The sequence below is a fragment of the Dyella sp. AtDHG13 genome, from assembly GCF_003201105.1.
In the GTDB taxonomy this organism is placed as follows: Bacteria; Pseudomonadota; Gammaproteobacteria; order Xanthomonadales; family Rhodanobacteraceae; genus Dyella; species Dyella jiangningensis_B.
The window spans coordinates 230,687-344,427 of record NZ_QICJ01000001.1; the positions used below are offsets into that span (position 1 = coordinate 230,687).

Annotated in this window: 106 protein-coding genes, 1 tRNA gene and 1 pseudogene (1 of these 108 cut by a window edge); 45 read left to right on the forward strand and 63 right to left on the reverse strand. The window is 66.2% G+C overall.

Annotated elements, in window-relative coordinates:
* Positions 1-131: 131 nt before the first annotated feature.
* From BDW41_RS23290 to rlmE, 3 genes are all read right to left on the reverse strand, one after another.
* Entirely contained in the window at positions 132-299 is a 168-nt protein-coding gene (locus tag BDW41_RS23290; RefSeq protein WP_158536961.1) for a hypothetical protein, read from the reverse strand.
* A gap of 71 nt (positions 300-370) precedes the next feature.
* Entirely contained in the window at positions 371-2,320 is a 1,950-nt protein-coding gene (gene ftsH, locus BDW41_RS00990; RefSeq protein ID WP_199535245.1) for an ATP-dependent zinc metalloprotease FtsH, read from the reverse strand.
* Positions 2,317-2,967 carry a 23S rRNA (uridine(2552)-2'-O)-methyltransferase RlmE gene (rlmE, locus tag BDW41_RS00995; RefSeq protein WP_074547492.1) on the reverse strand — a complete coding sequence of 217 codons (651 nt, stop codon included), beginning with the start codon at positions 2,965-2,967 and terminating at the stop codon, positions 2,317-2,319. Before rlmE ends, ftsH begins: the two co-directional genes overlap by 4 nt.
* An 84-nt stretch (positions 2,968-3,051) precedes the next feature.
* Between rlmE and yhbY the strand changes: the two genes are divergently transcribed.
* Positions 3,052-3,348, forward strand: a complete 297-nt coding sequence (gene yhbY, locus BDW41_RS01000; protein ID WP_074547491.1) for a ribosome assembly RNA-binding protein YhbY — start codon at positions 3,052-3,054, stop codon at positions 3,346-3,348.
* Positions 3,349-3,364: 16 nt separating this feature from the next.
* The gene (locus BDW41_RS01005; RefSeq protein ID WP_074547490.1) at positions 3,365-3,745 is read left to right on the forward strand and encodes an Mth938-like domain-containing protein; all 381 of its coding nucleotides are present in this window, start codon (positions 3,365-3,367) and stop codon (positions 3,743-3,745) included.
* A gap of 71 nt (positions 3,746-3,816) precedes the next feature.
* On the opposite strand, the gene BDW41_RS01010 is transcribed toward BDW41_RS01005, so the two are convergent.
* From BDW41_RS01010 to surE, 4 genes are all read right to left on the reverse strand, one after another.
* Complete coding sequence (locus BDW41_RS01010) at positions 3,817-4,812, reverse strand: peptidoglycan DD-metalloendopeptidase family protein (protein ID WP_074547489.1); 996 nt, start codon at positions 4,810-4,812, stop codon at positions 3,817-3,819.
* Positions 4,813-4,877: 65 nt separating this feature from the next.
* A complete protein-coding gene (locus BDW41_RS01015) occupies positions 4,878-5,486 on the reverse strand; it encodes a VTT domain-containing protein (RefSeq protein ID WP_074547488.1) in 609 nt (202 codons plus the stop codon).
* 22 nt (positions 5,487-5,508) lie between these two features.
* A complete protein-coding gene (locus tag BDW41_RS01020; RefSeq protein ID WP_074547487.1) occupies positions 5,509-6,189 on the reverse strand; it encodes a protein-L-isoaspartate(D-aspartate) O-methyltransferase in 681 nt (226 codons plus the stop codon).
* Between the two features lie 4 nt (positions 6,190-6,193).
* Entirely contained in the window at positions 6,194-6,988 is a 795-nt protein-coding gene (surE, locus tag BDW41_RS01025) for a 5'/3'-nucleotidase SurE (protein WP_074547486.1), read from the reverse strand.
* Positions 6,989-7,171: 183 nt separating this feature from the next.
* Between surE and BDW41_RS01030 the strand changes: the two genes are divergently transcribed.
* Positions 7,172-7,717: a Smr/MutS family protein gene (locus tag BDW41_RS01030; protein ID WP_074547485.1), complete on the forward strand. Its 546-nt coding sequence runs from the start codon at positions 7,172-7,174 to the stop codon at positions 7,715-7,717.
* A 1,350-nt stretch (positions 7,718-9,067) separates the two neighbouring features.
* Here the strand turns inward: BDW41_RS01030 and truD are convergent.
* The 17 genes from truD to cyoA all read right to left on the reverse strand — a co-directional run bounded on the left by truD (position 9,068) and on the right by cyoA (position 26,640).
* Entirely contained in the window at positions 9,068-10,084 is a 1,017-nt protein-coding gene (gene truD / locus BDW41_RS01035; protein WP_074547312.1) for a tRNA pseudouridine(13) synthase TruD, read from the reverse strand.
* Between the two features lie 51 nt (positions 10,085-10,135).
* Positions 10,136-11,554, reverse strand: coding sequence for a magnesium transporter (mgtE, locus tag BDW41_RS01040; RefSeq protein ID WP_074547311.1), 1,419 nt, complete (start codon positions 11,552-11,554; stop codon positions 10,136-10,138).
* Entirely contained in the window at positions 11,551-12,024 is a 474-nt protein-coding gene (gene ispF, locus BDW41_RS01045; RefSeq protein WP_074547348.1) for a 2-C-methyl-D-erythritol 2,4-cyclodiphosphate synthase, read from the reverse strand. The genes mgtE and ispF overlap by 4 nt, the downstream gene beginning before the upstream one ends.
* A 31-nt stretch (positions 12,025-12,055) precedes the next feature.
* A complete protein-coding gene (gene ispD, locus BDW41_RS01050) occupies positions 12,056-12,748 on the reverse strand; it encodes a 2-C-methyl-D-erythritol 4-phosphate cytidylyltransferase (RefSeq protein WP_074547310.1) in 693 nt (230 codons plus the stop codon).
* Positions 12,745-13,068, reverse strand: a complete 324-nt coding sequence (ftsB, locus tag BDW41_RS01055) for a cell division protein FtsB (protein WP_074547309.1) — start codon at positions 13,066-13,068, stop codon at positions 12,745-12,747. The genes ispD and ftsB overlap by 4 nt, the downstream gene beginning before the upstream one ends.
* Before the next feature lie 15 nt (positions 13,069-13,083).
* Positions 13,084-14,397, reverse strand: coding sequence for a phosphopyruvate hydratase (gene eno, locus BDW41_RS01060; RefSeq protein WP_074547308.1), 1,314 nt, complete (start codon positions 14,395-14,397; stop codon positions 13,084-13,086).
* Between the two features lie 21 nt (positions 14,398-14,418).
* Positions 14,419-14,679, reverse strand: a complete 261-nt coding sequence (locus BDW41_RS01065) for a hypothetical protein (protein WP_074547307.1) — start codon at positions 14,677-14,679, stop codon at positions 14,419-14,421.
* The gene (gene kdsA / locus BDW41_RS01070) at positions 14,679-15,530 is read right to left on the reverse strand and encodes a 3-deoxy-8-phosphooctulonate synthase (RefSeq protein WP_074547306.1); all 852 of its coding nucleotides are present in this window, start codon (positions 15,528-15,530) and stop codon (positions 14,679-14,681) included. Before kdsA ends, BDW41_RS01065 begins: the two co-directional genes overlap by 1 nt.
* Positions 15,527-17,197, reverse strand: a complete 1,671-nt coding sequence (locus BDW41_RS01075) for a CTP synthase (protein ID WP_074547305.1) — start codon at positions 17,195-17,197, stop codon at positions 15,527-15,529. Before BDW41_RS01075 ends, kdsA begins: the two co-directional genes overlap by 4 nt.
* A 175-nt stretch (positions 17,198-17,372) precedes the next feature.
* On the reverse strand, positions 17,373-18,890 hold the full coding sequence (locus BDW41_RS01080; protein WP_074547304.1) for an MdtP family multidrug efflux transporter outer membrane subunit: 1,518 nt from the start codon (positions 18,888-18,890) through the stop codon (positions 17,373-17,375).
* A 39-nt stretch (positions 18,891-18,929) separates the two neighbouring features.
* Entirely contained in the window at positions 18,930-20,972 is a 2,043-nt protein-coding gene (locus BDW41_RS01085) for an FUSC family protein (protein ID WP_074547303.1), read from the reverse strand.
* 4 nt (positions 20,973-20,976) lie between these two features.
* Positions 20,977-22,044: a multidrug transporter subunit MdtN gene (gene mdtN, locus BDW41_RS01090; protein ID WP_074547302.1), complete on the reverse strand. Its 1,068-nt coding sequence runs from the start codon at positions 22,042-22,044 to the stop codon at positions 20,977-20,979.
* Positions 22,045-22,068: 24 nt separating this feature from the next.
* Positions 22,069-22,308 carry a YtcA family lipoprotein gene (locus tag BDW41_RS01095; RefSeq protein ID WP_074547301.1) on the reverse strand — a complete coding sequence of 80 codons (240 nt, stop codon included), beginning with the start codon at positions 22,306-22,308 and terminating at the stop codon, positions 22,069-22,071.
* A 307-nt stretch (positions 22,309-22,615) separates the two neighbouring features.
* Positions 22,616-22,990: a cytochrome o ubiquinol oxidase subunit IV gene (gene cyoD / locus BDW41_RS01100; protein WP_074547300.1), complete on the reverse strand. Its 375-nt coding sequence runs from the start codon at positions 22,988-22,990 to the stop codon at positions 22,616-22,618.
* On the reverse strand, positions 22,990-23,622 hold the full coding sequence (gene cyoC, locus BDW41_RS01105) for a cytochrome o ubiquinol oxidase subunit III (RefSeq protein WP_074547299.1): 633 nt from the start codon (positions 23,620-23,622) through the stop codon (positions 22,990-22,992). Before cyoC ends, cyoD begins: the two co-directional genes overlap by 1 nt.
* Positions 23,623-23,625: 3 nt before the next feature.
* Positions 23,626-25,650, reverse strand: coding sequence for a cytochrome o ubiquinol oxidase subunit I (gene cyoB, locus BDW41_RS01110; protein ID WP_074547298.1), 2,025 nt, complete (start codon positions 25,648-25,650; stop codon positions 23,626-23,628).
* A 3-nt stretch (positions 25,651-25,653) separates the two neighbouring features.
* Positions 25,654-26,640 (reverse strand): ubiquinol oxidase subunit II, encoded by a 987-nt coding sequence (cyoA, locus tag BDW41_RS01115; RefSeq protein WP_083337544.1) that lies wholly within the window; start codon positions 26,638-26,640, stop codon positions 25,654-25,656.
* 223 nt (positions 26,641-26,863) lie between these two features.
* Here cyoA and BDW41_RS01120 point away from each other — a divergent pair, with 223 nt between their 5' ends.
* The 6 genes from BDW41_RS01120 to BDW41_RS01145 all read left to right on the forward strand — a co-directional run bounded on the left by BDW41_RS01120 (position 26,864) and on the right by BDW41_RS01145 (position 36,527).
* Positions 26,864-28,663, forward strand: coding sequence for an aminopeptidase P family protein (locus tag BDW41_RS01120; protein ID WP_074547297.1), 1,800 nt, complete (start codon positions 26,864-26,866; stop codon positions 28,661-28,663).
* A gap of 278 nt (positions 28,664-28,941) precedes the next feature.
* Positions 28,942-30,831 (forward strand): DNA topoisomerase IV subunit B, encoded by a 1,890-nt coding sequence (parE, locus tag BDW41_RS01125; protein ID WP_074547296.1) that lies wholly within the window; start codon positions 28,942-28,944, stop codon positions 30,829-30,831.
* Positions 30,832-30,936: 105 nt separating this feature from the next.
* Entirely contained in the window at positions 30,937-33,435 is a 2,499-nt protein-coding gene (locus BDW41_RS01130) for an acyltransferase family protein (RefSeq protein WP_083337543.1), read from the forward strand.
* 20 nt (positions 33,436-33,455) lie between these two features.
* Entirely contained in the window at positions 33,456-34,817 is a 1,362-nt protein-coding gene (locus BDW41_RS01135) for a GDSL-type esterase/lipase family protein (protein ID WP_146217278.1), read from the forward strand.
* A 67-nt stretch (positions 34,818-34,884) separates the two neighbouring features.
* On the forward strand, positions 34,885-35,955 hold the full coding sequence (locus BDW41_RS01140; protein WP_074547293.1) for a PLP-dependent cysteine synthase family protein: 1,071 nt from the start codon (positions 34,885-34,887) through the stop codon (positions 35,953-35,955).
* Positions 35,956-36,005: 50 nt separating this feature from the next.
* A complete protein-coding gene (locus BDW41_RS01145; protein ID WP_074547292.1) occupies positions 36,006-36,527 on the forward strand; it encodes a 3-hydroxyanthranilate 3,4-dioxygenase in 522 nt (173 codons plus the stop codon).
* Between the two features lie 13 nt (positions 36,528-36,540).
* Here the strand turns inward: BDW41_RS01145 and BDW41_RS01150 are convergent, their stop codons facing one another.
* On the reverse strand, positions 36,541-37,074 hold the full coding sequence (locus BDW41_RS01150; RefSeq protein WP_074547291.1) for an NUDIX hydrolase: 534 nt from the start codon (positions 37,072-37,074) through the stop codon (positions 36,541-36,543).
* Positions 37,075-37,242: 168 nt separating this feature from the next.
* Between BDW41_RS01150 and BDW41_RS01155 the strand changes: the two genes are divergently transcribed.
* From BDW41_RS01155 to BDW41_RS01165, 3 genes are all read left to right on the forward strand, one after another.
* A complete protein-coding gene (locus tag BDW41_RS01155) occupies positions 37,243-38,199 on the forward strand; it encodes a hypothetical protein (protein ID WP_146217279.1) in 957 nt (318 codons plus the stop codon).
* Between the two features lie 186 nt (positions 38,200-38,385).
* On the forward strand, positions 38,386-39,891 hold the full coding sequence (locus tag BDW41_RS01160; protein WP_074547289.1) for an amino acid permease: 1,506 nt from the start codon (positions 38,386-38,388) through the stop codon (positions 39,889-39,891).
* A gap of 83 nt (positions 39,892-39,974) precedes the next feature.
* Positions 39,975-41,426: an amino acid permease gene (locus tag BDW41_RS01165; protein ID WP_074547288.1), complete on the forward strand. Its 1,452-nt coding sequence runs from the start codon at positions 39,975-39,977 to the stop codon at positions 41,424-41,426.
* A gap of 461 nt (positions 41,427-41,887) precedes the next feature.
* Here BDW41_RS01165 and BDW41_RS01170 read toward each other — a convergent pair whose 3' ends face one another.
* On the reverse strand, positions 41,888-42,220 hold the full coding sequence (locus BDW41_RS01170; protein ID WP_074547287.1) for a high-potential iron-sulfur protein: 333 nt from the start codon (positions 42,218-42,220) through the stop codon (positions 41,888-41,890).
* Between the two features lie 164 nt (positions 42,221-42,384).
* Between BDW41_RS01170 and BDW41_RS01175 the strand changes: the two genes are divergently transcribed.
* The 4 genes from BDW41_RS01175 to BDW41_RS01190 all read left to right on the forward strand — a co-directional run bounded on the left by BDW41_RS01175 (position 42,385) and on the right by BDW41_RS01190 (position 45,463).
* On the forward strand, positions 42,385-43,032 hold the full coding sequence (locus tag BDW41_RS01175) for a methylthioribulose 1-phosphate dehydratase (RefSeq protein ID WP_074547286.1): 648 nt from the start codon (positions 42,385-42,387) through the stop codon (positions 43,030-43,032).
* Positions 43,029-43,595 carry an acireductone dioxygenase gene (locus BDW41_RS01180; RefSeq protein ID WP_074547285.1) on the forward strand — a complete coding sequence of 189 codons (567 nt, stop codon included), beginning with the start codon at positions 43,029-43,031 and terminating at the stop codon, positions 43,593-43,595. The genes BDW41_RS01175 and BDW41_RS01180 overlap by 4 nt, the downstream gene beginning before the upstream one ends.
* 129 nt (positions 43,596-43,724) lie before the next feature.
* On the forward strand, positions 43,725-44,411 hold the full coding sequence (gene mtnC, locus BDW41_RS01185) for an acireductone synthase (protein ID WP_074547284.1): 687 nt from the start codon (positions 43,725-43,727) through the stop codon (positions 44,409-44,411).
* Between the two features lie 17 nt (positions 44,412-44,428).
* On the forward strand, positions 44,429-45,463 hold the full coding sequence (locus BDW41_RS01190; protein WP_074547283.1) for a C13 family peptidase: 1,035 nt from the start codon (positions 44,429-44,431) through the stop codon (positions 45,461-45,463).
* Between the two features lie 210 nt (positions 45,464-45,673).
* On the opposite strand, the gene BDW41_RS01195 is transcribed toward BDW41_RS01190, so the two are convergent.
* The 14 genes from BDW41_RS01195 to BDW41_RS01260 all read right to left on the reverse strand — a co-directional run bounded on the left by BDW41_RS01195 (position 45,674) and on the right by BDW41_RS01260 (position 58,924).
* On the reverse strand, positions 45,674-46,789 hold the full coding sequence (locus BDW41_RS01195) for a TOBE-like domain-containing protein (protein ID WP_074547282.1): 1,116 nt from the start codon (positions 46,787-46,789) through the stop codon (positions 45,674-45,676).
* A gap of 12 nt (positions 46,790-46,801) precedes the next feature.
* A complete protein-coding gene (gene cysW / locus BDW41_RS01200) occupies positions 46,802-47,665 on the reverse strand; it encodes a sulfate ABC transporter permease subunit CysW (protein WP_074547281.1) in 864 nt (287 codons plus the stop codon).
* The gene (gene cysT / locus BDW41_RS01205; protein WP_074547280.1) at positions 47,662-48,486 is read right to left on the reverse strand and encodes a sulfate ABC transporter permease subunit CysT; all 825 of its coding nucleotides are present in this window, start codon (positions 48,484-48,486) and stop codon (positions 47,662-47,664) included. The genes cysW and cysT overlap by 4 nt, the downstream gene beginning before the upstream one ends.
* 4 nt (positions 48,487-48,490) lie before the next feature.
* On the reverse strand, positions 48,491-49,492 hold the full coding sequence (locus tag BDW41_RS01210) for a sulfate ABC transporter substrate-binding protein (protein ID WP_074547279.1): 1,002 nt from the start codon (positions 49,490-49,492) through the stop codon (positions 48,491-48,493).
* A gap of 262 nt (positions 49,493-49,754) precedes the next feature.
* Positions 49,755-51,155, reverse strand: coding sequence for an FAD/NAD(P)-binding protein (locus BDW41_RS01215; protein ID WP_074547278.1), 1,401 nt, complete (start codon positions 51,153-51,155; stop codon positions 49,755-49,757).
* Positions 51,156-51,436: 281 nt separating this feature from the next.
* The gene (gene hisIE / locus BDW41_RS01220) at positions 51,437-52,069 is read right to left on the reverse strand and encodes a bifunctional phosphoribosyl-AMP cyclohydrolase/phosphoribosyl-ATP diphosphatase HisIE (RefSeq protein WP_074547277.1); all 633 of its coding nucleotides are present in this window, start codon (positions 52,067-52,069) and stop codon (positions 51,437-51,439) included.
* 51 nt (positions 52,070-52,120) lie between these two features.
* A complete protein-coding gene (hisF, locus tag BDW41_RS01225) occupies positions 52,121-52,891 on the reverse strand; it encodes an imidazole glycerol phosphate synthase subunit HisF (protein ID WP_074547276.1) in 771 nt (256 codons plus the stop codon).
* On the reverse strand, positions 52,885-53,613 hold the full coding sequence (hisA, locus tag BDW41_RS01230) for a 1-(5-phosphoribosyl)-5-[(5-phosphoribosylamino)methylideneamino]imidazole-4-carboxamide isomerase (protein ID WP_074547275.1): 729 nt from the start codon (positions 53,611-53,613) through the stop codon (positions 52,885-52,887). The genes hisF and hisA overlap by 7 nt, the downstream gene beginning before the upstream one ends.
* The gene (hisH, locus tag BDW41_RS01235) at positions 53,610-54,200 is read right to left on the reverse strand and encodes an imidazole glycerol phosphate synthase subunit HisH (RefSeq protein WP_074547274.1); all 591 of its coding nucleotides are present in this window, start codon (positions 54,198-54,200) and stop codon (positions 53,610-53,612) included. The genes hisA and hisH overlap by 4 nt, the downstream gene beginning before the upstream one ends.
* Positions 54,200-55,264: a bifunctional histidinol-phosphatase/imidazoleglycerol-phosphate dehydratase HisB gene (hisB, locus tag BDW41_RS01240; protein WP_074547273.1), complete on the reverse strand. Its 1,065-nt coding sequence runs from the start codon at positions 55,262-55,264 to the stop codon at positions 54,200-54,202. The genes hisH and hisB overlap by 1 nt, the downstream gene beginning before the upstream one ends.
* Positions 55,265-55,269: 5 nt before the next feature.
* Positions 55,270-56,367 carry a histidinol-phosphate transaminase gene (gene hisC, locus BDW41_RS01245; protein WP_074547272.1) on the reverse strand — a complete coding sequence of 366 codons (1,098 nt, stop codon included), beginning with the start codon at positions 56,365-56,367 and terminating at the stop codon, positions 55,270-55,272.
* Positions 56,364-57,671, reverse strand: a complete 1,308-nt coding sequence (hisD, locus tag BDW41_RS01250) for a histidinol dehydrogenase (RefSeq protein ID WP_074547271.1) — start codon at positions 57,669-57,671, stop codon at positions 56,364-56,366. Before hisD ends, hisC begins: the two co-directional genes overlap by 4 nt.
* Before the next feature lie 27 nt (positions 57,672-57,698).
* Entirely contained in the window at positions 57,699-58,592 is an 894-nt protein-coding gene (gene hisG / locus BDW41_RS01255; RefSeq protein ID WP_074547270.1) for an ATP phosphoribosyltransferase, read from the reverse strand.
* Entirely contained in the window at positions 58,589-58,924 is a 336-nt protein-coding gene (locus tag BDW41_RS01260) for a YerC/YecD family TrpR-related protein (RefSeq protein WP_074547269.1), read from the reverse strand. Before BDW41_RS01260 ends, hisG begins: the two co-directional genes overlap by 4 nt.
* A gap of 237 nt (positions 58,925-59,161) precedes the next feature.
* Between BDW41_RS01260 and BDW41_RS01265 the strand changes: the two genes are divergently transcribed.
* The 3 genes from BDW41_RS01265 to BDW41_RS01275 are packed head-to-tail and all read left to right on the forward strand — an operon-like array spanning position 59,162 to position 61,809.
* Positions 59,162-59,620 carry a MarR family winged helix-turn-helix transcriptional regulator gene (locus tag BDW41_RS01265; RefSeq protein ID WP_074547268.1) on the forward strand — a complete coding sequence of 153 codons (459 nt, stop codon included), beginning with the start codon at positions 59,162-59,164 and terminating at the stop codon, positions 59,618-59,620.
* A complete protein-coding gene (locus BDW41_RS01270; protein WP_083337542.1) occupies positions 59,617-61,161 on the forward strand; it encodes an MDR family MFS transporter in 1,545 nt (514 codons plus the stop codon). Before BDW41_RS01265 ends, BDW41_RS01270 begins: the two co-directional genes overlap by 4 nt.
* A gap of 9 nt (positions 61,162-61,170) precedes the next feature.
* Positions 61,171-61,809, forward strand: a complete 639-nt coding sequence (locus BDW41_RS01275; RefSeq protein ID WP_074547267.1) for a DUF998 domain-containing protein — start codon at positions 61,171-61,173, stop codon at positions 61,807-61,809.
* A 33-nt stretch (positions 61,810-61,842) separates the two neighbouring features.
* Here the strand turns inward: BDW41_RS01275 and BDW41_RS01280 are convergent, their stop codons facing one another.
* Both BDW41_RS01280 and hisS read right to left on the reverse strand, forming a co-directional pair.
* Positions 61,843-63,735, reverse strand: a complete 1,893-nt coding sequence (locus tag BDW41_RS01280) for an aromatic amino acid lyase (RefSeq protein ID WP_074547266.1) — start codon at positions 63,733-63,735, stop codon at positions 61,843-61,845.
* A gap of 91 nt (positions 63,736-63,826) precedes the next feature.
* The gene (gene hisS / locus BDW41_RS01285; protein WP_074547265.1) at positions 63,827-65,212 is read right to left on the reverse strand and encodes a histidine--tRNA ligase; all 1,386 of its coding nucleotides are present in this window, start codon (positions 65,210-65,212) and stop codon (positions 63,827-63,829) included.
* A 232-nt stretch (positions 65,213-65,444) separates the two neighbouring features.
* Between hisS and BDW41_RS01290 the strand changes: the two genes are divergently transcribed.
* Positions 65,445-65,521 (forward strand) — tRNA-Pro (locus BDW41_RS01290).
* Positions 65,522-65,913: 392 nt separating this feature from the next.
* Positions 65,914-66,888 carry a GlxA family transcriptional regulator gene (locus BDW41_RS01295; protein WP_074547264.1) on the forward strand — a complete coding sequence of 325 codons (975 nt, stop codon included), beginning with the start codon at positions 65,914-65,916 and terminating at the stop codon, positions 66,886-66,888.
* Positions 66,889-67,018: 130 nt separating this feature from the next.
* Here BDW41_RS01295 and BDW41_RS01300 read toward each other — a convergent pair whose 3' ends face one another.
* On the reverse strand, positions 67,019-67,816 hold the full coding sequence (locus BDW41_RS01300) for an SDR family oxidoreductase (RefSeq protein ID WP_074547263.1): 798 nt from the start codon (positions 67,814-67,816) through the stop codon (positions 67,019-67,021).
* A 427-nt stretch (positions 67,817-68,243) separates the two neighbouring features.
* On the opposite strand from BDW41_RS01300, the gene BDW41_RS01305 reads away from it, so the two are divergent.
* The 3 genes from BDW41_RS01305 (at position 68,244) to BDW41_RS01315 (ending at position 71,620) form a co-directional block, all read left to right on the forward strand.
* On the forward strand, positions 68,244-69,002 hold the full coding sequence (locus tag BDW41_RS01305; RefSeq protein ID WP_074547262.1) for an alpha/beta hydrolase: 759 nt from the start codon (positions 68,244-68,246) through the stop codon (positions 69,000-69,002).
* Positions 69,003-69,049: 47 nt separating this feature from the next.
* Positions 69,050-70,432 carry an epoxide hydrolase family protein gene (locus BDW41_RS01310; protein ID WP_233496730.1) on the forward strand — a complete coding sequence of 461 codons (1,383 nt, stop codon included), beginning with the start codon at positions 69,050-69,052 and terminating at the stop codon, positions 70,430-70,432.
* Positions 70,433-70,900: 468 nt separating this feature from the next.
* On the forward strand, positions 70,901-71,620 hold the full coding sequence (locus tag BDW41_RS01315; RefSeq protein WP_074547261.1) for a FadR/GntR family transcriptional regulator: 720 nt from the start codon (positions 70,901-70,903) through the stop codon (positions 71,618-71,620).
* Between the two features lie 125 nt (positions 71,621-71,745).
* On the opposite strand, the gene BDW41_RS01320 is transcribed toward BDW41_RS01315, so the two are convergent.
* The 10 genes from BDW41_RS01320 to BDW41_RS01360 form a co-directional block, all read right to left on the reverse strand.
* Positions 71,746-72,558, reverse strand: a complete 813-nt coding sequence (locus BDW41_RS01320; protein WP_074547260.1) for a ferritin-like domain-containing protein — start codon at positions 72,556-72,558, stop codon at positions 71,746-71,748.
* A 65-nt stretch (positions 72,559-72,623) separates the two neighbouring features.
* Positions 72,624-74,099: an amidophosphoribosyltransferase gene (purF, locus tag BDW41_RS01325; protein WP_074547259.1), complete on the reverse strand. Its 1,476-nt coding sequence runs from the start codon at positions 74,097-74,099 to the stop codon at positions 72,624-72,626.
* Positions 74,100-74,116: 17 nt separating this feature from the next.
* Complete coding sequence (locus BDW41_RS01330) at positions 74,117-74,722, reverse strand: CvpA family protein (RefSeq protein ID WP_074547258.1); 606 nt, start codon at positions 74,720-74,722, stop codon at positions 74,117-74,119.
* Positions 74,723-74,757: 35 nt separating this feature from the next.
* Positions 74,758-75,807 carry an SPOR domain-containing protein gene (locus tag BDW41_RS01335; RefSeq protein WP_074547257.1) on the reverse strand — a complete coding sequence of 350 codons (1,050 nt, stop codon included), beginning with the start codon at positions 75,805-75,807 and terminating at the stop codon, positions 74,758-74,760.
* A 59-nt stretch (positions 75,808-75,866) separates the two neighbouring features.
* On the reverse strand, positions 75,867-77,159 hold the full coding sequence (gene folC, locus BDW41_RS01340; protein ID WP_074547256.1) for a bifunctional tetrahydrofolate synthase/dihydrofolate synthase: 1,293 nt from the start codon (positions 77,157-77,159) through the stop codon (positions 75,867-75,869).
* Positions 77,156-77,767 carry a GNAT family N-acetyltransferase gene (locus BDW41_RS01345; RefSeq protein ID WP_074547255.1) on the reverse strand — a complete coding sequence of 204 codons (612 nt, stop codon included), beginning with the start codon at positions 77,765-77,767 and terminating at the stop codon, positions 77,156-77,158. Before BDW41_RS01345 ends, folC begins: the two co-directional genes overlap by 4 nt.
* Positions 77,768-77,770: 3 nt before the next feature.
* Positions 77,771-78,175, reverse strand: coding sequence for a ketosteroid isomerase-related protein (locus BDW41_RS01350; RefSeq protein WP_074547254.1), 405 nt, complete (start codon positions 78,173-78,175; stop codon positions 77,771-77,773).
* An 85-nt stretch (positions 78,176-78,260) separates the two neighbouring features.
* Positions 78,261-78,419, reverse strand: a complete 159-nt coding sequence (locus BDW41_RS23475; protein WP_199179045.1) for a hypothetical protein — start codon at positions 78,417-78,419, stop codon at positions 78,261-78,263.
* Positions 78,420-78,516: 97 nt separating this feature from the next.
* Complete coding sequence (locus BDW41_RS01355) at positions 78,517-80,805, reverse strand: heavy metal translocating P-type ATPase (protein WP_074547345.1); 2,289 nt, start codon at positions 80,803-80,805, stop codon at positions 78,517-78,519.
* A 152-nt stretch (positions 80,806-80,957) separates the two neighbouring features.
* Positions 80,958-81,383, reverse strand: coding sequence for a MerR family DNA-binding protein (locus tag BDW41_RS01360; RefSeq protein WP_074547253.1), 426 nt, complete (start codon positions 81,381-81,383; stop codon positions 80,958-80,960).
* Between the two features lie 588 nt (positions 81,384-81,971).
* Between BDW41_RS01360 and BDW41_RS23620 the strand changes: the two are divergent.
* Positions 81,972-82,181, forward strand: a pseudogene (locus tag BDW41_RS23620) (M13-type metalloendopeptidase); the annotation flags it as partial.
* A gap of 78 nt (positions 82,182-82,259) precedes the next feature.
* On the opposite strand, the gene BDW41_RS23625 reads toward BDW41_RS23620, so the two are convergent.
* The 5 genes from BDW41_RS23625 to BDW41_RS01390 all read right to left on the reverse strand — a co-directional run bounded on the left by BDW41_RS23625 (position 82,260) and on the right by BDW41_RS01390 (position 90,092).
* Positions 82,260-83,384: a serine hydrolase domain-containing protein gene (locus tag BDW41_RS23625; RefSeq protein WP_146217280.1), complete on the reverse strand. Its 1,125-nt coding sequence runs from the start codon at positions 83,382-83,384 to the stop codon at positions 82,260-82,262.
* Positions 83,385-83,684: 300 nt separating this feature from the next.
* Positions 83,685-84,179, reverse strand: a complete 495-nt coding sequence (locus BDW41_RS01375) for a phosphate-starvation-inducible PsiE family protein (RefSeq protein ID WP_083337540.1) — start codon at positions 84,177-84,179, stop codon at positions 83,685-83,687.
* Between the two features lie 104 nt (positions 84,180-84,283).
* Positions 84,284-85,780 carry an efflux transporter outer membrane subunit gene (locus BDW41_RS01380; RefSeq protein ID WP_074547251.1) on the reverse strand — a complete coding sequence of 499 codons (1,497 nt, stop codon included), beginning with the start codon at positions 85,778-85,780 and terminating at the stop codon, positions 84,284-84,286.
* Positions 85,777-88,962, reverse strand: a complete 3,186-nt coding sequence (locus BDW41_RS01385; RefSeq protein ID WP_074547250.1) for an efflux RND transporter permease subunit — start codon at positions 88,960-88,962, stop codon at positions 85,777-85,779. The genes BDW41_RS01380 and BDW41_RS01385 overlap by 4 nt, the downstream gene beginning before the upstream one ends.
* Complete coding sequence (locus tag BDW41_RS01390) at positions 88,959-90,092, reverse strand: efflux RND transporter periplasmic adaptor subunit (RefSeq protein WP_233496731.1); 1,134 nt, start codon at positions 90,090-90,092, stop codon at positions 88,959-88,961. Before BDW41_RS01390 ends, BDW41_RS01385 begins: the two co-directional genes overlap by 4 nt.
* 149 nt (positions 90,093-90,241) lie before the next feature.
* Here BDW41_RS01390 and BDW41_RS01395 point away from each other — a divergent pair, with 149 nt between their 5' ends.
* The 5 genes from BDW41_RS01395 (at position 90,242) to BDW41_RS01415 (ending at position 93,861) form a co-directional block, all read left to right on the forward strand.
* Positions 90,242-90,850, forward strand: a complete 609-nt coding sequence (locus BDW41_RS01395) for a TetR/AcrR family transcriptional regulator (protein ID WP_074547249.1) — start codon at positions 90,242-90,244, stop codon at positions 90,848-90,850.
* A gap of 229 nt (positions 90,851-91,079) precedes the next feature.
* A complete protein-coding gene (locus BDW41_RS01400) occupies positions 91,080-92,165 on the forward strand; it encodes a catalase family peroxidase (RefSeq protein ID WP_074547248.1) in 1,086 nt (361 codons plus the stop codon).
* A complete protein-coding gene (locus BDW41_RS01405) occupies positions 92,162-92,734 on the forward strand; it encodes a cytochrome b (protein WP_074547247.1) in 573 nt (190 codons plus the stop codon). The genes BDW41_RS01400 and BDW41_RS01405 overlap by 4 nt, the downstream gene beginning before the upstream one ends.
* Positions 92,735-92,821: 87 nt before the next feature.
* Positions 92,822-93,415 (forward strand): TetR/AcrR family transcriptional regulator, encoded by a 594-nt coding sequence (locus BDW41_RS01410; RefSeq protein WP_074547246.1) that lies wholly within the window; start codon positions 92,822-92,824, stop codon positions 93,413-93,415.
* Positions 93,412-93,861, forward strand: coding sequence for a PaaI family thioesterase (locus tag BDW41_RS01415; protein WP_074547245.1), 450 nt, complete (start codon positions 93,412-93,414; stop codon positions 93,859-93,861). The genes BDW41_RS01410 and BDW41_RS01415 overlap by 4 nt, the downstream gene beginning before the upstream one ends.
* A 4-nt stretch (positions 93,862-93,865) precedes the next feature.
* On the opposite strand, the gene BDW41_RS01420 is transcribed toward BDW41_RS01415, so the two are convergent.
* Positions 93,866-94,399: a DUF6496 domain-containing protein gene (locus tag BDW41_RS01420; RefSeq protein ID WP_074547244.1), complete on the reverse strand. Its 534-nt coding sequence runs from the start codon at positions 94,397-94,399 to the stop codon at positions 93,866-93,868.
* Between the two features lie 134 nt (positions 94,400-94,533).
* Positions 94,534-96,390: an ABC transporter ATP-binding protein gene (locus BDW41_RS01425; protein ID WP_074547342.1), complete on the reverse strand. Its 1,857-nt coding sequence runs from the start codon at positions 96,388-96,390 to the stop codon at positions 94,534-94,536.
* A 405-nt stretch (positions 96,391-96,795) separates the two neighbouring features.
* Here BDW41_RS01425 and BDW41_RS01430 point away from each other — a divergent pair, with 405 nt between their 5' ends.
* Together BDW41_RS01430 and BDW41_RS01435 are read left to right on the forward strand one after the other, a co-directional pair.
* Positions 96,796-97,452 (forward strand): PadR family transcriptional regulator, encoded by a 657-nt coding sequence (locus tag BDW41_RS01430; protein ID WP_074547243.1) that lies wholly within the window; start codon positions 96,796-96,798, stop codon positions 97,450-97,452.
* Positions 97,445-97,825, forward strand: coding sequence for a transcriptional repressor (locus BDW41_RS01435; RefSeq protein WP_074547242.1), 381 nt, complete (start codon positions 97,445-97,447; stop codon positions 97,823-97,825). Before BDW41_RS01430 ends, BDW41_RS01435 begins: the two co-directional genes overlap by 8 nt.
* 11 nt (positions 97,826-97,836) lie before the next feature.
* Here the strand turns inward: BDW41_RS01435 and nfi are convergent, their stop codons facing one another.
* Positions 97,837-98,526 (reverse strand): deoxyribonuclease V, encoded by a 690-nt coding sequence (gene nfi / locus BDW41_RS01440; protein ID WP_233496732.1) that lies wholly within the window; start codon positions 98,524-98,526, stop codon positions 97,837-97,839.
* A gap of 100 nt (positions 98,527-98,626) precedes the next feature.
* Between nfi and BDW41_RS01445 the strand changes: the two genes are divergently transcribed.
* The 6 genes from BDW41_RS01445 (at position 98,627) to BDW41_RS01470 (ending at position 103,987) form a co-directional block, all read left to right on the forward strand.
* Complete coding sequence (locus tag BDW41_RS01445; protein ID WP_074547241.1) at positions 98,627-101,062, forward strand: DUF3772 domain-containing protein; 2,436 nt, start codon at positions 98,627-98,629, stop codon at positions 101,060-101,062.
* A gap of 49 nt (positions 101,063-101,111) precedes the next feature.
* Positions 101,112-101,927, forward strand: a complete 816-nt coding sequence (locus BDW41_RS01450) for a helix-turn-helix domain-containing protein (protein WP_074547240.1) — start codon at positions 101,112-101,114, stop codon at positions 101,925-101,927.
* Positions 101,928-101,998: 71 nt separating this feature from the next.
* Positions 101,999-102,841 (forward strand): DUF72 domain-containing protein, encoded by an 843-nt coding sequence (locus BDW41_RS01455; RefSeq protein ID WP_074547239.1) that lies wholly within the window; start codon positions 101,999-102,001, stop codon positions 102,839-102,841.
* A 55-nt stretch (positions 102,842-102,896) separates the two neighbouring features.
* Entirely contained in the window at positions 102,897-103,322 is a 426-nt protein-coding gene (locus BDW41_RS01460) for a ribonuclease domain-containing protein (protein ID WP_074547238.1), read from the forward strand.
* Positions 103,319-103,753: a barstar family protein gene (locus BDW41_RS01465; protein WP_074547237.1), complete on the forward strand. Its 435-nt coding sequence runs from the start codon at positions 103,319-103,321 to the stop codon at positions 103,751-103,753. The genes BDW41_RS01460 and BDW41_RS01465 overlap by 4 nt, the downstream gene beginning before the upstream one ends.
* 12 nt (positions 103,754-103,765) lie before the next feature.
* Positions 103,766-103,987: an RNA-binding S4 domain-containing protein gene (locus tag BDW41_RS01470; RefSeq protein WP_074547236.1), complete on the forward strand. Its 222-nt coding sequence runs from the start codon at positions 103,766-103,768 to the stop codon at positions 103,985-103,987.
* Here the strand turns inward: BDW41_RS01470 and BDW41_RS01475 are convergent, their stop codons facing one another.
* A complete protein-coding gene (locus BDW41_RS01475; protein WP_074547235.1) occupies positions 103,988-104,812 on the reverse strand; it encodes an arylamine N-acetyltransferase in 825 nt (274 codons plus the stop codon). It lies immediately after the preceding gene.
* A gap of 178 nt (positions 104,813-104,990) precedes the next feature.
* On the opposite strand from BDW41_RS01475, the gene msrA reads away from it, so the two are divergent.
* From msrA to BDW41_RS01510, 7 genes are all read left to right on the forward strand, one after another.
* Positions 104,991-105,698, forward strand: coding sequence for a peptide-methionine (S)-S-oxide reductase MsrA (gene msrA, locus BDW41_RS01480; protein WP_233496733.1), 708 nt, complete (start codon positions 104,991-104,993; stop codon positions 105,696-105,698).
* A gap of 121 nt (positions 105,699-105,819) precedes the next feature.
* Positions 105,820-108,954, forward strand: coding sequence for a type VI secretion system Vgr family protein (gene tssI, locus BDW41_RS01485; protein ID WP_074547233.1), 3,135 nt, complete (start codon positions 105,820-105,822; stop codon positions 108,952-108,954).
* Positions 108,951-109,460 carry a DUF3828 domain-containing protein gene (locus BDW41_RS01490; protein WP_083337538.1) on the forward strand — a complete coding sequence of 170 codons (510 nt, stop codon included), beginning with the start codon at positions 108,951-108,953 and terminating at the stop codon, positions 109,458-109,460. The genes tssI and BDW41_RS01490 overlap by 4 nt, the downstream gene beginning before the upstream one ends.
* A gap of 65 nt (positions 109,461-109,525) precedes the next feature.
* Positions 109,526-111,355, forward strand: a complete 1,830-nt coding sequence (locus tag BDW41_RS01495) for a hypothetical protein (protein WP_074547231.1) — start codon at positions 109,526-109,528, stop codon at positions 111,353-111,355.
* Between the two features lie 80 nt (positions 111,356-111,435).
* A complete protein-coding gene (locus BDW41_RS01500; RefSeq protein ID WP_146217281.1) occupies positions 111,436-112,653 on the forward strand; it encodes a T6SS immunity protein Tli4 family protein in 1,218 nt (405 codons plus the stop codon).
* A 25-nt stretch (positions 112,654-112,678) separates the two neighbouring features.
* A complete protein-coding gene (locus BDW41_RS01505; protein WP_074547229.1) occupies positions 112,679-112,939 on the forward strand; it encodes a PAAR domain-containing protein in 261 nt (86 codons plus the stop codon).
* A 30-nt stretch (positions 112,940-112,969) separates the two neighbouring features.
* Positions 112,970-113,506: a hypothetical protein gene (locus BDW41_RS01510; RefSeq protein WP_074547228.1), complete on the forward strand. Its 537-nt coding sequence runs from the start codon at positions 112,970-112,972 to the stop codon at positions 113,504-113,506.
* Between the two features lie 43 nt (positions 113,507-113,549).
* On the opposite strand, the gene BDW41_RS01515 is transcribed toward BDW41_RS01510, so the two are convergent.
* Positions 113,550-113,741, reverse strand: partial view of an EAL domain-containing protein gene (locus tag BDW41_RS01515; RefSeq protein ID WP_083337551.1) — the 3' portion only. 2,466 nt of this gene lie beyond the right edge of the window; the window shows 192 of its 2,658 coding nt (coding positions 2,467-2,658); the start codon falls outside the window, past its right edge — the gene reads right to left on this strand; the stop codon is at positions 113,550-113,552.

The window sequence follows — 113,741 nt, forward strand, 5'->3', positions numbered from 1 at the left end:
GCGCCGAAGCGAGAAGCGGAATTATTCAGATTCGAGGGCAGTGCGTCAATACTTTTTTTCAGTTTTTTTTCATCGCCGTCTGAGAATCTTCACGTTCGGCGGTGAAAGCACGTTCACCCGAGCCGCTTAGTTTAGCCGTCCGGTTCACCCTCGGCTAGACCTTTGCGCAAAAAAATTTCGCGAATGCTTTCCTGCGCGGCGAAATCCCGCGCGTCATTCGCCATGTCACGCCCCTGCCCCGCATCGCGCGACGTTTGCGCGCGGTTGCGCAGGCGCGGCCCGCAGTCGCCCTCTCGCATGTTTGGTACTCGTCACGCGCATAAAAAAGGGTGGCCGCATGGCCACCCTTTCATTCGCTTCATCGCAACGATCAGAGATCGCCGATGCGGCTCTGCGTGGCCGGGTCGCCGACCTTGGCGCCGGTGTCGCCACGCGGCGGCGGAGGCGGCGGCGTGGAGCCCGTGCCGGAGTTCTTCGACCAATCGGCCGGCGGGCCGGGCACGCGGCCAGCCATGATGTCGTCGATCTGGTGCGCGTCGATGGTTTCGTACTGCAGCAGCGCATCGGCCATCACGTGCAGCTTCTCGATGTTGTCGGTGAGCAGCTGCTTGGTGCGCGAGTAGGCGCGATCCAGGATGGAGCGCACTTCCTCGTCGATCTTGCGCGCGGTCTCGTCGGAGACGTTCTTGTGCTGCGTCACGGCGCGGCCCAGGAACACCTCGTCCTCTTCCTCGCCGTAGGTCACCGGGCCGAGCTTGTCGGACAGGCCCCACTTGGTGGCCATGTTGCGGGCCATCTTGGTGGCGCGCTCGATGTCGTTGGACGCACCGGTGGTGACCTTGTCCTCGCCGAAGATCAGCGCCTCGGCCACGCGGCCGCCGTACAACGAGCACAGCTGCGATTCGATCGCCACGCGGTTCATGCTGTACTTGTCGCCTTCCGGCAGATACATGGTCACGCCCAGCGCGCGGCCGCGCGGGATGATGGTGACCTTGTAGACCGGGTCGTGCTCGGGCACGAGGCGGCCGACGATGGCATGGCCGGCTTCGTGATAGGCGGTCAGCTTCTTCTCGTCCTCGCTCATGGCCATCGAGCGGCGCTCGGTGCCCATCAGGATTTTGTCGCGCGCCTTGTCCATGTGGATCATGCGCACGTCGCGGGCGTTCTCGCGCGCGGCGAACAGTGCCGCCTCGTTGACGAGGTTGGCCAGATCCGCGCCGGAGAAGCCGGGCGTGCCGCGGGCGATGGTCATGGGATCCACGTCGGCGGCGGTGGGCACGCGACGCAGGTGCACCTTCAGGATCTGCTCGCGGCCCTTCACGTCCGGCAGACCGACCACCACCTGGCGGTCGAAACGGCCCGGACGCAGCAGCGCGGGGTCGAGCACGTCGGGACGGTTGGTGGCGGCGATGACGATGACACCCTCGGTGCCCTCGAAGCCATCCATTTCCACCAGCAGCTGGTTCAGGGTCTGCTCGCGCTCGTCATGACCGCCGCCCAGGCCGGCGCCACGATGGCGACCGACGGCGTCGATTTCGTCGATGAAGATGATGCACGGCGCGTGCTTCTTGGCCTGCTCGAACATGTCGCGCACGCGGCTGGCGCCGACGCCCACGAACATTTCCACGAAGTCCGAGCCGGAGATGGAGAAGAACGGCACCTTGGCCTCGCCGGCGATGGCCTTGGCGAGCAGGGTCTTGCCGGTGCCCGGCGGGCCCACCATGAGCACGCCGCGCGGAATCTTGCCGCCGAGCTTCTGGAACTTGCCGGGGTCGCGCAGGAACTCCACCAGCTCGCCCACTTCTTCCTTGGCTTCGTCGCAGCCGGCGACGTCGCTGAAGTTGACCTTGATCTGGTCCTCGCCCTGCAGCTTGGCGCGCGAGCGGCCGAAGCTCATGGCGCCGCGCCCGCCGGCACCGGCCTGCATCTGGCGCATGAACCAGATGAACACGCCGACGATCAGGATGATGGGCAACCAGTTGAGCAGCAGGCCCAGCAGCGAGAAGCCGTTGTTGGACGGCTCCTGGCGGACCTCCACGCCCTTGTCCTGCATCTGCTTGACCACCGAGTTGGTGGACCAGCCCAGGACCGGCGCGACGGTACGGAACGAGCTGCCGTCCTTCAGCTTGCCGGTGATGGCCGCCGGCTGGTCGGCGCTGATGGTGGCCGAGGACACGTTGCCGTTGTCCACGCTCTGCACGAAGCTGCTGTAGGGCAGGTCCGAAGAGGCACCACCGTGCGGATTGAAGCTCTGGAACACCGTCAGCAGTACGACTGCGATGATCAGCCAGAGCAGGAGGTTTTTCGCCATTTCATTCATGCACGGTTCTCGCCCGATTGCCCGCCGTGGATCTTTCGCCCCACGGCCAATGCATACACCTCCCGCGAACGTGCGCGGGAGGCCTTAGGTTTACGCATCGTTACGCGGGTGAAGTCTGCGCGCAAGCTACGTATGTATTCGTCAAAGCCGGTCCCCTGGAACAACTTGATCAGGAACGACCCGCCCGGCTTCAGCCAGTGGCGGCTGAAATCCAGTGCCAGCTCGGCCAGGTCCATCGCCCGGATCTGGTCGGCCAGGGCCACACCACTCATATTGGGGGCCATATCAGACAGCACAAGATCGACCTGCTGGCCATGCAGGCGGCTTTCCAGCTCGCGCAGGACCGATTCCTCACGAAAGTCGCCCTGGAGGAAATCTACTCCGCCTATGCCCTGCATGGGCAGGATATCCATCGCCACCACGTGGCCGGTGTCGCCCAGACGCTGGCGCACCAGCTGCGACCATCCGCCGGGGGCGGCGCCCAGATCCACCACGCGCATGCCGGGCTTGAGCAGGCGATCCTTGTCGATCAGCTCCTCCAGCTTGAAGACCGCGCGCGAGCGCAGGCCCTCGGCCTGGGCCTTTTTCACATAGACATCATCGAAGTGTTCCCGCAGCCAGCGGGAACTGCTTTTGCTGCGAGACATGGGTCGGCAACGGCCACAGATACGGGGGAGATGGTCGCATGATACCCTTAGCGGTCCTATCGCAGCGAATCCGAGACTGAACGCATGGCACTTTCCCCCTCGCAGCGCCGTTACCTGCGCAGCCTTGCGCACGATCTCAACCCCGTCATCCTGCTGGGTGCCAAGGGCGCGACCGACGCCGTGCTCAAGGAACTGGACCTGGCCCTGTCTCACCACGAGCTGGTCAAGGTGAAGCTCTCCGGCGGCGACAAGGAAGAGCGCCAGGCGCAGATCGACTTCTTCACCGAGGGCACCGGCGCGGAAAACGTGCAGCAGATCGGCCACATCGTGGTGCTGTTCCGCCGCAACGAGGACGAGCCCAAGCTCGCCCTGCCCCGCTGAACCCAGGGCCTGGCTGATGGACCTTTCGCTCGATCGTCCCGGCAATTACCTGTTCGTCCGGCGGGTGGATGCCCGTTCGATCGTCGTGGTCGACCGCGAACTCACCGCCAGCTTCCTGTTGTCGCCCGAACGCGCCGTCGAGAACTGGCCGGTAACGGCCGCAAGCGAACTCGATGCCAGCCATGTCGAGGCCATTCTCGAACTGAAGCCGGAAGTGGTGCTGCTGGGCACGGGTGAACGGCAGGTGTTCCCCGCCCACGCCTTCATGGCCGGCCTGCTGCGCAAGGGCGTGGGCGTGGAAGTGATGGACAATGCCGCCGCGGCGCGCACCTACGACCTGCTGGCCGGCGAAAGCCGCCGCGTGGTTGCCGCGTTCATACTTCCAGAGCAGAAGTGAGTGAAGAGGAGTGAGAGAGAGAGCCAGAGGCCTTCTCTCACTACTCACTTCTCACTCTTGTTTTCTGGCTCTCACCGCGAAGGCAGGTAGCCCATAGGGTCGACCGGGTTGCCGTCCTTGCGAATCTGGAACTGCAGCTCGTCGCGCGATGCGCCGGTCGAGCCCATTTCCGCGATCTGCTGGCCCGCGGTGACGCGCTGGCCTTCCTTCACCAATCGCTTGCTGTTGTGGCCGTAGGCCGACAGGTAGCTGTCGTTGTGCTTAACAATGACCAGCTCGCCGTAGCCGACGAGGCCGTTGCCGCTGTAGACGACGACGCCATCGGCCGCCGCGCGCACGGGGTCGCCCGCCTTGCCACCGATCTCGATGCCGGGGATGGCATCGCCCGACTGGAAGCGCTTGAGCAGCGTACCGTCCGCCGGCCAGCGCCAGGTGACGCCGCCATTGCTGCGCGTCGCGCCCGGCGCCGCCGGGGTGGGCGGTGCCGGTGGCGGCGTGTTGCTGGCGGTGGCGGCGGGTGCGCCCGCCACCGGAACGACCGGCGTGGTCACGGCCGCGGGCGCCGTTGAGGTATGCGCCGGGGCCACCGCACTGGCGGCGGGCGCCGGTGGCGCGGTGGCTGCCGTGTCGGCCGGCGACGTCGTTGCCGGCTGGAATCCCTGCTGGGTTTCCTGCGCCGGCGCCGCAGCGTGCGCGGCCGGTGCGGCCGGCTTGGCGGTCGCCACGACCGGCGCGGTGTGCATGGCGGCCGCCGCAGGCGGCTTGCCGTTGGCGGGCGCCAGTTGCAGCTCCTGGCCGGGCCAGATCGTGTACGGCGAGTCGATGTGGTTCCAGCTGGCCAGGTCGCGGAAGTCCACGCCGTTGCGGAAGGCGATGGAATAAAGCGTGTCGCCCTTCACCACCTTGTAGGTTCCGCCCGGCGCGGGACGGGTGGACGGCGCGACGACGCGCGAGGAGCTGTTGGCTGCCGGTTCCACGACGACGGATCGTTGCGTGCCGCAGGCAGCCAGCAGGACGGCGGAGGCAAGGGTCAGCGACCGGAGATATCCATTCATGTCGGCCAGCATAGCGAGGCGGAACGGTATTTTCATGCGTGCCGTGGCGACGGGCGCGTGAACCCGCCCGCCGATATTCAACGTGACAGGAACCACCACACCGCCAGCGCGGCCAGGATGATCAGTGCCGCCCAGCCAATGCGCTCGATGTGCTTGTGCAGAATGCGCTCGGCGCGCTCGCCGAAGATGCGGATGAGCAGCGCCAGCAGCCACACGCGCTTGCCGCGGCCGATGGCCATGCACACCAGGAACGGGACGATGGGCACGCCCACGATGCCCGCCGCCCAGGTGACGAACTTCATCGGCACCACCGGCTGCAGCGCCGCCAGCGCCAGCACCACCATCAGGCCCAGCCAATGCTGGTTCATCTGCATGCGCAGGTTGTCCACGCCCTTATCGATGGGCGCGAGCAGGTGCAGGCTGTCCAGCAACGGCGACAGCGCGTGGAAGGCCCAATGGCCCAGCGCGTAGCCCACCAGCGAACCCAGCAGCGAGAACAGCAGGCTGATGTTGGCGTAGAAGAACGCCTTGTGGCGCTTGCCCAGCATCATCGGCGCCAGCATCACTTCCGGCATGATGGGGAAGATGAAGGCTTCGACGAAACTCAGGCCGCACAGAAAGTACACGGCCCTGGGGTGGCGCGCCCACGTGAGCGCGCGCGCATACAGCGGTCCAAACAGACGCATGCTTAGAAGCTTCCTTGTGGCATCAGCCGATGCCGCCGAGCAGAGGCACGAAACTGACGGCGGCCAGTTCCTCCTGGACGAAATCGCCCTGCCCGTCGCCACGCATGCGGATCAGCGTCTGGTTGCTGGGTGAACCCACCGGCGCCACCAGCACGCCGGTGGGGCTGAGCTGGTCGAGCACAGCGTGCGGAATCGCATCGCCGGCCGCGGTGAGGATGATGGCATCGAACGGGGCTTCATCTGCCCAACCGAGCTTGCCGTCGTCGTGGCGCGAACGGATGTTGCTCAGGCCCAGCTGGCGGAAGCGACGGCGGGCCTGGCGCAGCAGTTCCTCGATGCGCTCCACCGTGTAGACCTGCGGCACCAGCTGGGCCAGCACCACGGCCTGGTAGCCCGAGCCGGTGCCGATTTCCAGCACCTTCTGCGGCATGCCGAATTCCAGCAGCGCCTCGGTCATGCGCGCCACCACCCAGGGTTGGGAAATGGTCTGGCCATGGCCGATGGGCAGCGCCGTGTTTTCATAGGCGCGCGAGTGCAGCGCCTGGTCGATGAAATGATGGCGCGGCGTATTGCGGATCACGTCGATCACGCGCTGGTCGCGGATGCCTTCGTCCTTGAGCTTGACGGCCAGGCGGTCACGCGCGCGCTGCGAGGTCATCCCCTCGCCTTTCAATGCCGATGGCGGCAACGGATGCACGTTCATGCCCTCACGCTGCCTCATCGGCCGGATTGCCGCCAGCGACGCCCTTGTTGAGCGCGCCGACCCAGCTGCTGACCTTTTCCAACGCCTGGAAACGGGTCAGGTCGACGTGGATGGGCGTCACCGAGACGTAGCCACGACGCACCGCGTTGAAGTCCGTGCCGGGGCCGGCATCATCCACGTCGCCGGCCGGGCCGATCCACCAGATTTCCTTGCCGCGCGGGTCCGTCTGCTTGATGCACGGTTCGGAACGGTGGCGCTTGCCCAGGCGCGTCACTTCAAAGCCGCGGATCTGCTCCCACGGCAGGTCCGGCACGTTGACGTTGAGAATGGTGTCGGCTGGCAGCGGATCGACCCGCAGGCGCTGCATCAGCAGCAGCACCGCATTGGCGGCCGACTCGTAGTGCTCGCCCTTGTGATCCTTGCTGACCAGCGACACCGCGATGGCTGGCAGGCCTAGAAAACGCCCTTCCATCGCGGCTGACACGGTGCCGGAATAAATGACGTCGTCGCCAAGGTTAGCCGAATTGTTGATGCCGGACACCACCATGTCGGGCTCGTGATCGAGCATGCCGGCCAGCGCCAGGTGCACGCAGTCCGTCGGCGTGCCGGCCACGCGGTAGTAACCGTTGTCCATGCGCAGCGCGCGGATGGGCGCGTCGAGCGTGAGGGAATTGCTGGCGCCGGAGCGGTCGCGGTCAGGCGCCACTACGGTCACCTGGCCGATCGCGCCAAGGCGCTCGGCGAGCACGCGGATGCCCGGTGCATCCACGCCGTCGTCGTTTGAAACCAGAACTCGCATGATGATCCGTTCAAAGCCAGTCGCGGCAGCGCGGCATGGGCAGCGCTCGCCGGGTCAAGCCCGAAGTCTACCGGACCGGCGCGGCGGTTTCACATCACGCCCGCTCACGTTTCAGACGCCTGACGCCAGCGGCTCAGCGCGGCCGCGACACCGCCATGACGCGCGTGCATTAGGATTCAAACCATGAAGCCGAGCCGCCCCAACCCCGTTTCCGACGATGACGCCCGCCTGTTCCGCGACGCCATCGGCGAAGTGACGCCGCTCGCCCCCGCCGAACCCGCGCCGGCCATGCCCAAACCCGAACCGCTCGCCCGCATGCTCGAAGCGGACGAGGCCGCCGTGCCCGGCGAACTGCTGGACATGGCGTTCGACCCAACCCTGATCGAGGTGGGCGAGGAACTGAGCTATCTGAGGGACGGCTATCCACCCAAGCTGCTGCGCCAGCTCAAGCGCGGCCAGTACAGCATCCAGGACGAAATCGACCTGCACCAGATGAACGCCGCCACGGCGCAGGCGGTGATCGGGGAGTTCCTGGCGGAGGCGAAGCACAACGGCATCCGTTGCGTGCGCATCGTGCATGGGAAGGGCTTGCGCTCGCGTGCGACGGGTCCGGTGTTGAAGGCGTTGACCGATCGCATCCTTCGTCGTCGCGACGATGTGGTGGCGTTTGCTTCGGCGCGGCCGATGCAGGGTGGGACGGGGGCGGTGGTGGTGCTGTTGAAGGGGTAGATGTGGGCGTGGTCGTGTTGGGTGTTGCTGACTTAGCCCAGACCCACGTTGGACGAGTGCGAAGTGTGCCTCCCGGCGGGCTCTCACAATCTGACCTCACCGTTTCATTCTTTAGCTGTCATTCCTGCGAACCCGACAAAAGGAGGTAAGGGCGGGTTTGGCTGTCGTGCAGCGAGCTCTTGCAACCTTGCCTCGCCGTTTCATTCTTTAGCCCGTCATTCCTGCGAAGGCAGGAATCCAGTGACTTTTGCTTTTGGTTCTTACCCTATAGGCTTACGGTTGCCGAGATTCCGCGATCTGGCCGCCTACGCGGCGGGCGTTTCGATCGTCTGCCGACGCTCGAGTCACTTTTCTTTTGCTGGCCCAAAAGAAAAGTAACCCAAAGAAAATGGCCTTTAGAGCCAACGCCGGTAGCATTCCGTAGGGATAAGCCCGAACGGGTGAGGTGCGTTGTGGTTTGGCAACCTCCGCCGCTACACAGCGGGTAACTTGGAGCGCTTCGCAACGCGCCGTAGCGCAGAGGGCTTAAAGCAGCGTGCGCTACGCTTCCCGATCGCTGAGGCTAGGTAAAGGCGACGCTACGCTTCCCGACCCGTGTGGAGAACTCGCCACCTTGTGGCAAGACATTCCTGTAGCGCGGCACTCCATTTCCGGAACACGACACTCCGACACAACACCGCACTCCTACCCTTAGCAGCCGCTCAAATCTCGCGTGAGTCCACATTTCGCCTCACCCGTCATCCCCGCGAAAACGGGAGGCGCTTCATCAACAACCGAAGGCTGGTCATCCAGTGCCTTTAAAGCCTTCTCGCAGCGTGCAAAGTCGCTGGATCCCCGCTTTCGCGGGGATGACGGTGAGGGAATGGAGCCGCTTCGGAGATTTTGAACAGCCTCTAAGGCAGGCGCCTAGCGCCTGCCACGACGCGATGTGCCGCGCAGCGGCACGAGCCGTCGGCTTTGGACTTTGGGCTCTTGATCTGCCGGGTCCCCGTATGAGGCGGCGGACGGGTGGAGATCAGGCCCCGCAGGGGTGCCTGGCAGGGATGCCAGGCACTTTTCGTCGGGGCAGGAGCCCCGTCGAAAAGCCCGTAACCCGTCCGCGTACCTTCCGGGCAAAGCCCGGAAGGCGCCTCATCCGGGGGGCCCTTCTCTTTGGTTACTTTCTCTTGGGCAAGCAAGAGAAAGTGACCCGGCCTCCGGCAGGAGGGCGGAACGCCCGCCGCGTAGGCGGCCAGACCGCGGGAACGCTGGTAAAGAGCCGATCAACCTCCGCGCGACAACCGACCACTACCGAAACTGGATCCCGGCCTGCGCCGGGATGACGGCTCTTTTGAGGCCGCGAGGACAACCTCACCCCGTCCGCGCCACCTCACGAACCACCGTCGTCGCATACGCCCCGGCCGGCAACTCAAAACCCAACTCCAACGCACCATCATCCAGCCACCGCCACTTCAAATCCTTCGGAATCATGCGCAGCGCCCGGCGCTCCTGATCCATCTTCGCCGCCACCAACCCATCCGCCAGATCGGCGTTCTCAGCGGCCATGGCGTTTTCAAGCGCGGCAACCTCCCCCTTCGCCGGCGTTTCGCCGCGTCCCCACAACGGGCCTGACGGATGGATATCCCCCGTCGCCAACCGCTGCGACAGCGTTGCGTCGAACGGCTCAGGACCGAACCAAGAGCGCGAACCGGCCAGCGACCAGATCTCGCCTTCCATCGGCGAATCCCACGCGTCGCGCTCGACGCGGGCGGCGAGTACGGCGTTGAAGATATGCGAGCGCGCGGCCGACAACAGGAAATGCCGCTTGTCGCGATCCACCCGGCGCCCGGCGAACATCGCGCGTGCCTGCGCGACGTTGCCGCCTTCGCGTCCGAAGCGCTGCTCGCCGAAATAATTGGGGACGCCGCGCTGCGCGATCTGCGCCAGCACCTGTTCGGCCACGGCGCGGTCGCCGTCTACTTGGCGCAGCACCAGCACGAAACGGTTGCCGCGCAATGCGCCGCGTTTGAGCTTGCGCTTGTGGCGCGTGACGGCCAGCACCTTCACGTCCTCATGTGGAAAGGCCGTCCAGTCCGGATGAGGCTTGCCGGCCAACTGCACCGAGAAGGTCTGGCGCGTCACCGCGTGGCGATCCTTGAGCCCTGCGTAGCCCACGTCCAGCGGTGGCACGCCGGCGAATTTGGCCAGCTCGCGCGCGACCCAGTCGGTGTTGGCGTCGCGCTTCTCCACCCAGAGCAAGGCATGCTCGCCTTCGCCGTCGGCGTCGTAGCCGAGGATTTCCTCGACCTGGAAATCCTCGGGGGTGCTGCGCAAGACGGCGGTCAGCGGCGGGTTGCCGTAGGCATAGGGCAGTTCAAGATCGGACATGGGACTCCACCGGCGTCCGCCGGCATCAGAAAGGATGGCGCCAAGAGCGCATTACATCAGGAACAGCGTGGCGAGGCCGAGAAAGATGAAGAAACCGCCCGAGTCGGTCATAGCGGTGATCATGACGCTGGAACCCAGCGCCGGATCGCGACCCAGCCGCATCATCAGCAAGGGAATGCCGACGCCGCAGAACGCGGCGAGCACCAGGTTGAGCGTCATCGCCGCGGTCATGACCACGCCCAGGCGCGCGTTGTCGTAGAGCAGCCATGCCACGATGCCGATCACGCCGCCCCATACCAGGCCGTTGATCAGCGCGACGGCGATTTCCTTGCGCCACAGGCGCCGCGCGCTGGCGGGCGTGATCTGGTCGAGCGCAAGGGCGCGCACGATCATGGTGATGGTCTGGTTGCCCGAGTTGCCGCCGATGCCGGCGACGATGGGCATCAGGGCGGCCAGCGCGACCAGTTGCTGGATAGAACCCTCGAACAGGCCGATCACGCGCGAGGCGATGAAGGCCGTGACGAGGTTGATCGCCAGCCATGCCCAGCGGTTGCGGATGGACTTCCATACGGAAGCGAAGATGTCCTCCTCCTCGCGCAGGCCGCCGCGATTCAGGGCTTCGCTCTCGCTCTCCTCGCGCAGCACGTCCACCATCGCATCGATGGTGATGCGGCCGATCAGGTGGCCGCTGCCGTCCACCACGGGCGCCGTCACCAGGTCGTAGCGCTCGAAGGCCTGGGCGACTTCGTAGGCGTCGTCATCGGGATGGAAGGTGTTGACGTCGGGCGCCATCACCTCGCTCACGCGTTTCTCCGGCGAGTTGACCAACAGCCAGTGCAACGGCAGCACGCCGGTGAGCAGGTTGTCGTGATTGACGACGAACAGCTTGTCGGTCTGTTCGGGCAGTTCGTCGAAGCGGCGCAGATAACGCAGCACGGTTTCGAGGCTGATGTCCTCGCGGATGGTGACCATCTCGAAGTCCATCAGCGCGCCGACCTGATCCTCCGGATAGGACAGCGCCGCCTGCACCCGCTCGCGCTGCTGCGCGTCGAGGCTGGCCATGAGTTCCGGCAGCACTTCGGTCGGCAGGTCCTCGACCAGGTCGGCGAGTTCGTCCGCATCCAGCGGCTCGATGGCAGCGAGGATCTCGCCCTGGTCCATGTCCGCGATGAGCGACTCGCGCACCGCGTCGGATACCTCCAGCAGGATGTCGCCGTCGCGCTCGGCCTTGACGCGATGCCAGACGGCCAGTCGATCGGCCAGCGGCAGGGCTTCCAGCACATAGGCGATGTCGGCCGGGTGCAGCGCGTCGAGCAGGGCCTGCAATTGCTGCTGCGCCTCGCGGATGCCCTGGTCGGCATCGGGTTCGGGCAACTGACCGAGGCCGCGCAGGCGCCGCAGCAGCTCGCTGATGTCATCCAGCTGATCGTGCAGGCGCGAGGCCGAACCGCGGCCTCCGGCCTCGCTCATGCCAGGACCAGCAGCACGCAGGCTTGCGCCGCGATGCCCTCGCCACGCCCGGTGAAGCCGAGCTTTTCGGTGGTGGTGGCCTTGATGCTGATGCGGTCGAGTTCGCAGCCCAGTTCCCCGGCAACCGCTTCGCGCATGGCGAGCGAATGCGGCCCGACCTTGGGTGCCTCGCAGATGACGGTGACGTCGGCATTGCCCAGCGCATAGCCCTGCTCGCGCATGAGCTTGGCGGCATGGCGCAGGAAGATCCGGCTGTCGGCGTTGCGCCACTGCTCCTGGCTCGGCGGGAAATGCCGGCCGATGTCGCCCAGCGCAAGCGCGCCGAAGATGGCGTCGCACAACGCGTGGATGACCACGTCGCCGTCGGAGTGGGCCACGATGCCACGGTTGTGCGGCACACGTATGCCGCCGAGCATCACGTGATCGCCGTCGCCGAAAATATGGACGTCGAAGCCCTGTCCGATCCGCATCATGGGAAACTCCTTGCAGCCCGTGCGGGCTTCACTTCATACGCGACAACAGGAATTCCGCCAGCGCGAAATCCGTTGCCGTGGTGACCTTGATATTGTCCTCGGCGCCTTCGACCAGCAACGGCGCGAAACCGGCGCGTTCCATCGCCATGGCCTCATCGCTGACCGTCACGCCGGCGGCATGCGCCGCCTGCAGTGCCGCGGCCAGTTCGCCGCGACGGAACATCTGCGGGGTGAACGCGCGCCAGCGATGGTCGCGCGGTTCGGTGACCTCGCTGCGCTGCTCGCCGTTCGCACGCTTGAGCGTGTCGCGCAGGGGCGCGCCAAGCAGGCCACCGCCCGCGGGCACGCCCACGTCGATGAGTCGCGTGATGTCGGCTTCGCGCACGCAGGGGCGCGCGGCGTCATGCACCAGCACGAAGGCGTCTGGCGCCACGTCGCCCGGCAAGGCCCGCACGCCGGCCAGCACGGAATCGCAACGCTCGGCGCCGCCCAGGGTCGTGAGCACCGGCTTTCCGTACAGGCTGTCCACGCCGGGCCAATGACCATCGTTGCCGCCCAGCACCACCATCAACCCGGCAATGCGGGGATGCAGGGCCAGCCGCTCCAGCGTATGCAGGATCAACGGCCTGCCGGTGAGCGGCAGGTATTGCTTGGGAATGGTGCCACCGACACGCGTGCCGCGCCCCGCCGCCGGCACCACGCACCACAGTGCCGCGCTCATGGGTTACCGCTGCTTGCGTTGGACGCAGGCGTCTGTGCGGCGCCCGGTTTTTCGACCACCTGGTAGAACGTTTCACCCGGCTTGATCAGGCCAAGCTCGGCGCGGGCGCGGGCCTCCACGGCTTGCTCGCCGTGCTTGAGGTCGCTCACGTCCGCGCCAAGCGCCTGGTTGCGCGTGGTCAGCTTGTCGTTGTCTTCGCCCTGCTTCTTCACAGCGGCACGCAGGGCTTCCACCTCGTGCACGCCTCCGTGACCGTTCCACAGTTTCACCTGCAGGGCGATCAGCAGAAGAATCAGGATCAGGGCGACCCAGCGAACCATGGGCTAGGCGTCCTCTCAGCCCGGCAGCTTGGCCAGGTTCGGGAACGCGTTGCGGCCGGCGTAGACCGCCGCCGAGCCCAGCGCCTCTTCGATGCGCAGCAGCTGGTTGTACTTGGCCACGCGGTCGGTGCGGCACAGCGAGCCCGTCTTGATCTGGGTCGCGGTGGTGGCCACGGCGATGTCGGAAATGGTGGTGTCTTCCGTCTCGCCCGAGCGGTGCGACACGATGGCCGCGTACTTGGCCGCATCGGCCATGGCGATGGCTTCCAGCGTTTCGGACAGCGTGCCGATCTGGTTCACCTTGATCAGGATGGCGTTGGCGATCTTCTTGTCGATGCCTTCCTGGAAGATGGTCGGGTTGGTGACGAACAGGTCGTCGCCCACCAGCTGCACGGTCTGGCCGAGGTTGTCGGTGAGGTGCTTCCAGCCGGCCCAGTCGCCTTCGGCCATGCCGTCTTCGATGGTGACGATCGGGTACTGCCTGGCCCAGCTGGCCAGCACGTCGACCCACTGTTCCGGCGTGTAGACCTTGCCCTCGCCTTCCAGGTCGTAGTTGCCGCCCTTGAAGAACTCCGAGCTGGCCACGTCCAGGCCGAGCAGGATCTCGCTGCCCACCTTGTAGCCGGCCTTGTTGACGGCCTCGAGGATGGTGTCCAGCGCTTCGATGTTGGAGCGCAGGTTCGGGGCGAAGCCGCCCTCGTCGCCCACGGCGGTGTTCAGGCCCTTGCCCTTCAGCACGCTCTTGAGCGCGTGGAACACTTCGGCGCCGGCGCGCAGCGCTTCGGAGAAGCTGGACACGCCCACCGGCAGGATCATGAACTCCTGCACGTCCACGTTGTTGTCGGCGTGCGCGCCGCCGTTGATGATGTTCATCATCGGCACCGGCAGCGCGCCCGGCTTGCCGGTGGTGCCGTTGATGGTGGCGAGGTACTGCCACAGCGGCTGGCGGTTCTGCGCGGCCACGGCGTGCGCGGCGGCCATGGAAACGCCGAGGATGGCGTTGGCGCCGAGCTTGCCCTTGTTCGGCGTGCCGTCGAGGTTGATCAGCTGGGCGTCCAGGCCGCCCTGGTTGGCGGCGTCTAAGCCCTTGAGCGTGCTGGCGATGACGCCGTTGACGAAGCCCACCGCATGCTTCACGCCCTTGCCGAGGTAGCGCGACTTGTCGCCGTCGCGCAGCTCGACCGCCTCGCGCGAACCCGTCGAGGCGCCGCTGGGCACGGCCGCGCGGCCAAAGCCGCCGCCCGCCAGGGTCACTTCCGCTTCGAGCGTCGGGTTGCCGCGGGAATCGAGGATTTCACGTGCGTGGATGTGGGTGATCTGGGTCGTCATTAACTCAATCCCTGCTGGCATTTAGTGAGGTAGCAAACGAAGTAAGACTAATCCGATAACAATAGCAGCGATGCAGAAAGCCAGCAGGCGTCCGCGCTTGCGAAAGCGTTCGATGAATGCCAGTGCCTTCCCCTGCCCGGCGAGCGCCTGCTCCTGCCTGGCCAATGCCTGCTGCATCCTGGCCTCGGCCTGCTCGCTCTGCTTTCTGTAGAGCTCCAGATGCTCGCGCTGGAGGTCGCGGATCTCCGTCAGCAGCGCGATCAGCGGTTCCTGCGACGACATCAGCGCGCGGAACCGCCGGTGACGGTGTTCTCCAGGAAGCCGTGCCGCTTGGTGACCTGGTCGAGTTCGAGCAGGGTTTCCAGCAGCGCCTCCATCTTGTCCAGCGGCCACGCATTGGGGCCATCGCTGAGCGCCTTGGACGGGTCCGGATGCGTTTCCGCGAACAGGCCCGCCACGCCCACCGCCACGGCGGCACGCGCCAGCACCGGCACGAACTCGCGCTGGCCGCCCGAGCTGGTGCCCTGTCCGCCCGGCAGCTGCACCGAGTGGGTGGCGTCGAACACCACCGGGCAGCCGGTGTCGCGCATCACGCTGATCGAGCGCATGTCCGAGACGAGGTTGTTGTAGCCGAAGCTGGCGCCGCGCTCGCACACCAGGATGTCGTCGTTGCCGACGGCCTTGGCCTTGTCGACCACGTTCTTCATGTCCCACGGCGCGAGGAACTGGCCCTTCTTGATGTTCACCGGCTTGCCGGCGCGCGCCACGTTCTGGATGAAATCCGTCTGGCGGCACAGGAAGGCCGGCGTCTGCAGCACGTCGACCACGGCAGCCACTTCGTTCATCGGCGTGTATTCGTGCACGTCGGTAAGCACCGGCACGCCGAGCTGCCGCTTCACCTCGGCCAGGATCTTCAGGCCAGCCTCCATGCCAGGACCACGGAAGCTGGTGCCCGACGAACGGTTGGCCTTGTCGAAGCTGGACTTGAAGATGAAGTGGATGCCGAGCTTGCCGGTGATTTCCTTGAGCTTGCCCGCGGTGTCCATCTGGAGCTGTTCGGATTCGACCACGCAGGGGCCGGCGATCAGGAAGAGCGGCTTGTCCAGGCCGACTTCGAATCCACACAACTTCATGCGACGGACTCCTTGGCGAGACGCTCACCCTCGCGCACCGCCTTGTACTCGCGGGCGGCCTGCACGAAGCCGATGAACAGCGGGTGGCCGTCGCGCGGGGTGGAGGTGAATTCCGGATGCGCCTGGCAGCCGAGGAACCACGGGTGCTTCTGCTGCGGCAGTTCGACGATCTCGACCAGCAGGTCGTCCATCGACTTGCCGGAGATCACCAGGCCCAGGTCTTCGAAGGTCTGGCGGTAACGGTTGTTGAATTCGTAGCGATGGCGGTGACGCTCGCGCACCACGTCCTGGCCGTACAGCTCGCGCGCCAGGGTGCCGGCCTTGAGGCGGCACTCCTGCGCGCCCAGGCGCATGGTGCCGCCCAGGTCCGAACGCTCGCTGCGGGTTTCGACTTCGCCGGTGGCGGTGGTCCACTCGGTGATCAGGGCGATGACGGGGTCCGGGCTGTTGCGGTCGTTCTCGCTGGAATCGGCCTCGGTAAGACCGGCCACATTGCGCGCGAAGTCCACCACCGCGGCATGCATGCCGTAGCAGATGCCGAAGTACGGCACGCCCTTCTCGCGGGCGTATTTGGCGGCCAGCACCTTGCCCTCGAAGCCGCGCTTGCCGAAGCCGCCCGGCACCAGGATGGCATCGGCGCTGCCCAGCACCTTGGCGGCGCCTTCGGCCTCCACCTGCTCCGAATCAACCCAGTTGAGATTGACGCGGGTGAGCTGCTTGATGCCGCCGTGGCGCAGCGCCTCGCCCAGGGACTTGTAGGCGTCCTTGTGCTCGACGTACTTGCCGACGATGGCCACGTTGACCTCGTCCTTGGGGTGCTCCACGGCGTCGACCGTGCGCTGCCACGAGGACAGGTCGGCCGGGCCGGCCTGCAGGCCCAGGCGCTTGACCACGATCTCGTCCAGGCCCTGCTTGTGCAGCCACAGCGGCTGCTTGTAGATGATGTCCACGTCGGCCGCGCTGATCACGGCGTTCTCGGGCACGTTGGTGAACAGGGCGATCTTGCGGCGCTCGCCATCGGGCAGCGGCTGCTCGCAGCGGCACAGCAGCACGTCGGGCTGGATACCGATGGAGCGCAGCTCCTTCACCGAATGCTGGGTCGGCTTGGTCTTGATCTCGCCGGCGGCCTTGATGTACGGCACCAGGGTCAGGTGCATGAACATCACCTTTTCCGGGCCGTGCTCGATGCGCAGCTGGCGGATGGCCTCGAGGAACGGCAGCGATTCGATGTCGCCCACGGTGCCGCCGATCTCCACCATCGCCACGTCGAAGCCACGGGTGGCCTCGTGGATGCAGTGCTTGATCTCGTCGGTGATGTGCGGAATCACCTGCACGGTGGCGCCCAGGTAGTCGCCGCGGCGCTCCTTGCGGATCACCGACTCGTAGATCTTGCCCGTGGTGATGGAGTTCTTGCCGGTCAGGCGGGTATGGACGAAGCGCTCGTAGTGGCCCAGGTCCAGGTCGGTCTCCGCGCCGTCGTCGGTCACGTAGACCTCGCCGTGCTGGAAGGGACTCATGGTGCCCGGGTCCACGTTGATGTACGGGTCGAGCTTCATCATGGTGACCGAGAGGCCACGCGCTTCCAGAATGGAAGCCAGCGACGCCGCGGCGATGCCCTTACCGAGAGAGGACACCACACCGCCGGTGACGAAAATCAGGGGGGTCATGGGATGCAGCCGTGCTGGAAATCGGCATTTTAAAGGAAGAACGCCCCGGCTGCGAGGGCCTCGGCCGCCCCCGTTCACCTCTTCCGTTCAACTTCAGCACCCGATGCCGTCAGCCTGCCCTTCGCCGGTGCGTCCGGATAGTCGATGGCTGGCCGGAACGCCCCGCCCGGCACCGTCAACGGGAACGCGTTGCGGCCTCCGAAGGCGCATGGCCTGGCGCCACTCCCGATGTGCCGGCGAGTGGCGATGCCTCGGCGCGATAGCCACCGCCCAGCGCCCGTATCAGCACGATCTGCTGGTTGATGCGCTGCCCTTCGACGACCAGCAGGGCCGTCTGCTCGCTGATGACGGGCAGGCGCGCTTCCGTGGACGCGAGGCGGCTCCCCAGCCCGCGGCTGTACATGGCCTCCGCGGCACGCTGCGCAAAGCGCGCGGCCTCGACCTTTTCCGTTTGCAGCGCGTATTGCGCATTCAGCGCCTCCAGGCGGCTGCCGCTGACCGCCACGTCGCGCACGGCGTCGAGCACGGCCTGGTTGTATTGCTCGATCAAGGCATTGCTGGCGGAGCGTGCGTTGTGCAGGTTCGCGTTCAGGCGGCCGCCGTCGAAGATAGGCAGGTAGAGGCCGGGAATCAGGTTGATCTGCTGGCTGGACCGCTTGAACAGCTGGTCCAGGTGGACGCTGTCCAGCGCATACAGCGCCTTGATGTCGAGGCTCGGATAGAACGCGGCCTTTGCCGCCGCGACCTGATCGAGCGAGCCTTGCACGTACCAGCGCATGGCCTGCAGGTCCGGCCGTCGCGCCAAGAGTTCATAGGAAAGCGTCTCGGGCAAACCGACGGCGGCATCCGGCAGTGGGACGGGCTTGATCTCGGGGAGATCATCCGGACCGGCGCCGAGCAGCGCCCGGAGCGCTTCCCTTGCCTCCTTGATCTGCCCCTGCGTCGCGGCGATCTGGCTTTCGACCGCCAGCAACTGGCCTCGCGCACCGTGAAAAGGCACCTTGGCCTCCAGGCCCTGCGCCACCTTGCCCTGGTGCGCCTGCACGGCGTAGTCGAGCGCGTCGTGCGCCTGCTGGAGCAAGCCCAGCAACTGATGGCTCGCCTGCACGCTGTAATAGAGCTGCGCCACGCCGGTAGACAGGTTCAACTCCACCTCGGCAAGTTCGGCCACCTTCGCATTCTCGGCGCCCAGCGCTGCGCGGACAGCCGAGCGGTGCGTGCCCCAGATGTCCGGGCTCAATCCGCCGAACAGGCCTACCGTACCCTCGGTGTACCAAGGGCCGGTCAGGCCGAGCAGCGGTTCGTTCGTGCCGTAGGGGCCAAGGAAGCCGTTGGAAGAGGCGCGCTGGCGATCCAGCATGGCGAACGCGGACTCCTGCAGGCCGGTGCCGGCATTGAGCAGCTCGGTCTGGGACTTGGCCTGGGCAATGCGCAACCGGGCCATCGCCATGGTGGGCGAGCCGGCCAGCGCCCGCTCGATGAGCTCATTGAGTTGCGGATCTTTGTAGCGAGTCCACCACTTCGCATCGGGCCAGCCATCGACAGCCAGATGGATGTCCTCCGCCAGCCTGATCCGCTGCGCATCCATCTGCGCATGGGGCGATGCGTCGTTGTGGATCGACGCGCAAGCCGACACGCCGACAAGCACGCACAAAAGCCCCGCGATCCTGAAAGCCGATCTCTGGTTCGTCATAAATACCTTGCCTGCTTGATGCCATCCCGGCGTCGCGCGCTAAGCCGGAGCATCGGTCCAGTCCGGCAGGCCGTTGATGTCTTCCGCCAACTGCCGCGCCTGCGCCATGTGCGGTGATGCGCCTGCCGGCTCATCCAGGGCACGCGCGGGGAATCCGTTCGCATCGCCTTCAACGGACGCCGCCAAGCCGTCGCCATAACGGCACAGCCAGTCGCCCGCCTTCGCCTGCCAGGCCAGCAGCGACTCATCGGCAGCTTCTGTCCCGGAGTCATCGGCGCACAGCACGTCCGATGCGCCGAGTATTCGCTGGCCTTGCGTGAGCATCCGTTCGGCGTGCTGGAGCAGCGTCCGCCGCTCGCCCTCCTCCAGATGCCCTTCCAGCGATACGCGTCGACGCATATCGCGGCTGGCTTCCAGCAGATTGACGCAAGCCATTCGCCGACGGAGATAGTCGAGCCAGCTGCGATCGTCCTGTTGCAACGGTCGTGCAATGAGCCGCCCGAGCGTGCCCGCCATGTCCGCGAGTTTCCGGCGCAGTGTCCCTGCCTCGCTTTCCGGCCAGACCCACGTGTACACGAGCCCGGACACCACCGCGCCCAGCAGGATGCCTACCGTGCGATCGCGAATTTCCGTGAGGTCGCTGACCGGGCCGAAGTGCTCCAGAAGCGCCAGGCAGAACGTGGCCACCACCTGCACGCCGATATAGGCGGTTCGTTCCGAGCCGGCTGCGATCCATCCGCCGAGCAGGATGACGGGTGCAATCGCCAGCAGCAATCCCACGATGCCGTCGATATGGGGAAGCACGACAAGGCTGAGCACCAGCGCAAGAAAGCCGCCAAGCAGGGCGCCGCCAATGCGCAGGCCGATCTTCTCCGACGTCGCCCCAAGATTCGGGTTGGCGACCAGCGCGCAGGTGATCATGCTGGTGTGGATGCCGTCCCACTGAACCGCGTGATAGAACACGTAGCAGATCAGGCTTGCCAGCAAGGCTTTCAGTGCAAAGCGCACATACGCCGGATTAGTAAAGGCGTCGGGCACGAACATGCTGCCCTTCGCCGGGGGTGACGCTTCGGGCGACAGCGGGTCGGTACTTGCGAGCGCCTGCAATGCCCGGCAAAAACCGCCAAGCCCCATGGCCTGGGCCGTCTCCCACTCCCGCGAAGACAGGCGCCAGCCGGATCGATAAGGCTGCAGCGCCGCGAAAGACGTGTCGAGCAGCCGTATCTCTTCGTCCAGTTTGCCGAGGAGCGCCCGCGCTTCGTCCGAACTGGCCACCGCGTTCGCCGGCAAGCTGTTCGAGACGGCACACAGGTAGGCCACGACGTCGATGCTGCTCGACCAATAGGCTTTCGCCGTGCGGTAGTTCTTGTCTTCCACCGCAACCAGGCCGTGCAGCTTCTGCAGGGTCAATGCGCCTTTGTCGATCGCCTCAGCGGAGAGCGGCGCGGCACTGCCCTTTCCGCTCCCTAGATCGCGCAGGCGTTCCATCACGCCGGCCAGCTGACGGTGCATTTCGGCGCGCCACTGCTGCGAGGGCTGCTCGAGCGGAAAGAGAAACAGATTGACCAGCCACAGCACCGCGACGGGATACAGGCAGGATGCCGCCGACCAAAGCATCGCGCGAAGCGCCAGCTCCGGAAAATCCAGGGTATCGGCTGTGGTCTGGCCATAAACGAGCACGACCCCAATGGCGAAGAAGATCAGCCCCGCCTTGTGCACGCGCATCAGGTACATGCACACGAAGAAAATCAGGGACGAAACGACGATGCGGACGAACGGGTAGTCGTAGGTGAACTTGAGCACCAGCACGACCGTGCCGATCTCAAGCAGTGTGCCAACCAGGAAGACCACACCGAGCAGCCGCGTCACCACGGCATTGGGTTGCAGCCCGTAGAAGACTATGACGGCAACCGACAGGGTGACCATGGGAATCTGAAGCGCCATGGAAATCAGCACGACGATCAGGCTGGTGCACAGCAGGCGCAGCGCCCATGTCATCCGTCCCGGATAGCTGGCCAGCTCCGCGCGAACAAAGCGCCAGAACGCCGCCAACTGATCGGTAACGGGAATGCCGCTGCGCATCGGCTTATGGCCCGTGACGCGGCTGACTATCGTCCGCCGCGGCCTGCCGGCTCAGCTCGACCACGGCCGAGGCGCCCACGCGAAAGAGCTCCTGATCCGGCTTGTCGACGCGGATCTTCACTGGAAAGCGTTGGGCCACCCGCACCCAGTTGATCGTACGCTGCACGCGCGGCAAGCCTTCGACCACCAATCCACCATCATCCGGCAACACGCCATAACCGATGGAATCGACGCGGCCGTGGAAGCGCTTGCCGCTGTCGCCCATCAGATAGACCGTGGCCGTCGAGCCAACCCGGATGTCCCGCAGCTCGGTCTCCCTGAAGTTGCCCACCACGTACCAGCTTTCGGTATCGATCAGGGTGAACACGGGCTTCAGCGCGGACGCGAATTGCCCGACCGTGGTCTTGAGCGACACCACGCGCCCCTGGAACGGCGCACGCACCGTGGTCATGTCCAGGTGCAACTGGGCGAGCGCGATGTCCGCCTCGATAACGACGCGCTGCGCCACCAGCGCATCCACGCCGGAGACAGCGGCCGCCGCCTGTTGCGCCTGGAGCCGCGCGGCATTCAGTTCGGCCTGCGCCGCTCGTTGCGTCGAGCGGGCGCGATCCACGTCCTCCGCGGAAACATAGCCCGGCTCGAGCAGCGGCTCGGTGCGCCGCAGCGTGTCCGCCGCCTGCGTCGCCGCGGCATGGGCGCGTTCGACCGCCGCATGCGCGGAATCGGCGCCGTACTGCTGCGCGGTCACGGTGCGCGTGGTCAGGTCGATCTGCTTGTTCAAGGCGATCAGCGCCGCCTTGGCCTTGGCCAGTTCGTCCTCATAGGACCGCGGATCGATGCGAAAGAGCACATCGCCCTTCGCGACGAGCTGGTTGTCCTTGATGGGCATTTCCACGATACGGCCGCTGACCTCGGGAACCACGTCGATCACGTCCGCCGATGCGTAGGCGTCGTCGGTGCGCGGCGAGGTGTCGATACGCCAGGTCACGTAGCCGACAAGTGCAAGCGCCAGCATCGCCAGGAGCAATCCGGGCCATTTCCTGCTTGGCTTGATGTTCGGCGTCGCCGCCATAGGTACGTCTCCGTCAAACAGGCACTAGAAAAAGATCAGCCAGAGCAGCACCGAATACAGTGCGTACAGCGCCGAATACACCAGCACCGGTGGACCGAGCGCCCGCTCGCGTCCCGCGCGTACCAGCGCAAGGCGGGTCAACAAGGTCAACAGGAACCCGCCCGTCATGCAGAAAAGCCAGCCCGGAAAGAACGCGCCCATCACCGAGACGGACGGCGGCAAGGCGCAGCCGGACAGGCCGGTGATGAAGGGCGCCAGGAGCAAGCGCCGCGTCCATGGCCAGAATGACGATGTCTCTATCCGCATAGTCCCACTCAAGATCCAGCGCCTGGTTTGCGACCCGTCATCCCTCGCGCCCGTCCTCTCGCGCATTGGCTACGCGACCGGCGGCAAACAGGCGGAAACGAAACAAAGGTCGTGCGCAGCGCCCGGTAGCCCGACCGCTGCCGGTGCGCGTCATTCAAGGCGTTGGAGTATCCCCAACGTTTGCGACGCGCACATCAGAGAAGTCCGTTCCAGAAACGACAAAGGCGCCCGAAGGCGCCTTTGTCATCCAAGCCTGATGCCGGTCTTATTCCACCGGCACCATCTGGGACGTGGGATGCATCATGTTCACGTTCATGTTGTGCAGCACCCACAGCGAACCGACCACCACGATGGCCAGGATCAGGATCGTGAACAGCATGATGGAAAGGTTGCCACGCTGCGAGGGCGACGTGCCCATGTGCAGGAAGTACACCAGCTGCACGATCAGCTGGGCCACGCCGAACACGATGATGCCGGGCATCATCAGGTCGTGCGGAACCTTGCCGCTCATGACCACGCCGAACGAAGCCAGGGTCAGCACCATCGATAGGATGAAACCGGTCAGGTAGGACTTGGTGCTGCCGTGGTCGGCATGCTCGGCGCCGAGGTGGGCGTCGTGGGAATGGTGGTTGCCGGACATCAGATGGCCCCCCGCAGATAGACAAAGGTGAAGACGCAGATCCAGACGATGTCCAGGAAGTGCCAGAACAGGCTCAGGCACGACAGGCGACGCTGGGTGGCATCCGTCAGGCCGAAGCGGCGGATCTGGTCCATCATCACCACCAGCCAGATCAGGCCGCAGGTGACGTGCAGGCCGTGCGTGCCCACCAGCGTGAAGTAGCTGGACAGGAACGCGCTGGTGCTCGGGCCGGCGCCTTCATGGATGAGCTTGGCGAATTCGTACACTTCCATGCCGATGAAGCCGGCACCGAACACGAACGTCACCGCCAGCCACGCCACCACGCTGCCCTTCCTGCCGGCATGCATGCCGAGCATGGCCATGCCGAAGGTGACCGACGAGATCAGCAGCAGCATGGTCTCGCCGAGCACGTACGGCAGCTCGAACAGTTCCTTGGCGGTGGGGCCGCCGGCCGTGCTGTTGCCCAGCACGGCGAAGGTCGCGAACAGGCCCGAGAAGATCAGGCAGTCGCTCATCAGGTAGATCCAGAACCCCAGCAGGGTCTTGGATCCATCGTCGTGGTGATGGGCGTCCCCGCCGTGGGAGACGCCGTCGAGCGCGCCGTGCGCGGCGCTTACTGCAGGACTGCTCATGGGTTACGCCACCTTCTGACGCTGCGGCGCGGCCACCGGCGCTACCTGCGTGGTCTGGAACTGCTTGAGCTGGGCGTGGCGCGAGCGCTCGATCTTCTCGACCTCGGCCGCCGGCACCCAGTAATCCACGTCACGGTCGTAGGCGCGGGCGATGAACGCACCGATCATGCCCAGCAGGCCCACGGCCGCCAGCCACCAGATGTGCCACACCAGGGCGAAACCCAGGACCGTACCGAACGCGCCCATGACCACACCGACGCCGGTGTTGCGGGGCATATGGATGTCTTCGTACTTGGCAGGTTGCACGTAAGCGACTCCGTTTTGTTTGTCTTCCCAGAACTGGTCCAGCTGGTTGATCTGGGGAACGATGGCGAAGTTGTAGAACGGCGCAGGCGAGCTGATCGCCCACTCCAGGGTGCGGCCACCCCACGGGTCGCCGCTCGGATCGGTGAGCTTCTTGCGGTCGCGGATGGAGACATAGAACTGCACGAGGGTGCAGAAGATGCCCACGGCGATCACCGCGGCGCCCAGCGCGGCGACGATCAGGTACGGCTGCCACTCGGGGTTGGCGTAGTGGTTCATGCGGCGCGTCATGCCCTTCAGGCCCAGCACGTACAGCGGCATGAAGGCCATGTAGAAGCCGACCAGCCAGCACCAGAACGATGCCTTGCCCCAGAACTCGTTGAGGCGGAAGCCGAAGGCCTTCGGGAACCAGTAGTTGATCGCCGCGAACACGCCGAACACCACGCCGCCGATGATCACGTTGTGGAAGTGCGCGATCAGGAACACGCTGTTGTGCAGCACGAAGTCCGCGCCCGGCACCGCCATCAGCACGCCGGTGACGCCGCCGATGACGAAGGTGACCATGAAGCCCACCGTCCACAGCATCGGCACGTTGAACTCCACCCGGCCGCGGTACATGGTGAACAGCCAGTTGAACAGCTTCGCGCCGGTGGGCACCGAGATGATCATCGTCGTGATGCCGAAGAAGGCATTGACGCTGGCGCCCGAGCCCATGGTGAAGAAGTGGTGCAGCCACACCACGAAGCTCAGCACGCCGATGCACGAGGTGGCGTACACCATCGACTTGTAGCCGAACAGCGGCTTCTTGGAGAACGTGGCGACGATTTCCGAATACGCGCCAAAGCACGGCAGGATCAGGATGTAGACCTCCGGGTGGCCCCAGATCCAGATCAGGTTCACGTACATCATGGCGTTGCCGCCAAGCTCGTTCGTGAAGAAGTGCATGTCGAGGTAGCGGTCGGCCGTGAGCAGCGCCAGCGTCACCGTCAGGATCGGGAACGCGGCCACGATCAGGATGTTGGTGACCAGCGAGGTCCAGGTGAACACCGGCATCTTCATCAGCGTCATGCCGGGCGCGCGCATCTTCATGATGGTCACGATGAAGTTGATGCCGCTCAGCGTCGTGCCGAGGCCGGACAACTGCAGCGACCATATGTAGTAGTCGACGCCGACCGTGGGGCTGTATTGCAGCCCCGACAGCGGCGGATACGCCAGCCAGCCGGTGGCGGCGAAGTCGCCGACGAACAGCGACATCATCACCAGCACCACGCCCGACACGAACAGCCAGAAGCTGAGCGAGTTCAGGAACGGATAGGCCACGTCGCGCGCGCCGATCTGCAGCGGCACCACCAGGTTCATCAGGCCGGTAATGAAGGGCATCGCCACGAAGAAGATCATGATCACGCCGTGGGCGGTGAACACCTGATCGAAGTGGTGCGGCGGCAGGTAGCCGGCCGATTCGCCCGCGGCCATCGCCTGCTGCAGGCGCATCATGATGGCGTCGGCGAAGCCGCGCAGCAGCATGACCAGCGCCACGATGATGTACATGATGCCGATCTTCTTGTGGTCCACCGAGGTGAACCACTCCTTCCACAGGTAACCCCACAGACGGAATTTCGTGAGCGCTGCGAGCGTCGCCGCGCCGCCCAGCAGGACGGCGGCCAGCGTCACCATCACGATGGGCTCGTGATAGGGAATCGCATCAAGGGTGAGCTTTCCAAACATGGCTTACTTCTCTGCCTTGGCCGGGGTGATGTTCGAGGACACCGCGTCCCCGCCCTCGTGGTGGTGCATGTCCATCTGCATGCTTTCCTGCGGCGCGTCGTGATGCATGCCTTCCTTCGGCATCTCACCGTGCATGGCGGCGTCGTGCGACATCTCGCCCATGTGCTTGTTGATCACGCCGACGAACAGGTTGGGCGCCACGTTGCCGTAGTAGGCAACCGGCACCTTCTCGCTGGGCTGCGCCAGCGCCTTGTAGCCCGCGTCGTCCAGGCTGGCCTGCGAGGCCTTGGCCTTGGCGATCCACTCGTTGAAGCCGTCCTCGGAGGTGGCGATGGCCTTGAAGTGCATGTCCGAGAAGCCTTCACCGCTGAAGTTGGACGACAGGCCCGCATACGTGCCCGGTTCGCGCGCGATCAGGTGCAGCTTGGTTTCCATGCCCGCCATGGCGTAGATCTGGCTGCCCAGCTGCGGGATGAAGAAGGCGTTCATCACCGAATCGGAGGTGATCTGGAAGTTCACCGGGCGATCGGTCGGGAAGGCCAGCTCGTTCACCGAGGCCACGCCGTATTCGGGATAGACGAACAGCCACTTCCAGTCCATCGACACGACCTGCACCGTCACCGGCTTGGCTTCGGACTCCAGCGGCTTGTACGGGTCGAGCGCATGCGAGCTCGTCCAGGTGATCACGGCCAGGATGACGATGATGATGGCAGGGATGGTCCACACCACCACCTCGATCTTGGTCGAGTGCGACCAGTTCGGCGCGTAGGTGGCCTTCTTGTTCGAGGAGCGGTAGCGCCAGGCGAACCACAGCGTCATCGCGATCACCGGGATCGCCACCACGGCCATCAGGCCCAGCGCGATCAGGATGAGGGACTTTTCATGGGCGCCCACGTCGCCCTTGGGCGAGAGGACTTCCATATTGCAGCCGCTGAGCAACACGGCGGCGCCGACGCCTGCGTAGCGCAGGCGCGAAAAGAGGGCTTGCATGTTCACTGACTACCTGGGGTGCAGCGTGGGGACGCGGCATGGTAGCCATGTTAGGTTCGTGTTGGAACTTCTTTGAGACACAATGCCGCAGATGAAATTTCTTGCGCAGACCGCTGCGACGACTTGACTTGAAAATGCAAGTGCGCGCACCCGCATTCGCACGTCGACCTTGGTGGAAAACTCCAGAAAATCGGCAGGCCGACGCCCCTGCTACCATGCGTCGATGGACCACACCACGTCTTCGAAACTGGCCGCCCTGCGACAGGCCATGCAGCAGCACGGCGTTGCCGCCTGCCTCGTTCCCAGCGCCGACCCGCACCTGTCCGAATACCTGCCCGCCCATTGGCAGGCACGCGAATGGCTGTCGGGTTTCACCGGCTCGGCCGGCACGCTCGTGGTCACGGCCGATCACGCCGGGCTGTGGACCGACGGCCGCTACTTCGCCCAGGCCGCGACGGAACTGGCCGGCAGCGGCATCGAACTGATGAAGCAGCGCGTGGCCCACGCGCCGGAGCACATCGACTGGCTGCTGGATCACCTGTCCGAGGGTCAGACGCTCGCCGTGGCCGGCGACAGTTTTCCGCTGGCCGCCGCGCGGCAGCTCGGCCAGCGCCTGGAACGCATCGGCGCCCGCCTGCGCACCGACCTGGACCTGCCCGGACTGATCTGGACGGATCGCCCCGCCCTGCCCGCCGCCCCCATCGTCGAGCACGCCATCCGCTACGCCGTCCAGCCGCGCGGCGACAAGTTCGGCCGCCTGCGCACGGCCATGCGCAAACTGGGCGCGACACATCATCTGATCTCCAGCCTCGACGACATCGCGTGGCTGACCAACCTGCGCGGCAGCGACGTGGCGTGCAATCCCGTGTTCCTCGCACACTTGATGGTGCAGACGGAAGGACATGCCACGCTCTTCGTCGATCGCGGCAAGCTCACCGATGCACTGGTGGTCGCGCTGGGCGCGGACCAGATCCGCATCGCCGACTACGCCACGATCACCGACGCGCTGTCCGAACTCGGCCCGCAGGATCGCCTGCTGCTCGACGGCTACCGCGTGGTGGTGGCGGTGGCCTCGGCCATTCCCTCCGCTGCCGCGCTGATCGAGGCGGCCAACCCGTCCACGCTGCTGAAGGCGCGCAAGACGGAAGCGGAGCTGGAACACATCCGCGACGTGATGCGCCGGGACGGCGCCGCGCTGGCGCGCGCGTTCCGCCGCCTGGAGGAACGCGTCACCGCCGGCATGACGCAGACCGAACTGGACGTGGACGCCCTGCTGCGCGAGGAACGCTCCGCGCAACCGAACTTCGTCGGCGAGAGCTTCTCGATCATCGCCGGCTACATGGCCAACGGCGCCCTGCCGCATTACCGGGCCACGCCCGAGGCGCACAGCACGCTCAAGCCACAGGGCCTGCTGCTGATCGACTCCGGCGGCCAATACCTGGGCGGCACCACCGACATCACCCGCGTGCTCGCGCTGGGCGAAACCACGGCGGAGCAACGGCGCGATGCCACCCTGGTGCTCAAGGGCATGATCGCGCTCAGCCGCGCCCGCTTCCCCAAGGGCGCCAGCGGCCCGCAACTCGACGCGCTCGCCCGCGCCCCGCTCTGGGCCAGCGGCATGGACTATGGCCACGGCACCGGCCACGGCGTCGGCTACTTCCTCAATGTGCACGAAGGCCCGCACGGCATCCGCCCGCCCGCCTCCGGCGCCACCCTGGTGCCGCTGGACCCGGGCATGATCACCTCGATCGAGCCGGGCCTGTACAAGCCGGGCCGCCACGGCATCCGCCACGAGAACCTGGCCGTGGTGGTCGAGGCCGACAAGACCGAGTTCGGCGAGTTCTACGCCTTCGAGACCCTGACCCTGTGCCCGTTCGACCGGCGCGCGCTGGAACCGGGCCTGCTCAATCCGGAGGAGCGCGCATGGCTGGACGACTACCACGCCACCGTCCGCGCCGCGCTGTCGCCCCTGCTGGAGGATGCCGACCTGGCGTGGCTGGAGCGGCACTGCGCGCCTCTATAGCTGCACGCCTTTATACAAGGAGGTCAGGCAAGCCGCGAGGACGGAATGCGCCGCGTGCGCTTGCTCGTCATCCCGGCGCAGGCCGGGATCCAGTAGCGGTACCGCGTGGTTCTCGCCAAGAGCCACACTTGAAGTCTTTCGCGACAACCCGGCACTGGTGCCACTGGATCCCGGCCTGCGCAGGGATGACGAGCAAAAACAACCGCTCCCACGCCGCATCTTGACCCCTTCCCCGCTCCCCGCCATCCTCCCCCGATTACCGAGCTTCGATCCCCACCATGAGCAGTCGCTACAACGCCGCCGACATTGAAGTCCTCTCCGGCCTTGACCCGGTCAAGCGCCGCCCCGGCATGTATACGGACACCTCCCGCCCGAACCACCTGGCGCAGGAAGTGATCGACAACTCGGTGGACGAGGCCCTCGCCGGCCACGCCAAGTCGATCGAAGTGATCGTGCACACCGACGGCTCGGTGGAAGTGACCGACGACGGCCGCGGCATGCCGGTGGACATCCATCCGGAAGAAGGCGTGCCGGGTGTCGAGCTGATCCTCACGCGCCTGCATGCGGGCGGCAAGTTCTCGGGCAAGAACTACAACTTCTCCGGCGGCCTGCACGGTGTGGGCGTGTCGGTGGTGAATGCGCTGTCCAACCGGGTGGAAGTCACCATCCGGCGCGACGGCAACGAATACCGCATGGCCTTCGAGAACGGCGACCGCGCCAGCGAACTCGAAGTGATCGGCTCGGTGCCGAAGAAGAAGACCGGCACCACCGTGCGCTTCTGGGCCGACCCGAAGTACTTCGACTCGCCGAAGATCTCGCTGGGCAAGCTGCGCCATCTGCTGCGCGCCAAGGCCGTGCTGTGCGCCGGCCTCAACGTGAAGCTGGTCGACGAAGCCACCGGCGACGTCAACGAGTGGTACTACGAGGATGGCCTGCGCGATTACCTGCGCGACGAGCTGTCCAGCGCCGAAGCCATCCCGGCGGAGCTGTTCGTGCACCACGTGCAGCGCGAGGCCGATGGCCTGGACGTGGCCCTGGCCTGGCTGCCCGAAGGCGAGCTGGTGCAGGAAAGCTACGTCAACCTGATTCCCACCGCGCAGGGCGGCACGCACGTGAACGGCCTGCGCTCGGGCCTCACCAATGCCATCCGCGAATTCTGCGACATCCGCAACCTGCTGCCGCGCGGCGTGAAGCTGGCGCCGGAAGACGTGTGGGAGCGCCTCGCCTTTGTGCTGTCGGCCAAGCTGCAGGATCCGCAGTTCGCCGGCCAGACCAAGGAACGCCTGTCCTCGCGCAACGCCGCGGCGATGGTCGAAGGCGTCATCCATGACGCCTTCAGCCTGTGGCTCAACCAGCACGTGGACCTGGGCGAACGCATCGCGCAGCTCGCCATCGAGCGCGCCAGCGCGCGCCTGAAGGCCGCCAAGCAGGTGGTGCGCAAGAAGATCACCCAGGGTCCCGCCCTGCCCGGCAAGCTCGCCGACTGCACCGCCACCGACCTCACCCGCACCGAGCTGTTCCTGGTGGAAGGCGACTCGGCGGGCGGCAGCGCCAAGCAGGCGCGCGACAAGGAGTTCCAGGCGATCCTCCCGCTGCGCGGCAAGATCCTCAATACCTGGGAAGTGGAGTCCGGCTCGGTGCTCGCTTCCGAGGAAGTGCACAACCTTGCCGTCGCCATCGGCTGCGACCCCGGCAAGGAAGACCTCTCGGGCCTGCGCTACGGCAAGGTCATCATCCTGGCCGACGCCGACTCCGACGGCCTGCACATCGCCACCCTGCTGAGCGCCCTGTTCCTGCGGCACTTCCCGGCGCTGGTGCGCGAGGGCCACGTGTTCGTCGCCATGCCGCCGCTGTTCCGCGTGGACGTGGGCAAGCAGGTGTTCTACTGCCTGGACGAAAACGAGAAGAACGCGATGCTCGAACGCGTGCAGCGCGAAAAGATGAAGGGGCAGGTCAGCACCACCCGCTTCAAGGGCCTGGGCGAGATGAACCCGGCCCAGCTGCGCGAGTCGACCATTCACCCGGACACGCGCCGCCTGGTGCAGCTCACCGTCGAAAGCGACGACGGCACGACCAAGCTGATGGACATGCTGCTTGCGAAGAAGCGCGCCAGCGACCGCAAGGCCTGGCTCGAGGAAAAGGGCGATCTGGCGACGCTGGAGGTTTGACCGCAGGGGCGCAGCAAGCCGCCCCGGATTTGCCCGTTTTGGCCGTCGGTCCCGCACAAACGGCGGCCATGCTTATGGACAAGGACCCCAACCAAGAGCGGCACCATGCTAGTCGCAGAGTATCCACAGGAAGTGGAAAGCCACCCGGACGTGGCTGCAGTCACCACGCAGGTCGTTCCCCTCGTCAGCACACGCCTTTCCGGACTCGATGGCCTGCGGGCCATCGCCGTCACGGCGGTCGTGCTGTTCCACGCCGATTTCTACTGGGCGCGCGGCGGCTACCTCGGCGTCGACCTGTTCTTCGTCATCTCCGGCTTCCTCATCACCAGCCTGATGGCCCGCGAAGTGGATCGCACGGGTCGCCTGGACCTGCGTGACTTCTACTGGCGTCGCGCCAAGCGCCTGCTGCCCGCATCGTGGCTGATGATGGGCGTGGTCGTGGCGGTGGCGGCATGGGTGGCGCGCGACGCGCTGCCTCACCTGCGCAACGATGTGGTCGCCTCGCTGGCCTACGTCACCAACTGGGAACTGCTGCGCAGCCAGACCTCCTACTTCGAGGCCACGGGCCGCCCGCCGCTGCTGCAGCATCTGTGGTCGCTGGCCATCGAAGAGCAGTTCTACATCCTGTGGGCGCCGCTGGCCTTCATCCTGCTGCCGCGCATGAGCCGCCGCGCCATGGCGTTCATCGCCCTGGCCCTCGCCGCCGCGTCCGCCGCATGGATGGCCATGCTGGCGCACAAGATCGGCTACCCCGGACAGGGCGATCCGTCTCGCCTGTACTTCGGCACGGATACCCACGGCTTCGCGCTGCTGCTGGGCTCCGCGCTGGGCCTGCTCTGGCAACCTTCGCCGGAGCTGGGTCGCCCCGGCGTGTTCGCGCAGGCCACCGGCTGGCTGCTCGGCCTGATCGCGCTGGCGTGCATGGTCGCGCTGTTCGCCATGATGGGCGAAGACACGCGCAGGCTGTATCCGTGGGGCTTTCTCGCCGCGGCGGCCACGGCGCTCGCGCTGATCATGATCGCCACGCATCCCGGCATGGCGTTCGGCCGCTGTCTGGACAACCCGGTGATGCGCTGGATCGGCGAGCGCTCCTACGGCATCTATCTCTGGCACTGGCCGGTGTTCATGCTGACACGACCGGGCATCGACCTGCGCACCATGGACAGCGGCACCGCGCTCGTCCCGCGCCTGGCGCTGACGCTCGCCGTGGCGGCGCTTTCCTATCGCTATCTGGAAATGCCCGTGCGACAAGGCGCACTCGGGCGCATTTTTTCAGCGCGGCGCCGTCACGCATGGCTCGGACGCATGGCCGTGGTCGCCACGCTGGTCATGGCGTTCAGCGCCATCGGCGTCGTGCTCTGGCATGCCCCGGCCCAGGCCAAGCCTGCGCAGGACGTGCGCGAGGCGCTCGATCTCAACACACCCGTGGCGCCGATCCAGGTGCAGGAAACGCTGGCGCCGATTCCCGCGGCGTCGGTGGAATTGCCCGTCGAGCCAGTCGTCGCGCCGGTGGCCGAGGCAGCGCCGGATCAGCCCGCCGTGGAAACCTTTACCGGCGAAGAACTCACCGCCGTCGGCGACTCCGTGCTGCTCGGTTCCGGCCGCCTGCTGAAGGCCACGCTGCCCGGCGCGGACGTGCACGCCACCATGGGCTGGCAGGCCGCCGACGTCATCCGGCAGATCAAGACACTGAAGAGCGCCGGCGGTTTGCGCGACGTGGCGCTGGTGCACCTGGGCACCAACGGCTACGTCACCGAAGATCAGCTGCGACAGATCCTCGCCATGCTGTCCGATTGCAAGCGCGTGGTGCTGGTGAACACGCATGTGCCGCGCCGCTGGATGGAAGCCAACAACGCGCTGATCGACCGCGTCGCGCCCGATTTCCCGAACGTGGTCACCGTGCGCTGGAACGATGTCTCGGAAAACCAGCCCGATTACTTCGTGTCCGATGGCGTGCACCTCACCACCATCGGCCAGCGCGCTTTCATCACGGAAATCATGCGCACCGGCCACCTGGCGCGCGACAAGGCGGAAACCGCCGCGGCCGATACTGCCGAGGCCGCCTCGGATCACGCCGCGGGCGATCTATCCCCCACGCTGGAACTCGCGCCGCAGCCCATCGCCAGCGACAACTACTGGCGCAAGATGGCGCTGTGCGAAACCGACGCCAACTGGAAGAATGCCGGCCGCCATTCCGGCGGACTGGGCATTTCGGTGGACGACTGGAAAACCTGGGGCGGCGGCGAGTTCGCGGCCACGCCCGCCGAAGCCACGCCGGAGCAGCAGATCGAAGTGGCCAACCGCATGTCCACGCAGGGCTGGACCAACGCGGCGGGCACGCTCGTCAAGCCCATCGGCTTCGTGCGCTGGCGCTGCGTGGCCGCACTGGGCCGCCCGCACTCCGCCACGCCCAATACGTACACGCGCGAAAGCGTGCTGGCGCAGACGTTCCACCTCGGCGAGCGCGGCGACGTCGTGCGCGACCTGCAACTGATCCTCGGCGAAAATCCCGATGGCATCTACACCATGAAGCTGCGCAAGAAACACCTCGCGTACCTGAAGCAAAATGGCCTGCCGGAAACCCTGGCGGGCACGGATTCATGAATGACCGGAGAGCATGGCGCATGGCACCTGTTTCGCGCTTTTTGATGATCAGTGCCTGGTGCGCTGGCTTTTTCGCACTATCCACCCTCAGTGTTCCCGCGCAGGCGCAGGACGCTCCCGCATCGTTCGGCGGCGTCAGCGACCTGGTCTGCCCCAACGCGCCGCCGGCTCCGCCGAAACCGTCGCCCAACCGCCCCGCCGCACGCGTCAACATGAGCGGCACGCAGATGCCCAGCGATGCGGAACTGGGCCCGCTGGCCAGAACCGTCATCCGACCGCAGCCGCTGCTCGATGCACAGGCCCTCGCCGGATTCGCGCCGGGAAGCAGCGAGCAGGCGCGGCGCATCGCCATCTGGGGTGACAGCCATATCGCCGGCGGTCCGTTCGCGTCCACCTTGATCCAGGCGCTGCGCGACAAGGGGCTGAACGTCGAGCCACGCCTGCTGCCGCCGACCATGGGGCGCGCCAACGTGATTCTTCCCGGGCTGCGCGCGTATTGCATCGGTTCGAGCTGGACGACGGATATCGCCTATACCTCGCCCACCCCGCTCGATATCGGGCCGGGGCTGGCCAACCGCGTCGTCGATGCCGGGCCGGACAGCTACGTCTGGCTCGACGTGCGCAATGCCGCGCGGCAAGCGGACGTGCGGCAGCTCCAGGTGATCTATAGCGCGCCGGCCGGTGCGTCCATCGACTACGTGATCGACGATGGCGTGCAGCGCACCGTGAACTTGCCGGCCACCAATACCAGCCAGGCGCTGGCGCTCGGCACCACCGGCACGATGTCCACCATCAAGCTGCGCGTGTCGCGCGGCAAGCTGGTGCTGCAGGGTTTCATCCTGGATCGCCCGCAGATGCCGGACGTGAGCTTCGACGTGTTCGGCCTGCCCTCCGCCACCGTCAAGGGCTGGGCCAATGCCAACCCGGAGAGCCTCGCCCAATCGCTGCACGGCGTGAGCTATGACGGCGTGCTGCTGGAGTTCGGCACCAACGAAGGCGCCGACCCAGATTTCGACGCGGAGAAGTACGCCACGATGCTGGAACGCGCACTGGGCAACCTGCGGCAGGTGTTTCCCAAGGCGTCCTGCGTGCTGGTGGGTCCGCCCGATCGCGGCGTGCTGCGCCAGGGCAAGGGCGGCTCACTGCCCCTGCTCACTTATAGCCGCGTGCATCAACGCATCGAGCAGGTGCAGCGGGATGTCGGCAGCCGCTACGGCTGCGTGGCCTGGAGCTGGCAGGATCTCATGGGCGGCCCTGGCGGAAGCTACGGCTGGGCGCATGCGCAACCCAGCCTGATGGGTCACGACCTGATTCACCTGAGCCCCGACGGTTACCGCCTCACCGGGCGCTCGCTGGCGCACAGCCTGGGCTGGTCGCCCTGATTGGCGGCGACGCCTTGTCCATGATCGGGGACAGGGCGTTCACCTGAGCGGGTGCTAATCTCCGGCGATGCACGCCCAATGGACCAGCCGCGCCATCCAGACGCTGGACGCCGAGGCTCATCGCTCGGCGGACACGCACCTTATCCGATTGGATCTGCCGGCCTTTCCCGGCATCCCGCTCTACCTCAAGGATGAATCGGTACATCCCACCGGAAGCCTCAAGCACCGGCTGGCGCGTTCGCTGTTCCTGTATGCCCTGTGCAATGGCTGGCTCGAACAGGGACGCGCCGTGGTGGAAGCCTCCAGCGGCAGCACGGCGATTTCCGAGGCATATTTCGCCCGGCTGCTGGAACTCCCCTTCTTCGCGGTGATGCCGCGCAGCACGTCGCGCGACAAGATCGCGCAGATCGAATTCTTCGGCGGGCATTGCCACCTGATCGACGACACCGACGTCTATGGCGCGGCGCAAAGGCTGTCCGACGACATCGGCGGTCACTACATGGATCAGTTCACCTATGCCGAGCGCGCCACCGACTGGCGCGGCAACAACAACATCGCCGAGTCGATCTTCCGGCAGATGCAGCGCGAGCCCGATCCCGCGCCGCGCTGGATCGTCGTACCGGCCGGTACGGGCGGCACCTCCGCCACCATCGGCCGCTACATCCGCTATCGCGGCGGCGCGCTCGATCGCACGCAGCTGGCCGTGGTCGATCCGGAACACTCGGTGTTCTATGATTACTACCACCAGCGCGACCCGAGCCTGCAGCTGTCGCGCGGCTCGCGCATCGAAGGCATTGGCCGCCCACGCGTGGAACCCTCGTTCATGCCGGGCGTCATCGACCGCATGCTGCGCGTGCCCGATGCTGCCAGCATCGCCGCTCTCGGCCAGCTGGAAGCGCTGCTTGGCCGGCGATGCGGAGGCTCCACCGGCACCAACCTCGTTGGCGCACTGCAACTGATGGCCGAAATGAAGGCCCGCGGCGAACACGGCCCGGTCGTCACGCTGATCTGCGACGGAGGAGATCGCTACCGCGGCTCCTATTACGACCAGGGCTGGCTGGATCGCGAAGGGCTGAATCGGCCTGATGAACGCGCTCGCCTTGAAACAGTGCTCCATGAGGGGCGCTGGATCGACTGAGCGGCGATGCTTACACTCGACGCTTGCCCGTCCCTCCAAGGGAATTCCCCATGGCCCTGACGCCACCCATCGACCTGCAACGCTGGATCGACGAACACCGTCACCTGCTGAAACCGCCGGTCGGCAACAAATGCATCGTGGACGGCGACTTCATCGTGATGATCGTGGGCGGCCCGAATTCGCGCACCGATTTCCACTACGACGAGGGCCCGGAGTTCTTCTACCAGCTCGAAGGAGAGATGGTGCTGAAGGTGCAGGACGAGGGCAAGCTGCGCGACATTCCCATCCGCGCCGGCCAGATGTTCTACCTGCCGCCCTGCGTGCCTCACTCACCGCAGCGCATGCCCGATTCGATAGGCCTGGTGATCGAGCGTCGCCGTCTCGCCGGCGAGAAAGACGGCCTGATGTGGTATTGCGAGCGCTGCAACCACAAGCTGTACGAGGAGTACTTCACCCTCGACAGCATCGAGCGCGATTTCCCACCCGTGTTCGAACGCTTCTATCGCTCCATCGATGCCCGCACCTGCGTGGAATGCGGACACCTCAATCCCGCGCCGGCCAAATACGCCTGAGCCGCCAGCGCGCTCAGCGTCGCTGCAACCATTTGCCGGCCATGCGACGCAGCGATTCGTCGCTGGCCGGATCCTCGGCGATGTCCCGGATGGAACGCCACGCGAGCGCGTGCGATTCCTCGCTGACCTCGAAGTCTTCGCTCGCGCCCGCCCGCACGACGTAGCGCACATCGTAATGCCAGTGCTCCGGTTCGTGCCCGCGCGCGGGGATGCGGTGGCGATCGAGGTCGAACGGCTCGGCTTCCACGCTCAGGCCGCTCAGGCCCGACTCTTCTTCCGCCTCGCGCAGTGCCACACGCGAAAGATCCACGTCGCCATCGGCGTGGCCGCCGAGCTGCAGCCAGCGGCCGAGCTTGCGGTGATGCGTGAGCAGGATGCGCTCGCCGTCCGCGCTCACCAGCCATGCGGAACCGGTGAAGTGCCCTTCCAGATGTTCGCGAACGAAAGCCCGCTCGCCCACGCCGAGAAATTCGATGAAATGCCGTGTGTCGGCCTCGTCCGGCCACCGTTGTGCATAGGCGTTGAAATGGTCGAACAACAGCGACATGGATGACGTCTCGAGTGGAAAGGATGACCGGCCGGCAGCGCTCGCAGGCCCCTGCATTATTTCAGATTGAGCTGATGTTCGTGATGTTCCCGGCGCTCCTAGCATCCCCGTCAACCGGCCTGGCCAAGGCCGGTAGGCGGCACGGCCATGCCACTCGGGGAACTGCTCTTGCGCAAGTCAGTCGTCGCTCTTTTCTTCTGTTTCGCCGCGACGGCGGCCGCGGCCGAGCCGGAGTACAACTTCACCGGTCCGCTGGTCACGCCCAATGCATCGGCGCTGCCGGGCGGGACGGTGCTCGTCGAACCCTATCTGATCTACACCGAGTCGCACGCCGTTTACGACGGCACCGGCGGTCGTCACGACGCGCGCCCCGGCTCCCATCAATGGCTGCTGGTAGTGCCTGCCACGGTGGGCATCACCGAGCGTCTCAACACGCAGCTCACCGCCGGCACCGCGTACAACGTTTCGGGCAAGGACCATAGCGACGGCACGCGGCTCACCGATACCTCGCTCATGCTGCAATACATGATCGTCGCGCCACGCGCGGACGGCACGGGGCCGGCGGTGTCGCTCAGCGCCACGCACGTGTTCCCTACCGGCAAGTACGACAAGCTGGGCGACAATCCGCTCAACGGCACCGGCAGCGGCGCGTCCAGCAACCGCATCGCGCTGTTCGCGCAGCAGAAGTTCTGGCTTCCCAACGACCACCCGCTACGTGTGCGTGCGTTGATCGCATGGGGACCATCGCCGTCGACCGTTCGTATCGACGGCGTAAGCTCCCACGGCACGCCGCCCGGCTTCCAGGGCAACGCGGCCATGGGAACGTCGATGGGCGTGAGCGCGGCCGTGGAATACGGCATCGACCGGCACTGGACCCTCGCCGCCGACCTGGCCTGGGACCACCGCAACGGTACGCACCTGCAAGGCACCGTCTGCCCGACGCCCGCCACATGCAGCAACCTCGACCAGCGCAACGGCCCCAACTGGACCTACAGCGTGTCGCCCGCCGTGGAGTACAACTTCAACGCCTCGGTCGGGTTGATCGTCGGGGCGCAGCTCAGCTTCGCGGGCCACAACGCGTCGTCCTACTGGGCGCCACAGGCCGCGCTCAACATGGTGTTCTGATGCCCGACACCGCCGCCAGATACGGGCAATCCGGCGCTTTCGAGGCCGCCCGCACTGCAACTTGTGCCTACGCGGCTCGCTGGGCTATGGTGATCCGTCGTCGCAGGGGAAGCGACGCCTCAGCCGTGGCGAAAGTCACGGTTTCACGCTTTTAAAAAACGATACAGCCGGCGGTAGGGGAGAAACATGCTGAAAAACCTGTTCGCGACGCATCCGATCCAGGCGTCGCCACACGTCGATGCCGGTGAACTGCCGCACGACAGCCTGCAAGGCGAGGCCAGCCTCAAGCGCGTACTTACCGCCCGCCATCTGGTGATGCTCGGCATCGGCGCCGTGATCGGCGCGGGTATTTTCGTCATCACCGGCCAGGCCGCCGCCGAACACGCCGGCCCGGCCCTGATCATCAGCTTCATTGTCGCCGGCATCGCCTGCGCGTTCGCGGGCCTGTGCTACGCGGAATTCGCGGCGATGATTCCCGTCTCCGGCAGTGCCTATGCGTATTCCTACGCAACCCTCGGCGAGATCGTCGCGTGGTTCATCGGCTGGAACCTGGTGCTCGAATACCTGTTCGCCGTGGCCACCGTGGCGGCGGGCTGGTCCGGCTACTTCAACGAGTGCCTTTCCATCCTCGGGCACTGGACCGGCTTGTCGCTGGCGCTGCCCGACTATCTCTCGACCGCGCCGCTCAAGTTCACCGACACGCACCAGATCGTCACCACCGGCGCACTGATCAACCTGCCTGCCGTGCTCATCGTCAGCGCGCTCACTTGGCTGTGCTACGTGGGCATCACGCAGTCGACCTTCGTGAACTCGCTGATCGTGACGATCAAGGTGCTGGTGATCGCGCTGTTCCTGATCTTCGCGTTCCGCTTCATCGATCCGGCCAACTGGCATCCCTTCATCCCGCCGGAAGAAGGCCCGGGCCGCTTCGGCACCAGCGGCATCTTCCGCGCCGCCGTGCTGGTGTTCTTCTCCTACGTGGGCTTCGACGCCGTGTCGACCGCCGCGGGCGAGGCGAAGAATCCGCAGCGCGACATGCCGATTGGCATTCTCGGCTCGCTGGCCATCTGCACCATCCTGTACATCGCGATGGCGCTCACCCTCACCGGCATTGCCCCGTACTACAAGCTGGGCACGCCGGAGCCGGTGGCCACGGCGCTGAACCTGTATCCGCAGCTGACCTGGTTGAAGGCCATCGTGTCGTTCGGCGCACTGGCCGGCCTCTCGTCGGTGATCCTGGTGATGCTGCTGGGCACCTCGCGCATCTTCTTCAGCATGGCGAAGGACGGCCTGATTCCGAGCGGCATGTCGCGCGTGCATCCCAAGCACCGCACGCCGCACGTGGCCACGATCATCGCGGGTGTCGCCGCGCTCGTGATCGCAGGCCTGTTCCCGGTGAGCATCCTCGGCGAACTGGTGTCCATGGGTACCCTGCTGGCGTTCACCACGGTGAGCATCGGCGTGCTGGTCCTGCGCTACACCCGCCCGGACCTGCCCCGTTCGTTCCGCGTGCCGGGTGGCAAGCCGGGCATCTGGTTCGTGAGCCTCGCCGGCGCCGTGATCTGCCTGTACCTGTTCTGGCAGTCGTTCCGCGCGAACTGGCCGCTGATGCTGGGCTGGACGACCTTCGGCATGCTCATCTATGCCTTCTATGGGTACTCCCATAGCAAGCTCCGCAAGCAAAACTCCTGACCTGACACGAAGGGCCGGCCCAGCGCCGGCCCTCCTGTTTTATCTTTCCATCTTTCGCGCCTTCCGCAGCACTAGGCTGACGCATGCTCAAACAGTTATTCGCCCGCAAAACCGACTTCTCCGACGCTGACGACGCCTCGCACGGCCCCACCCTTCGCCGCACGCTCGGCCCCTGGGGCATCACCGCCTTGGGCATCGGCGCCGTCATCGGCACGGGCATCTTCGTGGTCACCGGCCAGGCGGCTGCGGAACACGCTGGCCCGGCGGTGTTGATCTCCTTCATCCTGGCGGCGATCTGCAGCGGCTTCACCGCGCTGTGCTATGCGGAGTTCGCCACGCTCATCCCGATTTCCGGCAGTTCCTACTCGTATGCCTATGCGACGCTGGGCGAGCTCGTCGCCTGGTTCATCGGCTGGAACATGGTGCTCGAATACGGCATTTCCGCGTCGGCGGTGGCGGCGAGCTGGACCGGCTACTTCACCAGCCTGCTCGACAGCGTGGGCATCCACCTTCCGGTGGCGCTGACGGAAGCCCCGCTGGCCTTCACCGACGGGCACCTGGTGGCCACCGGCCACCTGATGAACCTTCCCGCCGTGGCGATCGTGCTGGCGCTGACCGCGCTGTGCTACGTCGGCATCAAGGAGTCGTCCGGGCTCAACGTGCTCATGGTGGCGCTCAAGGTGGGCCTGATCATCATCGTGGTGGTGGCCGGCTATCGCTACATCGATCCGGCCAACTGGCACCCGTTCATCCCCGCCAACGAGGCGCCCGGCAAGTACGGCTGGTCGGGCATCATGCGCGGCGCCGCCATGGTGTTCTTTGCCTATATCGGTTTCGAGGCGACCTCCACCGCGGCGCAGGAGTGCAAGAACCCGCAGCGCGACCTGCCGTTCGGCACCCTGGTCTCGCTGGTGATCTGCACCATCCTCTATCTCGCCATGGCTGCCGTGCTGACGGGCCTGATCTCCTACACCCAGCTCGGCACGTCAGAGCCCGTAGTGACGGCGGTGAAGAATTACCCGCAGCTCGGCTGGCTGCGCCTGGTGGTGGAGATCGGCGCGCTGATCGGCCTGTCATCGGTGATCCTGGTGATGATCATCGCGCAGCCGCGCATCTTCATGATCATGTCGCGTGATGGCCTTCTGCCAAAGGTGTTCAACCGCATCCATCCCAAATACCGCACGCCGCACATCAACACGGTGATCACCGGCGTGGGCATCGCCATCCTCGCTGCGGTGTTTCCGCTCGATCTGCTCGCCGACCTCACCTCGATGGGCACCCTGATCGCCTTCGTGGCGGTGTGCGCGGGCGTGCTGATCCTGCGCTACACCTCGCCACACCTGCATCGCGGCTTCCGGGTGCCGTGGGCCTGGTTCATCTGCCCCGCCGGCGTGATCAGCTGCCTGGCCTTGCTCTATTTCATGAGCTGGTTCAACTGGCTCCTGATGATCATCTGGACCGCCATGGGCCTGGCCATCTACTTCGGCTACGGGCTGCGCCACAGCCGCCTCCACCGCCGACCTGAACAGGGCTGAGAGCACTTTGGCGGCGATCTGCCGCCAACGTCGCCGAAAATGCCGCAAAACTCACCTCGCCTTCCGGGAAGGAATGACAGGCACGCGGCGACTATTCGTGAGGCCCAGTCTTTAATAAAGACATAACTTATTGATTTTTATAGTTTTAACGAGACTTTTTCGAGAAAATTTCGGGGCCTACGGGCCCCAAAATGCCCCGCCGGGAGTATCATCTGTGCTCCGTGGGTTGATCACTTGGCAGTGGGCCCCGGATTGCCGCCCGGCGCGTCAGGCGGGTCAGCTCCTCGGCCTGACGCGTCTGGGCAGCATCTTCTCTCTCACCGAATGCTTCGGTTCGAGTTTCCCCTTCCGCTAGAGATGACGCATCGAGCGAAACGTGATCGCGTGCGTGACGGGCACGTCATGAAAAAAGAAAGGCCGGCGCGATGGCCGGCCTTTGATCACGCGCGAGAGCGTGGCGATCAGGCTTTCTTCGGCGCGTGCGATACGCACCAGCCCTTCGCGTTCACCGCCTTGCCCGGGAACAGCTGGCACGGGCCGTAGCCGGTCGGGCCGCCGGAATAGAACTGGCAGTTGGAGCAAGCGTCGCCCGCCTTGTGCTTGGCATCGGTCGTCTTGCTCGCATCTTCAACGTAACCGAGTGCCTTGGCGGTGGGATCCGAATCAGCCAGGTGCGGCAAATCGGCAGCGCGCGCGACGCGCGGCAAGGTGCCGATCATGGCAGCTGCGACAGCCGTCCCGGCTGCGGCCTTGAGAAACCGGCGACGCGATTCGATATCTTTCTCTTGCGACATGGGTCCAACCTCCGTCGTAAAACATTTATGTTCGCCACGCCCGTGGCGAAGCTCCGTCAAATCTACTCGCTTCGCCGATAAGTCGTGAGAATGGATCGCATTTTCGGCGTATCGAGAAAAATCCGACGTGATATAGTGCCAGCCCGTTTGGACGTCCATACATCATGAGCCAGGTTCTACCCGACACCATTTCGCCCGCCGTGTTCGCCGAGCGTTCCGACGCCATCGCCGACGCCGCGCGCGAACTCGCCGCCGCCGGCTGGACGCCCGCCACCAGCAGTAATTTCTCGATGCGCATCGACGGCGACCACGCCGCGATCACCATCTCCGGCCGCGACAAGGGCAAGCTCGGGCGCGACGACATCATGCTGATCGACATGCAGGGCCAGGCGGTCGGCACCAGTGCGCGCCCCAGCGCGGAAACCGACCTCCACACGCAGATCTACCGTCGCCTGCCCGACATGAACGTGGTGCTGCACACCCATTCGCGCACGCAGAGCGTGGCCTCGCGCCTGTTTGCCCGCGACGGCGTGGTGAAGCTGGAGGGCTGGGAACTGCAGAAGGCCATCGCCGGGCAGACCACCCACGATGCCGAACTGGCGATCCCGGTGTTTCCGAACACGCAGCACATGCCCGAGCTGGTCGCCCAGGTCGATGCGTGGCTGGATAGCGGGCGCCCGCTGCATGCGTATCTGATCAACGGCCACGGCATCTACACCTGGGGCCGCGACATGGCCGAGACGCGCCGCCATCTGGAGGCGCTCGAATTCCTGCTCGGCTGCGAGCTTGATCTCCGGAGGTTGTCCGCATGAGCCGTCTGCGCATTTTCAACGAGAACCAGCCTGAGGCTCCGCTCTCGGTCCACACCCGTCACGCGGACATCGCCCATGAGCTGTCCAGGATCGGCGTGCGCTTCGAGCAGTGGGAAGCCAACCAGCCGATCGCGCCCGGCGCCAGCCAGGAGGAAGTGATCGCCGCCTACCGTGGCGACATCGACCGTCTGATGTCCGAAGAGGGCTACCAGGCCGTCGACGTGATCAGCCTGAAGCCCGACCACCCGGACCGCGCCGCCTTGCGCCAGAAGTTCCTGAGCGAGCACACGCACAGCGAGGACGAGGTGCGCTTCTTCGTCGCAGGCGCCGGCCAGTTCACCCTGCACGTGAACGGCAAGGTCTACGATGTGCTGTGCGAACAGGGCGACCTGATCGGTGTGCCGGACGGCACCTGCCATTGGTTCGACATGAGCGAATCGCCGTACTTCGTGGCCATCCGCCTTTTCACCAACAAGGAAGGCTGGGTCGCCCAGTTCACCGGCGAGGACATCGCCGCGCGTTTCCCCCGCATGACGCCGCACACGTCGGCCGAGGCCGCCTGAGCCTCATCCCCAAGCCCGCCGTGCCATGCCGGCCGGCGGGTTGCGCAGGATCATGAACCGATGCCCGGGCCTCGCCCCGGGTGAGGCTGCCGGGTAAGCTTGTCGCTCCCCCTTTCCAAGCTTTCCCGCATGACCGTCATCCGCGCCATCGTTACCGACATCGAGGGCACCACCAGCTCGATCAGCTTCGTCAAGGACGTGCTGTTCCCGTACGCCTACAGGCGCCTGCCTGCCTTTGTCGAAACGCATGGCGACACGCCGGAAGTGCGGCACTGGCTGCACGAAGCGGCCAAGGAGGCCGGCATCGTCGAGGCGCCGCGCCAGGAAGTGATCGAGCTGCTGCTGCGCTGGATCAAGGAAGACCGCAAGTCCACCGCGCTGAAGGCACTGCAAGGCATGATCTGGCAGGAAGGCTATGCCAGTGGCGAATACCAGGCGCACGTTTATCCCGAGGTGTCCGCCAGGCTGCATGAGTGGCGCGCCGACGGCCTGCACCTGTACGTCTACTCGTCCGGTTCCGTGCCGGCCCAGAAGCTGTTCTTCCGCTACAGCGAGGCGGGCGACCTGACCCCGATGTTCTCCGGCTATTTCGATACCGAGACCGGCCCCAAGCGCGAACAGCGCTCGTACGAGTCGATCGCCGAAGTCGTGGGCGAGTTGCCCGCGCATATCCTGTTCCTCTCCGACATCGTGGAAGAACTCGACGCGGCGCGCGCCGCCGGTTTCCGCACGGGCTGGCTGCTGCGCGAACCGCTGGAGATCCCGGCGTCGCCGCGTCATCCGGCCTACCGCACGTTCGACGACATCGTTCTCTGAGCGCCCGGGTTCCCGCCATGCGTACTGCCCTGACCGCCCTGCTCGCCTTCGCAGCCGGCGTATTGCTCATGGTGGGCCTGTCGTCTCACCGTGCGTCCTCGCCCCCGGCATCCAGCGGCCAGGAACAGGCCGCGCAGGGCGCCACCGCACCCGCGCCGGCCAGCACGGCCGCGACGACGGATGACGACGACGCCACGGCGGACCACTGGCCCCAGCAGGCGCCGTCGCCCGAGCAGGTGATGTATGCGCAACGCGGCATGGTGCACAAGGCGCTGGCGGAACTGGGCCCTCGCACGCCGGGGCGCCCCAATCTGTACGTGGTGGCGTTCGGCGCCGATGGCGGCGAAGACGTCTTCCGCAACGAGGCCGAGTACGCGGCGAAGATGTTTCCGCAGCGCTTCGGCCCGGATGCGCACGTAGTCGTGCTGGAAAACAATCCAGGCTCGCTGGACCGGCATCCGCTGGCCAGCTGGAGCAACCTGGAGGAAACCCTCGACGGTCTCGCCAACCTGATGAAGCCCGACGAGGACATCCTGCTGCTGTACCTCACCACGCACGGCGACGAGGACCACAACCTGCTGGTGGACCTGGATCCGCTGCCGCTCGACCAGATCGGCGCGAACGATCTCTCGGACATCCTTTCCAAGCGGCCCTTCAAGTGGAAGGTCGTGGTGGTCAACGCGTGCTACTCCGGCGGCTTCGTGCCGTCGCTGCAAGGGCCGGGCACGCTGGTCATCACGGCGGCGCGCAGCGATCGCAGCTCGTTCGGCTGCGGCGCGGATTCGGACATCACCTATTTCGGGCATGCGTGGCTGGTGGATGGCCTCAACCACACCACGGACTTCATGGAAGCCTATCGCCAGGCGTCCGCCGAGATCGCCCAGTGGGAAGCCAAGGACAAGCTGACGCCCTCGGAGCCGCAGATGAGCGTCGGCTCGGGCATTGCCGAACAACTGGCCCTGTGGCGCAAGCACATCACGCCCGGGCCGGTCGTCGCGTTCAAGCCGGCGGTGCCGGCGACGATGCTGGGGCATCCTGGCGAGGCGCGTTGAGTGGCGAAGACTTTGGCGTCGCCTGGACGCCGCCTACTTCGTCATTCCGGCGCAGGCCGGAATCCAGCGGCGAAAACGTGCGGTTTCGCGTATAGGCGAAAACAAAGAATGGTTTCCGGGCGACAACCGAGCATAGTCGCCACTGGATTCCGGCCTGCGCCGGAATGACGGCGATAGCCAACTAGCGCTTTCGAATCGCGCCGATAAGCGTCACGCCGCCACCGGGCTGCGCGCATGCCAGATCCAACGCTCTTCGCACAGCGGCACGCCCTTCCCGTCCAGCGGGAACAGCACCGCGCCGCGCGGCGCCACGCGCAGCTCCATGCCGGCTTGCAGGCCGAGCCGCGAAAGATCCTCGCTGGCCACGTCCGCTTCCAATGCCAGGTCGAGCGAAGCGACGTATAGATCCAGGTGCGCCACGCCGCCCGCCAGGTAGATATGCCGCAGATGGGCCAGCCAGGCCGGCAGCGACGACGGCACCGCCAGGCGCAGCTGTTCCGGTCGCACGTAGGCCACGGCCTCGGTGAACCGGCCGTGCCAGGGGTCGCCATCGGGCATCCATCCACCCGCAGCAAATCCATCGGCATGCCGGCGCACCGCAAACCGGTTCACCTTGCCGATGAACTCGCACACGAACGGCGTCGCCGGCTGCTGATAGATCACTTCGGGCGGCCCGACCTGCTCGATGCGGCCGTTGTTCATCACCGCCACGCGATCGGCCAGCTCCAGTGCCTCTTCCTGGTCGTGCGTGACGAAGATGCTGGTAAGCCCGAGTTCTTCATGCAATTCGCGCAGCCAGCGACGCAGGGCGACACGCACCTGCGCGTCCAGTGCGCCGAAGGGCTCGTCCAGCAGCAGCAGGTCCGGCTCCACCGCCAGCGCGCGCGCCAGCGCCACGCGTTGCCGCTGGCCGCCGGAGAGCTGCGCCGGATAGCGCGTGCCCAAGCCTTCCAACTGCACGCGTCGCAGCAGGCGGTCGACGCGCGCGCGGATGTCGCTGCGTGACGGACGCGACCGCCACGGCCGCACGCGCAAGCCGAACGCGATGTTCTCGATCACGGTCAGGTGGCGGAACAAGGCGTAGTGCTGGAAGACCATGCCGATGCGGCGCTCGCGGGCCGGCGTGGCGAGAAAATCTTCCTCGCCCTTGAGCACGCTGCCGCTGTCGGGGTAGTCCAGGCCGGCCAGGATGCGCAGCAAGGTGGTCTTGCCCGAGCCGGAAGGCCCCAGCAGGGCGAGGAATTCGCCCGGCGCGATGCTCAGGCTGACATCGTCCAGCGCCTGGAATCCGGCAAAGCGGCGATGGAGTCGTGACAGTTCAAGCACCGTATCGCCCTCTCAATGACCACCGGGCGCATGCGCGGCGATCTCGTCGCCGTAGCGCCATTCCAGCAGGGTTTTCACCGCCAACGTCACCAGCGCCAGCAAGGCCAGCAGCGAGGCGACCGCGAAGGCGCCGACGTATTCGTATTCGTTGTAGCGCATTTCCACTTCCAGCGGCATGGTAGTGGTCAGCCCGCGGATGTGTCCGGACACCACCGAAACCGCGCCGAACTCGCCCATGGCGCGGGCATTGCACAACAGCACGCCGTACAGCAGGGCCCAGCGGATATTGGGCAGGGTGACGCGGAAGAACAGCTGCCAGCCGCTGGCGCCCAGCACGCGGGCGGCCTCCTCCTCCTCGCTGCCCTGCGCCTGCATCAGCGGGATCAGCTCGCGCGCGACAAAGGGCAGCGTCACGAACATGGTCGCCAGCACCAGGCCCGGCACGGCAAAAATGATCTTGATGCCGTGGCTGTCCAGCCACGGCCCGAACCAGCCACGCGCACCGAACAGCAGCACGTAGACCAGGCCGGACACCACCGGCGACACCGAGAACGGCAGGTCGATGAACGCACCCAGCAAGGCCTTGCCGCGAAATTCGAAGCGCGTCATGGCCCACGCCGCGGCGATGCCGAACACCAGGTTCATCGGCACGGCGATCACCGCCACCAGCAAGGTGAGGCGGATCGCGGACAGCGCCTCCGGCTCCTTGATGGCCTCGAGATACGGCCCAAGACCCTGGCGAAGCGCCTCGACGAAGACCGTCGCCAGCGGCAGCAGCAGGAACAAGGTCAGGAAGACCAGCGCCAGCAGGATAAGCACCGCATGCACCACGCGGCGCGGCCATGCCACCGGACGGGAACGCAGCGGCGCACTCATGCCGAGCGCTCCGCCCAGCGCTGGCTCCAGCGCTGCAGCAGCGACACCAGCACCAGCAGCCCGAACGACAGCAGCAGCATCGCGACGCCCAGCGCGGCGGCGCCCGCATAGTCGAACTGTTCCAGCTTCTGCACGATCAAGAGAGGCGCGATCTCCGAACGCATCGGAATATTGCCGGCGATGAAGATCACCGAACCGTACTCGCCCACCGCGCGCGCCAGTGCCAGCGCAAAACCCGTCAGCAGGGTCGGCGCCAACATGGGTAGGATCACGCGGAAGAAGGTTTGCCAGCGCTGCGCGCCCAGGCTTTCGGCGGCCTCCTCCACGTCGCGCTCCAGCGAAGACAGCACAGGCTGCAAAGTGCGCACGACGAACGGAAACCCCACGAACACCATGGCGACGAAAACGCCAAGCGGCGTATACGCCACCTTGATGCCCAGCGGCTCCAGCCACCGCCCCAGCCAGCCGTTGGGGGCGTACAGCGTGGTCAACGCGATGCCGGCCACCGCGGTCGGCAGGGCAAAGGGCAGATCCACCAGCGCATCGAACAGGCGGCGTCCGGGAAAGCGATAGCGCACCAGCACCCAGCCCACCAGCAGGCCGATCACCACATTGACGAGCGCCGCCACCACGGCGCCGCCCACGCTCAGCCGCAGGGCAGCCAGCGTGCGTGGCGCCGACAGCAATCGCACCAGCCCTTCGAGGCCGATGCCGGAGGCCTTCCACGCCAACGCCGCCAGCGGCAGCAGCACGACCAGACCGAGGTAGGCCACCGCGTAGCCGAGACTGAGGCCGAATCCCGGCAGCACGCGCTTGCGCATGGCGTCAGCTACCCGGCCCCAGCTGATCGAAGATCGCGCCGTCGTTGAAGAACTTGGCCTGCACCTGGCGCCAGTCGCCGAACAGCTCGCCCAGGGTAAAGGTGTGCGTGGCCGGGAACTGGCTTGCGTAGCGCGCGGCCACGTCGGCGGAGCGCGGGCGATAGAAATTCTTCGCGGCGATCTCCTGCCCTTGCGGCGAATACAGGAATTCCACGTAGGCCTGCGCGACCGCGCGCGTGCCGTGCTTGTCCACGTTGCTGTCCACCACCGCCACCGGCGGCTCGGCCACGATGGTGATGGAGGGCACCACGATCTCGAAGGTATCGCCACCGAGCTGGCGCTTGGCGAGCAGCGCCTCGTTCTCCCAGGCGATCAGCACGTCGCCCACGCCGCGCTGCACGAAGGTGTTGGTGGCGCCACGCGCACCGGTATCCAGCACGGGCACGTGCTTGTACAGCTCCTTCACGTACGCCCTCGCCGTGGCCTCGCTGCCACCCGGCTGCTTGAGCGCGTAACCCCAGGCGGCGAGGAAGTTCCAGCGCGCGCCGCCGGAGGATTTCGGATTTGGCGTCACCACCTGGATGCCCGGGCGCACCAGGTCAGCCCAGTCCTTGATGCCCTTGGGGTTGCCCTTGCGCACCAGGAACACGATGGTCGAGGTGTACGGCGTGGCGTTGTTCGGCAGCTTCTTCTGCCAGTCCTTCGCCAGCAGGCCGCGGTCGGCGATGGCGTCGATGTCGTAGGCCAGCGCCAGCGTCACCACGTCGGCCGGCAGGCCCTCCACCACCGAGCGCGCCTGCTTGCCCGAGCCGCCGTGCGACATGCGCACGTTGACGCTGTCGCCGTGCTGCGCCTTCCACTGCGCCGCGAAGGCCGCGTTGACCTGGCGATACAGCTCGCGCGTAGGGTCGTAGGACACGTTGAGCAACGACACATCCGCGGCGGAGACGATCACCGACCACAGCATGCTCGCCGCAGCGAACCAGACCAGCATGGACTTCTTCATGGCGCCTCCTGCGAAACGGTGGAACGGCAGACTAGCGTCGGCGAACGAAACGGCGAAATCGCAATATGGCATATCGTCATGTCGCGTCCTTGCGCAACATCAGCACGGAAGCATCTGATTTGCGTAAGAGCCCGTTCAATATCCCAGAGCAGGGTCCGATTTCCTCACCGTCATTCCGGCGAAAGCCGGAATGACGGTGAGGGATATAGACGTTGATGCGAAAGTTTGAACAGGTTCCAGGAAGCGCATAACCCATGCCCTCTCACGGCAGCTCACTCGCGCTCTCGCGGGAAACCAGGCTGGCCTGCGACAGCCGCACCGCCAGGCGATGCGCCGCCACGCGAATCTCCGGCATGGCCGTGCACTCCCACAGGTTGCCGCGCAGCAGCGAGCCGATGGCATACAGGCCGGGATGCGGCCGCCCGTCCGCGCTCAGCAGTTGCCCGTCGGCCTGCGCCAGCACGCCCAGCTGCAAGGGGTCGGCCGTGGCCAGTCCATCGCGCAACAACTGCGACAACAAATCGTGGGCGCCATAGGCCACGGCGGTGTCCAGCCCGGTCGCCTGGATCACCAGGTCCGCTTCCAGCACGCTGACCAGCTGGGTCGAGCGCTCGCGCAGCGTCACCTGCAGGGGCGCCGTGCCATCGACATCCAGCACGCGCGCGGCCAGCACCTGCAGGCGGCCTTCCTCGTGCAGCTGGTTGATCGCCTCGCCCGTCGCCGGCGCCATGCGGTGGCGCGCGGCTTCCCAGACCCAGCGCACGTGGCGCAGGAACTGGCGGCGCCGCGCATGCGACAGCTGCTGCCACAGTTGCGCGTTGACCGGCCGCATGCCGTCGATGATGCTGCGCCATTCGGCGTCGCCGGCCGCGCCCTGCATGGCTTCGCGCACCAGCCGGAACATGCGGGCGGCGCCATCGCTGGACAGCAGCGCGCGGTTGAGTTCCTCCTGTCGCGCATACGGCGCCAGCGGCATGGCCGAATGGGTGAACGGCAGCAGCCCGTGGCGCGACACGGCCACCAGCTCCGCATGCGGCCAGCGCAGCGCGGCGGACAACAGCGTGTCCACCGCGGTCAGGCCAGTGCCGATCACCATCACGCGGCGCGGCGCCGACGGATGCCGGTCCAGCCGCCACGGATCCAGCTCGTAGGCGCCGCTGGCCAGCGCCGTGGTGGACACGGTGCGCAACGGCCGCTGCGCCAGCGCGCCCACGGCCAGCACGACCTGCCCCACCTCCAGCCAGCGATCCGCGCCGACGCGCACCGCGTAGCCGCGCTCGCCGCGCGACACGATTTCGCGCGCGCTTTCCGGATGAATGCGGAAACTGCGCCCGGCACGGCGCGCGGCATCGATGCGCGCGCCCACCTGGGCCTGGATGAAATCACCGAAGATGCGGCGCGGCAGGAAATCCGTGCCCTTCACCTGCCCCAGTTGGCGCGACGCATGCTGGATGAAATCCTCGGCATGCTCCTGGAACACGCCCATCGCCGACGCGCGCACGTTCAACAGATGCCGGTCGTCGCCGGTGCCATAGGCCACGCCGCGTCCCGGGGCATGCTGCCCCACGATCCAGTGCACCGTGCCGGCGTCGAACCGGGTCAGCAGTTCGCCGAACGCCGCGGCGCCTGCCGCCCCACCACCGATCACCGCGACATCAGCCATAGCGTCGTCCTCGAAAGGGGGACACAAAATCCTCGCGATCTGCCCTTGGCAGGTCACTACCTGTTGCGTCCCCTTGAAAGAAATCCCGGGTGAAAGCCGCCTTCACATCGCGCGACAGTCACGCCACTCACACCTGGCCATCGCCATCGGCCCAACCACTGCAGCGATTCGTTCCGGTGGATACTTGCCACGTCGTCGTGCCCGGAACACAAGAGACCACAGCACCCGTTAAAGCCGCGCTAGCCCTCCGTGCACTTGCGGCGCGGCTCATTGCCGGCAGGTTATGACGCGGCGCGCACCGCATGCCGCTGTTCCAGCACGGCGGCCACGTCGGACAAACCCAGCCCGCGCGCGCGCAAGGCCACGGCAAGGTGGTAGACGAGATCGGCGGCTTCGCCCAGCAAGGCTTCGTCGTCCTGCGCCACCGCGGCCAGCGCGGTTTCGACGCCCTCCTCGCCCACCTTCTGCGCCATGCGGCGGATGCCGCCTTCGAAAAGCTTGGTGGTGTAGCTGCCGGCCGGGCGCTCCGCATGCCGCTGCGCGATCAACGCATCCAGTTCGGCCAGGAATCCCAGCGGCGGCTGCGCGTCGTCGCCGAAGCAACTGCTGGTGCCGTTATGGCAGGTTGGACCGTGCGGCTCGGCAAGCACCAGCAAGGTATCGGCATCGCAATCCATGCGCACGGACTTGAGCGCCAGCACGTGGCCCGAGCTTTCGCCCTTGGTCCACAGGCGCTGCTTGCTGCGGCTGAAGAACGTCACTTGGCCGCGTGCCTGCGTGGCCGCCAGCGCTTCGGCATTCATGTAGCCCAGCATCAGCACTTCGCCCGTCAGCCAATGCTGCACGATGGCCGGCAGCAGGCCGTCGCCTTTGGCCCAGTCGAGTGGGGAGGGATCGAGGGTGGTGGTGTTCATCGCGAATCTCTTCTGAAAACGTGCCGATCCACCGGATCGGCGCACGGTCGATTACAGCCTTACGTCCACGCCCCACGCCCGCAGCGATTGCTTGAGCGCGGGAATGGCGATCGCACCGGAATGGAACACGCTGGCCGCCAACGCGCCATCCACATCCGCCTGTACGAACGCATCGCGGAAATGCTCCGGTGCACCGGCGCCGCCCGAGGCGATCAGCGGCACCTGGCACAGGCGGCGTACCGCCGTGAGCTGTTCCAGGTCGTAGCCCTGGCGCACGCCGTCGCTGCCCATGCAGTTGAGCACGATCTCGCCGGCGCCGCGCTGCTGCGCTTCGGCCACCCAATCCAGCGTGCGGCGTGGCAGCGCCTGCGTGCGCGACGGGTCGCCGGTGTACTGGCGCACGCGCCATTCGCCATCGGCATCGCGCAGGCTGTCGATGCCCACCACCACGCACTGCACGCCGAACGCCGCGGCCAGTTCGTCGATCAGGTCGGGACGTTCCAGCGCCGGCGAGTTCACAGAGATCTTGTCCGCGCCCGCATGCAGCACGGCACGCGCTTCCTCCACGCTGCGGATGCCACCGGCCACGCAGAACGGGATGTCGATCACGCTGGCCACGCGCTCCACCCAGCCGCGATCAACGCTGCGGCCTTCCGGGCTGGCGGTGATGTCATAGAACACCAGCTCGTCGGCGCCTTCGTCGCGGTAGCGCAGCGCGAGATCGACGATCTCGCCCATCACCACGTGATCGCGGAAGCGCACGCCCTTCACGACCTTGCCGTCACGCACGTCCAGACAGGGAATCAGGCGACGGCTCAGCATGCCAGCGCATCCTTCAGGCTGAAGCGGCCTTCGAGCAGGGCGCGACCGAGAATGACGCCGCGCGCGCCGGCATCGCGCGCCGCGCGGATATCGTCCAGCGAACGCACCCCGCCGGAAGCCTGCACCGCCATCGTCGGCACGGCCGAGGCGAGGTAGCGGTAAAGGTCGAGATTGAAGCCGGCCAGCATGCCGTCGCGGTCGATGTCGGTGCACAGCAGGTGCGTGGCGCCGCGCGCCGCATACCAGGGCGCGAGATCGTCCAGCGTGCGCGATTCGGTTTCCGTCCAGCCCGCGCTTGGCAGCGTCCATGCGCCGTCGCGATGCAGCGTATCCAGCGCGAGCGTGAACTTCTCCGCGCCGCGCAGGGCCAGCCAGCCTTCCACCGTTTCCGGCTCGCGAATGGCCAGGCTGCCGAGCACCACGCGGGACACGCCGGCGCCGAGCAGCCGCTGCACGTCCGCCTCGGAACGCACGCCACCGCCCGCCTGGATGCGCATGCCATCGCGGGCAATCGCCTCGATGACTTCGAGATTCTCCAGGCTGCCGCCGCGCGCGCCGTCCAGGTCCACCAGATGCAGCCACTGGGCGCCGGCTTGGGCATAGTCGTGCGCCAGCGAGCGCGGGTCGACGTCATAGGTGGTCTGCTGCGCATAGTCGCCCTGCTTCAGGCGCACGACGCGACCGGCGCGCAGATCGATGGCGGGAATGACCGTAAAGCTCATAGTTCGAGGAAGTTCTTCAACAGGCGGGCGCCGACCTGAGCCGAGCGCTCGGGGTGGAACTGCATGCCATGGAAATTGCCGCGCGCGATCACCGAGGCGAACTCGCCGCCGTAGTCGGTAGTCGCTAGTGCGTAGTCGCCCGTGGGCACCGCGTAGCTGTGCACGAAATAGGCCCAGTCGCCATCGGCCAATCCTTTGAGCAGGTCGTGATCGCGATGCGGCCGCAGGCGATTCCAGCCCATGTGCGGCACGCGCAGGCCGGGTTCCTCGACGAAACGCTTCACCGTGGCGGGTATCACGCCCAGGCAGGCCGTATCGCCCTCTTCCGAGCGCTCGCACAGGAGCTGCATGCCCAGGCACACGCCAAGCACCGGCTGCGTCAGCGAGCGCATCAGCTCCACCAGGCCCAGTTCGCGCAGGCGCGTCATGCCGGGGCCGGCGGCGCCGACACCGGGCAGGATCACCTTGTCCGCCGCGCGAATGACCGCCGCGTCCGAGGTCAGCGCTGCGTCCACGCCCAGGCGTTGCAACGCGTAGCGCACGGAGCCGATATTGGTGCCGCCGGCATCCACCAGGACCACGCTCATCACAGCGCTCCCTTGGTGCTCGGCAACTCGCTGCCTTCGCGGCGAATGGCCTGCCGCAACGTGCGCGCCACTACCTTGAAGCAGGCTTCCACCATATGGTGCGCATTCTCGCCGCGCACGCTCAGGTGCAGGTTGGCGCCCAGTGTCTCGCACAGCGACCGGAAGAAGTGCGGCACCAGTTCGGTGGGAATGTCGCCCACGCGCTCGCGCGGGAACTGCCCTTCGAACACGAAGTAAGGCCGCCCGGAAAGGTCCAGCGCCGCACTCGCCTGTGATTCGTCCATGGGCAGCACGAAACCGTAGCGGCCGATGCCGCGCTTGTCGCCCAGCGCCTGACGCAATGCCTGGCCGAGCGCCAGCGCGCAATCCTCGATGGTGTGATGCTCGTCGATGTGGGTATCGCCATCGCAGCGCAGCGCCAGCGCGAAACCGCCGTGCTTGCCGATCTGTTCCAGCATATGGTCGAAGAAGCCCAGGCCGGTGTGGATCTGCGGCTCGCCAGGCTTGTCGAGATTCACGCTCACGGTGATGCGCGTTTCGCGCGTGTTGCGTTCCACCGTGGCCATGCGCGGGCCGTCCAGCAGCTGGTGCGCGATCTCTTCCCAGGCCAGCCCGTGCGGACCGACCCGGAAGCCGCGCACGCCCAGGTTCGCGGCGAACTGCAAATCCGTCTCGCGGTCGCCGACCATCGCCGACGCCGCGCGGCTCCAGCCGTCATCCGCCAGGTATTGGCGCATCATGCCGATGCCCGGCTTGCGGGTGTCCTTGCGCTCGTGCAGAAAGCTGCGGTCGATCAGCACCTCGCGCACCTTGATGCCTTGCGAAGCAAGGATGCGCATCAGCAGTTCATGCGGCCCGATGAAATCCGCCTCCGGAAAACTGTCGGTGCCCAGGCCGTCCTGATTGGTGACCATCACCAGCTCGTAGCCGGCGGCGACGAAGCGCTGCAGCGCCGCGATCACGCCCGGCAGCAGCGCGAACTTCTCGTAGCTGTCGATCTGGAAATCGTCCGGCTCCTCGATCAGGCAGCCGTCGCGGTCGATGAAAAGGATCTTGCGGCTCATGAGGTTTATCCCGCCACCGTTCCGTTGGTACGTGTGTCGGCCGTCCATGCCAGGTTGTTCAGGACATCGAGCACGCGGTCGTTTTCTTCCGGCGTGCCGATGGTGATGCGCAGTGCGTCCTCGAGTTGCGGATAGCGCTGTATGTCGCGCACCACGATGCCAGCCTCGATCAGGCACGCATAAACGTCCGCGGCCCGGTCAAACCGCACGGCGAGGAAGTTGGCGTGCGAAGGCAGCACTTCGCGCACCACCGGCAGGCCGGCGAGCGCCTGCGCCATGCGTTCACGCTGTTCGCACACGATGGCGATGTGCGCGTGGGCCTGCGCCTGGCCCGCCTCCGACAAGGCCTCCAGCGCCAGCGCCACGCAGGGGCTGGGCAGCGGATACGGCGCCATGATGCGGCGGAGCAAGGCGATCACGGCTTCGTTCGCCAACAGGGTGCCCACGCGTGCACCCGCCAGCGCCCACGCCTTGGAGAGCGTACGCAGCACGGCAAGATTATCGAAACGGTCCAGCAATGCGGCCGCGCTGGGGCCGTCGGAGAATTCGAGATAGGCCTCGTCGACAACGACCAGCGAGCGTCCGCTCAGCTCGCGTGCGAGGCGCTCCACATCGTTCAACGGCACCCGCTGGCCGGTCGGGTTGTTGGGCGTGCACACGAATACCAGCTTCACGGCCGGCGTGACGGCGGCCAGCAGCGCATCCACGTCCAGGGTGAAATCCGCCGCCAGCGGCACCGTCACCACGCCGGCGTTCTGGATGCGCGCGCTCACCGCGTACATGCCGAACGTCGGCGGCTGGATGGCGATGGCGTCCTGCCCGGCGCGGCAGAAGGCACGCACCAGCAGGTCGATGGCTTCGTCGCTGCCCCGCCCCACCAGCACCTGCGCGCTGCGCACGCCGTACAGGCGCGCGAGCGCATCGATCAGCGCCGCCGGCTGAGGGTCCGGGTAACGGTTGCACGACAGGTCGTGGTCTCCCGGCGGCGCCCACGCGGATTCGTTGGCATTGAGCAGCACGCGGCCGCCGCTGGCTTCCATGCGGGCAGACGAATACGGCTGCAGCGCGCGGATCTCCTCACGCGCAAGATCAAGCACGCTCATGCCGCATCCTCCAGCGCCGCCAGCCGCAGCGTGACCGCGCGCCGGTGCGCCTCCAGCTGTTCCGCCGCCGCGAGCGTCGCGGTGCACGGACCGATGGCGCGCAAGCCCTCCGGCGACAGCTCCTGCACGGTGATCTGCTTCTGGAAGCTGGCCACGGAAACGCCGCTGTAGCTGCGCGCGTAACCATAGGTCGGCAGCACGTGGTTGCTGCCGCTGCAATAGTCGCCGACGGATTCCGGCGTCCACGCACCAAGGAATACCGATCCCGCGCTTTCGATTCCACCCAGCAGCGCACGCGGATCGGCGACCTGCACGATCAGGTGTTCCGGTGCGTAACGATTGCTGACCTCGACCGCCTGCGCCAGCGACGCCACCGCGATAAGGCGGCTCTGCGACAAGGCCTGCTGCGCGATATCGGCCCGGGGCAGCGCGGCGCACTGGCTCGCCACCTCCGCTTCCACCGCATCCAGCAGCGCGGAGGAAGGGCTGAGCAGGATCACTTGCGAATCCGGGCCGTGTTCCGCCTGCGACAGCAGGTCGGCCGCGACGAAGGCGGGATTGGCGCTGTCGTCCGCGATCACCAGCACTTCGGACGGACCGGCCGGCATGTCGATGGCGGCACCCTCCGGATCGGCCGACACCTGCAGCTTGGCCTCCGTGACCCAGGCATTGCCCGGCCCGAACAGCTTGTCGCACTTGGGCACGGTTTCCGTGCCGTAGGCCATGGCGGCGATGGCCTGCGCGCCGCCCAGCTTGAACACGCGATGCACGCCGGTGACGCGCGCGGCGTACAGCACGGCCGCATCGCAGCGCCCATCCGCTCGCGCCGGCGAGCACAACACCACTTCCGCACAACCGGCGATGCGCGCAGGCACGCCCAGCATCAGCGCAGTGGAAGGCAACGGCGCGCTGCCGGCCGGCACGTACAGGCCCACCCGCTGCACGGGACGCAGCATGCGTTCGACACGCACGCCACCGGCGGTATCCAGCGCCACGGGCTGCGGCGCGGCGGCACGGTGAAAGGCGTCGATGCGCGAGGCGGCTTCTTCAATCGCCGCCTTCAGCTCCGGGGCCAGGCGCGCCTCCGCTTCGTTCCACTCGCGCTCCGTGACCTCGATGGCCTGCAGCGCGCAGCGGTCGAGTTTCGCGGTGAGTTCGCGCAGGGCCACGTCGCCATCGGCGCGCACGCGGGCAATGATCTGCTCCACGCCAACGCGCAGGGTTTCGGCGCGGGACTGCGCCGGGCGGGACAGCGCCGTGCGCTGTTCCTGCGTATCCAAGGTGTTCCAGTCCAGGCGATTCATGGGTTTCGCTCGTTCAATCCGCCCGCGTCACGCGAGCATCTTCTCGACCGGCAGCACGAACATTTCGCGCGCGCCGGCCTTCTTGATCTCTTCCAGTTGCCGCCAGCTGACTTCGCCGGCACACAACGCCTGCAGCATGAGCTGGTCGGGCTGCCCCGCTACCGGCAGCAAGGTCGGCTGCGGGCCGCCCGGCAGCAGGCGGACCACCGCATCGAGCGCGCCGCGCGAGGTCTGCAGCAGGAGCAGCCGCGATTCGCGCACCTGGATGACGCCGTCGAGCCGCTTGAGCAGCAGGTCGATCATGTCGCCGCGCTCGTCAGTGGGCAGCGCCTGCGGCCCGGCCAGCACGGCTTCGCTCTCCAGCAGCACATCCGCTTCGCGCAACTGATTGGCGACCAGGGTGCCGCCGCTCTGCACGAGATCGCAGATGGCATCGGCCGTACCGAGCCGCGGTGCGATTTCCACCGAGCCCGCCAAGGTGACCACGCCTGCCTCGATGCCGCGCTCGCGCAACCATTCGCCCAGCAGGCCGGGATACGAGGTGGCGATGCGCATGCCCTGCAACTGCGAGGCATCGCGGTAATCCAGCTCCTGCGGCACCGCGACCGACAGGCGGCAGCGTCCAAAGCCCAGCGGCCGCCACTCGGCCAGCGCGGGACCATCGACACCGGCGGTGAGACGGTACTCGCTGAGCACATTGCGCCCGACGATGCCCAGGTCGCACACACCCTGCGCGATCAGGCCGGGAATGTCGTCGTCGCGTACCAGCAGCAGGTCGACGGGTTCGCCCTCGCCGAAGCAGAACAGCTTGTCGCGGCTCTGGCGGAAGGTCAGCCCGCAGCGGTTGAGCAGTTCGAGTGCCGGCTCGGTGAGCCGGCCGGACTTTTGCATCGCGATGCGCAAACGGTCGCGCGGTTTCATGCCTTGGCCTTCTTGGTCGCCGCGCGCTTGCGGGCTGCACGGGCAGCGGCGGCGAGATAGCCGCCGGCGCCCTGGTTGAGATAACGCGCCACACGCCCGATGGTGGTGATGCTGACCGCCGTGCGCTCGTGGATCTCGCGATAGGACACGCCGTCCAGCAGGTAAGGCACCACGCGCCAGCGGTCCACCATCACTTCCAGCTCGGCGGGCGTGCACAGGTCGTGCAGAAAGGCCGACATCTCCTCGGCGTTCTTCAGCGACAGCAGCGCCTCGCACAGGCTCAGCTCGGCGGACTCGGCGGGCGTCTCGGGATCGATGGATCGGCGCTTCATAATGTACTAATGCGTTAATACAGTGGATCGCATCATACGTGGCAAATGCGTCGTTAGCAACCGCCCTGGTGCGGCCTTGCTTCACCAGCCAGCGAACACGGTCAGCCGCAGCAACTTCTTGCGATACACCGACAACAAGGCGCCGGAGCGCTCGCCTGTGCCGCGGCACTCGCCAAAACGACACACCCGGAGTAAATTAGATAGGTAGCCTACCTATTCAAAAGCCAGGAGGAAGGCGTGAGCCCCAACACGTCCGCCGAAGCCGACGCCCGCGAGCTGGCCGAACAATTGCGCCCGGCGCTGCGGCGCCTCTTCCGCCAACTGAAACGGCATACCGACGACGAGCCTATCTCGCCGCTGCATACGCCGTTGCTGGTCACCATCCTGGAAAACCCAGGCATTGGCGTGGGCGAGCTCGCACAGATGGAAGGCTTGCGCAGCCCGACCATGAGCGGACACATCAACAGCATGGTCGCCGCGGGGCTGGTGAAACGAACCGAACCCAAGGCAGGCGACCGCCGCCGTGTTGGCCTGGTGGTGACGCCGCATGGGCGCGCCCTCATCGATGCGAAGCGCAAGCGGCGCACCGACCAGCTGGTCAGGGCACTCGCCCAACTGTCGCCAGCCGCGCGCAACACCCTGCGTGCCGCGATTCCGGCCTTGAACGACATCGAACTGAGCGATACCGACGCATGAGCACTCCCGCCACCACGACCGACGCGCCTTCGCACGTCATTCCTCGCCCTTCCGAGCAGGAGGTCAACCGGGTCTTTACCGGCCTGATCATCGTGCTGGCGCTGGGCGCCATCGACCAGAGCATCGTCGCCACCGCCCTGCCCCGCATCGTGAGCGACCTGGGCGGCATCAGCCATCTGTCGTGGGTGGTGACGGCCTATATCCTCGCCTCCACCGCCACCATGCCGCTGTACGGCAAGCTGAGCGACCAGTACGGCCGCAAACCGGTAATGTACGTCGCCATCATTACCTTCCTGCTTGGCTCGGTGCTGAGCGGCGCGGCGCGCAACCTGCTGGAGCTGATCATCTTCCGCGCCATCCAGGGTGCAGGCGCCGGCGGCCTGGTGCCGCTGTCGCAGATCATCATCGGCGACATGGTGTCGCCCACGCAGCGCGGCAAGCGGCAAGGCATCGCCGCGGGCGTGTTCGCGCTGTGCAGCGTGGTGGGCCCGGTGATCGGCGGCGTCATCACTGACCTGCTCTCGTGGCACTGGATCTTCTACGTCAACCTGCCGGTCGGCGCGGTGGCCCTGGCGATACTCGCGCGTTCGCTGCGCCAGTACACGCCGCTGCACGCACGGCGTGTCGACTACCTCGGCTCGCTGCTGATGACCGCATGCACGGTCGCCTTCCTTCTGGTGCTGACGCTCGGCGGCGGCGAATGGCCTTGGGCTTCCATGCCCATCCTCTCGCTCAGCGCCTTCGCCCTGGTCACGGGCGTGCTGTTTGTCAGGCATGTGCAGTTCGAGCCCGAGCCGGTACTGCCACTCGCGCTGTTCCATAACCGCGTGTTCGTGATCTCCAGCGTGGTGATGGCCTTGACCTTCATGGGGCTGATGGGCGCAACGGTGTTCTTTCCGCTGTTCTTCCAGCTGGTGATGGGCGTGAGCCCGGCCAGCTCCGGCATCCTCACCGGCCCGATGATGCTGGGCATCGCCATCTCCGCCCTGTTCAACGGGCGCGTACTGCTGCGCGCCGGCCGCTACAAGACCACCGTGGTGATGGGACTTGCCGTGGCCACGCTGTCCTTTGGCGTGCTGGCCTGGAGTGCGGCGACCGCGCAGAGCCTGTGGATCATCGAGCCGTCCATCTTCATTCTCGGCCTGGGCCTGGGTCTGGTGATGCCCAACGTGACCATCGCCGTGCAGAGCGCGCTGGCGCCCGTGCATCGAGGCGTGGGCACGGCCACGCTCACGTTCTTCCGTTCGCTGGGCGGGCTGGTCGGCGTGGCGGGCTCCGGCGCCATCCTGGCATGGCGACTGCGCGGCAGCGGCCAGGCATCCATGCCGGCCACGATGATGCCCGAAGGCGGCGGCATGGCGAACCACCCAGCACTGCAGCATGTCACCGATGCGGCGATCATGGTGTATCGCCATGCGATCGCCTCGACCTTCATCGTCGGCGCATGCATGGTCGCCTGCGCCTTCATACTCATCCTGCTGTTGCCGGAAGTTCCGCTGAGCGATCATCATCACGCCGCGCCCGCACCGGTCGCAGACTGAGAATGCCTGATGATCGCCTCGCGGCGTAACGCCCCGCTCGCATGGTCGGCCGGCTGGATCGCCATAGCCGTGATCGTCTTTGCGATCACGGCCTGCACCTTGCAGTACACACGAACCGATCTCGATCCCGTGACCATGCCATTGAGCGCCTATCTGCGCGGCCCCGGCGGTGCGTGGCTGCGCATGGCTTACTACTTGATGGCGAGTGCGCTGGCCTGCCTGGCATGGGCGAGCTGGCGCGCCACGAGTAATGAACTACGCAGCGGATTGGCCAGCAGCCTGTTCGTCGTGCCGGCGCTGGCGCTGCCCGTGGTTGCGGTGACGGTGCTCTACGAGCACACGCCCGGCGAAAACCTCGCACGCCTGATCCACGGCGAGGCGGCACAGACGACCTTCCTCTGCCTGGTCGTGGGCATGTTGCTGGTGTCGATGCGCTGGCTGCGCGATGCACGCATGCGCCATGGCGGCGTTGCCGGCGCGGTGCTCGCGTGGCTGGCCTTCGTGCAGATGTGGGTGCTGGCGCTGTGGAAAGGCCTGCCACCCGGACTCACGCAGAAGGCGCTGATCGTGCTGATCCTGCTGTGGCTGGCATGGGCGGCGCGACAGCTGTGGCGCAGAAGCACACGGCCGGATCACGCCGCACCGTAGAAAAAGGGCGCCGAAGCGCCCTCTTTCATCCCGTTACTGTGCGAACGTTCGCTGCCGCACCAGTTCGCACACCGTGCGCACGTCGCCATCCATCGCGCGATCGCGCGACATGAAACCGATGTGCTGGCGCAACGTGTCGTGCGCCTTGCGCACGGCTGAGCCGGCATGGAAGTCGCCGACGTTCGCCAGGGCGGCCGTCAGCTGCTTCACTTCGTCGATGAATTGCTCGTAATGCGCATGCCCTTCGCGCGGCGCGTTGGATACCTTGCGCGCCAGCGCCTGCCAGTCGCCGCGCGCAGCCAGGCGGCAGGCGGCGTTGAGCATGGCCTGGCGGAAATCCAGCGCCTGCGCGGCGGTATAGAGCTCCAGCGCGATGACGTGGCTCAGGTCTTCCATCATTTCCAGCACGTGGCGCGCCTCGTTGGCGCCCATCGACACGTGGTCTTCCGCGTTCGCGCTGGTCGGCACGGAATACACGCTGGCTGGATGCGCACGCGTGGCCAGGTCGTTCACCAATGCCGCGGCGGTGTACTGCACGATCATGAAGCCCGAATCGGTGCCGTCCTCGTTGCCGGTGAGGAAGGCCGGCAGGCCGTCGTTGGTGGCGGGGTCGACCAGCTTGTTGAGGCGACGCTCGGAAATGGACGCCAGCACCGGGATGGCCGCCTTGACGTAGCTCATCGCCAGCGCCAGCGGCATGCCGTGGAAATGGCCGGCCGAGATCACCTGCTCCTCGATGAATTGCGCGTCTTCCGCCTCCGGGAAGATCAGCGGGTTGTCGGTGACCGAGTTGAGCTCGATGTCGATCACGCGGCAGGCCTGTGCCCAGGCATCGCGCACGGCGCCATGCACCTGCGGCATGCAGCGCAGGCAATAGGCGTCCTGCGGCTGATGCTTCTTGCCGCCCTTGAACGGCAGAAAGCGCGCGTAGAAGGCTTCGCGCCCGTGGCGCTGATTCGCAGGCACCCAATCCCAGCCGATGTCGAAGGTCAGCGCCTGATCCGCCGGATCGGCCCAGGCCTCGGCCGACCACTGCTTGAAGCGCGGCACCAGGTGATAGGGAATGTCCACCAGCGTGCTGCCCGCGAGTAGGCCGCGCACGTTGGCGGCGGCATCGACCTGCCCCGGATGCGGACGCAGCGCGTGCACTTCGGGGCGCAGCGCGCCGCTGCGGCCGGCGAATGCATCGAGCGTCATCGCGGCAGCGAGATCGGCCAGCTCCAGCAGGTGTTCCAGCTCGTCCAGCGCGAGCGTGGCGGTGGCCAGCATCTGCGCCGTGCCGTTGTTCAGCGCCAGGCCTTCCTTGAAGGAGAGGCGGATCGGCGCGAGGCCCGCGCGCTTGAGCGCCTCAGCGCCCGGGAGCCGCTCGCCCTGGTAGAACGCCTCGCCACCGCCGAGCAGCACGATGGCCAGATGCGACAGCGGGGCCAGGTCGCCGCTGGCGCCCACCGAGCCCTTCTCCGGCACCACCGGCACCACGCCCGCGTTGAGCATGGCGGTCAGCGCCTTGAGCGTTTCCACGCGAATGCCGGAGTGGCCGCGCATCAGCGTGTTGATGCGGATCACCAGCATCGCGCGCACCACGTCCGGCGCGAACGGCTTGCCCACGCACACGGCGTGGGTGGTGATCAGGTTGTGCTGCAGTTCTTCAAGCAGCGTGCCTTCGGGCTTGTCAGGGTTGCCGCCTGGCAGCTCGTCGCGCAGGCGATGTGCACCAAGCAACTTGTCGGCGTTGCTGCCGAAGCCGGTGGTGACGCCGTAGGTGGGTTCGCCGCAGCTCACCTTGTCGGCGAGGAAATCGGCGGCGCGCTGCACGCGCTTGAGCTGCGTCTCGTCCAGCTCCACGCGCAGGCCATGGCGCGCCACGGCCACCAGCTGTTCGCGGGTCAGGCTGTTGCCGTCCAGGAGTATGGTCTTTGCGGTCATGCTTGGCTCCAGCCCGGACGGGCCATCTCAGGTTGTAAGGTGCGGCCGCCGCGACGCACGGCCGCGGCGGCGGGGATCACGCGGGCGACGCTCAGGCGCCGACGTCGGCCTGCGCCAGTTCGACGCGCAAGGTCTTGATGAGTTCCGCGCGCGGCACTTCGAACTGGTCTTCGCGGCGCAGGTCCTTCACGGTCACCACGCCCTTGGCGAGTTCGTCCTCGCCCAGCACGACCACGAAGCGGATGCCCGCGCGGTCGGCGTACTTGAACTGCTTGCCCAGCTTGCCGCCATCGAGCACCACCTCGGTGGCGATGCCGGCGCCGCGCAACTCGCCCGCCACGGCCAGATAGGCCGGCAGTTGCGCCGGATCCATCTGCGTCACCAGCACGTCCACCGTGCTGCGCGCGGTGCCGATCAGGCCGGCATCGCGCAGCTGCCAGTACAGGCGCGTGAGGCCGATGGAAATGCCCACGCCCGGCAGGTGCGACTTGGTGTACTGGCCGGCCAGGTTCTCGTAACGGCCACCCGAGCAGATCGAGCCGATCTGCGGGTGGTCGTTCAGCGTGGTCTCGTAGACGGTGCCCGTGTAGTAGTCCAGGCCGCGCGCGATGGAGAGGTTCAGCGCGTAGTGCGACTCCGGCACGCCGAAGGCATGGATCAGGCCCAGCACTTCCTTCAGTTCCGCACGGCCCTGCTCCATTGCCTCCGGGCCGGGGCCCAGCGCGTCGAGCTTGTCGTAGGCGTCCTGCAGCGAGGTCGAGCGCACCTGCACGAAATCGAGGATCTTCTGCGCGGTATCCGCGCTCAGGCCGAACGCCTCGCCGGTGAGCGTATCGCGCACGTAGTCGGCGCCGCGCTTGTCGAGCTTGTCCACCTCGCGCAGCACCAGCGTCTGCTGCTCGCCGTCGGTGACGCCCAGGCTCTCGAAGAAGCCGCGCATCAGCTTGCGGTTGTTGAGCTGGATGGTGAACGGGCCGATGTTGAGCTCGCGGAACACGCTGTAGATCACCGCGGGCAGCTCGGCGTCATAGCGCACCGACAGGCTGTCCTTGCCGATCACGTCGATGTCGCACTGGTAGAACTCGCGGAAACGGCCGCGCTGGGCGCGCTCGCCGCGGTACACGCGCTGCATCTGGTAGCGGCGGAATGGGAAGGAAAGGTCGTGCTCGTGCTCGGCCACGTAGCGGGCCAGCGGCACGGTCAGGTCGAAACGCAGCGCCAGCTCCGGCACGCCATCGCCCTTCTCGGCATTGGCCAGGGCGCCGGTGGACTGCACGAAATACACCTGCCGCTCCGTCTCGCCACCGGTCTTGGTGAGCAGCACGTCCGAGAATTCCATCACCGGCGTTTCCACCGGCAGAAAGCCAAAGCGCTCGTAGTTGCGGCGGATCACGTCGAGCATGCGCTGGAACGCGATCTGGTCGAGCGGCAGCAGCTCGAGCACGCCGGGCATGGTGCGGGCCTGGGTAAGCGCCATGAAATCCTCTGCTAAGCGGTGTGGGAGGCCGGCCAGCCGCCCGTGGGCGTGCGGTTCGACCGAGCCGTATAGATTAGCAGAACGCTAATCGTCACCCCGCCCCGGAATAGCGCTGCGCTAGCGCCGGGCCCACCTCAAGCACGGCTGCGACGGGCCTGCCGGACTTTGTGAAGAAAATTTTTCACAAAGTGTTGCCAAGCCCCCGGAGGGTCATTAAGATACGCGGCTCCCACGGGGTGTAGCTCAGCCTGGTAGAGCGCTACGTTCGGGACGTAGAAGTCGCATGTTCGAATCATGTCACCCCGACCAACATTCGAAGTAAGCAAGGCCTGGAAAGCACGCTTTCCGGGCCTTCTTCTTTTGCGGCATCCGCAATGATTTTGAACCATCGCTGCGGACACATCCTTGCGGCGATGGTCCGAAGTGATTCCCTGGCATGGGCGTCACCGCGATCCGCAGACGATAGCGCGCTCTGAATTGAACGACGTCGAACGACAGCCGCCATCCCCATTGACGACGCACTCCATGATCAGCGGCCTCCTTCAAGGCCGACGCCGTAGAGCCTCCCTGCGACACGAGGGCCAGCGAGCCCGCCGCTCGATTCAGCAAGCCGCCCCATACAAGCCACGACAGTTGTAAACCCTTGAAAGTGCGACTCAAATAGCCACATTGCCAGCTTTTGAGCCACTCGCGAGCGAGCCATGCAGCGCATCGGTTTCCTGGTGTATCCCGGCTTTCAGATCATGTCCCTGGCGGCGGCGTCGGCGTTCGAGTTCGCCAATCTCCGGCTGAAACAGGCCAATTACGAGATCCACTTCGTGTCGGTATCGGGCGGGCCGGTCGTCAGTTCGCTGGGCACGACCATCGACACGGAAGCCATCGGTGAGTCGCGTTTCGATACGTTGCTGATTGTCGGTACGGTGGAGATTCCCGCCGTGGAGGCGTCCGTGCTCGACATCATTCGCGATGCACCGGAAACGACGCGCCGCGTGGCCGCGATCTGCACCGGGGCATTCCTCCTGGCGCAAGCGGGCCGTCTGGACGGACGCCGCGCCACCACGCACTGGGCGCTGGCCAACCGCCTGAAACAGCACTATCCCGCGGTCACCGTGGAGGAAGACCGCATCTTCATCGTCGACGGCAATATCTGGACGTCCGCGGGCATGAGCGCGGGCATCGACATGGCGCTGGCCATGGTGGAAAGGGACCTTGGCAACGAGGTGGCGCGCCAGGTCGCGCAGCGACTGGTCATCTACCATCGCCGCACCGGCGGCCAGTCTCAGTTTTCCGCGCTGCTCGAGCTCGAGCCCAAGTCCGATCGCATACAGAACGCGCTCACCTACGCCAAGAGCCACCTGCGCTCCGCCCTCAGCGTGGAGGAGCTGGCCGCCGCGGCCAACCTGAGTCCCCGGCAATTCAGCCGCGCCTTTACCGCGGAAACCGGGCAATCGCCCGCCAAAGCAGTGGAACACCTGCGCGTGGAAGCGGCGCGACTGATGATGGAGCAGACGCAGCATCCCATCGAGATCATTGCGCGCGAGGTCGGGTTCTCCGACCGCGAACGCATGCGCCGCGCGTTCCTGCGCAGCTTCGGCCAGTCGCCGCAAGCCATGCGCAGGCATTTCGGGGGTCAGCAGGCCAACGCCGTGGAGGGCGACGTGTCGCGTGTTGCCTGAAACAGCGCGGCTGCGTCGACTCGAACCTCCCTATGCCTTTCAGGCATCAGACCAGTAAACGATGAAAAGGGCTCGCATCGTTGCGAGCCCTTTCGACATTGGAACTCACGCCTTCGGTACGTCGACATGCCTATGCGACGAGATAACGCTCCGCAGGCGCGGACCTGGAAAGCTGCGGCAGCAGCTTCGCGCGGGCTTCTTCGTAGGCCGCCAGATCGCCGGCATCCGGCAGCGCCGGGATGGTGAACAGCTCGCCCTGGCGCAGCCCTGCCAATGCGGCATCCACCATGGCGTCCGCCGGCATGACGATGGCCGATGGCAAATGCTCGATCGGCCTGCCCGCCACATCCCAGAACTCCGTCGCCGTAGCACCCGGCAACACGGCCTGCACGCGCACGCCTTTCCCGGCCAGCTCGTGATGCAGTGAACGCGTAAACGCCAGGACATACGCCTTGGAACCGCCGTAGACGCCGTTGAGCAGCTCGGGCGCAATGGCCACGACCGAGGCGATGTTGATCACGGTGCCGCCGCCGCGCGCAACGAAGCCGGGTACCGCGGCATAGGTGAGCCGCGTCAGCGCGCTCACGTTGAGTGAAATGATTTCCGCCATGCGCTCCACGTCCGCCTCGAGCAGCGGCGCGGTCGCACCGAGGCCGGCATTGTTGACCAGCATCGAAAGCGTGCGATCCGTGCGCAACAACTGCTCCACGCCGGCAACGCCCCTGGGGTCGTTCAGATCGGCCTGGAATACCTGCACCGAACGGCCCGTCTCGTCCGTGAGCCGTCGCGCGAGTGCATCCAGCGGTTCGCGGCGACGCGCCACGAGAATGAGGTCGTAGCCGTCGTGGGCCAATCGATCCGCATAGATGGCACCGATGCCGCTGGAGGCTCCGGTGACGAGGGCCGTGCCTTTTTCGAGGGTGGTCATATCGGCGCTCCTGGTCTGCCAGCGGAATGCTGGCCGCATGGCCTCTTTGTAGGGCGAGTCGACACAAACCTAAATGTCGAAGACACCACCTTTTGTGCCATGCGTGCCGATGTGCGCGGCCACTTTGTATCGAAGCGTATCCCGCGCGCACCTCGACACAATGCGTTGCCTTTCCATGGCCGCGCCGACACAGCCTGGATACGCCGGCACGGTTTCATCTGCCTATCGGCCACGGGCCATCACACGTCGCCGGTTGTCCTAAAACGCCGCATTTACGTCATTTCAGGCTTGTGCGGAGAACCCAACATAGGAACACCGCGCGGCTGCTTTTTCTCCAGCAACGCTTTCACCCCACGGCAAGACGATCCAAGCGTCGCCGCGCCTGCACCGGCGTTACGCCATCACCGATACAACTCAGGAGACACCTATGTTCAAGCTGCACAAGGCGCTACTCGGCGCCCTCTTGTCCACCCTGGCCGGCACGTCGGCTCATGCCGGATCGATGCCCGCGACAAAGGACATCGTGCTGGTCCACGGCGCATTCGTGGATGGTTCGGGCTGGCGCGCCGTCTACGACATCCTGAAGAAGGACGGCTACCACGTCACCGTCGTGCAGGAGCCGCTCACCGGCCTGGCCGATGACATCGCGGCCACCAGGCGCGTGATCGATCAGCAGACCGGGCCGATCGTGCTGGTTGGCCACAGCTATGCCGGCTCCATCATCACCGATGCGGGCAACGACCCCAAGGTGCATGCACTGGTTTACGTGGCCGCCTTCCAGCCGGATGCGCATGAAACCATCGGGGCGCTAGTGTCCCGGTTCGCGCCGCCGAACGACGCCGTGCGCGCCACGCCGGACGGCTATCTGTACGTCGACCCGGCGAAGTTCCATGCCACGGTGGCGGCGGATGTTCCGGCCTCGGCCACCGAGTTTCTTGCCGATGCGCAGCAGCCGGTGGCCGCCGCCGTATTCGCCACGCCGACCACCGCCGCCGCGTGGCGCACCAAACCGAGCTACGCGATCCTGACCACGCAGGATCACGCGATCAATCCCGATCTGCAGCGCTGGATGTACCAGCGTTCCGGCGCCAGGGTGACCGAAGTGAAGGCAAGCCATGCGGTGTACGCCTCGCAACCCGCCATCGTGGCTCACGTGATCGAGACGGCCGCGCGCCAGTCCAACTGATGGCCACCGACGCGGTGTCCACTCTTCCGAATCAAGGAGAAACCCAAGTGAACTTCAACCCACTGATGGCGGTGGAGCGCTCACGTGCGCACGCCGGCCAGCATGAACCAGCCCATTCGTCCGATACGTTTTCGGCCACCTTGAAAGCATCGGCCATCGCCCATCTCGCCGGCCTTGCCCTGCTGGTTGCAGCCTGCCTGTCAGGAAACGCATCGGCCGCGGAGGCGAGCGTTGCGCCGAACAACGTGCAGTCGCAGGACGACACTTCCATTCGCCCCTTCCATATCGCCATTCCCGAAGCGCAACTGGTCGACCTGCGCAAGCGCATCGCGGAAACGCGCTGGCCGGACAAGGAAACGGTCACCGATCGCACCCAGGGCGCCCAGCTTGCCAAGATGCAGGACCTGATCCGCTACTGGCAGACCGACTACGACTGGCGCAAGGCCGAGGCCAGGCTCAACGCCTTGCCGGAATTCGTGACCACCATCGATGGCGTGGACATCCAGTTCGTCTGGGTGCGTTCGCGCAACCCGCATGCCCTGCCGCTGATCATGACGCACGGCTGGCCGGGTTCGGTGTTCGAGATGATCAAGACCGTCGGCCCGCTGACCGATCCCGTCGCCTATGGCGGCAAGGCGGAAGACTCCTTCGATCTCGTGCTGCCGTCCATGCCGGGTTACGGCTTCTCCGGCAAACCCACGGGCACCGGATGGACGCCCGAACATATGGCCCGCGCCTGGGATGAGCTCATGCGCCGCCTTGGCTACAAGCATTACGTCGCGCAGGGTGGCGACTGGGGCTCGGTGATTGTCGACAAGATGGCCGCGCAAAAACCGGCCGGCCTGCTTGGCATCCACGTCAACATGCCGGCCACGGTACCGGCGGAGATAGCGGATGCCTTGCGCGCCGGCCAACCGGCGCCCGCGGGACTGTCGGACAAGGAGAAAGCCGCCTACAACGCCATGAACAATCTCTACACCAAGGGCGGCGGCTATGCGGCCATGATGGTCACGCGGCCGCAGACGGAAGGCTACGCGCTCGCCGACTCGCCCGTGGGATCGGCCGCGTGGATGTACGACAAGTTCGCCGACTGGACCTACGGCGGCGGCGATCCCGAGCGCTCGTTGACGAAGGACGAAATGCTCGATGACATCACGCTGTACTGGCTCACCAATACGTCGACCTCCGCGGCACGCCTGTACTGGGAAAACAACGCCAACAACTTCAATGCCGTCGACATTTCCATTCCTGCCGCTGTCACGGTGTTCCCGGGCGAGATCTATCAGGCGCCGCGCAGCTGGACGGAACGCGCTTATCACCACCTCATCTACTTCAATGAAGTGGACAAGGGCGGCCATTTCGCTGCATGGGAACAACCGGAACTCTTCAGCGAAGAACTGCGCAAGGCATTTCGTCCGCTTCGCAAGTAAGTGACAGAGCGTGGCCCGCAACTCGTAGCGGGCCACGATTCGTGGCGCGATGGTTGGCATCGCATCGTGCAACGGGAAGACAGCCGATGCCCTCTTCCAGCGCGGAGGCAGCCTATCGCAGCTTTTCCTATTTGCCCCACTATATAACTATACGTCAAAAATCATGGACGCCGGGGCGCAACGCGGTTGCGCCGCACCATGAGGCGGTCGATGAAAGACATGCGGGATGGCCGCGGTGGCGCGCGAAACGCGGCTGACAATGCGGCCAGAGTTATCGCTAACATCGCCGGGGCGGCGCCATGCGCTTGAACACCCAGACGCGTCCTGCAACGTTCGTTCGGGCAGCGGTTATAGTAGGCCGTGCGGAACGTTGCATCGCAGCATGCGTCGGCATCGGAGCGATTTCCGACGTGCGCAAAAGCCGCAAATAATTTTTATCGACCAGCTCCCGGCGGAGAGACATTCACCATGAAATCTTCGGATGCTCGCAGTTTGCACGGCCAAGTGGTCCGTGAACTGGGCACAAGGATCGTTGCCGGCGACCTCAAGCCCGGCGATGTGCTGCCGCGCGAGGACGCCCTGGCGGAAAGCATGCAGGTCAGCCGCAACGCGCTGCGCGAGGCGCTCAAGGTGCTGGCCGCCAAGGGCCTGATCGAGGCGCGCCCGAAAACCGGCACCCGCGTGCGCCCCACCGAAGCGTGGCACCAGCTCGATGCCGACGTGCTGTCCTGGCGCTGCGAATCCATGCCTACCGATGACTTCATCGAGAAGCTGATCGAGATGCGCGAGATCATCGAGCCGGCAGCTGCCTCGGCCGCTGCGCGCCGGCGCACCGCGGCCCAGCTGGCGAAGATCGACAGCGCCTATCGCCAGATGGAGGCCGCGAAGGATTCCAGCGAGTGGGCCAAGGCAGACCTGAACTTCCACAACGCCGTGCTGCAGGCCACCGGCAACGAAATGATGATCTCGCTGTTCTCCGTGATCGAGAGCGTGCTCGGCATGTTCTTCGTGCTGTCGGCGGAAACCGCGGGCAATTTCAAATACTCGCTGCCGCATCACCAGAAGGTACTCGAAGCAATTAAGCGCAGCCAGCCCGAATCGGCCCGCAAGGCCATGCAGGCGATGATCGTGGATTCGCGGGCCAACCTTGAAAAGCGTCGGAAGAAGAGCTTGCGCAAGGTTTCCTGAAGGCGCGGTGCCGGCTTCGCGCCTTGGAGTGCGTTCTAAACCAAAGTCCCCGGCGAAGACCGGACAAGCGCGAAGCGCGCAGAACGCCCGGAGGGCGGCCCGCTCGAGCGCAGCGAGTCATCCAGCTACGACTGCAACGCCAGCGCCGTCAGTTGATCGAGTTCCTCATCGTCGAAACCCGCCTCCAACCGCGCCGGACGATTGAACGGGCCGCGCAAATTGCGGCCCATGTAATCGCGCAACAGATCGAGAAAGGTTTCGCGCGGATCAAGCCCATCGCGTTCGCAGCAATGGCGAAACCAGCGCGTGCCGGCGGCGACGTGGGCCACTTCTTCGCGCAGGATCACTTCCAGAATGGCGACGGTGCGCTCGTCGCCCACCGACAGCAGGCGCTCGATCATGCCGGGCGTCACATCCAGCCCGCGCGCTTCGAGCACGCGTGGCACCAGCGCCATGCGCGCGGTGTCGTGGTGGGCGGTTTTCTCGGCCATTTCCCACAGGCCGTTGTGGGCGTCGAAATCGCCATAGGCGTGACCGAGTTCAGCGAGACGCGCGGAAAGCATGGCGAAATGGCGCGCCTCGTCGTGCGCGCAACTGGCCCAGTCGCGGTAATACGCCAGCGGCTTGCCGCGAAAGCGATAGACCGCATCCCAGGCGAGGTTGATCGCGTTGAATTCGATATGCGCTACGGCGTGTACTAATGCCGCACGGCCTTCGGCGGAACCCAGGCCCCGATGCGGCACCTGGCGTTGCGGCACGAGCAAGGGGCGCTCGGGACGCCCCGGCGCGCCAATGGGCTCGGGAGCCGGCGACGTATCGTCAGGCAGCAGTTCGCCGGCAAGAAAGGCCTGCCACGTCGCATGCGTAAGACGCAGTTTCTCCGCAGGATCGGTGGCGTCGAGGCAACGTTTGGCGGCGGCGTGGAGATCAGTCGTCATGAAAAGTGGTTGCGAGCACCCGCCCTCACCCCAGCCCTCCCCCCGGCAGGGAGAGGGCGCAGAGGTTACGCGCTGCGGCGCGCTGCCTTGGCGTCGTCGGAACGCAGCATCTCGATCTGCTGCAGGTACTGCTGGTCGAGGCCGGTGACGTATTCTCCGGAGAAGCACGAGGTGTCGAAGTGCTTCAGCGTCTCGTTGCCGTCCTGCACGGCCCACACCAGATCCTTGAGGTCCTGGTAGATCAGCCAGTCCGCGCCCAGCACGTCCTGCACTTCCTTCTCGGTATGGCCGGCGGCGACCAGCTCCGAGGCGGCAGGCATGTCGATGCCGTACACGTTCGGGTAGCGCACCGGCGGCGCGGCGGAGGCGAAGAACACGTTCCTGGCGCCGGCATCGCGCGCCATCTGGATGATCTGGCGCGAGGTGGTGCCGCGCACGATGGAGTCGTCCACCAGCAGCACGTTCTTCTTGCGGAACTCCAGCTCCACCGGATTGAGCTTGCGGCGCACGGATTTCACGCGCTCGCCCTGCCCCGGCATGATGAAGGTGCGGCCGATGTAGCGGTTCTTGACGAAGCCCTCGCGGAACGGCACGCCCAGCGCTTCGGCCAGGGCAGAGGCCGCGGTGCGGGCCGTGTCGGGAATGGGGATCACCGCGTCGATGCCGTGGTCCGGACGCTCGCGCAGGATCTTCTCCGCCAGCTTCTGGCCCATGCGCAGGCGCGCCTTGTACACCGACACGTTCTCGATCATCGAGTCCGGGCGGGCCAGGTACACGTATTCGAAGATGCACGGCGCGTGCGTCGCGCCGTCGGCGCAATGGCGGGCGTAGAGCTGGCCGTCGTCGGTGATGAACACCGCCTCGCCCGGCTCCACGTCGCGTAGGCGCTTGAAGCCCAGGATGTCCAGCGCCACCGATTCGGAGGCCACCGCATACTCGCGGCCTTCCGGCGTGACGCGCTCGCCCAGCACCAGCGGGCGGATGCCGTTGGGGTCGCGGAACGCCAGCAGACCGTAGCCCAGCACCAGCGCCAGGCAGGCATAACCGCCACGCGCACGCTGGTGCACGCCGGCCACGGCCTTGAAGATGTGGTCGGGCGTGAGCGCCATGCGGTCCTGGATCTGCAACTCGTGCGCCAGCACGTTGAGCAGCACTTCCGAGTCGGAATCCGTGTTGATGTGGCGGCGGTCGTCCTCGAACATCTCGCGACGCAGCACCTCGGTGTTCACCAGGTTGCCGTTGTGCGCGAAGGCGATGCCGTAGGGCGAGTTGACGTAGAACGGCTGCGCCTCGGACGAGCCTTCGGAGCCGGCCGTGGGATAACGACAATGGCCAATGCCGATGCGACCGCGCAAGCCGCTCATCGCGGTCTGGTTGAACACGTCGCGCACCAGGCCATTGCCCTTGTGCAGGCGCAGGCGGGCGCCCTCCACGGTGGCGATGCCGGCAGCGTCCTGGCCGCGGTGCTGCAGTACCGTCAAACCGTCATAGAGTGACGCAGCGACCTCACTGGTGCCGACGATGCCGATGATTCCGCACATGATGGAAAGCCTGTAATTTAAGAACTGGTTGCCGGGCCGACCGTGGTCGCGGCCGCGGGATGATGCTCGTGCCCGGTCGCTGGCGAAGCGCCCGGAATTCCCGCCGGCAAGGCGGGCAAATGGTCCAGCAGCGCCGGGGGGTTGAGATGGTTGCGGACACTGTCCGGCACCTGCTCGCCCAGCCACGCAGCCATTCCCTTGAACTGCGGCAACAACGCGGAATTCTGCCACCACGGGTCGCGCGTCAGCGCCGTGAAGTTGAGCAGGAACACGCCCAGCGTCACCAGCAGCACGCCCCGCGCGAGGCCAAACAGCATGCCCAGCAGGCGGTCGGTGCCGGACAAGCCGGTGCCTTCCACCAACCGGGCGACCAGGAAGCGCACCAGCGCACCCAGGATCAACACCGTGACGAAGCAGGTGGCGTAACCCGCGGCGATCCGCGCCGAAGGCAGCGAGATCCAGCGCTCGTAGTAACCCGCCACGCTCGGCCCGAGCACCCAGGCCACCCAGAATCCGGCGATCCAGATGCCCAGCGCCAGCACTTCGGAAATGAGGCCGCGCCACAGGCCAATCAAGACCGAGACGCCCAGTACGGCAAGAATGATGTAGTCGGCCCAATTCACCGGGTCACCTCACCGTGGCGGGTTCAGGTTCGTGTTCAGGGCGCGATGACGACGTTGCCGTCCACGCCCAGCTTGCTCTTGATCTGGTCGCGGATGCGCACGGCGTCCGCGCGCTGCGTCTGCGGGCCCGCGCGCACGCGCCACAGCTGCTTGCCGTTCGCATTGACCGTGTCCACGTAGCCGTCGAAACCGTTCGCGCGCAGCTTGTCGCGCAGCGCGTTGGCATCGGCCTGCGTACCCATGGCGGCCACCTGCACCGCCCAGCCACCGGCGCGCGAGGACGAAGCAGCCGCGGTATTCGCGGCGGCGGTCGCCGGCTTGGCGGCCGGCGCGTCGTCCTGCGTCGGCGTGGAGGCGCTGCTTTCCAGGCGAGCCGGGGCGCTCGGGATGGTCTGCGTGATCTTCAGGCGTGCCGCCTCGGCGGCCGCGCGGGATTCGAACGGACCGGCGGTGACCAGGGTCAGCGACTTGCCGCCCTGGGTGATGGCGCGGCCATTGGCGGGATAGCCCAGGCCGCGCACGCGCTGGATCAGGTTCTGCGCGCTGGCGCTGGACGCATAGGCGCTGAGATTGAGCGAATAGGCGCCGTGGGCGGCCGTGGCCGGCGGCAAGGCGGGTTCCTGCGGGGCCGGAACGGTCGGCTTGCTGCTGGCCGTGGTCGCGGCGGCGCCGGTGACGGCGGCCTTGCCCTGCACCGGGATCACCGGCTGGGCAGCGCTCGAACCGGGGCGCGTCACCGTGGTCGGCTCCGGCTTCTGGCCGGCGGTCGGGTCGGTTTCCACGTCGCGCGGGCGGCTGGAGCCGATGTTCACCGTCGCCAGCTGGTCGGTCGAACCCACCGGCGCGGCCGTGGCGGCCGGCGTCGGCACGGCCGGCTTCGGTGCCGGTGCGGCGGTGGAAGCCGGGGCCGCGCCGGGCGTCAGGCTCATGGTCTTGGTCTGCAGATCGCGGTCCGGCGCGGGCGGAATCGCCAGGCTGACCGACTCGTCGCCGCTCGTGGCTGGAGGGTTGCTGGAGATGAACATCGGCACGATAAGCACAGCCAGCGCGATGAGAACGGCAGCTCCCAGCAGACGTGTTTTCAAGACGGACTCCAGACGACGGGGTGCGAGAACGGCGCGATTATACCTGCCCTGACCGCCGCTCAGGCCGAATTCCGTCCCGCCGATTCAGCAAGCACCGCCGAGGCGACGAAAAACGAGCCGAAGGCGAGCACGCATTCGCCCGGCCGTGCCGCGGAGCGCGCCGCATGCAAGGCGGCGGGCACGTTCGGATGCGCGTCGAAAAGCGCGCCGGGCACGACCGACTTGAGCAGGCTGACGAGCACGTCGGCAGCGAGACCGCGCGGCGTGTCCGCGTCCAGCCCGGCCAGGTGCCAATGCGCGATGCGCTCGCCCAGCGCCGCGATCACGCCGGCCACGTCCTTGTCCGCCAGCGCGCCATAAACCGCGTGCACGCGGATGCCCGGCCGCGCGTCCAGCCATTCGGCCAGCGCGCGCGCCGCCTGCGGGTTGTGTCCCACGTCCACCACCAGGGACGGATCGCCGCCCAGCCATTGCAGGCGGGCGGCTACGTGCGCCGAGCGCATGCCGGTGGCGGCAACAGCGGTGAGATCCATGGCGGCGAAACCGGCGTCGACACCCTGCAACGCATGCAAGGCCGCGATGGACGCCGCCGCGTTGGCGTACTGCACCGGCGCCGCCAGCGTCGGGTCGGGCAGCGACAGGCTGAGCCCGTCACGGTGACGCCAGTGCCAACCCACGGGTTCGCGCTGCACGGTGAAATCCACACCCGCACGCTCGACGCGGGCGCCGATGCGCTCCAGCGCCTGCAGCAGTCCGGCCGGCGGATCGAGTTCGCCCACGATGGCTGGCCGCCCTTCCCTGGCGATGCCCGCCTTCTCGCCGCCGATGGTGTCGCGGTCCGGCCCCAGCCAGTCCATGTGATCCAAGTCGACGGTAGTGATTACCGCGACGTCGGCGTCGATGATGTTCACCGCGTCCAGCCGGCCGCCCAGGCCCACCTCCAGCACGGCGACATCCAGCGCCGCGCGCGAGCACAGGTCCAGCGCGGCCAGCGTGCCGAACTCGAAATAGGTCAAGGGAATCTCGCCGCGCGCCGCCTCGATGCGCTCGAAGCTCGCGATCAGCGCGTCATCGTCCGCGTCCTGGCCGTCGATGCGGATGCGTTCGTTGTAGCGAAGCAGATGCGGCGAGGTGTAGCAGCCCACGCGCAGCCCGCCCGCCGACAGCATCGCCTCCAGCATGGCCACCGTGGAGCCCTTGCCATTGGTGCCGCCCACGGTGATCACCCGCCGTGCGGGAGTGGGCGCCCCCATGCGCTGCCATACCTCGCGCACGCGTTCGAGCCCCAGCTCGATGCTGCGCACGTTCACGCGCTCCTGATAGGACAGCCATTCGTCGAGAGTACGGATCATGGGCGGTCGGGGTTCTCGTCCAGTGGGCGCAGCCAGAAGCGCAGGCGATGGGGCGTGGATTGAAGGGCCTCGGTCTCGGTCCAGTCCAGCGTGCAGAACATGTCGTCCTGCCGCCGGTAACCGCGCTTGATCCAGAAGGCGTCGTTGGAGCGATAACCGGCCGGCTGGCGCGGATCGTTCGCGGCGCGTTCCACCGCGCAGAAGGCCGTCCACCGATAGCCCGGCAAGGCGCGTGCGTGACGCTCGCGCGCATCGAAGAAGCGATGCCCGATGCCCTGCCCGCGGTACGGCGGCAACAACACGGACTCGCCGAAATAGAACACCTGCCCCAGCGTCATGCCCTGTTCGACAAAGGGCTGCTGGATGGCCGGAACCTCATCGACCAGCGGGATGCCCGTCGAGCAGCCCACGACCTCCTCGCCGTCCAGCGCCAGCACGAACACACTGCGGCGCGAACGCGCATAGGCTTCCAGATAGCGCTGCTCGTACGCCATGTCCCCGTCGTACAGATAGGGATAGTCGCGGAACACCGCGATGCGCAGCCGGGCCAGCGCCGTCAGGTGTGGCCGCACCGCCTCGCCGATGCTGGTGAGGATGCGCACGGCCATGGCTCAGCCGGACACCTGCGCGATCCAGTCCTGCAGGTTGTAGTAATTGCTGATGCGCGCGATGCGTCCGTCGCGGAAGTCGAAGAACGCGCCGCCCGGCAGCACGTAGCGCTGCCCATGCGCGGGCGGCAGGCCCTCGTCGTCGGCCAGGTACTGGCCATGCACCACGTATTCGGCGGCGGCGCGCGCGCCATCGGCGTGGGCCATCAGCACGATGTCGCGCAGTTCCTCGCGATAGCAGCGGTTCATCCGGCCGAGAAACGCGCGGAACGCCTCCCTGCCCGTTTCGCGATGCCCCTGGTTGATGTCGTGCGCCACGTCGTCCGTCAGGCAGTCGAGCATGGCTTCCCAGTCGCCGCGATTGAAGGCGTCGTAGTAACGGGAGACCAGGGCGATGCTGGAGGACATGGCGCTTCCTGCTAAAGAGGGGCGCACAGCTTAATGCATGTGTCGTCGCGGCGATCGTCAACCGCCCCTATGCAGGCGCTGCGCCTCAAAAATGCACGCCGCTCGCCCGCAGCGCCCAGTACATGCCGAACGCGGTCCAGAACATTTTCTTCAGGGCGCGTCCGGCCAGCAGGGCCACCAGCAGGCCGAGCAGGAGCGGCATGTGCTTTTCCAGGGTGCTGCGCGTGTCGTTGATGATGTTCATGATGAAGTCCTCCCGCACCCCATCGGTGCAGGCGGATCATCCGCCCTGCCCGCGTCCGCAGGCAGGGCATGGCGTCAGCCATCGCGGGTGACAACCATCACAAGGCCGCGCGGCGCAGCCGCAGGGCGTTGCTCACCACCGACACGGACGACAGGCTCATCGCCAGTGCCGCCACCATGGGCGAGAGCAACACGCCCATCAGCGGGTACAGCAGGCCCGCCGCCAACGGCACGCCCACCGCGTTGTAGACGAAGGCGAAGAACAGGTTCTGGCGGATGTTCCTCACCGTCGCTTGTGACAAGGCGCGTGCTCGCACGATGGCGGTGAGCTCGCCCTTCACCAGCGTGACCTGCGCGCTTTCCATGGCGATGTCGGTGCCGCTGCCCATGGCGATGCCCACGTCCGCCAGCGCCAGCGCAGGCGCGTCGTTGATGCCGTCGCCGGCCATCGCCACACGCCGGCCTTGCGCACGCAGCTGCCGGATCACCGCCGCCTTGTCGGCCGGCGAAACATCCGCGTGCACTTCGTCGATGCCCAGCTTGGCGGCGACGGCCTTGGCGGTGGTGCGGTTGTCGCCGGTCAGCATCACGATGCGCAGGCCTGCCGCGTGCAGGTCGCGGATCGCCTGCGGCGTGCTTGCCTTAACGCGGTCCGCCACGGCGATCAGTCCGGCCAGCGCGCCATCGACGGTCAGGAACATCACCGTGGCGCCTTCCTCGCGCAACGCATCGGCTTTCGCCGTCGCCGATGCGTCTGGCTGCACGCCGGCGTTCGACAACAGGCGCAGATTGCCCAGCGCCACGGCGTGGCCATCCACTTCGCCTTCGACGCCAGCGCCCGTCAACGTGCGGAAGTGCGTGACGTCCGGAACAGCCAGCCCTTCCGCCGCAGCGCCCGCAAGAATGGCGCGCGCCAGCGGATGCTCGCTCGGACGCTCCAGCGCCGCGGCCATCGCCAGCAGCTGCGCGCGCGGATGATCGCCCAGGCTCACCACATCCTTCAGCGCGGGCTTGCCCTCGGTGAGCGTGCCGGTCTTGTCCACCACCAGCGTGTCGATGTCGCGCAGCGATTCGATGGCCGCGGCATCGCGGAACAACACGCCGTTCTGCGCCGCACGGCCACTCGCCACCATGATGGAAATCGGCGTGGCCAGGCCGAGCGCACACGGACAGGCGATGATCAACACCGACACCGCCGAGATCAGCGCATAGGCCAACTTGGGATCCGGCCCCAGCCATGCCCACAGCGCAAAGGCCAGCACCGCCACGCCAACCACCGCCGGCACGAACCACGACGCGACGCGGTCGGCCACGCGCTGCAGCGGCGCCTTGCTGCGCTGCGCCTGCGCCACCAGCGTCACGATCTGCGACAGCATGGTGTCCGCGCCCACCTTCTCGGCGCGCATCAGCAAGGCGCCATCCTGATTCACCGTGCCGCCCGTGATGCGATCACCTTTGACCTTGCCCACGGGCAGCGGCTCGCCGGTGAGCATGGATTCGTCGACATGGCTGCTGCCATCCAGCACCACGCCATCCACCGGCACCTTCTCGCCCGGACGCACGCGCAACGTGTCATCGGCGTGCACGTCTTCCAGCGCCACGTCGTGCTCGCTGCCATCGGCATCCACGCGGCGCGCGGTTTTCGGCGCCAGCTCCAGCAAGGCCTTGAGTGCGGCGCCCGTGCGGCGGCGTGCGCGCAGTTCGAGGAAATCGCCCAACGTCACCAGGGTAACGATCACCGCGGCGGACTCGAAGTACACGCCGACGCGGCCGTGCATATCGCGGAAACCCGCCGGGAACAGCGACGGCACCAGAAACGCCACCGCGCTATACAACCACGCCACGCCCGTGCCCAAGGCAATGAGCGTGTACATGTTCGGCGACCACGGCTTCAACGATTGCCAGCCGCGCGCGAAGAACGCCGCGCCACCCCACAGCACCACCGCCGTGGACAGCAAGGCCTCGGTCCACGCGGCCACGCCATCCCAGGGCGACGGCAGATGCCAGCCGAACAGATGCGGCCCCATCGCCAGCAGGAACACCGGCAGCGTCAACGCGACCAAAGTCCAGAAACGTCGCGACATGGCGCGCAACTCGTGGCCGTCGTCCTCGTCGAGCGTCGGCATCATGGGCTCCAGCGCCATGCCACACTTCGGGCAGTGCCCCGGCCCCACCTGCTGCACTTCCGGATGCATCGGACAGGTATAGATGGCCCCGGCGATGGCTGCCGTCGGCTGCTTGGGCGGATGGAGATAACGCGCGGGATCGGCGAGGAACTTCTCCTTGCAGCGCTGGGCGCAGAAGTAGAACGTCTTGCCATCATGCCCGGCCTGGTGCCTCGCGGTGGCCGGATCGACGCTCATGCCGCACACCGGATCCTTCGCCATCGGCGCGCCATGGTCGTGATGCGCATGGTCGTGATGCGAGTGCTCGTGGTGATGCGCGTGTTCCGAAGCCGCGCCATTTCCGCCGCAGCAGGCTTTCTTCGCTTTCGCCTCCGGTTGCCGCTTCGTGCTGCAGCAGGCATGTTCTTCCGCGCTCATGCCTCGCCCTCCACGTCCGTCAGCGCCTTGAGGATCGGGCACTGTTCCGGCGAGCCATGGCCTGGGCAGGCGTCGATCAGCTGTTCCAGCCCATCGCGCACGCGGGTAAGTTCCGCGATGCGCTCGTCGATGGCGGCAAGGCGCTCCTGCGCGCGCTTCTTCACCGCCTTCACGCCACGCTGGCGATCGGCGGACAGCGTCAGCAGGTCACGGATCTCTTCGAGCGTGAAACCCAGATCCTTGGCGCGCCGGATAAAACGCAACTGCCGCACCGCGCCCTCGTCATAGCTGCGATAACCGGACGCCCGCCGCAACGGCTCCGGCAGCAGCCCTTCCCGCTCGTAGTAACGAATGGTGTCGATCGCCACGCCGACGCGTCGCGCGACAGCACCGATGGTCATGGAGGTGTTGGGAGTGTTCATGGGGCTTAGTCTAGACCTTTGATCAAGGTCTAGAGTCAAGCGTTTTGGACGCGTTGTTGTTGTCGAGGGCCCTTAACCGTGGCACTGGCGCCTTTAACCTTGGCACCGGCCCCAGCTTGGACTAGCTGACTCTACCGCGATAACTGACGAATTGCCTGCCGACCTCGTTGCGAGCGTCCCCACTAGAGCAGCGAGACATTGGTCGATAGCGCCGTCACTGGGCCGAAATTCGCCCGTAACGATGACACCAAGGCACTCATTCGGGCACGCCCTGCTACGAATTCTTAGCTATATCAACCAGTTCTGCGCGGTGACAGAGTTAATGGACTACGACAGTTGTCGAGATGTCGAGGGTCCTTAACCTTGGCACTCAAGCCCATTACCTTGGCACTGGCGCTTAATGATGGCACTGGCTGCCCAAATACGAGGCTTCCCGCGATAACACGGGCTAATCGCCCTGCTCGAAATTGGCCAATCAAACCGTGCGGCCTACCGCGACGCAGTATCATCCGCCGACGTTCGCGCCAAGCGCCTAAACAACTCCTTCACGATGGCGTACTTGGACTCCTCACCAGGCGTCCTATACAGATGCCTGCCCAGTACAACCATTACGAACTCGCGTCCGGCCGTCCTTTCAATGGTGAACTGACTATCGGCGAGAACATTGCCGACACTTCAGGCTTGGCGATCGCGCACGACGCCTATCAGATGGCGCTTGGGCATCAGCCAGCGCCCGTCCTTGACGGTATCACCGGCGAGCAACGCTTCCATTTGGGCTTCGACCGAATCCGGGCATCGGAACCCATCACAGCGCAGACGGCCATTAACCAAGCCCTGGCCGACACGCATGCGCTCGACAGCTACGCTTCTTGCCCTTTACGCCTGCGGGGTCGCGGCGAACATCGCCTCGGCAAACAGATCGATGGTCTTCTGGCTGAGATCGGTATTGTTGAGCAACACCAGGGAGGTCTGCCCGTCGAGCCGGTGAGCCAACAATGAGCGATAGCCATCCAGACGACCTGTTTCCCAGGCGAAGTCGTGGGGCGTACCGTCGACCTGTATCTTCCTGATGCGCCCGCCCAGCGCATAGGATTGGGTCGGCACGAGAATCGTGCTCAAGGCTTCTCGCGAGGCGGCGCTCAGGAACGATGCTCCATAGACGCCTTCGGCTGCACGCACAAGGTCAGTCGCAGTGCCGCAATAACCGCCTGATGCGACCATATACGCGAGCTGCGGATTCATTTTTCGTATCGGCGGTTCGATCGATGCGTAACCGGCGGCAACCTGCGCCCGGGCCTCTTCGGTATAGCGCGGAAGGACATGTTCCAAGCCCAATGGTGCCAGCGAGAGAGTGTCGATGGCGGCGGCGAAATCCTTGCCGGTGACGCGCTCGACGATGCCCTTGACCAGGATCCAGTTAGTGAGGTCGTAGGAGAACCGGCTGCCAGGTTCAAATGCAAGGTCTCCCGAACAGAAGGCTTTGATGGCCTCGTCGGTGGTATACGACTTGGTCCACATGCCCGGGTCGATTTTCGCCAGCGGTGTGAAGCCATTGGGAATGCCGCTGCTATTGGACAGCAGGTGTTTCAGCTTCACCCTGGCACCCGTATCGGGTCGATAGTCTGTGAGGTAATCGACGATGGAGCCATTGAGTGCCAGCCTGCCTTGATCAACCAGCCGCAGCACTGTCACCGAGACGATCCATTTGGTGATGGAGGCCAGTGGATAGAGCGTGTCCACCGTGGCGCGGCGGCCGGCCTCAACATCGGCCATGCCAAAGGCCTCTGACAACAGCACGCGCTGATTGCGCACGAGATGGATGACGCCCTGAAAGTTGTTGGCTTTGACAAAATCGTCCACCGTGGCGCGCACGCCCTTTGTCGTCGCAGCATCAGTTGCCAGCAGCGATGGCGCCAACCATGCGCCGACGAGTGTGCCCGCCATGCCACTTACGAAACGCCTTCTGCTCACCATCGCGCTCTCCGACTCCTTGGTGCGCACGCACCCATCGAAGCATGCTTATCGTGGCTGGCAGGTGAGTCGGTAAGTGCCAGAAGTTGGCCGAAGCCGATCTTTACGTAACTCGTCAACGTCGACGATTGCCGCGTACAGGCGTACCTGCGGGCGGGTCTGTTCGCTCGAGCGGATGGCTGCGAATGACCATGAAATCCCTATGTCACGATCTGCGGGAACGGCCCTGCAGAAAGATGTCCCTGTTTTGGCCACGCTCATGGCGAGTGATGGCAAGCAAGACGCTTGGACGCCCCGACTATGAGGAGAGCCTTCGACAGGCGCACGAAATCATTGAAGCCGCACGACGGTATCCTCACGACTGGCCTCGTCCGAGGACACGGAAGCCACCCCTAGTGCGAACCGGCCCCCCCCGGAACCACCTTCATCGGTATACGGCATGCGGGTATGCCCGTAGCGCACCAGCAGCACGGCCGCGGCCAGTACCAGGATCGCGCCGGCTTCCGCCAGGATGACCCACGGCGACACCTCGCTGGTGTTGAGGATCAGGTGGCGCGATATGGCGACCATGGCGATGTAGAGCGGTATGCGTACCGGCAGCCGCCCGACCCGCCAGTACACCGAGCTCATGGTGACCACTTCGAGGTAGATGAAGAGCAGCAGCAGGTCGCTCAGGCTCACGCGGCCGGTGCGCCACATGTCGACGATTTCCTGCATGCCCGCGAACAATGTGGCCACGAGCACGATCACCAAGCCGGCATGTTCGATGATCGAAATGACCTTGCTGCCTAGCTGCTTGACGTCCAGCGATACCGGGCTTGTCATGACGCCCCCGCTACTGGGTGGATGTGCGCACATCCTATCGCACGGCCGGGCCTTCATCCTCAACCCGGCCGCATCCACCTTCGCTGCTTTTTACCGTGGCGGCCTCACGGGCCGTGTCCACTCGCTGTCCCGGAATCGTTCCTGGCGCCCTGCTCTGCAACGCTTTCGTCCGTCGGCGTGCCCATGGCCTGATACAGCGCCGCGGTGTCGATCAGGCGCGCGGCGATGGCCTGGATCGCCTGCACGCGCGCGTTCTGCCAGCCCTGCTCGCCGGCAAGGGTCGCGGGATAAGACGCCGAACCCAGGCGATAACGCCGCTGCGCATCCTGGAACGACTGGCGCGCGGAAACTTCGCCACTTTGCGCGGCCTTCAACGCCAGCGCATCCTGATCCAGCGCGGTAAGCGTGTCGGCTACGTTCTGGAAGGCGCCAAGCACGGTCTGCCGATACTGCGCCTTGGCGGCCTCGTAGCTGGCGACGGCGGCGTTGCGCTGCGCGCGCAAGGCGCCACCGTGGAAGATCGGCTGGGTAAGGCCTGCCGTGGCGCCCCAGATCGTTCCCGCGCCGGTGAACAGCTTGGCGCTGTCGAACGCGCCCGTACCGAAGGAGGCGGACAGCGACAGATGCGGAAACATATTGCCGGTCGCGACGCCGACCTGTGCGGAAGCGCCGCGCACCGCCGCCTCGGCGGCCAGCACGTCCGGGCGCTGGCTGAGCAACTCCGAAGGCACCAGCACCGGCACGTCGGCGGGCAGATTCAGGCTGGCCAGCGGCAGCGGCGCGGGCGCCTGGTCCGGCGTGCGGCCGAGCAGCACGGCAAGCGCGTGGCGTTCGCGCAATGCCTGCGCGCGCAGGCCCGGCAGGCTGCCGTCGATGGACGCCGCGTTGCGCTGCGCGGCCAGCACATCCTCCTGCGCGGCCGCGCCCAGCCGATGCGCCTTGTCCGCCAGCTCCACCTGCTCGCGCGCAAGTGCTGACAAGCGTTCCGTCGCACTCACCTGTTCCGCCAGCGCCGACGCCCGCACGGCGGTGATCACGATATTGGCGGCGAGCGCACGCTTGGCCGCATCGAACTGGTAGGACTGCGCATCCACCTGCGCCGCCGCCTGCTTCACTTCGTTGCGTGACACGCCGAACAGGTCGAAGTCGTAGCTCAGCTGCAGCTGGCCCGCATAGACGTCGTAGATGTTGGTGGGCCTGCCGAAGTTGGGCAGGCCCAGCGCGCGCTGGCGGCCGGCCTGCGCGCCAGCGTCAAGCGATGGCCACAGCGCCTCGCCCACCTGGGCGCGATATTGCTGGCGCACCGATTCCAAAGTGTGGCGCGCGGCTTCCAGCGAAGGGCTTTGGCGCAGGCCCTCGTCGACCAGCGCATCCAGCGCGCTCGAACCGTAGGCTTTCCACCATTGCGGCACGGCGCGCGTGCCGAGGGTGAACGTTTGCGCGACGCCGTTGGCTTCGGCACTGGCCGTGGGCGTCGGCGACACGGTGTAGCTCGCCGGCTCCGGCGCCTTGGGCGGCCGTGCCGGTGGCGCGAACGAACAGCCGGCCAACGCGACGGCGACGCCGAACGGCAACATGCGCGGGGCAAGAAAACGCATCATGGGGTGATCTCCTTGGCCGGCTCGTCGGCGCGCACGCGATACCACGCGGCATACAGGGCCGGCAGATAGAACAGGGTGAGCACCGTGGCCACGGTGATGCCGCCCATCAGCGACGTGGCCATCGGGCCGAAGAAGTTGCTGCGCAACAGCGGAATCAAGGCCAGCACGGCGGCGGCCGCCGTGAGCGTGATCGGCCGGAAGCGCCGCACGGTGGCGCCGACGATGGCTTCCCAGCGCGGATGGCCTTCGCGGATGTCCTGCTCGATCTGGTCTACCAGGATCACCGAGTTGCGCATGATGATGCCGAACATGGCGATGGTGCCCAGCATGGCGACGAAGCCGAACGGTTGGCGGAACACCAGCAGCGACACGATCACGCCGATCAGGCCCAGCGGCGCGGTAAGCACCACCATGAAGGTGCGGCCGATGCTCTGCAGCTGGATCATCAGCAACGTAAGCACGGCGATGCCCAGCAAGGGCATCTGCGCATTGATGGAGCCCTGCGCCTTCGCGTTCTGCTCCACCGAGCCACCCACTTCGATGCGATAGCCCACCGGCAGCTGGCCGCGCAGCTCGCCCAGTTTCGCGTCGATGGCGTTGGTCACGTCCAGGCCCTGCGCACCGTTGCGCGTATCGGCCTGCACGTTGATCGAAGGCTGGCGATCACGCTCCCAGATCACGCCGTATTCCAGCCCGTAACGCACGTGGCCCAGCTGGGCCAGCGGAATGGCCTGGCCGTTGGGCGTGGGCAACGCCAGCTGCTCGATCTGGTCCGGATGCACGCGCTCGTTCTTCGGTGCGCGCAGATCTACCGCGATCAGCTTGTCCCGCTCGCGGTACTGCGTCACCGTGGTGCCGGACAGCGACATCGCCAGAAAATCGGCCACGTCCTGTGAGCTGACACCCAGCTGGCGCGCACGGGCCTGGTCGATCTCGAAGCGCACCGAGCGCTCGGCCGGCTCGTCCCAGTCGAACTGCACGTTGCGCGTGCGCGGGTCGGCACGCATCACCGCGGCGACCTTCTCGGCGATGCCGCGCACCGTGGCGATGTCATCGCCATCCACGCGGAACTGCACGGGAAAGCCCACCGGCGGCCCGTTTTCCAGGCGGCTGACGCGCGTGCGCACGGCGCTGAAGTCGCGCGACAGCACGCCATCGAGATAGCCCGCCAGCGCTTCGCGTTGCTTCACGTCCTTCGCGGTCACCACGAACTGCGCGAAGTTAGGCTGCGCCAGCTGCTGGTCCAGCGGCAGGTAGAAGCGCGGCGCGCCGCTGCCCACGAAGCTCACGTAGTTGGCGACTTCCTTGCGGTCCTTGAGCACGCCCTCCATGCGCTTGACCTGGGCCAGCGTGGCATCGAACGAGGCGCCTTCCGGCAGCCGCAGATCCACCAGCAGCTCCGGACGGTCGGAACTGGGGAAGAACTGCTTGGGCACCAGCCCGAAGCCCGCCATCGACACCACGAACAAGGCCACCGTGACCACCAGCACCAGCACGCGATGCTTCAGGCACGCATCGAGCACGCGGCGGAAGCGCTGATAGAACGCCGTCTGGTAGATATCGATATCGCCGCCGTGCGCCGGCGCCGTCAGCGCCTTGGCACGCCGCGCCTCGCGCCAGCGCGCAGGCAGGAACCGCGCCCACCATTCCTCGCCCGGCCGGGGCCGAGCGTGATGTTCGGGCAGCATGTGGTAGCCCAGCAGCGGAATCACGATCACCGCCGCCAGCCACGACACCAGCAAGGCGATGGCGGACACCTCGAAGATGGAACGCGTGTATTCGCCCGTACCGGATTTCGCCAGCGCGATGGGCAGGAAACCTGACACCGTCACCAGCGTGCCGGTGAGCATGGGGAACGCCGTGCTGGTGTACGCGAAGGCGGCGGCGCGCAGGCGGCTCCAGCCCTGCTCCAGCTTCACCGACATCATTTCCACCGCGATGATGGCGTCGTCCACCAGCAGGCCCAACGCCAGCACCAGCGTGCCCAGCGACACCTTGTGCAGGCCGATGCCGAACAGCTCCATGCACAACGCCGTGGCCGCCAGCACGAAGGGGATGGAAATCACCACCACCATGCCCGTGCGGAAGCCCAGGCTGAGCAGGCTCACCAAGAGCACGATGGCCACGGCTTCGGCCACCGACTCCAGGAAGTCATCCACCGAATGCGACACCGCATGCGGCATGCTGGTGACTTCGTTGAGCTTGAGGCCGGCGGGCAGGCGCTTCTGCAGGTCCACGGCGGCCTTGTCCAGCGCCTTGCCCAGATGGATCACGTCGCCACCGGGCTGCATGGTGATGCCGATGCCCAGCACCGGCTGCGACATGAAGCGCATCTGCTGCGTGGGCGGGTCGTCGTAACCGCGTCGGATGGTGGCGACGTCACCCAATCGGAAGCTGCGCCCGTTGACGCGCAGCAAGGTGTCCTCCAATGCCGCGACGTCATTGAACTGGCCGCTGGGACGCACATACACGCGGTCGTCACCCGTGGTGATCACGCCCGCCGACGCCACCGCGTTCTGCCCGTTGATGGCCTGCGCGATCTGCTGCGGCGTAACGCCCAGCTGGGACAGTCGCGCATTGGCGATCTCGATGGTGATGCGCTGGTTCTGGTCGCCCAGGAAATCCACCTTGCCCACGCCCGGCAGGCGCAGCAGCTCCGCGCGCAGCTGATCGGCGTAGTCATGCAGTTGGGCCGGCGAGAAACCATCGCCTTCCAGCGCATAGATATTGGTGTAGACGTCGCCGAACTCGTCGTTGAAGAACGGCCCCTGCACGCCCGGCGGCAACTGCGCGGCGATGTCGCCCACCTTCTTGCGCACCTGATACCAGGTGTCGGGCACGCTGGACGCCGGGGCGGAATCCTTGATGTTGAAGAAGATCAGCGATTCGCCCGGGCGCGAGTAACTGCGCAGGAAATCGATGGACGGCGTCTCCTGCAGCTTGCGCGAGATGCGGTCGGTGACCTGCTCCTGCACCTGCTTCGCATCGGCGCCGGGCCAGTAGGTCTGCACCACCATCACCTTGAAGGTGAACGGCGGGTCCTCCGATTGCGACAGCCGGCTGTACGACAGCATGCCGAACAACGCCACCATCACCATGATGAAGAACACCAGCGACTGATGCCGCAGCGCCCAGGCCGAGAGATTGAAGCGGCCTTCCTCGTGGGGAGCTGGCGCCGTCATAGCGGGCGATCCTCGGGATGCGGCGGATCGATCGGCGCGACCTTCTCGCCGGCGCTCACCGTGTGCACGCCCTGCATCACCACGCGCTCGCCGGCCTTGATGCCGCCGCCAACCAGCACCTCGCGCTCGCCATAGCGCAGCACGGTCACGGGGCGCAATTCGAGCGTCATGTCCGACGGACGCACCACCCACACGGCTGGCCGTTCGCCCTGGTGGAACAGCGCGGTGGCCGGCAGGCGCACCGCCGGCCCCGCCTGCGGCGCGGTCTGCAGCGCCACCATCACGGTCATGCCCAGGTGCACCTTTGGGCCAACATCGTCCAGCGCCAGCTTGACGCGATAGGTGCGACTGGCTGGATCAGCGGCCGGCGCGATGTCGCGCACGTGCGCCGTCAACGGTTGGCCGTCCGCCGGAGAAAGCGTGACGCTCACTGGCTGGCCCGCCCTGATCTCGCCGATGCGGTTCTCGGGCACATCCACGAACACGTCGCGCTCGCCCGACCACGCAAAGCCGAACACCGCCTGCCCCGCCGCCAGCACCTGCCCCACCTCGGCCTGCTCGCTGGTGATCGCGCCATCGCGATCGGCCACCAGGCTGGTGTAGTGATGCTGGTTCTGCGCCAGTTCCAGCTGCTGGCGCGCCTGCACCTGCGCCGCCAGGGCGGAGGCATAGGCATCGCGCGTCTGCTCCAGTTGCAGCTGGCTGATCAGGTTCTCCTTGGCCTGCGCTTCGTCGCGGTCGCGCTGCCGGGTGGCGAACGTCAGCCGATGCTCGGCCGCGTCCAGCGCGGCGCGGGCCGCGGCTTCGTTCTTGCCGGCATCGGCGTCGTCGAGACGGGCGAGCACCTGCCCCTTCTTCACGTTGTCGCCCAGCCGCGCCTCGCGCGACACCAGCTGGCCGGCGACGCGGAAGGACAGTGGCATCTCGTAGCGGGCGTGGATGTCACCGGGAAAACGCAACACATTGGCACCGTCCGCCGCCGGTGCCGGCATGGCGATGACAGGCCGCGCCGCCTCGGCATCGTGGGCGTGCTGCCCACAGCCGGAAAGCACGGCAAGCGCCGCCGCCATGGCGAGCCACGCCAGGGATCTGCGCGCCGCACCGCGCACGGGAAAGTCGGGAAAGGTCACGAGCCGGTCCTGATGGGGAAGTGGGGATTTGAGGCACGCCAGCCAGGCCGCGCCCGCATTCATACGCCGATGAACTCTAATACATAGTTGTATTTGAGTTCAAATGCGGATTCCAATGATGACTTCCGGCACAGGTGTTAAGATGGCGCATGGCCCGCAAACGACTCACCCGCGAAGAAAGCCGCGACCAGACCCACCAGCGCCTGCTGGAGGCGGCGGCACTCGTCATCGCCAAGAAGGGCTTCGCGGCCGCCAGCGTGGAGGACATCACCGCGCAGGCCGGCTATACGCGCGGGGCGTTCTACTCCAACTTCAAGAGCAAGGCGGAGCTGTTCATCGAGCTGCTGAGCCAGGACCACCAGTGCGTACGACAGGACCTGCACCAGATCCTCGACGCCCCGCAGTCGCTGGAGGCCATCGAGGAGCAGATCACCCAGTACTACCTGCGCGTGTACCGCGACGAGAAGAACTTCATCCTGTGGGCCGAGGCACGCGTGCTGGCGCTGCGCGACGCGAAATTCCGCGCCAAGCTCAACGCGTACTGCCTGGAGAAGCGCGACGACATCGCCGACGTCATCGAGCGCTTCTACCAGATGCGCGGCAGCAAGCCGCCCGCCCCGCCCAAGGACCTGGCCTTCAGCACCATGGCGCTGATCGACGGCATGCGTTTCTTCAACGAAACCATCCCCAAGGAACTGCCGGACGAGGCCGCGCAGAACGCGCTGGGCGTGATCTTTACCTCGACCTTCTTCAAGTAGGCCGACCGCGACGCGCACGACGTGCCGCGTGCTGGCAGCAGACACCATTGACCACGCGGGCCCCTTCTTCACGCGGCGCTGCATGATGGCGGGCGGAGAATAACGGCGCCACACACTCCGGCGCCGGGGCGAGACCTCCCGGCGGCGCCCCGACTTGCCGCATCGATGTAACCGTCGGCCGCCACCGGACGAAGTCAGGATCATCCACCTGCCCATCCGGGAGTGCCGCATGACTGACCCATCCTCGCCGTCGCCATCGCACCAGCCCTGGAGGTGGGCGGTGATCGGCATCGCCGTGGCGGCGCTCGCCGCCGCCTTCGCCTATGTCGCCGGCTGGATCGCGCCGGGACGACTGACCTCGCACCGCATCGTGAATGCCTTGCAGGACAACAGCGGCGTCTATCCCGGCTACCGCCGCAACCACGCCAAGGGCGTGTGCGTGGCGGGCTACTTCGAGAGCAACGGCGCGGCGGCCACCTATTCCAAGGCCAGCGTATTCGCGGCCGGGCGCACGCCGGTGATCGGCCGGTTCGCGCTGCCCGGCGGCAACCCTTATGCGCCGGACAGCAGCGTGCCCATCCGCAGTTTCGCGCTGCGCTTTTCGCTGCCCAACGGTGAGCAATGGCGCACGGGCATGAACAGCATGCCGGTATTTCCGGTGGCGACGCCGGAAGCGTTCTACGAGCAGCTGATGGCCGCCCGACCCGACCCGGCCACGGGCAAGCCCGATCCCAAGCGCATGGGGGCGTTCTTCGCCGCGCATCCGGAAGCCGGGGCGTTTCTTGCGTGGGTAAAGACGGCCAAGCCCTCGGCGAGCTACGTCACCGAAACCTATGAAGGACTCAATGCGTTCTACTTCGTCGATGCCACGGGCAAGCGCCATCCCGTGCGCTGGAAAGTGGTGCCGGAAGCGGCGGACGACGCCGGCACCGGCCCGCAGGCCGGCGACAAGGACTATCTCGCGCGCGACCTGGAGCAGCGACTGGCGCGCGGGCCGCAGCGCTGGCGCCTGCTGGTGACACTGGGCGCCCCGGGCGACCCGATCAACGACGCCACCAAGGTGTGGCCGGCGGATCGGCACGTGATCGACGCGGGCACGCTGGTGATCGAGAGCGAGCAACCGCAGGACAGCGGCCCATGCCGCGACGTGAACTACGACCCGACCATTTTGCCCTCCGGCATCGCGATCTCCGACGATCCGCTGCTGCCGGCGCGTTCCTCCGCCTATGCGGATTCGTACCTGCGCCGCACCGGCGAGGAGGCCCACCTTCCCGGCACCGCGCACGCGGGCTCGCCTTCGGAGCAGCCGCGATGAACACACCCAAGGCCTTTCATCCGCTGGCGCGCCTGCTGCACTGGACCATGGCGGTGCTGATCCTGGCGATGCTGTTCATCGGCGTGGGCATGGTGTCCACCGTGTCCGGCAAGCACACGTGGCTGCTCGCCCTTCACAAGCCGCTGGGCGCGCTCATTTTCATCCTGGCCTTGATCCGGCTCGGCGTGCGCCTGCGTTTTCCGCCGCCGCCCCTGCCGGACGACATGCCGGCCCTGATGCGCTTCGTGGCGCATGCCTCGCACTGGCTGCTGTACGCGTTGATGCTCGCCCTGCCGCTGGTGGGTTGGGCGATGCTGTCGGCAGGCGGTTATCCGATCTCGCTGGGCGGTTCCGTGCATCTGCCGCCGATCCTTGCGGCGAACGGCGAGACCTTCGCCTGGCTGCGCGAGGCGCATCGCTATCTGGCCTATCTGCTGTTCGTCACCGTGCTCGGGCACATGGGCGCGGCGCTGTACCACGGCCTGATCCGGCGCGACGACGTGCTGCCCAGCATGACGTTTCCATCTTCGTCATCGCCGCACCACGCCGACGAGCTGCCTCCACCGTGAACGCGGGCCTGCACGGCGAACCTGCGCGGCACTTGCGACGTCCCGGTGCAATAGTATGATTTATGTCATACAACACGTGGAGCGGCCATGCGCTACGACGCCGAACACAAGCAGAAGACCCGCAGCAAGGTGCTGGAAGTGGCGGCCCAGGCCATCCGCAAGGATGGCCCCGACCGCATCGGCGTGGCCGGCGTGATGGCCGAAGCCGGCCTGACCCACGGCGGCTTCTACGCGCACTTCAAGTCGAAGGACGAACTGGTCACCGCCGCCATCGGGCAGATGTTCGAGGAATCGCGCGCACGCTTCGTGCATGAGATGGAAGGCCGCAGCCCCGCCGAGGGCCTGTCGGCCTATATCGACTTCTACCTCTCGGCCAGGCACCGCGACATGCGCGGCGCCGGCTGCCCCATGGCGGCGCTGGCCTCCGACCTGCCGCGCCTTCCCGACGATGCACGCGCGCTGTTCGCCGAGGGCGCGCGTCGCCTCACCGGCGCCTTGGCTCGCAAGTTCGAGGCCATGGCCTATGCCGATCCGCAGGCGCTGGCGCGCTCCACCGTGTCCGAACTGGTGGGCGCCTTGTCGCTGGCCCGCGTGGAAACCGACACGCAACGCTCCGACGCCATTCTTGCCGACTCGCGCCGGTTGCTGAAGCAGCGCCTGGGGCTGGAGCCTACCGCATGAGCATGATCACCGAGATCGGCCAGGGCATGAGCGGGCTGGAACAGTTGCGCGCCTTCATCGCCTCCGGCCTGCGGCCCGGCATCGGCGATTCGCTGGATTTCGACCTGGTGGAAGTGGGCGACGGCATCGCCGTATTCGCCGGCACGCCCGGCCCGCACGCCTACAACCCCATGGGCGTCGTGCACGGCGGCTATTTCGCCACCTTGCTCGATTCTGCCTGCGGCTGCGCCGTGCACTCGCGATTGAGCGCGCAACAGGCGTATACCTCGCTGGAATTGAAAGTGGCCTTCCACAAGGCGATGACGCGCGACACCGGCCGCGTTCGCGCGGAAGGCCGCGTGCGCAGCATCGGCCGACGCGTGGCCTTTGCCGAAGCCAACCTGGTCGATGCCGAGGGCCGTCTCTACGGCTCGGCCACGTCCACCCTGCTGGTGTTCGACCGCTGATGCACTAACGCGTGCGTCCGCGCATGGCGCGGGTGCGCGCCGCGCGCGTGGCACCGGCCGCACGGGTCGTGGCACGCGTACGTGCTGCCTTCTTCGCCGCCGTCTTGCGCTTGGCCGGCCCCTTGGTGCGGGCCGCCTTCCTCGCGGCGTCGGCACGCTCCGCGGGGCTGCGCCCGGCGGCGGCTTCCTTCGCATGCTCGGACAGGGCCGCCTTCGATGCGGCGGCGCCGCCTTCGCGCTTCAGCGCATCCAGCGTCGCGCGGCTGCGCTTGGCTGAACTCTCCTTGCTCGCCGAGGTTTTCTTCGTCACGGGTTTCCTGCGGCTGGCGCTGCCGCCTTGCTTGGCTGGCACCGCGATGCCGGCGCGTCGCGCCTCCGACAGCCCGATGGCGATGGCCTGCTCCGTAGAGCGGGCGCCGTGCTTGCCTTCGCGAATGTGCTCGATTTCCTCGCGCACGAATTCACCGGCCTGTGTACTGGCCGACTTGCCCTCGCGCCTGTCCTTGCGGGCGCGTGCCAAGGCTCGTTCTGTAGGCATATCGCGGCTCCCATGAAGGTGAACGGGCATGCTGACGCGCGTGCCGTGAAAGACGGAACAAATAAAGCTCAAGTCTTCGCGAGCGTTCATGCGCATGGCAGGGCACGCTGCGACAGCGGTGCGATGCCCGCGCGTTACGCGGGTACGTTGTCCTCCGCCGGGTCCTCCACCGCCACGAAGCCGCCCGTCTGCCGCTGCCAGAGACGCGCATACAGGCCGCCGCGCGCGATCAGCTCCGCATGCGTGCCGGTTTCCACGATCTGGCCCTTGTCCATCACCACCAGTCGATCCATGCGCGCGATGGTGGAAAGCCGGTGGGCGATGGCGATCACCGTCTTGCCGCGCATGAGCACTTCCAGGCTGTCCTGGATGGCCGCCTCGGCGTCGGAATCGAGCGCGGAGGTCGCCTCGTCCAGCACCAGGATGGGCGCGTCCTTCAGCAGCACGCGCGCGATGGCGATGCGCTGGCGCTGGCCGCCGCTGAGCTTCACGCCGCGCTCGCCCACGTGCGCGTCGTAGCCCACGCGTCCTTCGCCGTCGACCAGCTGCGGGATGAATTCGTCCGCACGCGCCTTGCGCACGGCCTCCATCACCTGCGCCTCGCTGGCGTCCGGACGTCCATACAGCAGGTTGTCGCGGATGGAACGGTGCAGCAGCGAGGTATCCTGCGTGACCACGCCGATCTGCGCACGCAGGCTTTCCTGCGCCACCTGCGCGATGTCCTGGCCGTCGATCAGGATGCGCCCGCCTTCGAGGTCGTACAGCCGCAGCAGCACGTTCACCAGGGTGGATTTGCCCGCGCCCGAAGGGCCGACCAGGCCGATCTTCTCGCCGCCGCGCACGTGCAGATCCAGGCCGGAAATCACGCCCCCCTGCTTGCCGTAATGGAAATGGATGTCCTCGAAGCGCACGCTGCCTTCGGTGACTTCCAGCGGCATGGCGCCTTCGCGATCCTGCACGGCGCGCGGTTTCGCAATCGTCTCGATGCCGTCCTGCACCGTGCCCACGTTCTCGAAGATGCCGTTGATCACCCACATGATCCAGCCGGACATGTTGTTGATGCGGATCACCAGCCCCGTGCTCAGCGCAATCGCACCCACCGTGACCTTGCCCTGGCTCCACAGCCACAAGGCCAGCGCCGAGGTGCCGACGATAAGGAAACCATTGAGCGTGGTGATGGTGGCGTCCATCGCCGTGGTCAGGCGCGTCATGGCCCGCATGCGCTTGATCTGCTCGCCCATGGCATCGGCCACGTAGGCCTCTTCGCGCTGCGTGTGCGCGAACAGCTTGAGCGTGAGGATGTTGCTGTAGCCGTCCACGATGCGGCCCATCAGGCGCGAACGCGCCTCGGACTGGCGCCACGAACGCTCCTTGGTGCGCGGCACGAAATAGCGCAGCGTGGCCACATAGGCCACCAGCCACACGATCAGCGGCACGGCGAGCCAGTAGTCAGCCTTGGCGAACATGACGATGGCGCTGCCGGTGTAGATGGCGACGTACCAGATGGCATCGACGATCTGCACCGCCGATTCGCGCAGCGCCCCGGAGGTCTGCATGATGCGGTTGGCGATGCGGCCCGCGTAGTCGTTCTGGAAGAAGCCCAGGCTTTGCCGGATCACATAGCGATGGTTCTGCCAGCGGATGCGGTTGGTGAGGTTGGGCACGATGGCCTGGTTCACCAGCAGGTCGTGCAGGCCGATCAGCACCGGGCGCGCGATCAACGCCACGAAGCCCATCCACAGCAGCTCGTTGCCGTGCAGCCGGAAGAAATCCGCCACCGGCGCGCCCTTGGCCATGTCCACGATGCTGCCGATGAAGCCGAACAGCGACACCTCCACCAGCGCCACGCCAAAGCCCACCACCAGCGCGGCGGCGAACACCGGCCACACCTGGCGCAGGTAGAACACATAGAACCGCCACACCGACGGCGGCGGCATGCCATCGACGGGCTCCTTGAAGGCGTCGATCAGCGATTCGAACCAGCGGAGCAGCATGGGGTCGTCCTTGGGGGTGGGGCGTGGGGAATGGTTATGGGGTGAAGGCGCGGTGGGGGTGTTTCAAGGTTTTGGGGCCCGTGGTTGTCACGATGGCGAACAGGCGCCTCGCATGGATGCCGCGATGAGGCGCTGGATTCCGGCCTGCGCCGGAATGACGGTCACACGGAGCTGCACCTGGGAAGGCTCCGCGTCTCTCGCACGTTGGTTCTTGCGTGCTGAACGCGCCACAGCGGAGCCGCTGGCTTTGAGCCACCAAATACCTTCATAACCGTCATTCCGGCGCAGGCCGGAATCCAGCGCCTTACCGCCCGAGCAGGCGAAAACCCACCCAGCCCCTTGCATTCCCCAAAACTAACGATATATCTTAAGACTGTTACTTACGATATATCGGAGACTGTCATGGGATTTCGTCATTTCTTTGAGCACCACCATCACCACCACGGCCGCCACGGCTACTGCCGCGACGGCTTCGAGGGCCGCGAGGCCTGGGCCCGCGAGGCCATGGGTATCGGACGGGGCCGTGGTCGCCGCGGGTTTGGCGACGACGAGGGCGAAGGCGGCTGGGGCGGCATGGGTGGTCGATTCCGCGGCGGACGCGTGTTCGGCCACGGCGACCTCAAGCTCATCCTGCTCGCCCTGATCGCCGAGCAGCCGCGCCACGGCTACGAGCTGATCCGCACCATCGAGGAGATGTTCGACGGCGCCTACGCCCCCAGCCCCGGCGCGGTCTACCCCACCCTCACCCTGCTGGAGGAACTGGGCCACGCCAGCGTGCAGAACGACGACGGCAAGAAGCTCTACACCATCACCGAGGAAGGCAAGGCGTTCCTGGCCGAGAACAAGGAAGCGGTGGACGCGGTGATGTCGCGCATGGAGCAGACCGCCAAGATGTTCGCCCGCGCCGCCGCGCCGATGGCGCTGCGCGAAGCGATGCACAACCTCAAGCGCGCCCTGTTCATGCACGGCGGCCCGTGGAACGCAGAGGAAGTGAAGCGCATCGTCGGCATCATCAAGCGGGCCGCGGACGAGATCGTCAACGGCAAGAAGGATGCGTGAGCGCCTGCCCATGACCACCGCGCCAGTTGTCGATGTTCCATCGCTGCTGGCGCGCGTGGGCATGCGCGCCACGCCGCCGCGCCTGGCGATCTGGCAGGTTCTGCACGATGCGGACGGCGAGCCCGACGCGGTGGAACTGCTGCGTCGGGCGCAATGCCTCGAACCGCGCACCAGCCTCGGCACGGTGTACCGCTTCCTGCGCGAACTGGAGCTGCATGGCCTGGCCAGTTCGCGCCCCGTCGCGCACGAACGTTCGCGCTGGCGTCTGGGCGCATCGGCCGAATCGACGTCCAGGAACACCGAGGCCGTCGCCGCCGTGGCCCGTCTGGCGGCGGCCTTCGGCTATCGGCTGGTGCCTGTCGCCAACGTCTGAGTCCGCTCGCCTCAGCGCCGCAGGCTGTCACGCCGCGACGCCAGCCGATCGGCGAGCCGCGTTGGCTCGGGCAGCCGGTATTTCGTGCCGAACGCGAGCACCAGTTCGGGCGCTGTCGCCATGCTGACGCGATGGCCCGGCGACACGATCAGCGGACGGATGCGGTCCTTGCTGCGCAGGACGCAACCGATTACCTCGCCCTTGTACTTCAGCGGCTGGCGATCACCGCGATGCGGGCCGACCTCGCCGTGCACGCCGACCAGGATCGACTTGGCCACGCCTATCGTGGGCAGGCCCGTGACCACGCCCAGATGCGCGGCGATACCCAGGCGCCGCGGATGCGCAATGCCATGTCCGTCGACGAAGACCAGGTCCGGTGCTTCCGGCAGCTCGGCCAGCGCCTGCAGGACCGCGGGCAGTTCGCGGAAGGAAAGCAGGCCGGGGATATAGGGCATGCGCGTCGGCTGTCGCGCCACCACCTCGGCCACCGGTTCGCGCGTCTGCGCGTCGAGCAGCACCGCGGCAGCGCGCGTCACGGCGCCGCCGTCCTCGAAGCCCACGTCCACGCCGGCCACGCGCCGCAGAGGCGGATAGTCGTCCTGCAGCCGCACCTGCGCAGCCAGCTCGGTCTGCAACCGGCGCGCCTTCGCCACGTCGCCGTCCCACGGCGGCATCCCAAGCGTCATGTCGATCGAAGTCATCACGACAGCGTGAATGCCGGCGAATCAATGAACCGTCAAGGCCCCATTTCAGAACATTTATTCATTGACCGCTTCGGGGGCGGCCCGGATCATGCGGCGCATGCCTATCGCGTATCGCCTGCTGCTGATCCTCCTCGTCGCCATCGGCGGCGCTTCCCCACTGTTCGCCCAGGACGCGCAGACCAGCGCGCAGATCCAGCAGACGACGCTCGCCACACCCGACCAGCTGAGCGCGCAGCTGGACAAGATCAAGCAGACGCTCACCGACAAGACCAAGCTGACCGATGAAACACTGACTGCCGCGCGCACCGCCGTGCAGAACGTGCAGCAGCAGGCTGACCAGCTCACCACCAGCCTTGCCCCGCAGGCCGACGCGCTGAAGGGCAAGCTCGACGTGCTGGGCCCCGCGCCGGAGAAGGGCGCGCCGGCCGAAGCCCCGGAAGTGGCGAGCCAGCGCAAGCAGCTGTTGAAGCAGCAGACCGACCTCACCGGGCAGATCACGCAGGCGAAGCTGTTGAGCCGCGAGAGCCTGCAATTGCTCACGGATATCGGCGCGCTGCGCCGCGAGCTGTTCAATGCCGAGATCAGCCAGCGCACCGCTTCGCCTCTCAGCGGCGCGTTCTGGACCCGCCTCGGGCAAAGTTTTCCGGATGACCGCGCCGGCTTCGGCCAGTTATGGAATGCGCTGAAGGGCGCCATCGTGCAGGCCTGGCAACCGGCCAATCGCCTGCCGTTCATCGCATGCCTGCTCGCCGCCATCGCGCTGTTCGCCGGCGGGCGCCGCCTGCTGGAACACAAGATGCTGGACATGGCGGCGCGCTATCTGCCGTCGGGCCATCTGCGCCGCAGCGCCATGGCCCTGCTGGTGACCCTGGGCACCATGCTGGTGTATGGCGTGGCCGCGTGGCTGCTGTATCTGGCGGTGAACTGGAACGGCGTGCTCGACCAGGACCTGGACGACCTGGTGCATCCGCTGGTGACGCTGATGTTCTTCGTCGCCGCCATGGCGGGCCTCGGCCGCGCGCTGTTGATGGTCAAGCACCCGTCGTGGCGCCTGCCGCCGGTCTCGGACGATCTGGCCAAACGCCTGCGGCCCTTCCCAGCCGCCGTGGCGTACAGCGCCTTGCTGCTGGGCATCATCGAGCGCGTCACCAACGACATCGGCGCCAGCCTCGCCACCACCATGGCGGCCAATGCACTGGCCGCCACGCTGATCGGCTGCCTGGTCGGTTACGCGCTGATCCAGATGAGCCGCGCCCGCCGCACCCTGCTCGCCGCGGGCGAAACGCCGGCCGAACGCCCGCTGTGGGTGGGTCTGCTGGTGTTGTGCGCCATTCTTGGCGTGCTGATCACCCTGCTCGCGGTGCTCACCGGCTATATCGCGCTGAGCTTCTACGTGGCGCGGCAGATGATCCGCGCCGGCTTCCTGATCGCCGCGCTGTATGTATTCATGCATCTGGTCAACGACCTGTGCGAATCGCTGCTGTCGCCGGAGTCGCGTACCGGCCAGCGCATGCAGGAGAACTTCGGCATCTCGCCGCCTCGCCTGGAGCAGGCGGCCACCGTGCTGTCGGGCATCAGCCGCGCCTTTTTGCTGCTGCTCGCCATTCCGCTGATCCTCGCGCCCTACGGCGCCGGCGCCGACGAACTGGTGGATCGCGGCACCAAGATCTTCAGCGGGCTGTCGCTGGGCACGCTCACCATCAACCCCACCAGCATCTTCAACGCCCTGCTGGTGCTGGTGGTGGGCGCCGTCATCGTGCGACTGATCAAGCGCTGGCTCAGCCAGCAGCTGCTGCCCAAGACCTCGCTGGACGTGGGCATGCAGACGTCCATCGTCACCCTGCTGGGTTACGTGGGCGGCATCCTGGTGTTCGTGCTGGTGCTTGGTGCGCTGAAGGTGGACGTGCAGAGCATCGCCTGGGTCGCCAGTGCGCTGTCGGTGGGTATCGGTTTTGGCCTGCAGGCCATCGTGCAGAACTTCATCTCCGGCCTGATCCTGCTGGCCGAGCGCCCGGTGAAGGTGGGCGACTGGGTCAGCATCAGCGGCGTGGAAGGCGACATCAAGCGCATCAACGTGCGCGCCACCGAGATCCAGCAGGGCGACCGCTCCACGGTGATCGTGCCCAACTCGCAGCTGATCACCCAGAACGTGCGCAACGTGACGCTGGCCAATGCGCAGGGACGCGTGCAGATCCGCCTGCCGATGCCGCTGAGCAGCGATGCGGCCAAGGTGCGGCAGATCATCTTCGACATCTTGCGCAACCATACCGTGACGCTCAACACGCCCTCGCCCAGCGTCACCCTGGACAGCATCGACGCGGGCTCAATGATGTTCGTGTGCACGGCCTATGTGAGCAATCCGCGCGATGCCGGCACGGTGAAGAGCGATCTCTTGTTCGAGATCATCGACCGGCTGCGCAAGGCCGACCAGCCGCTCTCCACGCCGCAGGACATGGTAGTGCGCACCATGCAGCACGACCCCGCCACGGCGCCCATTCCCTCCACCACGGTCGTGCCGGGACAGAACACCTGACAGCGACATGCCATCGGCCTAGACTCCGAAGACCACCCGGAGTCAGCGGATGGGACATCACGCCGTTGTACCCGCGCCACCGCTCGATGCCCTGGTGTCCCGCTTGTGGGACTGGGACATGCCGCCGGCCGCGCACCACTACGAGCGCGTGCTGCCCGTGCCGGGCGCGGCGCTGATCATCAACCTGCACGAGAACGAAACGCGCACCTACAGCGACGACGCGGAACGTCGCTGTGTTCGGGCGGCGGCGTCGGTCATCGGCGGCCCCTGCCTGCGCAGCCAGATCATCGATACCGCCGAGCAGGTGCGCGTGATGGGCGTGGTGTTCCGTCCCGGCGGCGCGCACGCCTTCACCGGTGAGGACCACGAAAGCCTGGTCTCACAGGACATCGGGCTGGAAGACATCTTCGGCAGCAGCGCGCACCGGCTGCGCGAACAGCTGCTGGACACCGCTTGCGCGCATGCACGACTGGCCGTGCTGGAACAGTGGCTGCTCGCGCACATGCGCATGCCGAGACTGGCGCCCGAAGTGCGGTACGCACTCGGCGAGATCGACGCGCGACCGCAAGTAACGCGCATCGGCGCGCTGGTGCGCGACACCGGCATGTCCGACTACCGATTCGGTCGCCTGTTCCGCCGCCAGGTCGGCATGGGGCCGAAGCGCTATGCACGGCTCATGCGCTTTCGCGGCGTGGTCGACGCCGTGTACCGCTCGGCCGCCGTGGACTGGAGCGCCGTCGCCCTCGATGGCGGCTACGGCGACCAGTCGCATCTGGTGCACGAGTTCCGCGCCTTCGCCGGCATGACGCCCACGGCCTTCATGGCCGCCCGCGGGCCGTATCCCAACCACCTGCCGCTGGACTAGGGCCTGTTAACCCTAGGAACCCTTTCACTTTCGCCGTGGCATCATGCCCGTCCTTCAGCGAGGCCCCGACCATGCCCAGCGATCTGTTTTCGCCAGCTCCCAGCCAAGGCCCGGCTTCGCGCATCCGCGTGGGCATCGGCGGCTGGAACTTCGCCCCCTGGCGCAACAACTTCTATCCGGCGGGGCTGGTGCAGCGGCGCGAACTGGAATACGCCAGTCGCCATCTTCGCGCCATCGAGATCAACGGCACCTACTATGGCGCGCAGAAGCCGGCCACCTATGCGAAATGGGCGTCCGAAACGCCGGACGATTTCGTCTTCTCGCTGAAGGCGCCGCGTTACATCACCGAGGGCAAGCGGCTGGCCGATGCGGGCCGCGGCATCGACGGCTTCGTCTTCGGCGGCCTGGCCGAGTTCGGCAACCGGCTGGGCCCGGTGCTGTGGCAGTTCACGCCCTCGCGCGCGTTCGATGCCAACGACCTTGCCGCCTTCCTCGACATGCTGCCGCGCGAACTCAACGGCCAGCCCATGCGGCATGTGCTGGAAGTGCGCCACCGCAGCTTCCTAGACGAGCGCTACGTGGAGCTGGCGCGCTCGTACCGCATCCCTACCGTGTTCACCGATTCGCCGCAATATCCTTCGCTGGCCGACCTTACCGGCGACTTTGCCTATGCACGCCTGATGCGCAGCGAATCGCACATAGAAACCGGTTACGCGCCCGCCGATCTCGACGCCTGGAGCCAACGCGCACGCGCCTGGGCGGAAGGCTGCGACCTGCCGGAACTGCCGCACATGGCGGCGCCGCGCGCATCGGGCAATCCGCGCGACGTATTCGTCTACTTCATCAGCAGCGCCAAGGAGCGCAATCCCGCCGCCGCCATGGCGCTGCAGCAGCGGGTCGACGCCGAAGGTTGATGCCGGCGCGGTGCCAAGGGACTAAACTCCCGCCACTCCGCCCAGGCTGTCCGTCATGCGCTCAATCAAACCCCTGCTCCTGCTTGCGGTGCTGGCCGTCGCCGCGCTGCTGTGGGGCCGTCACTCGCCCGAGCCGTCGCCGCAGGGCACGGCGCTTCCGCAGAACGCATCGGTCCCGCGCCCTGCGGGCGGCGCGACCAACACGCTGCCTTCGTTCCTTCCGCCGGAAGCCGCCGACACCCTGCGCCGCATCGCCAGCGGCGGACCGTTCCAGCACCGCCAGGACGGCGTGGTGTTCCAGAACCGCGAACATCGGCTGCCCGCGATGCCCGAGGGCTATTACCACGAGTACACCGTGGACACGCCCGGTCTCGATTACCGCGGCGCACGCCGCATCATCACCGGCGGCACGCCACCGCAGGTCTACTACTACACCGATGACCACTACCGCACGTTTCGCCCGTTCGAGGTATCCCGATGAACGCGCAATTTGATCTGGACTTCGGCGACGCCCAGCACGGCGGCATCTTCTTCGTCACCAGCGAAGACCTGGAACCGCTGGCCGAAGCCGCCGGCATGCAGGGCCTGCGCGTCTGCCGCGTCAGCCTTGCCGACTACACCGACCGCGATGCCCTGTTCGACCGCCTCACCCAGGCACTGCGCCTGCCAGCGGATTTCGGCCGCAACTGGGATGCGCTCGCCGACAGCATGCGCGATCTCTCGTGGCTCAAGGCCACCGGCTACATCCTGCTGTTCGACCGCGCGGAAGACATGCGCGATCGCAACGAGGAAGATTTCGACACGCTGCTCGACATCCTCGAGGAAGCGGTCGACTACTGGCAGGAAGCCGACGCCCCCTTCTTCGTGTTCTTCGCGCTGCCCGAAAGCGCGTTCGACGACAACGACGCCTGATACCGACGCCCCATGCAAGAACTCGATTTCGAACTGGACCGCGACTACGTCGAACTCAACCAGCTGCTGAAGCTGGTGGGCCTGTGCGACAGCGGCGGCGCCGGCAAGGCCATCGTGGCGTCCGGCGCCGTCTACGTGGACGGCGAGCAGGAGCTGCGCAAGACCTGCAAGATCCATGCGGGCCAGGTGGTGCAGGTGGAGGACTTCGTCATCCACGTGCACGCGATCGACTGATCAGGCAACGGCCACCGGCAAGGCATCGAGCTTCGCATCGAGCAGCGGCGACGCCGGCAGGCGGATGCCGAACTGCTCCTCCAGTACGCGCCTGATCTCTTCCGTGCCCTGCAGGCTGCGGCGCACGGAAGGCTGCCCCAGCGCATGCACCGCGAACTCCCGGTTGCGCAGGGCCAGGCGACGATCCGCTAGCGTGCGCGCGGCGATCAGCTGGTGCAGAAAGTGCGACTCGGGATACGTCGAGGTGAAGTGGTTGGCCACCACATAGTCGATCCGCTCGGCCGGCTGCAGGCGAAAGCGATACAGCGTGCGCCACTCGTCCTGCACCTGCGCCTGCATGCGCCAATGGACCCCGTCCGTCACCAGGCGAAACGGCTCCAGCGAGGTCGGCTGCGCCTCGTCCACCACCAGCCGCAACGCGCCGCCCAGCGCCATGCTGCCGAAGCCCACGTCGGCCAGCCAGCTTTCGCCTTCCACTTCCACGCGCAACAGCATGTGCGTCTGCGCCACCTCGGCGTCCTCGGGCTTGTTCCACAACACGCGCGCGATCAGTCCCGTCGCCTCGAAACCGATGGCTTGCAGCACCGCGAGGAACAACCCGTTCTGTTCGAAGCAGTAGCCGCCGCGCTGCTGCTTCACCAGCTTGTCTTCGATGGCGGATAGATCCAGCGATACCGGCACGCCCATCAGCGGGTCGAGATTCTCGAACGGAATGGCAGCGATGTGCGCCGTCGCGAGCGCGCGCAAGGTGGCCACGTCCACCCTGGGTTCGCCGGAGAAGCCGATGCGTTGCAGGTAAGCGTCCAGGTCGAGCGAATGCGTCATGGGGATGACCGCGGCAGGGAATGGCGCACCATAACACCGCCTTGCCGCCGCCTTCGCACGCCGATGGTCATGGCGTGCCAGCATCGGCGTAACCGGAAGCGGTCCGGCAGCGAATAAGGAAGCAGAACCCGCCAACCGTGGCGGCCTGTTGTCCCTCCCTTCGATGGAGCGTTCCTTCATGAGCATCCGCCGATTCAAGCTGTTCCCGGCCCTCGCGGGCCTGTTGCTGATGACCGGCCTGGGCGCCTGCACGCTGGCCACCGCCGGCAGCAGCGGCGCACCGCTGCCCGATCCCGCCGTCGATGCGGCCCCCGCCCAGGACGACCAGGTCGCCGTGCTCGCGGGCGGCTGTTTCTGGGGCCTGCAGTCCGTGTTCGAGCACGTCAAAGGCGTGAAGAAGGTGCTGGCCGGCTACTCCGGCGGCGCCGCGAACACGGCCGAGTACGACCGTGTCAGCGACGGCGATACCGGCCACGCCGAGTCGGTGAAGATCGTCTACGATCCCAGCAAGGTCAGCTACGGGCAATTGCTCAAGGTCTACTTCGCCGTCGCCACCGACCCGACCACGCTCAACCGGCAGGGCCCGGACGTTGGCACGCAGTACCGCTCCGCGATCTTCTACGGCAACGACGAACAGAAGCGCATCGCCACAGCCTACATCGCGCAACTGAGCGCGGCGCATGCGTTCGAGGATCCCATCGTGACGCAGGTCGTGCCGCTCAAGGGTTTCTACGTAGCCGAGTCCTATCACCAGGACTACGCCAAGCGACACCCCGACGATGCCTACATCGTGTTCAACGATGCACCCAAGGTCGCGCACCTGAAACAGCAGTTCCCCGCGTTGTACCAGCCTGACCGCGAAGTAGTCAGCGTGGTGCTGCATTGAGCACTGTATGCCACAAGGTCATTCCCATCCTATAAGCGGGTTCCTGCACAACACATAGAACTTCGCCGACTGTGACCCGCCAGCGGCATCGGTACTGTTGGTGGTTGCCATATCCAGCGTCATGACGCTGCCCTACGCAACCACCATGCAGGAGATGTCCGTGATGTCCCGCAGTGCCGATGTGCGTTACACCTTCACTCCCTCCTCGTCCACCACCTCCTTTGAAGTGGTGAGCTTTTCGCTCGACGAGGCCCTCTCGGCCGATGGACTTCTCTCCGCGGACGGCGCTCCGCTGCCTTTCCGGTTGAGCGTCGAGCTTTCGGCGTTCGACGACAACGTCGATTTCTCCCGGCTATTGGATGCCCCCGCACATTTCGCCATCTGGCGTGACGAGCAAGTCGTGCGGCATGTGTGGGGCATCGTCACCGCCTGGGAACAACGGGACAGCGGCACGCACCGCACGCGCTACAGCGCCGTCATCGAGCCGGCGCTGGCCCGCCTTACCCTTCGCAGCAACTGCCGAATATTCCAGCAGCTCAACGTCCCCGACATCATCAATACGTTGCTCAAGGAGCACGGCCTGCTGGATGTGGAGTGGCACCTCGCGGGAGCGCACCTGCCCCGGGAATTTGCATCGCAATGGAACGAGAGTGACTGGGCCTTTGTGCAGCGCATTGCGGCCGATGAGGGCATCTTTGTGTCGATCGCGCATGATGCGCACCAGCACCGGTTGATCTTCACCGATACCGTGCAGAGCCTTCCCTCGGGCGGCACGCTGATCTACCAACCGCAAGCCGGTGGCATGGCGGATCAACCCAGCCTGCGCCGCTTCCGCTATCGCGAGCAGGTGGCCCCGACGCGCACCGTCGGGCGGGATTACACCTTCCACAACGCCCGATACAACCTGGAGCATCACGCCGTACCGTATGCCTCCGACGCACGGCTCGGGCAGCCCGCTTCCGATACGGAGAGTACTGGCGAGTACGCCTTCATACGGCCAAGCACGATGGGAGCCTCACGGGATACCTACGAGCGCTTCCGCTATCCGGCCGATTACAAGCGGGACGAAGTCGGCAAGCCGTTTACGCGCACCCGTCTCCACGCGGAGCGGCGCGATGCCGCGCAAGCCCATGGGGAAGGCGACGCTGCCTTTCTCATGCCCGGTGTCTCGTACACCCTGGAAGGCCATCCACGGGAGGCCTGGAATCGCGACTGGCGCGTGGTGCGCCTGCATCACGAAGGCACGCAGCATCCCAGCCAGGGCGAAGACGCCACCGAGGGCGCGACCACCTACAGCAACACCGTCGTCTTCGTGCCGCGCGAGTTTGAATGGAAAGCCCCGCTGTGGGCCAAGCCACGCGTGGACGGTCCGCTGATCGCCACCGTGGTCGGCCCGGCGAACGAGGAGGTCTGGGTCGATAAGTGGGGCCGGGTCAAGCTGCAATTCCCGTGGGACCGCGAGGGCAAGAGCGACGATGCCAGCTCCTGCTGGATACGCGTCGCCAAGGGCTGGGCGGGCGTGGCGTGGGGCATGCAGGCGTTGCCGCGGGTGGGACATGAAGCCGTGGTAATCATGCTCGGGGGTGATATCGACCAGCCGATGGTGGTGGCTTCGGCACATCATCCGGGCAACCCGCCACCCTACGAACTCCCCAAGTTCCACGCCATCCACACCGTCAAGAGCAAGGAGCTCAAGGGCAACCGCGCCAACGAACTGCGCATTGACGATACCTCGCAACAGATCAGCGCCGCGCTGATGAGCGACCACGGCGCCACCGCCCTGCACCTGGGCTACCTCACCCACCCGCGCCCGCAAGGCGGCGCGCCGCGCGGTGAAGGGTTCGAGCTGCGCACCGATGAGCATGGCGCGCTGCGTGCCGCCAAGGGTCTGTTGGTCTCGGCCTATGCACAAGCCCAGGCGGGCGGACGACAACTGGATATTGCCGAACTGCTGCAACTGGTCGACCAACTTGCGCAGCAGGCAAAAGACCTGCTTGATGTCGCTCAACGCCAGCAGGCACTGCCCGCTGAGCACGCCTCCCGCGATCAACTGGTTCAGGCAATCCACGCGCTCGGCGCGGGGGCCAACGACAGGCAAAACGATGCTGGCGGCAAGCCCATCGTCATTACGGGTGCACCGGCCGGCCTGGTCACGGCCACGCCGGCCAGCATGCTGCACACGGCGGGCGGCAACATCGAAAGCATCGCCCGACAAGACCAATCATTGATGGCCTCGCGATGCGTGCACATCACCGCTGGCAACGGTATCAGCGCGTTTGCCGTCGATGGCGGTATTCGCCATCTCGCGAACCAGGGTGACATGATCACCCAGGCACAGCGCGGAAACGTCACCGTGCAGGCGAATGAAAACATTCACCACCAGGCAAACAAACAATGCCTGACCGAAGCCAACGACAAGATGATCTTCAAGTGCGGGCGCAGTGCCATCGTGCTCAACCCCGATGGACGCATCGAGCTGTTTGGCACCGAGGTCATACCGCATGCCAAATGGATCGTCGAGGATTCATCGTCGCTGTCCACGGCCGTACAGCAGTGGGATAACACGCCGTTCAACGATCGGTTCCAGGCTCATTTTCCTGATGGCTCGCCGGCGGCGCATCAGCATTACGAGCTGGTGCGAAGCGATGGCACGCGCATCCCTGGCATTACGGATGCCGCAGGCTGGCTGACCCTGCAGCAGGGACTGAATCCGGAAGGGCTGGGCATTGTCTGGCTCGGCGCTGCCGCCACTGAACGAACGGGTGCATCTTCTCTGGACATCGACGACGCACGCATGGCCAAGGCGGCATATGGCGACCCCAGCCAGTGGACGGCACAAGTGGGTTCGGCGTCGGTGGATGTCCACAGCAGCCCGATCCTGGATATCGACAAGGCGGTGAATCAATTGGACTCAGCGGCCAACGATCAATCGACCCGGCGATGCGCGCAATACGTTCGCCAGGCTCTGAACGCCGGCGGGCTAAAGCTGAGTAGTTACCCCGCACAGGCCAAGGCCTATGGCCCCACCTTGCTGTCAAACGGCTTCGGCACCGTGGAGAAAAACGGCTATGTCCCTCAAAAAGGGGACATTGCCGTCATTCAGGACTATCCAGGTGGAAGTCCCGAGGGACACATCACCATGTATGACGGAACCCAGTGGGTATCGGACTTCAAGCAACGGGATATGTGGTCGGGCCCAGGTTATCGCTCCCATCAACCTTCCTACGAGATCTACCGCTACGAGGATCAGCCATGAAGATTCCCCATTCCTCTTTCCGCCTCGCTTGTGTCGCCGCATGGCTTTGCGTATTCGCGCTATCGACAGCCCATGCGGCAGCACCATTGAACGGCGTGGACCCGTTCATACACCGGATCTACGCGAGCTACACGTTGAACGGTCCGGGTATTCCCCTTAGCGGTGAAGGCGCAAAGCCCTTCCTGACGCCATCCCTGCGGCAATTGGTAGACCGTGACCAGCAATTGCTCCATGGCGAAGCGGGCGTGCTCGATGCCGACCCGCTGTGCGCCTGCCAGGATTTCGACATACGCAAGCTGGACGGCATAGCCAAACGCCCGGACAGCACCTATGGCCGCACAAACGTCGACGTGACGTTTCACAACCTTGGCAGGGTGCAAACCATCGAACTAACGCTGATAAAAACGGGGGACGGATGGCGCATTGACGATATCGGCTACAGCGGCATGCCAAGCATCCGGCAGGCATTGACCGAGGAAGTGGAGCAGCTTGGTCATGCGCAGTGACCACGGCCAAGTACCGACGCAAGGCACATGGGCGCCAACCATCTTGAACCACGGGGAATGAAACCATGAGCACACCACCCGACCAGCTCAACGCCCAGCCGCGTGTGGCTCCGTACCATTTCGACGAATTCGGGCGCCAGGTGCACGCCTGGAACCTCACGCCCTCGCACATCACCGAACCGGTGATCCTGCCCCTGGGGCCGCCGCATGTGCTGCCGGTGATCTTTGTGCCCGGCATCATGGGGTCGAATTTGCGCAGCTACATCAACGGTCAATCCGGCGACCCGGTATGGCGCCTGGACTCCAAGCCCGGCCTGGGAAAAAAGTGGATCGGACGTAGCGCAGGGACGCGACAAGTCGCCCTGCACCCTGATCGCGTGGAAGTCGACAACCGCGGCGCTGTGCCCACCAAGGCGGCAGGCTCCGTCGGTTTCGCCACCTACAAAGGGGCGGATGGTCAAACCATCAACATCTACACAGAGCGTGGCTGGGGCGAGATCGCCGCCGCCAGCTACCAGGACTTTCTCCTATGGCTGGAGCACACCCTTAACGGCCAGGGTTGGGACCCCATGACATGGAGCGACTATGGCCTGGTCGATTCAGTAGTTGGTCCCGCCCCGGTCCCAGGCCAGAAACCCGCGCCGTATCCGCCGCAATTGCGCATGCGCGTGCAGGGCCTGCCCGAGGGCAGCGCAGAGAGAAATCTGGAGGAGCTGCCGCTGGTGTTTCGCGACCTGCAAAAGCGCGCCATGTACCTGATGCCCGTGTACGCCTGCGGCTACAACTGGCTGGACTCCAACGAGAAAGCCGCTGAGCGGTTGGCTACGCGCATTGATGAGATCATCCGGCGCTACGGCAGCCGCTGCACCCAGGTCGTGGTGGTAACCCACTCCATGGGTGGCCTGGTCACGCGCCGCTGCGCCATGCTGCCCGGCATGGCCAGCAAGATCGCCGGTGTGGTGCACGGTGTGATGCCCGCCGTGGGCGCGGCGGTGGCCTATCGCCGCTGCAAGGTGGGCATGGCCGACGAAAGCAGCTCCTTTTTCGGCAAAATGGGTGCCCTGGCTATCGGCAACAGCGGTCGCGAGGTCACCGCCGTGTTTGCGCAAGCCCCCGGCGCCCTGCAACTGCTACCGAGCGGCCACTATCCCGCGGGCTGGTTGCGCCTGTGCGACGAACACGGTAGGCCCGCCATGCCACCACAGCCCACCGCCGACGATCCCTATACCCAGATTTACCTGCGGCGGGATCGCTGGTGGGGCCTGGTGCGTGAGGCGTGGCTGGCGCCGGAGGGTGGGCAGGCGATTACGTGGGCTGACTACGTTACTAATGCTGAGTGGGCGCGCAAATTCCACGCAATCATTCGCAATGCATACCATTCCACCACGTACGTGTACTACGGTGCGGACGACCATCAGCCGAGCTTCGCCAATATCACCTGGCGCATGGCCGAACCTGCCCCTCCCCCTCCACACACCCCGCTGGGGCCGGGCAACTTCAACTACCCCACCTATCAGCCAGGTAGGCAAGCGGCCACGCGACCCAGCCCCGAGCGCGTGCAGGCCCTGGGCTTCCACGAAGTTACCGACGACGGCAGCAACCCGGTGCGCCTCACCGCGCCGGGCAATGGCGACACCCGCCAGCCCTGGTACGTGCGCTGCGCCACCCAGGACAGCAGCGGCGACGGCACCGTACCCCGCTGCTCGGGCCGCGCGCCGCTGGCCACCGACAACAGGGGCCATGTGCGCGAACAGTTTCGCCTCACCGGCTTCGATCATGAGGGCTCGTACCAAAACGACGGCGCACGACGCGTCACCCTCTACGCCATCACCCGCATCGCCGGCGCCGCCCTGGTGCCTTGCAGCGCCACCGACGCCGCCAAGGTGCCCGCATGAGGCGCGGACTGTTGCTACTGCTATGCGCCGTTCTACTCGGCGGCTGCACTCACCACCCCACTGATGCGGAGAAACGCACCGTGAGCGAGTTTACCACCCATATGACCACTCACGGCCTGGGCCGCTACCTGATCGATCTGCCGCCCACCTGGCGCTTCGGCAGCGGCGACGTCACGCTGTATTACGGGCTGGGCACCGATTTCAAAACGGTGGACGTCGAAGTGATCGATCAGGGTGTAACCCCGGCACAGTTTCACGCGGCCGTGGCCTGGCGCGCGCAGCGTATTCAAGATGTCACCAACCATGAAACCCATCGCTCGATGCTGGTGGGCTCATGGCCAGTCGATGTACGCATCGATGATGGCAAGGGAGGCAAGGGGCGTGAAGGGATATTGCTGCGGTTTTTCAGAAGTACTCTTGGGGGAGGATCTCAGGCTCATGAACTCCATATGTTGCTCGGCAACACCTATGTGCAACTCACGGCGAAGTCCTATGAGGGCGTTCCCGGAGCCGGTCCTGTAGAAACACGTGATCAGGTCGAAGCACGCCTCAGAACCCTCGCTCGACAGATTTTCCTGATCCGCGACCCCGCCCGCGAGAGACCGGGTTTTATCCTTGGCCCCATCATCATCGACGGCCCGCAGGATCACGAGCGAGCCACGATCAATTTCTACGACCCGAACCGGCTCGACGTGACGCTGGAGGTGGAGAGCATGGCCGTGACGCCCGATGAATCCCCTCGCCTGTTGAACCGCATCGACCGCGATTTCGCCGCCAGCGATACGCCCGTGCATGTGTTGCGGCGTGGCAAGCACGACTTTGCGGGCATGGCCGGTGAAGAGGTCTTGTTCACGATGGAGGAGCAAGCAAACCAAAGCAAAACCACGATTCATAGCTTCACTTTTGTCGGGGAATCGTATCGCCCCGATCCGGGGCTGCCACGCCCTTCCTTCGCGCTGCGACTGAGCGCCGGAGGAGACATCTACTGGGACAGCGACAAAGAACGCCTCGCGCGCCAGGCTGCGCCAGACTACCTGATGAACGAGTCACGCCTGCCCAGCTTTGCGGCTCACGACCCCTCGCCCTCCGGCATACTCGACCCGCCTCCGGTCGATGCCTCGCTCACCGATAACGAGGCCACCGCCGTGTGGGACGCCATTCTGCCCACCATCCGGCCACGCCCGGGCGCGGTGGCGCTGCCAAAGCCCCGCGACGAGCCACCACCGCCGATATCGCGTGATCAAGCCCAACGCGATCAGCAGGCGCTGGATGCATTTATCGCCAGCCGACCCGACTAACCACCCACCTCAAGGAATAGCGACCATGCCCTCTCCCGTTGTCCTCGTTGGACATGCCCATGCCTGCCCCATCCACGGCAGAGGCCATGTCACCACCGGAACCAAGAGCGGTCTTGTCCATGGCAAGGAAGTCGCATGCGCAGGCGACAAAACCAGTTGTGGCGCCACGATCATCGGCGGCTCGCCGGGTGCATCGATTCTTGGAAAAGCCATCGCCCGCAAAGGTGACACTACTGACCACGGCGGCGTACTGGAAGAAGGCGACGCCAGCTGCCTGGTGCCGTAATCGCCAGGCAACCACGAGGAGTGCCACACCATGGACATACCCTTCAACGCACCCCAAGGATACCGGTGGCATGGCAGTGATGCGGTGCTGGCGGCCGTACTGATACCCGATGGCTGGTACGTACATGAGCACACGAAAGGCAGCGTGCACGAGGTACTCGCCTTTCTTCCGGACCATGAGCACCCGGGCGAGTGCCATGCGGCATTGACGCTGAACGCCATGCACCATGTCTCCCGCGTGCTTGGCATAACGGCGCGCAGCTATGGCGCTCAAAGTGTCAAGACCATCAAGGGTCGGCATCAGACCTTGTTCGATGTGGAGACAGCGATGGAAGAAGGCACGATGTCGTGGGCGGTGCGCTTTCGCAGCGTGCTATCCGCTACGCCGCGTATCGTGCACCGCTACATGCTGGCCGACGATGGGGACGATCTGTTGCGCTGGTGCACGTTCGAAGCACCGGAAGATCGCTGGAAGCAGGCATGGCCGACGGGTGAATTCATCTTGCGCCATCTGTGCATGGTTTTATCGCTTGACGTTCCATCGCCAGAGGGAGAGCAGCTGCACTGATGCATTCGCGCCGCCATCTGCCGAAGGCGACATACCTCATGGCTCAGCTCGCCTCGGGCGGCACCAGGCGCAGGTGCGAGTTGCTCTGACGTCGCCCGGGGTTGAGCAGTTGCGCGATGACGGCCGGTTCGACCGGGCGCGAATAGAGGAAGCCCTGCCCTTCCACGCAGCCGGCGCGCAGCAGGAAGCGGTGCTGTTCCTCGGTTTCGATGCCTTCGGCGATGGGGCTGATGTC

Coding starts and splice junctions, on each gene's coding strand:
- mgtE (WP_074547311.1), bottom strand. CDS start 11,554: ATGAGCGAGGCCGGAGGCCGCGGTTCGGCCTCGCGCCTGCACGATCAG.
- hisA (WP_074547275.1), bottom strand. CDS start 53,613: ATGAGCTTTACGGTCATTCCCGCCATCGATCTGCGCGCCGGTCGCGTC.
- nfi (WP_233496732.1), bottom strand. CDS start 98,526: ATGACTTCGATCGACATGACGCTTGGGATGCCGCCGTGGGACGGCGAC.
- ispD (WP_074547310.1), bottom strand. CDS start 12,748: ATGAGCGCGGCACTGTGGTGCGTGGTGCCGGCGGCGGGGCGCGGCACG.
- hisH (WP_074547274.1), bottom strand. CDS start 54,200: ATGAGCGTGGTCCTGGTGGATGCCGGCGGCACCAATATCGGCTCCGTG.
- BDW41_RS01165 (WP_074547288.1), top strand. CDS start 39,975: ATGCTCAAACAGTTATTCGCCCGCAAAACCGACTTCTCCGACGCTGAC.
- cyoB (WP_074547298.1), bottom strand. CDS start 25,650: ATGTTTGGAAAGCTCACCCTTGATGCGATTCCCTATCACGAGCCCATC.
- BDW41_RS01135 (WP_146217278.1), top strand. CDS start 33,456: ATGGCACCTGTTTCGCGCTTTTTGATGATCAGTGCCTGGTGCGCTGGC.
- hisD (WP_074547271.1), bottom strand. CDS start 57,671: ATGAATCGCCTGGACTGGAACACCTTGGATACGCAGGAACAGCGCACG.
- tssI (WP_074547233.1), top strand. CDS start 105,820: ATGACGCTGCCCTACGCAACCACCATGCAGGAGATGTCCGTGATGTCC.
- hisF (WP_074547276.1), bottom strand. CDS start 52,891: ATGCTGAGCCGTCGCCTGATTCCCTGTCTGGACGTGCGTGACGGCAAG.
- cysT (WP_074547280.1), bottom strand. CDS start 48,486: ATGCGCAAGCGCGTGCTGCCGGGATTCGGCCTCAGTCTCGGCTACGCG.
- hisIE (WP_074547277.1), bottom strand. CDS start 52,069: ATGAACACCACCACCCTCGATCCCTCCCCACTCGACTGGGCCAAAGGC.
- BDW41_RS01475 (WP_074547235.1), bottom strand. CDS start 104,812: ATGACGCATTCGCTCGACCTGGACGCTTACCTGCAACGCATCGGCTTC.
- BDW41_RS01175 (WP_074547286.1), top strand. CDS start 42,385: ATGAGCCAGGTTCTACCCGACACCATTTCGCCCGCCGTGTTCGCCGAG.
- BDW41_RS23475 (WP_199179045.1), bottom strand. CDS start 78,419: ATGAACATCATCAACGACACGCGCAGCACCCTGGAAAAGCACATGCCG.
- BDW41_RS01355 (WP_074547345.1), bottom strand. CDS start 80,805: ATGGCGAAGGATCCGGTGTGCGGCATGAGCGTCGATCCGGCCACCGCG.
- BDW41_RS01490 (WP_083337538.1), top strand. CDS start 108,951: ATGAAGATTCCCCATTCCTCTTTCCGCCTCGCTTGTGTCGCCGCATGG.
- BDW41_RS01350 (WP_074547254.1), bottom strand. CDS start 78,175: ATGTCCTCCAGCATCGCCCTGGTCTCCCGTTACTACGACGCCTTCAAT.
- hisC (WP_074547272.1), bottom strand. CDS start 56,367: ATGAGCGTGCTTGATCTTGCGCGTGAGGAGATCCGCGCGCTGCAGCCG.
- BDW41_RS01405 (WP_074547247.1), top strand. CDS start 92,162: ATGAACACACCCAAGGCCTTTCATCCGCTGGCGCGCCTGCTGCACTGG.
- BDW41_RS01300 (WP_074547263.1), bottom strand. CDS start 67,816: ATGACCACCCTCGAAAAAGGCACGGCCCTCGTCACCGGAGCCTCCAGC.
- BDW41_RS01010 (WP_074547489.1), bottom strand. CDS start 4,812: ATGCTGGCCGACATGAATGGATATCTCCGGTCGCTGACCCTTGCCTCC.
- BDW41_RS01450 (WP_074547240.1), top strand. CDS start 101,112: ATGGGACATCACGCCGTTGTACCCGCGCCACCGCTCGATGCCCTGGTG.
- BDW41_RS01170 (WP_074547287.1), bottom strand. CDS start 42,220: ATGTCGCAAGAGAAAGATATCGAATCGCGTCGCCGGTTTCTCAAGGCC.
- BDW41_RS01375 (WP_083337540.1), bottom strand. CDS start 84,179: ATGACAAGCCCGGTATCGCTGGACGTCAAGCAGCTAGGCAGCAAGGTC.
- eno (WP_074547308.1), bottom strand. CDS start 14,397: ATGACGACCCAGATCACCCACATCCACGCACGTGAAATCCTCGATTCC.
- BDW41_RS01395 (WP_074547249.1), top strand. CDS start 90,242: ATGGCCCGCAAACGACTCACCCGCGAAGAAAGCCGCGACCAGACCCAC.
- BDW41_RS01075 (WP_074547305.1), bottom strand. CDS start 17,197: ATGACCCCCCTGATTTTCGTCACCGGCGGTGTGGTGTCCTCTCTCGGT.
- BDW41_RS01260 (WP_074547269.1), bottom strand. CDS start 58,924: ATGAAGCGCCGATCCATCGATCCCGAGACGCCCGCCGAGTCCGCCGAG.
- BDW41_RS01505 (WP_074547229.1), top strand. CDS start 112,679: ATGCCCTCTCCCGTTGTCCTCGTTGGACATGCCCATGCCTGCCCCATC.
- BDW41_RS01180 (WP_074547285.1), top strand. CDS start 43,029: ATGAGCCGTCTGCGCATTTTCAACGAGAACCAGCCTGAGGCTCCGCTC.
- BDW41_RS01435 (WP_074547242.1), top strand. CDS start 97,445: ATGCGTGAGCGCCTGCCCATGACCACCGCGCCAGTTGTCGATGTTCCA.
- BDW41_RS01295 (WP_074547264.1), top strand. CDS start 65,914: ATGCAGCGCATCGGTTTCCTGGTGTATCCCGGCTTTCAGATCATGTCC.
- BDW41_RS01415 (WP_074547245.1), top strand. CDS start 93,412: ATGAGCATGATCACCGAGATCGGCCAGGGCATGAGCGGGCTGGAACAG.
- BDW41_RS01190 (WP_074547283.1), top strand. CDS start 44,429: ATGCGTACTGCCCTGACCGCCCTGCTCGCCTTCGCAGCCGGCGTATTG.
- cyoC (WP_074547299.1), bottom strand. CDS start 23,622: ATGAGCAGTCCTGCAGTAAGCGCCGCGCACGGCGCGCTCGACGGCGTC.
- BDW41_RS01270 (WP_083337542.1), top strand. CDS start 59,617: ATGAGCACTCCCGCCACCACGACCGACGCGCCTTCGCACGTCATTCCT.
- msrA (WP_233496733.1), top strand. CDS start 104,991: ATGAGCATCCGCCGATTCAAGCTGTTCCCGGCCCTCGCGGGCCTGTTG.
- BDW41_RS01015 (WP_074547488.1), bottom strand. CDS start 5,486: ATGCGTCTGTTTGGACCGCTGTATGCGCGCGCGCTCACGTGGGCGCGC.
- BDW41_RS01385 (WP_074547250.1), bottom strand. CDS start 88,962: ATGACGGCGCCAGCTCCCCACGAGGAAGGCCGCTTCAATCTCTCGGCC.
- cyoD (WP_074547300.1), bottom strand. CDS start 22,990: ATGTCCGGCAACCACCATTCCCACGACGCCCACCTCGGCGCCGAGCAT.
- kdsA (WP_074547306.1), bottom strand. CDS start 15,530: ATGAAGTTGTGTGGATTCGAAGTCGGCCTGGACAAGCCGCTCTTCCTG.
- BDW41_RS01380 (WP_074547251.1), bottom strand. CDS start 85,780: ATGATGCGTTTTCTTGCCCCGCGCATGTTGCCGTTCGGCGTCGCCGTC.
- yhbY (WP_074547491.1), top strand. CDS start 3,052: ATGGCACTTTCCCCCTCGCAGCGCCGTTACCTGCGCAGCCTTGCGCAC.
- mtnC (WP_074547284.1), top strand. CDS start 43,725: ATGACCGTCATCCGCGCCATCGTTACCGACATCGAGGGCACCACCAGC.
- ispF (WP_074547348.1), bottom strand. CDS start 12,024: ATGCGGATCGGACAGGGCTTCGACGTCCATATTTTCGGCGACGGCGAT.
- BDW41_RS01345 (WP_074547255.1), bottom strand. CDS start 77,767: ATGGCCGTGCGCATCCTCACCAGCATCGGCGAGGCGGTGCGGCCACAC.
- BDW41_RS01445 (WP_074547241.1), top strand. CDS start 98,627: ATGCCTATCGCGTATCGCCTGCTGCTGATCCTCCTCGTCGCCATCGGC.
- BDW41_RS01030 (WP_074547485.1), top strand. CDS start 7,172: ATGAAGCCGAGCCGCCCCAACCCCGTTTCCGACGATGACGCCCGCCTG.
- purF (WP_074547259.1), bottom strand. CDS start 74,099: ATGTGCGGAATCATCGGCATCGTCGGCACCAGTGAGGTCGCTGCGTCA.
- BDW41_RS01065 (WP_074547307.1), bottom strand. CDS start 14,679: ATGTCGTCGCAGGAACCGCTGATCGCGCTGCTGACGGAGATCCGCGAC.
- BDW41_RS01495 (WP_074547231.1), top strand. CDS start 109,526: ATGAGCACACCACCCGACCAGCTCAACGCCCAGCCGCGTGTGGCTCCG.
- BDW41_RS01275 (WP_074547267.1), top strand. CDS start 61,171: ATGATCGCCTCGCGGCGTAACGCCCCGCTCGCATGGTCGGCCGGCTGG.
- cysW (WP_074547281.1), bottom strand. CDS start 47,665: ATGAGTGCGCCGCTGCGTTCCCGTCCGGTGGCATGGCCGCGCCGCGTG.
- parE (WP_074547296.1), top strand. CDS start 28,942: ATGAGCAGTCGCTACAACGCCGCCGACATTGAAGTCCTCTCCGGCCTT.
- BDW41_RS01160 (WP_074547289.1), top strand. CDS start 38,386: ATGCTGAAAAACCTGTTCGCGACGCATCCGATCCAGGCGTCGCCACAC.
- BDW41_RS01150 (WP_074547291.1), bottom strand. CDS start 37,074: ATGTCGCTGTTGTTCGACCATTTCAACGCCTATGCACAACGGTGGCCG.
- hisS (WP_074547265.1), bottom strand. CDS start 65,212: ATGGCGCTTACCCAGGCCCGCACCATGCCCGGCGTGCTCGAGCTGCTG.
- cyoA (WP_083337544.1), bottom strand. CDS start 26,640: ATGCAAGCCCTCTTTTCGCGCCTGCGCTACGCAGGCGTCGGCGCCGCC.
- BDW41_RS01400 (WP_074547248.1), top strand. CDS start 91,080: ATGACTGACCCATCCTCGCCGTCGCCATCGCACCAGCCCTGGAGGTGG.
- ftsB (WP_074547309.1), bottom strand. CDS start 13,068: ATGGTTCGCTGGGTCGCCCTGATCCTGATTCTTCTGCTGATCGCCCTG.
- folC (WP_074547256.1), bottom strand. CDS start 77,159: ATGATCCGTACTCTCGACGAATGGCTGTCCTATCAGGAGCGCGTGAAC.
- BDW41_RS01140 (WP_074547293.1), top strand. CDS start 34,885: ATGCACGCCCAATGGACCAGCCGCGCCATCCAGACGCTGGACGCCGAG.
- BDW41_RS01130 (WP_083337543.1), top strand. CDS start 30,937: ATGCTAGTCGCAGAGTATCCACAGGAAGTGGAAAGCCACCCGGACGTG.
- BDW41_RS01420 (WP_074547244.1), bottom strand. CDS start 94,399: ATGCCTACAGAACGAGCCTTGGCACGCGCCCGCAAGGACAGGCGCGAG.
- BDW41_RS01410 (WP_074547246.1), top strand. CDS start 92,822: ATGCGCTACGACGCCGAACACAAGCAGAAGACCCGCAGCAAGGTGCTG.
- BDW41_RS01510 (WP_074547228.1), top strand. CDS start 112,970: ATGGACATACCCTTCAACGCACCCCAAGGATACCGGTGGCATGGCAGT.
- BDW41_RS01470 (WP_074547236.1), top strand. CDS start 103,766: ATGCAAGAACTCGATTTCGAACTGGACCGCGACTACGTCGAACTCAAC.
- BDW41_RS01305 (WP_074547262.1), top strand. CDS start 68,244: ATGTTCAAGCTGCACAAGGCGCTACTCGGCGCCCTCTTGTCCACCCTG.
- BDW41_RS01005 (WP_074547490.1), top strand. CDS start 3,365: ATGGACCTTTCGCTCGATCGTCCCGGCAATTACCTGTTCGTCCGGCGG.
- BDW41_RS01320 (WP_074547260.1), bottom strand. CDS start 72,558: ATGACGACTGATCTCCACGCCGCCGCCAAACGTTGCCTCGACGCCACC.
- BDW41_RS01210 (WP_074547279.1), bottom strand. CDS start 49,492: ATGAAGAAGTCCATGCTGGTCTGGTTCGCTGCGGCGAGCATGCTGTGG.
- BDW41_RS01120 (WP_074547297.1), top strand. CDS start 26,864: ATGGACCACACCACGTCTTCGAAACTGGCCGCCCTGCGACAGGCCATG.
- BDW41_RS01085 (WP_074547303.1), bottom strand. CDS start 20,972: ATGCGCAGCGGCATTCCCGTTACCGATCAGTTGGCGGCGTTCTGGCGC.
- BDW41_RS01080 (WP_074547304.1), bottom strand. CDS start 18,890: ATGACGAACCAGAGATCGGCTTTCAGGATCGCGGGGCTTTTGTGCGTG.
- BDW41_RS01280 (WP_074547266.1), bottom strand. CDS start 63,735: ATGACCGCAAAGACCATACTCCTGGACGGCAACAGCCTGACCCGCGAA.
- BDW41_RS01145 (WP_074547292.1), top strand. CDS start 36,006: ATGGCCCTGACGCCACCCATCGACCTGCAACGCTGGATCGACGAACAC.
- rlmE (WP_074547492.1), bottom strand. CDS start 2,967: ATGTCTCGCAGCAAAAGCAGTTCCCGCTGGCTGCGGGAACACTTCGAT.
- BDW41_RS01430 (WP_074547243.1), top strand. CDS start 96,796: ATGGGATTTCGTCATTTCTTTGAGCACCACCATCACCACCACGGCCGC.
- BDW41_RS01465 (WP_074547237.1), top strand. CDS start 103,319: ATGAACGCGCAATTTGATCTGGACTTCGGCGACGCCCAGCACGGCGGC.
- BDW41_RS01020 (WP_074547487.1), bottom strand. CDS start 6,189: ATGAACGTGCATCCGTTGCCGCCATCGGCATTGAAAGGCGAGGGGATG.
- BDW41_RS01215 (WP_074547278.1), bottom strand. CDS start 51,155: ATGGCTGATGTCGCGGTGATCGGTGGTGGGGCGGCAGGCGCCGCGGCG.
- hisB (WP_074547273.1), bottom strand. CDS start 55,264: ATGAGCCGCAAGATCCTTTTCATCGACCGCGACGGCTGCCTGATCGAG.
- mdtN (WP_074547302.1), bottom strand. CDS start 22,044: ATGGCGGCGACGCCGAACATCAAGCCAAGCAGGAAATGGCCCGGATTG.
- truD (WP_074547312.1), bottom strand. CDS start 10,084: ATGTCCGATCTTGAACTGCCCTATGCCTACGGCAACCCGCCGCTGACC.
- ftsH (WP_199535245.1), bottom strand. CDS start 2,320: ATGAATGAAATGGCGAAAAACCTCCTGCTCTGGCTGATCATCGCAGTC.
- BDW41_RS01460 (WP_074547238.1), top strand. CDS start 102,897: ATGCGCTCAATCAAACCCCTGCTCCTGCTTGCGGTGCTGGCCGTCGCC.
- BDW41_RS23290 (WP_158536961.1), bottom strand. CDS start 299: ATGCGAGAGGGCGACTGCGGGCCGCGCCTGCGCAACCGCGCGCAAACG.
- surE (WP_074547486.1), bottom strand. CDS start 6,988: ATGCGAGTTCTGGTTTCAAACGACGACGGCGTGGATGCACCGGGCATC.
- BDW41_RS01455 (WP_074547239.1), top strand. CDS start 101,999: ATGCCCAGCGATCTGTTTTCGCCAGCTCCCAGCCAAGGCCCGGCTTCG.
- BDW41_RS01315 (WP_074547261.1), top strand. CDS start 70,901: ATGAAATCTTCGGATGCTCGCAGTTTGCACGGCCAAGTGGTCCGTGAA.
- hisG (WP_074547270.1), bottom strand. CDS start 58,592: ATGAAACCGCGCGACCGTTTGCGCATCGCGATGCAAAAGTCCGGCCGG.
- BDW41_RS01360 (WP_074547253.1), bottom strand. CDS start 81,383: ATGAACACTCCCAACACCTCCATGACCATCGGTGCTGTCGCGCGACGC.